Origin of the sequence: Aeromonas sp. S18(2024), assembly GCF_041402525.1 — a bacterium.
Lineage (GTDB): Bacteria > Pseudomonadota > Gammaproteobacteria > Enterobacterales > Aeromonadaceae > Aeromonas > Aeromonas enteropelogenes.
Genome location: NZ_JBGLQV010000001.1, coordinates 288,358 through 402,161 on the forward strand (window position 1 = coordinate 288,358; position 113,804 = coordinate 402,161).

General features: G+C 61.5%; 101 protein-coding genes and 1 tRNA gene (2 of these 102 only partly in view). 42 read left to right on the plus strand and 60 right to left on the minus strand.

The features are described from left to right. Nucleotides 1-679, minus strand: the 5' portion of a protein-coding gene (locus tag ACB034_RS01265) for a pyruvate, water dikinase regulatory protein (RefSeq protein WP_026456094.1). The gene continues 134 nt to the left of window position 1, outside the view; only the first 679 of its 813 coding nucleotides appear in the window; it begins with the start codon at nucleotides 677-679; its stop codon lies off the left edge, out of view. 319 nt (nucleotides 680-998) lie between these two features. Between ACB034_RS01265 and ppsA the strand changes: the two genes are divergently transcribed. Further along, entirely contained in the window at nucleotides 999-3,377 is a 2,379-nt protein-coding gene (gene ppsA / locus ACB034_RS01270) for a phosphoenolpyruvate synthase (RefSeq protein ID WP_371171869.1), read from the plus strand. 80 nt (nucleotides 3,378-3,457) lie between these two features. Here the strand turns inward: ppsA and ACB034_RS01275 are convergent, their stop codons facing one another. From ACB034_RS01275 to ACB034_RS01290, 4 genes are all read right to left on the minus strand, one after another. After that, entirely contained in the window at nucleotides 3,458-3,919 is a 462-nt protein-coding gene (locus tag ACB034_RS01275) for a hypothetical protein (protein ID WP_201941140.1), read from the minus strand. Between the two features lie 17 nt (nucleotides 3,920-3,936). Continuing rightward, the gene (locus ACB034_RS01280; protein ID WP_371171870.1) at nucleotides 3,937-5,814 is read right to left on the minus strand and encodes a S8 family serine peptidase; all 1,878 of its coding nucleotides are present in this window, start codon (nucleotides 5,812-5,814) and stop codon (nucleotides 3,937-3,939) included. A 315-nt stretch (nucleotides 5,815-6,129) separates the two neighbouring features. Next, on the minus strand, nucleotides 6,130-6,312 hold the full coding sequence (locus ACB034_RS01285; RefSeq protein ID WP_371171871.1) for a hypothetical protein: 183 nt from the start codon (nucleotides 6,310-6,312) through the stop codon (nucleotides 6,130-6,132). 6 nt (nucleotides 6,313-6,318) lie between these two features. After that, nucleotides 6,319-6,870 (minus strand): isochorismatase family protein, encoded by a 552-nt coding sequence (locus ACB034_RS01290; protein ID WP_371172062.1) that lies wholly within the window; start codon nucleotides 6,868-6,870, stop codon nucleotides 6,319-6,321. Between the two features lie 312 nt (nucleotides 6,871-7,182). On the opposite strand from ACB034_RS01290, the gene ACB034_RS01295 reads away from it, so the two are divergent. Further along, nucleotides 7,183-7,998: a MetQ/NlpA family ABC transporter substrate-binding protein gene (locus ACB034_RS01295; protein WP_026457612.1), complete on the plus strand. Its 816-nt coding sequence runs from the start codon at nucleotides 7,183-7,185 to the stop codon at nucleotides 7,996-7,998. 62 nt (nucleotides 7,999-8,060) lie between these two features. Here the strand turns inward: ACB034_RS01295 and ACB034_RS01300 are convergent, their stop codons facing one another. After that, nucleotides 8,061-9,917 carry a DUF3413 domain-containing protein gene (locus ACB034_RS01300; RefSeq protein WP_042069726.1) on the minus strand — a complete coding sequence of 619 codons (1,857 nt, stop codon included), beginning with the start codon at nucleotides 9,915-9,917 and terminating at the stop codon, nucleotides 8,061-8,063. A 47-nt stretch (nucleotides 9,918-9,964) separates the two neighbouring features. After that, nucleotides 9,965-10,192, minus strand: coding sequence for a YejL family protein (locus ACB034_RS01305; protein ID WP_005344699.1), 228 nt, complete (start codon nucleotides 10,190-10,192; stop codon nucleotides 9,965-9,967). A 73-nt stretch (nucleotides 10,193-10,265) separates the two neighbouring features. Here ACB034_RS01305 and yejK point away from each other — a divergent pair, with 73 nt between their 5' ends. The 5 genes from yejK to ACB034_RS01330 all read left to right on the plus strand — a co-directional run bounded on the left by yejK (nucleotide 10,266) and on the right by ACB034_RS01330 (nucleotide 16,727). Continuing rightward, nucleotides 10,266-11,315, plus strand: a complete 1,050-nt coding sequence (gene yejK, locus ACB034_RS01310; protein WP_042024924.1) for a nucleoid-associated protein YejK — start codon at nucleotides 10,266-10,268, stop codon at nucleotides 11,313-11,315. A 396-nt stretch (nucleotides 11,316-11,711) separates the two neighbouring features. Next, nucleotides 11,712-12,893, plus strand: coding sequence for a maltose/maltodextrin ABC transporter substrate-binding protein MalE (malE, locus tag ACB034_RS01315; protein WP_042024923.1), 1,182 nt, complete (start codon nucleotides 11,712-11,714; stop codon nucleotides 12,891-12,893). A 72-nt stretch (nucleotides 12,894-12,965) separates the two neighbouring features. Beyond that, on the plus strand, nucleotides 12,966-14,618 hold the full coding sequence (gene malF, locus ACB034_RS01320) for a maltose ABC transporter permease MalF (protein WP_371171872.1): 1,653 nt from the start codon (nucleotides 12,966-12,968) through the stop codon (nucleotides 14,616-14,618). Nucleotides 14,619-14,630: 12 nt separating this feature from the next. Then, complete coding sequence (gene malG, locus ACB034_RS01325) at nucleotides 14,631-15,521, plus strand: maltose ABC transporter permease MalG (protein ID WP_005299600.1); 891 nt, start codon at nucleotides 14,631-14,633, stop codon at nucleotides 15,519-15,521. Between the two features lie 69 nt (nucleotides 15,522-15,590). Then, nucleotides 15,591-16,727, plus strand: a complete 1,137-nt coding sequence (locus tag ACB034_RS01330) for an ABC transporter ATP-binding protein (RefSeq protein WP_371171873.1) — start codon at nucleotides 15,591-15,593, stop codon at nucleotides 16,725-16,727. A 96-nt stretch (nucleotides 16,728-16,823) separates the two neighbouring features. Here ACB034_RS01330 and ACB034_RS01335 read toward each other — a convergent pair whose 3' ends face one another. Continuing rightward, the gene (locus ACB034_RS01335; protein WP_371171874.1) at nucleotides 16,824-18,221 is read right to left on the minus strand and encodes a PLP-dependent aminotransferase family protein; all 1,398 of its coding nucleotides are present in this window, start codon (nucleotides 18,219-18,221) and stop codon (nucleotides 16,824-16,826) included. 111 nt (nucleotides 18,222-18,332) lie between these two features. On the opposite strand from ACB034_RS01335, the gene ACB034_RS01340 reads away from it, so the two are divergent. Together ACB034_RS01340 and ACB034_RS01345 are read left to right on the plus strand one after the other, a co-directional pair. Continuing rightward, the gene (locus ACB034_RS01340) at nucleotides 18,333-19,094 is read left to right on the plus strand and encodes a transporter substrate-binding domain-containing protein (RefSeq protein ID WP_371171875.1); all 762 of its coding nucleotides are present in this window, start codon (nucleotides 18,333-18,335) and stop codon (nucleotides 19,092-19,094) included. 9 nt (nucleotides 19,095-19,103) lie between these two features. Beyond that, entirely contained in the window at nucleotides 19,104-20,177 is a 1,074-nt protein-coding gene (locus tag ACB034_RS01345) for a succinylglutamate desuccinylase/aspartoacylase family protein (RefSeq protein WP_371171876.1), read from the plus strand. Between the two features lie 68 nt (nucleotides 20,178-20,245). Here ACB034_RS01345 and ppk2 read toward each other — a convergent pair whose 3' ends face one another. Next, a complete protein-coding gene (ppk2, locus tag ACB034_RS01350) occupies nucleotides 20,246-21,073 on the minus strand; it encodes a polyphosphate kinase 2 (RefSeq protein WP_223378060.1) in 828 nt (275 codons plus the stop codon). A 102-nt stretch (nucleotides 21,074-21,175) separates the two neighbouring features. Here ppk2 and ACB034_RS01355 point away from each other — a divergent pair, with 102 nt between their 5' ends. After that, on the plus strand, nucleotides 21,176-21,976 hold the full coding sequence (locus ACB034_RS01355; RefSeq protein WP_371171877.1) for an alpha/beta fold hydrolase: 801 nt from the start codon (nucleotides 21,176-21,178) through the stop codon (nucleotides 21,974-21,976). Nucleotides 21,977-22,060: 84 nt separating this feature from the next. Here ACB034_RS01355 and ACB034_RS01360 read toward each other — a convergent pair whose 3' ends face one another. From ACB034_RS01360 to ACB034_RS01370, 3 genes are all read right to left on the minus strand, one after another. Beyond that, complete coding sequence (locus ACB034_RS01360) at nucleotides 22,061-22,870, minus strand: MipA/OmpV family protein (RefSeq protein WP_225631995.1); 810 nt, start codon at nucleotides 22,868-22,870, stop codon at nucleotides 22,061-22,063. A gap of 260 nt (nucleotides 22,871-23,130) precedes the next feature. Then, the gene (locus ACB034_RS01365) at nucleotides 23,131-24,201 is read right to left on the minus strand and encodes an AI-2E family transporter (RefSeq protein WP_026457030.1); all 1,071 of its coding nucleotides are present in this window, start codon (nucleotides 24,199-24,201) and stop codon (nucleotides 23,131-23,133) included. Then, entirely contained in the window at nucleotides 24,195-24,458 is a 264-nt protein-coding gene (locus ACB034_RS01370; RefSeq protein ID WP_201977291.1) for a sulfurtransferase TusA family protein, read from the minus strand. The genes ACB034_RS01365 and ACB034_RS01370 overlap by 7 nt, the downstream gene beginning before the upstream one ends. Nucleotides 24,459-24,832: 374 nt before the next feature. Between ACB034_RS01370 and ACB034_RS01375 the strand changes: the two genes are divergently transcribed. Further along, nucleotides 24,833-26,287 (plus strand): M48 family metalloprotease, encoded by a 1,455-nt coding sequence (locus ACB034_RS01375; protein ID WP_371171878.1) that lies wholly within the window; start codon nucleotides 24,833-24,835, stop codon nucleotides 26,285-26,287. 103 nt (nucleotides 26,288-26,390) lie between these two features. On the opposite strand, the gene ACB034_RS01380 is transcribed toward ACB034_RS01375, so the two are convergent. Next, complete coding sequence (locus ACB034_RS01380) at nucleotides 26,391-26,873, minus strand: TlpA disulfide reductase family protein (protein WP_371171879.1); 483 nt, start codon at nucleotides 26,871-26,873, stop codon at nucleotides 26,391-26,393. Nucleotides 26,874-26,933: 60 nt separating this feature from the next. Here ACB034_RS01380 and arsC point away from each other — a divergent pair, with 60 nt between their 5' ends. Then, a complete protein-coding gene (gene arsC / locus ACB034_RS01385) occupies nucleotides 26,934-27,284 on the plus strand; it encodes an arsenate reductase (glutaredoxin) (RefSeq protein ID WP_042024913.1) in 351 nt (116 codons plus the stop codon). Further along, a complete protein-coding gene (locus ACB034_RS01390) occupies nucleotides 27,281-27,664 on the plus strand; it encodes a DUF2069 domain-containing protein (protein WP_026457653.1) in 384 nt (127 codons plus the stop codon). Before arsC ends, ACB034_RS01390 begins: the two co-directional genes overlap by 4 nt. 40 nt (nucleotides 27,665-27,704) lie before the next feature. Here ACB034_RS01390 and ACB034_RS01395 read toward each other — a convergent pair whose 3' ends face one another. Next, complete coding sequence (locus ACB034_RS01395; RefSeq protein WP_371171880.1) at nucleotides 27,705-28,325, minus strand: ACP phosphodiesterase; 621 nt, start codon at nucleotides 28,323-28,325, stop codon at nucleotides 27,705-27,707. Between the two features lie 11 nt (nucleotides 28,326-28,336). Next, nucleotides 28,337-29,239, minus strand: a complete 903-nt coding sequence (locus ACB034_RS01400; protein WP_042070040.1) for a lysine exporter LysO family protein — start codon at nucleotides 29,237-29,239, stop codon at nucleotides 28,337-28,339. A gap of 533 nt (nucleotides 29,240-29,772) precedes the next feature. Between ACB034_RS01400 and ACB034_RS01405 the strand changes: the two genes are divergently transcribed. From ACB034_RS01405 to ACB034_RS01455, 11 genes are all read left to right on the plus strand, one after another. Further along, nucleotides 29,773-30,543: an ABC transporter ATP-binding protein gene (locus tag ACB034_RS01405; RefSeq protein ID WP_026457651.1), complete on the plus strand. Its 771-nt coding sequence runs from the start codon at nucleotides 29,773-29,775 to the stop codon at nucleotides 30,541-30,543. 49 nt (nucleotides 30,544-30,592) lie between these two features. Further along, nucleotides 30,593-31,366, plus strand: coding sequence for an ABC transporter substrate-binding protein (locus ACB034_RS01410; protein WP_042069713.1), 774 nt, complete (start codon nucleotides 30,593-30,595; stop codon nucleotides 31,364-31,366). A 138-nt stretch (nucleotides 31,367-31,504) separates the two neighbouring features. Then, on the plus strand, nucleotides 31,505-32,245 hold the full coding sequence (locus ACB034_RS01415; protein ID WP_042024909.1) for an ABC transporter permease: 741 nt from the start codon (nucleotides 31,505-31,507) through the stop codon (nucleotides 32,243-32,245). Between the two features lie 3 nt (nucleotides 32,246-32,248). Next, nucleotides 32,249-32,941 carry an ABC transporter permease gene (locus ACB034_RS01420; protein WP_026457515.1) on the plus strand — a complete coding sequence of 231 codons (693 nt, stop codon included), beginning with the start codon at nucleotides 32,249-32,251 and terminating at the stop codon, nucleotides 32,939-32,941. Nucleotides 32,942-33,110: 169 nt separating this feature from the next. After that, the gene (locus ACB034_RS01425) at nucleotides 33,111-33,770 is read left to right on the plus strand and encodes a TIGR01621 family pseudouridine synthase (RefSeq protein ID WP_042024907.1); all 660 of its coding nucleotides are present in this window, start codon (nucleotides 33,111-33,113) and stop codon (nucleotides 33,768-33,770) included. 15 nt (nucleotides 33,771-33,785) lie between these two features. Next, a complete protein-coding gene (locus ACB034_RS01430) occupies nucleotides 33,786-34,466 on the plus strand; it encodes an HAD family hydrolase (protein WP_371172063.1) in 681 nt (226 codons plus the stop codon). Nucleotides 34,467-34,690: 224 nt separating this feature from the next. After that, a complete protein-coding gene (gene hppD / locus ACB034_RS01435) occupies nucleotides 34,691-35,821 on the plus strand; it encodes a 4-hydroxyphenylpyruvate dioxygenase (RefSeq protein ID WP_225632008.1) in 1,131 nt (376 codons plus the stop codon). Beyond that, a complete protein-coding gene (locus ACB034_RS01440) occupies nucleotides 35,814-36,971 on the plus strand; it encodes a homogentisate 1,2-dioxygenase (RefSeq protein ID WP_201977301.1) in 1,158 nt (385 codons plus the stop codon). Before hppD ends, ACB034_RS01440 begins: the two co-directional genes overlap by 8 nt. A gap of 9 nt (nucleotides 36,972-36,980) precedes the next feature. After that, nucleotides 36,981-37,976, plus strand: a complete 996-nt coding sequence (locus ACB034_RS01445) for a fumarylacetoacetate hydrolase family protein (RefSeq protein ID WP_371171881.1) — start codon at nucleotides 36,981-36,983, stop codon at nucleotides 37,974-37,976. Between the two features lie 72 nt (nucleotides 37,977-38,048). Continuing rightward, nucleotides 38,049-38,684, plus strand: coding sequence for a maleylacetoacetate isomerase (maiA, locus tag ACB034_RS01450; RefSeq protein WP_216992536.1), 636 nt, complete (start codon nucleotides 38,049-38,051; stop codon nucleotides 38,682-38,684). A 461-nt stretch (nucleotides 38,685-39,145) separates the two neighbouring features. After that, on the plus strand, nucleotides 39,146-40,642 hold the full coding sequence (locus ACB034_RS01455) for a C69 family dipeptidase (RefSeq protein WP_371171882.1): 1,497 nt from the start codon (nucleotides 39,146-39,148) through the stop codon (nucleotides 40,640-40,642). A 164-nt stretch (nucleotides 40,643-40,806) separates the two neighbouring features. Here the strand turns inward: ACB034_RS01455 and asnB are convergent, their stop codons facing one another. The 4 genes from asnB to ACB034_RS01475 all read right to left on the minus strand — a co-directional run bounded on the left by asnB (nucleotide 40,807) and on the right by ACB034_RS01475 (nucleotide 45,539). Beyond that, nucleotides 40,807-42,471, minus strand: coding sequence for an asparagine synthase B (gene asnB / locus ACB034_RS01460; RefSeq protein ID WP_371171883.1), 1,665 nt, complete (start codon nucleotides 42,469-42,471; stop codon nucleotides 40,807-40,809). 206 nt (nucleotides 42,472-42,677) lie between these two features. After that, nucleotides 42,678-43,043 (minus strand): cupin domain-containing protein, encoded by a 366-nt coding sequence (locus ACB034_RS01465; protein WP_371171884.1) that lies wholly within the window; start codon nucleotides 43,041-43,043, stop codon nucleotides 42,678-42,680. A gap of 86 nt (nucleotides 43,044-43,129) precedes the next feature. Further along, entirely contained in the window at nucleotides 43,130-44,734 is a 1,605-nt protein-coding gene (locus ACB034_RS01470) for a cation:proton antiporter family protein (protein ID WP_026456418.1), read from the minus strand. Between the two features lie 55 nt (nucleotides 44,735-44,789). Further along, nucleotides 44,790-45,539, minus strand: coding sequence for an HAD-IIA family hydrolase (locus tag ACB034_RS01475; RefSeq protein WP_026456419.1), 750 nt, complete (start codon nucleotides 45,537-45,539; stop codon nucleotides 44,790-44,792). Between the two features lie 186 nt (nucleotides 45,540-45,725). On the opposite strand from ACB034_RS01475, the gene ACB034_RS01480 reads away from it, so the two are divergent. After that, nucleotides 45,726-46,760: an adenosine deaminase gene (locus ACB034_RS01480; RefSeq protein ID WP_371171885.1), complete on the plus strand. Its 1,035-nt coding sequence runs from the start codon at nucleotides 45,726-45,728 to the stop codon at nucleotides 46,758-46,760. Nucleotides 46,761-46,883: 123 nt separating this feature from the next. Here ACB034_RS01480 and ACB034_RS01485 read toward each other — a convergent pair whose 3' ends face one another. The 3 genes from ACB034_RS01485 to ACB034_RS01495 all read right to left on the minus strand — a co-directional run bounded on the left by ACB034_RS01485 (nucleotide 46,884) and on the right by ACB034_RS01495 (nucleotide 50,913). Further along, the gene (locus ACB034_RS01485; RefSeq protein ID WP_371171886.1) at nucleotides 46,884-47,999 is read right to left on the minus strand and encodes an alkene reductase; all 1,116 of its coding nucleotides are present in this window, start codon (nucleotides 47,997-47,999) and stop codon (nucleotides 46,884-46,886) included. Nucleotides 48,000-48,164: 165 nt separating this feature from the next. Continuing rightward, complete coding sequence (locus ACB034_RS01490) at nucleotides 48,165-49,700, minus strand: TerC family protein (protein ID WP_371171887.1); 1,536 nt, start codon at nucleotides 49,698-49,700, stop codon at nucleotides 48,165-48,167. Nucleotides 49,701-49,986: 286 nt separating this feature from the next. After that, nucleotides 49,987-50,913, minus strand: coding sequence for a cation diffusion facilitator family transporter (locus ACB034_RS01495; RefSeq protein ID WP_371171888.1), 927 nt, complete (start codon nucleotides 50,911-50,913; stop codon nucleotides 49,987-49,989). Between the two features lie 168 nt (nucleotides 50,914-51,081). Here ACB034_RS01495 and ACB034_RS01500 point away from each other — a divergent pair, with 168 nt between their 5' ends. The 4 genes from ACB034_RS01500 (at nucleotide 51,082) to ACB034_RS01515 (ending at nucleotide 57,265) form a co-directional block, all read left to right on the plus strand. Beyond that, a complete protein-coding gene (locus tag ACB034_RS01500) occupies nucleotides 51,082-54,153 on the plus strand; it encodes an FAD-binding and (Fe-S)-binding domain-containing protein (RefSeq protein ID WP_371171889.1) in 3,072 nt (1,023 codons plus the stop codon). Next, nucleotides 54,153-54,641, plus strand: coding sequence for a hypothetical protein (locus tag ACB034_RS01505; RefSeq protein ID WP_371171890.1), 489 nt, complete (start codon nucleotides 54,153-54,155; stop codon nucleotides 54,639-54,641). Before ACB034_RS01500 ends, ACB034_RS01505 begins: the two co-directional genes overlap by 1 nt. Before the next feature lie 89 nt (nucleotides 54,642-54,730). Beyond that, a complete protein-coding gene (locus ACB034_RS01510; protein ID WP_371171891.1) occupies nucleotides 54,731-55,192 on the plus strand; it encodes a hotdog fold thioesterase in 462 nt (153 codons plus the stop codon). 180 nt (nucleotides 55,193-55,372) lie between these two features. After that, nucleotides 55,373-57,265, plus strand: a complete 1,893-nt coding sequence (locus ACB034_RS01515) for a DEAD/DEAH box helicase (protein ID WP_042026540.1) — start codon at nucleotides 55,373-55,375, stop codon at nucleotides 57,263-57,265. Between the two features lie 46 nt (nucleotides 57,266-57,311). Here ACB034_RS01515 and ACB034_RS01520 read toward each other — a convergent pair whose 3' ends face one another. The 34 genes from ACB034_RS01520 to ACB034_RS01685 form a co-directional block, all read right to left on the minus strand. After that, the gene (locus ACB034_RS01520) at nucleotides 57,312-58,100 is read right to left on the minus strand and encodes an HD-GYP domain-containing protein (RefSeq protein WP_371171892.1); all 789 of its coding nucleotides are present in this window, start codon (nucleotides 58,098-58,100) and stop codon (nucleotides 57,312-57,314) included. Nucleotides 58,101-58,102: 2 nt separating this feature from the next. Beyond that, entirely contained in the window at nucleotides 58,103-58,846 is a 744-nt protein-coding gene (locus tag ACB034_RS01525) for a PAS domain-containing protein (RefSeq protein WP_371171893.1), read from the minus strand. A 1-nt stretch (nucleotide 58,847) separates the two neighbouring features. Beyond that, a complete protein-coding gene (locus ACB034_RS01530) occupies nucleotides 58,848-60,290 on the minus strand; it encodes an HD domain-containing phosphohydrolase (RefSeq protein WP_371171894.1) in 1,443 nt (480 codons plus the stop codon). Then, nucleotides 60,287-61,420, minus strand: a complete 1,134-nt coding sequence (locus ACB034_RS01535) for an FIST signal transduction protein (RefSeq protein ID WP_371172064.1) — start codon at nucleotides 61,418-61,420, stop codon at nucleotides 60,287-60,289. Before ACB034_RS01535 ends, ACB034_RS01530 begins: the two co-directional genes overlap by 4 nt. Before the next feature lie 208 nt (nucleotides 61,421-61,628). Further along, a complete protein-coding gene (nuoN, locus tag ACB034_RS01540; RefSeq protein ID WP_371171895.1) occupies nucleotides 61,629-63,092 on the minus strand; it encodes an NADH-quinone oxidoreductase subunit NuoN in 1,464 nt (487 codons plus the stop codon). Further along, on the minus strand, nucleotides 63,089-64,627 hold the full coding sequence (nuoM, locus tag ACB034_RS01545; RefSeq protein WP_042069687.1) for an NADH-quinone oxidoreductase subunit M: 1,539 nt from the start codon (nucleotides 64,625-64,627) through the stop codon (nucleotides 63,089-63,091). Before nuoM ends, nuoN begins: the two co-directional genes overlap by 4 nt. A 97-nt stretch (nucleotides 64,628-64,724) precedes the next feature. Further along, a complete protein-coding gene (nuoL, locus tag ACB034_RS01550; RefSeq protein WP_371171896.1) occupies nucleotides 64,725-66,572 on the minus strand; it encodes an NADH-quinone oxidoreductase subunit L in 1,848 nt (615 codons plus the stop codon). Then, on the minus strand, nucleotides 66,569-66,877 hold the full coding sequence (gene nuoK, locus ACB034_RS01555; protein ID WP_026458085.1) for an NADH-quinone oxidoreductase subunit NuoK: 309 nt from the start codon (nucleotides 66,875-66,877) through the stop codon (nucleotides 66,569-66,571). The genes nuoL and nuoK overlap by 4 nt, the downstream gene beginning before the upstream one ends. Then, a complete protein-coding gene (gene nuoJ / locus ACB034_RS01560; RefSeq protein ID WP_223378011.1) occupies nucleotides 66,874-67,416 on the minus strand; it encodes an NADH-quinone oxidoreductase subunit J in 543 nt (180 codons plus the stop codon). Before nuoJ ends, nuoK begins: the two co-directional genes overlap by 4 nt. 10 nt (nucleotides 67,417-67,426) lie before the next feature. After that, nucleotides 67,427-67,969: an NADH-quinone oxidoreductase subunit NuoI gene (gene nuoI, locus ACB034_RS01565; protein WP_005337245.1), complete on the minus strand. Its 543-nt coding sequence runs from the start codon at nucleotides 67,967-67,969 to the stop codon at nucleotides 67,427-67,429. 9 nt (nucleotides 67,970-67,978) lie between these two features. Continuing rightward, nucleotides 67,979-68,947: an NADH-quinone oxidoreductase subunit NuoH gene (nuoH, locus tag ACB034_RS01570; protein WP_371171897.1), complete on the minus strand. Its 969-nt coding sequence runs from the start codon at nucleotides 68,945-68,947 to the stop codon at nucleotides 67,979-67,981. After that, the gene (gene nuoG, locus ACB034_RS01575; protein WP_371171898.1) at nucleotides 68,944-71,673 is read right to left on the minus strand and encodes an NADH-quinone oxidoreductase subunit NuoG; all 2,730 of its coding nucleotides are present in this window, start codon (nucleotides 71,671-71,673) and stop codon (nucleotides 68,944-68,946) included. The genes nuoH and nuoG overlap by 4 nt, the downstream gene beginning before the upstream one ends. A gap of 41 nt (nucleotides 71,674-71,714) precedes the next feature. After that, nucleotides 71,715-73,100: an NADH-quinone oxidoreductase subunit NuoF gene (gene nuoF / locus ACB034_RS01580; protein ID WP_371171899.1), complete on the minus strand. Its 1,386-nt coding sequence runs from the start codon at nucleotides 73,098-73,100 to the stop codon at nucleotides 71,715-71,717. After that, nucleotides 73,097-73,639, minus strand: a complete 543-nt coding sequence (nuoE, locus tag ACB034_RS01585) for an NADH-quinone oxidoreductase subunit NuoE (protein ID WP_371171900.1) — start codon at nucleotides 73,637-73,639, stop codon at nucleotides 73,097-73,099. Before nuoE ends, nuoF begins: the two co-directional genes overlap by 4 nt. Nucleotides 73,640-73,713: 74 nt before the next feature. Further along, entirely contained in the window at nucleotides 73,714-75,519 is a 1,806-nt protein-coding gene (nuoC, locus tag ACB034_RS01590) for an NADH-quinone oxidoreductase subunit C/D (protein ID WP_371171901.1), read from the minus strand. A gap of 2 nt (nucleotides 75,520-75,521) precedes the next feature. After that, nucleotides 75,522-76,196, minus strand: a complete 675-nt coding sequence (locus ACB034_RS01595; RefSeq protein ID WP_026457426.1) for an NADH-quinone oxidoreductase subunit B family protein — start codon at nucleotides 76,194-76,196, stop codon at nucleotides 75,522-75,524. A 29-nt stretch (nucleotides 76,197-76,225) separates the two neighbouring features. Next, entirely contained in the window at nucleotides 76,226-76,630 is a 405-nt protein-coding gene (locus ACB034_RS01600; protein ID WP_026457425.1) for an NADH-quinone oxidoreductase subunit A, read from the minus strand. 289 nt (nucleotides 76,631-76,919) lie between these two features. Further along, complete coding sequence (locus ACB034_RS01605) at nucleotides 76,920-77,489, minus strand: DUF1566 domain-containing protein (protein WP_061477255.1); 570 nt, start codon at nucleotides 77,487-77,489, stop codon at nucleotides 76,920-76,922. A gap of 13 nt (nucleotides 77,490-77,502) precedes the next feature. Beyond that, a complete protein-coding gene (locus ACB034_RS01610; protein WP_371171902.1) occupies nucleotides 77,503-78,948 on the minus strand; it encodes a DUF1566 domain-containing protein in 1,446 nt (481 codons plus the stop codon). A gap of 56 nt (nucleotides 78,949-79,004) precedes the next feature. Then, nucleotides 79,005-81,449: a proprotein convertase P-domain-containing protein gene (locus ACB034_RS01615; RefSeq protein WP_371171903.1), complete on the minus strand. Its 2,445-nt coding sequence runs from the start codon at nucleotides 81,447-81,449 to the stop codon at nucleotides 79,005-79,007. Continuing rightward, entirely contained in the window at nucleotides 81,446-83,455 is a 2,010-nt protein-coding gene (locus tag ACB034_RS01620) for a prolyl oligopeptidase family serine peptidase (RefSeq protein WP_371171904.1), read from the minus strand. The genes ACB034_RS01615 and ACB034_RS01620 overlap by 4 nt, the downstream gene beginning before the upstream one ends. Next, on the minus strand, nucleotides 83,455-85,599 hold the full coding sequence (locus ACB034_RS01625; protein WP_371171905.1) for a TonB-dependent hemoglobin/transferrin/lactoferrin family receptor: 2,145 nt from the start codon (nucleotides 85,597-85,599) through the stop codon (nucleotides 83,455-83,457). Before ACB034_RS01625 ends, ACB034_RS01620 begins: the two co-directional genes overlap by 1 nt. Before the next feature lie 152 nt (nucleotides 85,600-85,751). After that, nucleotides 85,752-86,630 (minus strand): flagellar motor protein MotB, encoded by an 879-nt coding sequence (locus ACB034_RS01630; protein ID WP_371171906.1) that lies wholly within the window; start codon nucleotides 86,628-86,630, stop codon nucleotides 85,752-85,754. Further along, entirely contained in the window at nucleotides 86,605-87,363 is a 759-nt protein-coding gene (locus tag ACB034_RS01635) for a flagellar motor protein (RefSeq protein WP_371171907.1), read from the minus strand. The genes ACB034_RS01630 and ACB034_RS01635 overlap by 26 nt, the downstream gene beginning before the upstream one ends. Before the next feature lie 237 nt (nucleotides 87,364-87,600). Continuing rightward, nucleotides 87,601-88,899 (minus strand): DUF1254 domain-containing protein, encoded by a 1,299-nt coding sequence (locus ACB034_RS01640; protein WP_371171908.1) that lies wholly within the window; start codon nucleotides 88,897-88,899, stop codon nucleotides 87,601-87,603. A gap of 896 nt (nucleotides 88,900-89,795) precedes the next feature. Next, nucleotides 89,796-89,883 (minus strand) — tRNA-Ser (locus ACB034_RS01645). Nucleotides 89,884-90,060: 177 nt separating this feature from the next. After that, entirely contained in the window at nucleotides 90,061-90,678 is a 618-nt protein-coding gene (locus ACB034_RS01650) for a TPM domain-containing protein (RefSeq protein ID WP_042071642.1), read from the minus strand. Between the two features lie 21 nt (nucleotides 90,679-90,699). Beyond that, nucleotides 90,700-91,449: a YgcG family protein gene (locus tag ACB034_RS01655; protein WP_042071639.1), complete on the minus strand. Its 750-nt coding sequence runs from the start codon at nucleotides 91,447-91,449 to the stop codon at nucleotides 90,700-90,702. After that, entirely contained in the window at nucleotides 91,446-92,051 is a 606-nt protein-coding gene (locus ACB034_RS01660; RefSeq protein WP_042071637.1) for a LemA family protein, read from the minus strand. Before ACB034_RS01660 ends, ACB034_RS01655 begins: the two co-directional genes overlap by 4 nt. A 78-nt stretch (nucleotides 92,052-92,129) precedes the next feature. Beyond that, nucleotides 92,130-92,870 (minus strand): penicillin-insensitive murein endopeptidase, encoded by a 741-nt coding sequence (mepA, locus tag ACB034_RS01665; protein WP_042071635.1) that lies wholly within the window; start codon nucleotides 92,868-92,870, stop codon nucleotides 92,130-92,132. Further along, the gene (locus ACB034_RS01670; protein WP_371171909.1) at nucleotides 92,864-93,745 is read right to left on the minus strand and encodes an amino acid ABC transporter permease; all 882 of its coding nucleotides are present in this window, start codon (nucleotides 93,743-93,745) and stop codon (nucleotides 92,864-92,866) included. The genes mepA and ACB034_RS01670 overlap by 7 nt, the downstream gene beginning before the upstream one ends. After that, complete coding sequence (locus ACB034_RS01675; protein WP_371171910.1) at nucleotides 93,745-94,569, minus strand: transporter substrate-binding domain-containing protein; 825 nt, start codon at nucleotides 94,567-94,569, stop codon at nucleotides 93,745-93,747. The genes ACB034_RS01670 and ACB034_RS01675 overlap by 1 nt, the downstream gene beginning before the upstream one ends. Nucleotides 94,570-94,571: 2 nt before the next feature. Next, nucleotides 94,572-95,369, minus strand: coding sequence for an amino acid ABC transporter permease (locus ACB034_RS01680; RefSeq protein WP_268854225.1), 798 nt, complete (start codon nucleotides 95,367-95,369; stop codon nucleotides 94,572-94,574). Next, entirely contained in the window at nucleotides 95,362-96,141 is a 780-nt protein-coding gene (locus ACB034_RS01685) for an amino acid ABC transporter ATP-binding protein (RefSeq protein ID WP_371171911.1), read from the minus strand. The genes ACB034_RS01680 and ACB034_RS01685 overlap by 8 nt, the downstream gene beginning before the upstream one ends. 97 nt (nucleotides 96,142-96,238) lie before the next feature. Between ACB034_RS01685 and ACB034_RS01690 the strand changes: the two genes are divergently transcribed. Further along, nucleotides 96,239-96,781, plus strand: a complete 543-nt coding sequence (locus tag ACB034_RS01690; protein WP_371171912.1) for a hypothetical protein — start codon at nucleotides 96,239-96,241, stop codon at nucleotides 96,779-96,781. Between the two features lie 216 nt (nucleotides 96,782-96,997). After that, on the plus strand, nucleotides 96,998-97,276 hold the full coding sequence (locus ACB034_RS01695; RefSeq protein ID WP_026456734.1) for an RNA-binding protein: 279 nt from the start codon (nucleotides 96,998-97,000) through the stop codon (nucleotides 97,274-97,276). A 79-nt stretch (nucleotides 97,277-97,355) separates the two neighbouring features. Here the strand turns inward: ACB034_RS01695 and ACB034_RS01700 are convergent, their stop codons facing one another. Then, nucleotides 97,356-98,255 (minus strand): aldo/keto reductase family oxidoreductase, encoded by a 900-nt coding sequence (locus tag ACB034_RS01700; protein ID WP_371171913.1) that lies wholly within the window; start codon nucleotides 98,253-98,255, stop codon nucleotides 97,356-97,358. 126 nt (nucleotides 98,256-98,381) lie between these two features. Between ACB034_RS01700 and ACB034_RS01705 the strand changes: the two genes are divergently transcribed. The 3 genes from ACB034_RS01705 to ltaE all read left to right on the plus strand — a co-directional run bounded on the left by ACB034_RS01705 (nucleotide 98,382) and on the right by ltaE (nucleotide 100,695). After that, complete coding sequence (locus ACB034_RS01705; RefSeq protein WP_124239279.1) at nucleotides 98,382-98,789, plus strand: helix-turn-helix transcriptional regulator; 408 nt, start codon at nucleotides 98,382-98,384, stop codon at nucleotides 98,787-98,789. An 87-nt stretch (nucleotides 98,790-98,876) separates the two neighbouring features. Next, on the plus strand, nucleotides 98,877-99,578 hold the full coding sequence (locus ACB034_RS01710; RefSeq protein ID WP_371171914.1) for an SDR family oxidoreductase: 702 nt from the start codon (nucleotides 98,877-98,879) through the stop codon (nucleotides 99,576-99,578). A 100-nt stretch (nucleotides 99,579-99,678) separates the two neighbouring features. Next, entirely contained in the window at nucleotides 99,679-100,695 is a 1,017-nt protein-coding gene (ltaE, locus tag ACB034_RS01715; RefSeq protein WP_371171915.1) for a low-specificity L-threonine aldolase, read from the plus strand. A gap of 66 nt (nucleotides 100,696-100,761) precedes the next feature. Here the strand turns inward: ltaE and ACB034_RS01720 are convergent, their stop codons facing one another. The 3 genes from ACB034_RS01720 to ACB034_RS01730 are packed head-to-tail and all read right to left on the minus strand — an operon-like array spanning nucleotide 100,762 to nucleotide 103,214. Next, nucleotides 100,762-101,193, minus strand: a complete 432-nt coding sequence (locus ACB034_RS01720; protein WP_042071613.1) for a PAS domain-containing protein — start codon at nucleotides 101,191-101,193, stop codon at nucleotides 100,762-100,764. A gap of 8 nt (nucleotides 101,194-101,201) precedes the next feature. Then, on the minus strand, nucleotides 101,202-102,221 hold the full coding sequence (locus ACB034_RS01725) for a response regulator (RefSeq protein ID WP_371171916.1): 1,020 nt from the start codon (nucleotides 102,219-102,221) through the stop codon (nucleotides 101,202-101,204). A gap of 54 nt (nucleotides 102,222-102,275) precedes the next feature. Then, complete coding sequence (locus tag ACB034_RS01730) at nucleotides 102,276-103,214, minus strand: LysR family transcriptional regulator (RefSeq protein WP_042028948.1); 939 nt, start codon at nucleotides 103,212-103,214, stop codon at nucleotides 102,276-102,278. Between the two features lie 841 nt (nucleotides 103,215-104,055). Here ACB034_RS01730 and ACB034_RS01735 point away from each other — a divergent pair. The 8 genes from ACB034_RS01735 to ACB034_RS01770 form a co-directional block, all read left to right on the plus strand. Further along, nucleotides 104,056-106,011, plus strand: a complete 1,956-nt coding sequence (locus tag ACB034_RS01735; RefSeq protein ID WP_371172065.1) for a putative bifunctional diguanylate cyclase/phosphodiesterase — start codon at nucleotides 104,056-104,058, stop codon at nucleotides 106,009-106,011. 140 nt (nucleotides 106,012-106,151) lie between these two features. Then, entirely contained in the window at nucleotides 106,152-107,717 is a 1,566-nt protein-coding gene (locus tag ACB034_RS01740; RefSeq protein WP_026457802.1) for an AbgT family transporter, read from the plus strand. A 72-nt stretch (nucleotides 107,718-107,789) separates the two neighbouring features. Beyond that, entirely contained in the window at nucleotides 107,790-108,515 is a 726-nt protein-coding gene (nfsA, locus tag ACB034_RS01745; protein WP_223377972.1) for an oxygen-insensitive NADPH nitroreductase, read from the plus strand. A 178-nt stretch (nucleotides 108,516-108,693) separates the two neighbouring features. Continuing rightward, nucleotides 108,694-109,458, plus strand: coding sequence for a hypothetical protein (locus ACB034_RS01750; protein ID WP_042028943.1), 765 nt, complete (start codon nucleotides 108,694-108,696; stop codon nucleotides 109,456-109,458). Further along, complete coding sequence (locus ACB034_RS01755) at nucleotides 109,452-110,006, plus strand: VOC family protein (protein WP_371171917.1); 555 nt, start codon at nucleotides 109,452-109,454, stop codon at nucleotides 110,004-110,006. Before ACB034_RS01750 ends, ACB034_RS01755 begins: the two co-directional genes overlap by 7 nt. Nucleotides 110,007-110,202: 196 nt before the next feature. After that, the gene (locus ACB034_RS01760) at nucleotides 110,203-111,078 is read left to right on the plus strand and encodes a helix-turn-helix domain-containing protein (RefSeq protein WP_371171918.1); all 876 of its coding nucleotides are present in this window, start codon (nucleotides 110,203-110,205) and stop codon (nucleotides 111,076-111,078) included. 272 nt (nucleotides 111,079-111,350) lie between these two features. Then, nucleotides 111,351-113,486, plus strand: coding sequence for a TonB-dependent siderophore receptor (locus ACB034_RS01765; RefSeq protein WP_371171919.1), 2,136 nt, complete (start codon nucleotides 111,351-111,353; stop codon nucleotides 113,484-113,486). 104 nt (nucleotides 113,487-113,590) lie between these two features. Next, nucleotides 113,591-113,804, plus strand: partial view of a siderophore ferric iron reductase gene (locus ACB034_RS01770; protein WP_371171920.1) — the 5' end (the start) only. The gene runs 599 nt beyond the window's last position; 214 of the gene's 813 nt are visible here — the first part of the coding sequence; its start codon is at nucleotides 113,591-113,593; its stop codon lies beyond the right edge, outside the window.

The following is a 113,804-nucleotide window of genomic DNA, read 5'->3' on the forward strand; positions in this document are numbered from 1 at the left end:
CGCACTGTTCCAGTGAAGAGTAACGGCTGTTGGCGCGGCGCTGGTTGCGGATCTCGTGCAGCCGCTGGGGGGCGATGGTGAGGCCGAACAGCTTGTGGCGATTGGCCTTGAGGGCGGTGGGCAGATCCAGGGAGCCCATGTCCTGTTCGATGAAGGGGTAGTTGGCGGCGCGGATGCCAAACTGCAGCGCGAGATAGAGGCTGGTGGGGGTTTTGCCGCAACGTGACACCCCGATCAGTATGATGTCCGCCTCGTCGTACTCCCGGGTGGTGATGCCGTCATCGTTGGCCAGGGCGAAGTTCACTGCCTCGATGCGATCGTCATAGAGTTTGCGGTTCTCCATGCCATGGGTGCGATGGAGCCTGGGCTCGGCCTTGACCCCCAGCTCCTGCTCCAGCGGACTCACGAAGGTGTTGAGAAAATCGTGACCGCAGGCCTCCGCTTTGAGCACCTCTTCCCGTACTTGCGGGTCGACGATGGTGTGGAACAGGATCGGGCGCACCCCGGTCTGGCGGAACTGTTCGTCGATGCGGGCCCGTACCTGCCTCGCCTTTTCCAGAGTCTCCACGAAGGGGATGGTAATCTGTTCAAACGCCAGCGGAAACTGGCTCAGCACGGCGTGGCCGAACACTTCAGCTGTGATGGCGGTGCCGTCGGAAACATAGAATACGGTGTGCACGGGGGCTCCTGTGGTGTGGATTGGCATGGTGGCGAGAAGGAAGTATCTCTCGAAACTATATCAATTTTGTCAACCGGTCTGCTGTGCCTAAGTTGTGAAGTGGCTTGCAAACCTGAGTCGTTACCTTTTTGTGTTGGCATTGTAGAATGTCTGTGTCATTCGGCCATCCCCAAATCTTGCGTGGGGATTTTTTTGACAATAAGTAGAAAACGTTTTCTTGGTCGTTGGCAAAAGCACAAACAGACAATAACGCACAAAACTCACGTACATAAATCAGGGGACAGGGAGCTCTGACTCCCGAGCCCACCAACCTGGAGACATGCAAGTGCAACAGTACGTACTCTGGTACGAGCAACTCGGAATGCAAGATGTAGAACGAGTTGGCGGCAAGAACGCATCCCTTGGCGAGATGATCAGCAACCTCTCTGGCGCCGGTGTATCCGTGCCGGGAGGCTTTGCCACCACCGCCTATGCGTTTAACGAGTTTCTGGAGTCAAGCGGCCTCAACGACAAGATCCACGATCTGCTCGACGCCCTGAATGTGGACGACATCGCCGCCCTCAACCGGGCCGGTCAGCAGATCCGCGACTGGGTGATCGACGCCCCGTTCCAGCCCGAGCTGGAGCAGGCGATCCGGGTTGCCTACGAGAAGTTGAGTGCAGGTGTCGAGGCCTCCTTTGCGGTGCGATCATCGGCCACCGCCGAGGACATGCCGGATGCCTCCTTTGCCGGCCAGCAGGAGACCTTCCTCAACGTGCGCGGCATCGACGCCGTCATGACGGCCGTCAAGCATGTGTTTGCGTCACTGTTCAACGATCGCGCCATCTCCTACCGGGTGCATCAGGGCTATGACCACAAGGGCGTGGCGCTCTCGGCCGGGGTACAGCGCATGGTGCGCTCGGATCTCGCTGCCTCCGGCGTCATGTTCACCCTGGATACTGAATCCGGCTTCAACGACGTGGTCTTCATCACTGGGGCTCACGGCCTTGGCGAGATGGTGGTGCAGGGTGCCGTCAACCCTGACGAGTTCTATGTGCACAAGCCGACCCTCAAGGGTGGGCGTCCCGCCGTGGTGCGCAAGACCCTGGGCTCCAAGCTTATCAAGATGACCTACTCCGACGATGCCGGTCACGGCCGTCAGGTGAAGATCGTCGATACCGTGGATACAGAGCGCAGCCGTTTCTGCATCACCGACGAAGAGGTGATGGATCTGGCGAAACAAGCCCTCATCATCGAGCAGCACTACGGCCGCCCGATGGATATCGAGTGGGCCAAGGATGGTCAGGATGGCAAGCTCTACATCGTCCAGGCGCGCCCGGAAACCGTGCGCAGCCGCCAGGAGGCCAACACGCTCGAACGTTTTGCTCTCAAACAATCCGGCAAGGTGCTGATCGAAGGGCGTGCCATCGGCCACAAGATAGGGGCGGGTCCGGCGCGGGTCATTTCTTCCATCAGCCAGATGGATGAGGTGCAGCCCGGCGACGTGCTGGTCACCGACATGACGGATCCGGACTGGGAGCCCATCATGAAGCGGGCCTCCGCCATCGTCACCAACCGGGGCGGGCGCACCTGCCACGCCGCCATCATCGCCCGCGAGCTGGGCATTCCGGCTGTGGTGGGTTGTGGCAACGCCACCGATCACATCAAGGATGGCCAGCTCATCACCGTCTCCTGTGCGGAAGGGGATACCGGCTTCATCTACGACGGCGAGCTCGACTTTGACGTGGCGGTGACCGAGGTAGGCAACATGCCGCGCCTGCCCATCAAGATCATGATGAACGTGGGCAATCCGGACAGAGCCTTTGACTTCGCTCAACTGCCAAACGCCGGTGTGGGGCTGGCCCGCCTCGAGTTCATCATCAACCGGATGATCGGCGTGCACCCCAAAGCCTTGCTGGAGTTTGATCAGCAAAGCCCCGAGCTTCAGGCCACCATAGCCAAGATGATCGCCGGCTACGAGAGCCCGCGCGAGTTCTACGTCGCCAAGCTGACCGAAGGCATCGCCACCCTGGGCGCCGCTTTCTGGCCGGAGCGGGTGATCGTGCGGATGTCGGACTTCAAGTCCAACGAGTACGCCAACCTGGTGGGCGGTCGTGACTACGAGCCTCATGAAGAGAACCCCATGATCGGTTTCCGTGGTGCGTCCCGTTACATCGCCGACAGCTTCCGCCCCTGCTTCGCCCTCGAGTGCGAGGCGATCAAGCGGGTGCGCGACGTCATGGGGCTGACCAACGTCGAGGTGATGATCCCCTTTGTTCGCACCGTGGGTGAGGCGGAGCAGGTGATCGACATCCTGGCTGAAAATGGCCTGCGCCGCGGCGAGCGGGGGCTCAAGGTGATCATGATGTGCGAGATCCCGAGCAACGCTCTCCTGGCCGACAAGTTCCTCGAGCACGTCGATGGCTTCTCCATCGGCTCCAACGACATGACCCAGCTGACCCTTGGACTTGACAGGGACTCGGGCCTGATCGCCCACCTGTTCGACGAGCGCAACGAAGCGGTCAAGGCGTTGCTGGCCATGGCCATCCAGGCTGCCCGCAAGGCCGGCAAGTATGTGGGGATCTGCGGCCAGGGGCCGTCTGATCACGCCGACTTTGCCGCCTGGCTGGTGGAGCAGGGGATCGATTCGGTGTCGCTGAACCCCGATACCGTGGTCGATACCTGGCTCTATCTGGCCGAGCAGCACGGCGGCAAGTAAGTCTGCAAGCGTGCAGCAATGACAAGGGGGCCTGATGGCCCCCTTGGTTTTTACGGGCGGCAGCCAGGCTGCCGACGTGCTTATTTGGGCTGTTGCTCTGTTCCGGACAGCTCAATCTGCACCTTCACCCCTTCCTCTTTGAGCCGGGTGGCGATGGCGTTGAGATCCGTGCTCGGCTTGGCCTCCAGCAGGGCAATGCCGCCGCTGCTTTGCTTGAATTGCAGGCCGTGGCGGCTTGCGATCGCCTTGGCCTGACTGTCATCGGCTTCCACCAGCAGGGTGCCGCTGACGGTCAGCTCCGGGCTGGCAACGCCCTGCAGCAGGGCATCGCCCCGGCGCAGGGTCTGCTGCGGCACCTTGCCGTCCAGACTGCGGGTGACCCGCTTCTTGCTGCCATCATCAGGGGTCAGGTAGGTCTGACCATTGACCTCTATGGTGCGATATTGCTTGCCGTCTATGGTCACTGACTCCTCGGCACTGGCATAGGTGGTGGCCGTTGCCAGCAGGCTGGCGAGGGCAAGGGTGATCATGGTCTGTTTCATGGATGATTCCTCTGTAATCAGGCGCGGGGCGCGTCATGGCCCAGTACGCGCAGAGACCAGTCGATGAGCTTGCCCGGCTGGCTGTTGTTGCGTTCGGTCAGGGTGCTGCGGGTGTTGGTTCGGCGATCAAGCAGTGAAACCTGACGAGTGCCGTTGGCGATGTCGGTCACCTCCAGTCGCCACTCTCCCTGAGCCGGCTCGCCATAGAACTTGTGGGAGAGCAGGCGCATGTTACGCAATCCCCTGGTGCGAACATAACCCAGCTGCTGCCGGTCGAGGGACTGACCCACCAGGCTGTTGTAGGGGTTGAGCAGCACGCTGCGGGTTCCGGACGGAGAGACCAGCTCGATCAGCAGATCAGGCAGGCGCTGGTGATCCAGGTTGACCATGACCTGTACCGCTTCCACCGTCAACGCCTGCTCGATCTGGATGGCCGAGCGGGTCGGGGCAGCCCCGACGTCAGGAATGGCTGCTGCCCTGCTGTCGCTCGGGGAGACCTTCTGCCAGGGCAGTTGCACCAGCGGCGGCAGCGGGTTGTGGTTGGCGGCGCGCGCCAGAGCCTTGTTGACATCGATCAGACCAAAACCGTAAGTCGGGCTGAACCACATGCCGGCGGCGTTGCGCTCCCACCCTTCCAATGCGGTGACCGTGCGGGCACTGCCTGCGCGGCTGGTGTAGCTCATCTGTACCGCCGGATGTGCGGCATCGACCCGGGTGGCGCTGCGGGCCAGCAGATCCCGCAGGTCCCGCACCGACAGATCCGGATAGGCGGACATCAGCAGCGCTACCGAGCCCGAGGTGTTGGGGGTTGCCGAGGAGGTACCGTTCATCACGCCGTTGTAGTCGCAGCGCGCATCCAGTTGCAGGTTGCCGTGCAGCCGGTTGGCGCTGGGAGCATCATTGCGGTTGTAACCCATGTCGCACCCGGGCAGATCCGTGGTGACCATGGCCGGCGTATCGGTGCCATATTCTCCCCCGGGGGCGCTCAGGAAGACGTTGCTGCCGACGCTGGAGTAGGAGGAGCGCTTGCCATCGGCATTGAGGGCGCTGACCACCAGGTTCCAGAAGTTGCTGTTGGCGGGATCGATATTGCTGTTCTCGAAGGGCAGGAGAGGGCCATTGCCAGTGCGGGAGAGGGCATAGTTGCCGGCGCCGATGCGCTTGAAGCCGTTGCCCGCCGCCTTGATATAGGCCGCGCCTTCTGCCTTGAGAGTTTGCTGCTCGAACAGGCGATCGAGCTGGGCCTGATCCAGATCGGTGGACTCTTGCGGGTCGACCAGACTCATGCCGTAGCTCTGGTTGAAGACCCGGTTGTCACGGCTGGCCTGGCTGTCGCCAAGGGCATAGAGCCAGTCCTTCTGCAACTGCCGGCTGTCGTTGTCGAGCAGGTTGAACCCCTGCAACTGGGCCTGGGGCGCGACGCCTTTGGTACCGACGGCGTTATCTGCCGCAGCGATGAGACCGGCTACCGAGGTGCCGTGGGCGCTGTCGGGATCCGTCGGAGTGGGATCGCTGCTGCCGGTGACCACGTTTTTGGAGCCCGGCCGCACGTTGTCGGCCAGATCAGGGTGGGCAATGGCCAGGCCGTCATCCACTACGGCCACATTGATCCCCTGTCCCAGCACACCGGTGCGGTGTGCCCACCAGAGGTTGAGGTCGTTACCAGCCACGCCGCCGCGGGCGCTGAAGGCATCCTGGCCGCTGTTGAGCAGGTGCCACTGCTGGTCTTGCAGGGGATTGCTGCCCGGCAGGCAACGCATTGCGCTATTGCGGGCGGTATCCACGCCACTCTCCTTGCCGGTGAGCGGGGCACAGTTTTCATTTGCCTGAACGAGTGCGACTGGCAGGGTCGACAGCAGTGCTGTGATCGCCAGTGCTAACGATGTTTGCTTCATTATTTTTAACTCCATCTAGGATCGCACCTTCCTGGGTGCGAATGGAATCTATACACGGGATGAAGCGAGTCAAAAGACTCTCTTTAAGGAACTCTGACTAGCTTCAAAGAAATCCGATCTGGTTTGTGGTGGGTATTCCATTGGCGCTCTTTTTGTGATTTATTGAGAGCATTTCTCATTTGCCTTTATTGATTTTTTTGTTTTTTAAACGCTTTGCGAGCGCCATATCGGGTGGGATGAGTAGCGGGGAGTGGACCGGCCTTGTCGCAACAGGAGCCGGTATGAGAGCCATAGGGTAGGGCAAGCAGCAGGTGGTCAGATGGCGAGCTCGGTCACAGGGAAACCCGCCAATAGCCAGAACAGGGCGGTGAACAGGGCGAGGCCTATCAGGCTCCAGCACAGATAGCGGCGGGTCGCCGCCATGCCGATGACGCTGATCGTTGCCGCCACCCAGCCGGCTACCAGCAGATAGATGAAGGGGGCCATGTTGTCCATCATGGCGCCTTACCTCACGAGTGCCAGCACCTGACGAAACGCCGGATGGCGGCAATTTCCCAGCAGTTCGTAGAGGCACATCTCCACCGAGGTAAGCTCGGCCCCTTGGGCTGCAAGTTTGCCGATGGCCAGCTCCCGGTTGGCGGGAGTGCGTGAGGAGACCGCATCTACCACCAGCGAGACCTCGCTGCCGCTTGCCAGCAGCCCAAGTACCGTCTGATAGACGCAGATATGAGCCTCGATGCCGCACACCAACCAGTGGTTGACTCCGGTCTGGGTGAGGGCGGCGGCCACGGTCGGCTCACCCAGGGCACCGAAGCTGAATTTGGTGAGCACAAGGTCATCTGCCTGCAACCCTTGCAACTCGGGCACAGTGGCCCCCAGTTTGTCCGGATTTTGCTCCAGCCAGACAACCGGCAATCCCAGCGCTCTGGCCCCTTGCACCAGGCGCTGCGTATTGGTGATAAGGGCCTTGCTCCCCTCGACCAGGCGCGCCAGCTTGCCCTGAATATCGACGACCAGCAGGCCGGTCGTGGCCACCGTCAGCGGCTGTATTCCCATCATTTGCTCTCCTTGCAGCGGTTTTCTCGGGCCGATTGCGCCAAAGAGGCACGCCCTCAGAATGTTTGACTATACCGGAATCACCTCCGATTTAAGCTCTCTATGAATCCTTTATTTGTGTCATGAAGGACAGCTGACCCTCATTTTCCAGTCTGCCCTGTTTTGCCGCTTGGCGAAGGGAAGGGGCTCTGTTATTGTGATAAAACAGCCGTTTGGATGGCTGGATGGTTGGATGGTTATGGTCGTGTCGTTTATCGTCCCGGATTGCACCTCTGGCCACCCTCTTGATGATCGTTTTGACAAGGAGTCCCTATGCAACGCCGTTCCTTCTTCAAACTTTCCGCACTGGCGCTGCTCGCCAGCAGCCTGCCGTTTTCCGTCCTCGCCGCCGATCCGGCCAAGAAAGAGATAGTGATCGGCACGACCGTGGGGGATTTTGCCGACATGGTGACCGATTCCATCAAGCCGCAGCTGGAGGCCAAGGGCTACCGGGTCAAACTGGTTGAGTTCACCGACTATGTGACTCCCAATATTGCTCTGGCCGATGGTTCGCTCGATGTGAACTGCTTCCAGCACAAACCCTATCTGGAGAGCTTTGCCAAGGATCGGGGGCTTTCGCTCGCCCCCATCACCCAGGTGCCGACCGGCCCCATGGGCCTCTATTCCGGCAAGAAGGGGCAGCTGGCCGAGGTGGGTGAGGGGAGTTCTGTGGCCATTCCCAACGATCCCACCAACCAGGCGCGGGCGCTGCTGATGCTGCAGGACTTGGGCTGGCTCACGCTCAAGGAGGGGATCAATCCGCTCAAGGCGAGTGAGTTCGATGTAGTGGACAACCCCCACGACATCAAGCTGGTGTTGCTGGAGGCGGCCCAGCTGCCCCGTTCACGGGAAGACGTGGATTTTTCCGTCATCAACGGCAACTTCGCCGCCTCCAGCGGCATCCCGTTCAGCGAGGGCTTGTTCCTTGAGCGCAGCTACGACTTTATCAACTGGGTAGTGGTGAAGAGTGCCGATGCGGACAAGCCGTTTGCCAAAGACGTGGCGGCAGCCTACAACTCCCCCGAATTCAAGGCCTATGCGGCCAAGCGCTTCGCGGGTTACAAGTACCCGCAGGGGTGGGGCGGTTAATACCGGGATGGCGACAGACAATAAAAAACGCCCCGCATGCGGGGCGTTTTCATGTCCGGCCATCAGGGGTGGCGATAGAAGCGGTTCAGCTCGTTCATCACCTGGATCATGGCTCCCATGTCCGGGTTGCCGTGCTTGATGGGACGATAGCTCTTTTGCTCCAGCAGCTCGAAGTCACCCTGCTTGTTGAAGTGGGTGATGGTGTTGTCCTGATAGATGGCAAAGTCGTTCTGATCGCCCGCCAGCAGCCAGGGGCGCGGGCTGGTATCAAACAGGCTGCGACCTATGCTGTAGTCCCGCGCCGGGTTGCGCACCCCCAGCATGCCCTGCATCAGGGTCGGTACCAGATCGAGATGGCTGCTGGGTTGTGACATCACCTGGCTGTCGCGACCGGGCCAGGCCAGCACGAAGGGCACCTGCACCTGATAGGGGGAATAGTTGGTGCCGGCTCCCCAGCTGTTGCTGCGGGTGTCGTTGAACTCCTGGCCATGATCCGAGGTGATGACGACTATGGTGTTGTCGCTCATGCCCTGCTGTTGCAGCTGGGTCAGCATCTGCTCCAGCAGCTGGTCGGTATAGAAGACCGAGTTCTTGTAGCGGTTTTCGAGCTTTTGCAGGTTCTCGGCCCGATAGGCGGTGGCCGGGTTGAAGTTGGTCAGCTCCGGCTGGAATGGCCCCTTCATGGTCGCCGGCAACTGGTAGTCGCCCGGGCTCGACAGATAGACCAGCGAGAACCAGGGGCGCTCCGGTGTGCGCTTCTCGAGCCAGCCCTGCCAGTCGGACAGCAGCTTGCCGTCGTCGAGCTCTTCGGAGACGAATACCTGTTTGCGCAGGCCGGCCAGAATGCTCTGGCGATACTTCTGGGCATCTTCCATCGCGCCAAACAGACCGAACTGGTAGTCCTGACGCAGCATCTCGTCGAACAGCACGGGGGGCCGCTTCTCGCTGCTGATGTCCTGGTAGTAGTGGCCGGGCAGACCGTAGAAGAGGCCGAACATGCCCATCAGTGCGTCGTTGCCGCTGCTTAAGTGATTGCGGAACGTCAAATTCCGGGAGGCATAACGCTGCAGGTTGGGCATGTTGATGTTGTTCAGCATGTCAAAGCGCAGGGAGTCGACCACCACCACCAGCAGGTTGTTGTGGCTGCTGGGAGCGTTGACGTTGAGCGGGCGCAGGGGATAGTGCATCCGGCTGTCGCTGCCACTGTTGTTCTCCGACGCAGCCTGCTTCTTCTCGTACTGATCCAGATCCAGCCAGCCATGCTTGGCCAGGAAGGAGCGAGCCGTCATGGGGTAGGAGAGGGGGAAGTTGGCCCGTTGCATGGTGATGGGCTGATACAGGGTGGCATCCGCCCAGCTGTTGACCAGATGGGTCAGGATGAAGCAGACCAGCAGGGCCAATCCCACCTGATTGCCGTACTGACGGCGCTTGCGCTTGTTGATCTTGCGCCAGACGTAGGCTGACAGCAGCAACTGCAACAGGAAGATGGTGGGCACTGCGACGAAGATGATGCTCCAGATAGAGCCCTCCTCGGTCTGGGCCTGATCCAGCAGCAGTTGCCACACCTGGGCATTCAGGTGGAACTTGAACAGCCTGAATACCTGGGTGTCGATAAGCAGCAGCACCAGCGCCAGGGTGGCGACGATGGCCGAAATAAAGCGCAGGGATTTCTCTTTGGGCAAGAGGAAGGTGAGCGGAAAAATCGTCAACAAATAGGTGACGAAGCTCAGGAAAGAGAAGTGGCCAATCCAGCTCACAACAAGGTAGATCACGCCGAGCGTGGTCGATGGCCAACTGATGGCACCCAGATAGCGGGTGGCGATCAGCATGGCCAGGATGATGTTGAAGAAGGAGAACCAATGCCCCCAGGTGATCAGGCGAGAGACATTATCACGATAGGGGTTACCGGTTTCGACCATAGTGATCCATCTGCGTAGAGAAACGTCAAATCAACGGAGTCGGGGACTCAGTGTGTGTCGTGGCGATTGTCGACCGATGCGGTCAGGGCCTGGACAAACTTCTCGGTGATGGCCTGGCGCTGGGCCGGTGCCATGCCGTTGATGATATTGGTGGTCAGGTTGCCAAGCACCATGAGGCTGAGATCCACCGGCGCCTTGTGCTTTTCCAGCGCGGTGATCAGGTCGTTCATCAGGGCGTCAAACTGCTCGTTATTGTACTTTGATACGATGGGCATAATCTTCAGTTCATCTCGGTTCAAAGCGCCTTATAATACTTCACCCTTTCGGCTAACACTATGGCTTTGTGACATGAGTCTCGATATCGACAAGATCATACTTCACTCCCTGCGCCAGGGCGGCGATGGTCAACCTTACGCCGATACCCGCAGCCAGACCCTGCCCCCCGACGAGGCGGTACAAGGGCTGATGGCGGAATTGCATCGCATCTACAACGGCAAGGGTGGCAAGGGCTTTGGCTTTTTTGCCGACCCCGAGGAGGCCGTCGCCGAACTGGCTGACGGCGAAGAAGCCCCCAAGCAACCCTCTCCCGCGTTTCGTATCGCCCTCGAACAGCTGCTCGACGAGCAGACGGAATTTGTCCCCTTCTCGGTCACCGTGACCCAGATGCTGGTCAAGCAGCTGGTGGAGCATGCCCTGGATGAACAGGGGGTGCTGCTGTTTGCCAAATACAACTACGTTGGCGTCGATTATCTGCTGATCGCGCTGCTGGAAGGCAAGGAGAGCGTCACCGTCAGCGAGGCGCTGGAATTGCGTCATATCCAGTATCTGGATATCGGCAAACTCAATCTGGTGGCCCGCATCGATCTCACCGAGTGGAAAACCCAACCCGATTCGCGCCGTTATATTACCTTCAGCAAGGGACGCATAGGCCGCAAACTTGGCGACTTCTTTATGGATTTGCTGGGTGCCCGTGAAGGGATGGATGCCAAGATCCAGAATAAAGGCCTGCTGCAAGCGGTCGAAGATTATTGTGACAGTCGCCAGCTCGAACCGGCCGAGCGCAATGATTACAAAAAGCAGGTTTTCAAATATTGCACCGAGCAGGCCAGCGCCGGTGAAGAGATCGAAATCAAGGAGTTGTCCGCAGAATTGCCCGGCGACGGTGACCTCGATTTTTACAGCTTTATCGGTCAGGAGTATGAGCTGGAAGAGCGTTTCCCTGCCGATCGTTCCACCCTGCGCGGTCTGACCAAATTTGTCGGATCCGGCGGCGGTCTGACTCTGAGCTTCGAGCAGAAGCTGCTGAATAGCCGCATTTTTTACGATCCGGACACCGACACCCTCACCATCAAGGGGGTGCCGCCCAACCTCAAGGATCAGCTGCTGCGCCAGTCGTAATGTGATCCGGTCGTCATATTTGGCAAAAAGGGACCCCGCTTCGGCGGGGTCCCTTTTTTATGGCGTCCGTGGCGCAGGACGAAACCGGGGCGGTGCTTTGTTAACAGATAAAACAGAATCGATTGCCTGAAAGGGTTTTCATTCAAGTGAAAACCCTTTCAGTGAAGTAATAAAATTTCATAATGGTAATTATATTTCTGCGATGGTTGCGAAATAAGCCGATAAAATCGGTTATTACCGCGATTTAAGAAAATGTTTTCAAAACTTTCTGGAAGGAAATACGTAATTGCATTTCAAAAATGCGAGTTGCGTCATGTGAGCCGTTTGCCGCTTGGGATAATATTCATCTCGCACACAAATGCTCTTACAGCGCGGAACTAATACAAGGAAAGGCTCATGAAAAAGAAATTGCTGTCATCCCTGATCGGTCTGGCCACTCTTGGTGTCGCCTGCTCTGCCACTGCTGCCATCGACGAAGGCCAGCTGACCATCTGGATCAACGGTGACAAGGGATACAACGGCCTGGCTGAAGTGGGTAAGAAGTTTGAAGCAGAAACCGGCATCAAGGTGACTGTGGCCCACCCGGATCAGGTTGAAGTGAAATTCCAGCAAGCCGCAGCCACTGGCAACGGCCCGGACATCTTCTTCTGGGCTCACGACCGTTACGGTGAGTGGGTCAAAGCCGGTCTGCTGGTGCCCGTGACCCCCAATGCCGACACCAAGGCCAAGTTTGAACAACTGGCATGGGATGCCATGACCGTCGATGGCAAGACCTACGGTTACCCGGTTGCCATGGAAGCGGTCAGCCTGATTTATAACAAGGATCTGCTGCCCGAGCCGCCCAAGACCTTCGAAGAGATCGCCAAGATTGACGAAACCCTGAAGAAGGATGGCAAGCGCGCCATCATGTGGGCCTATGACACCCCCTACTTCAGCTATCCGCTGGTAGCCGCCAATGGTGGTTACGCCTTCAAGAAAACCGCCACCGGTTATGACGTGAAAGACACCGGCGTGAACAACGCGGGCGCCAAGATGGGCGTGGGCTACATCTCCGAGATGATCAAGTCCGGTCACCTGGAGAAGGGCATCGACTACGGCGTGATGGATGCCAAGTTCAACAAGGGCGAAGTGGCCATGATGATCAATGGTCCCTGGGCCTGGAGCAACCTGGACAAAAGCGGCATCAAGTACGGCGTCGCCCCGTTGCCGACCCTGAATGGCAAGCCGGCCAAGGCCTTCGTTGGCGTGCTGGGTGCCACCATCAACGCCGCCAGCCCGAACAAGGACCTGGCCATCGAGTTCCTCGAGAACTACCTGCTGACCGATGCCGGTCTGGCGCCGATGAACGCCGACAAGCCGCTGGGTGCCGTGGCCCTGAAATCCTTCCAGAAGACCCTGGAATCCGATCCGCACATCAAGGCGACCATGCAAAACGCCCAAGCTGGTGAGCCGATGCCGTCCGTGCCCGAGATGAGCCGTTTCTGGTCCTCCTTTGAAACTGCCCTCAAGAACGTGACCTCCGGCCGTCAAGGTGTTGATGAAGCCCTCGATACCGCTGCCAAGCGTATCGTCCAGTAAGTTCGCACTACCCGGGAGGTCTTCGGGCCTCCCACTTTCTCCTCTCTCTTGGCGTTATAAAGGTTAATTGGCATGGAAGTAGTACCTTCTGTTGAGTCCTATGCCGGTCCGAAGGATAAGCACGTCTGGCTCAAGTGGACCATAGCGGCCCTGGTTGCCATCCTCAACGGCTACGCAGCCGTGATGATGTATGCCAGTGGCGAGTGGGTATTCGCGTTGCTGGATCTGGTGGTGGTATCCGCCGGCCTGTATGTCTTCATGAACAAGAAGACCTATGCCCATCGTTACATCTTTCCGGGTGTGGCGGGCATGGTTGTATTTATCATCTTCCCTCTTGCCTACACGATTGGCATCGCCTTCACCAACTATTCAGGCTCCAATTTGCTCTCGGTAGAGCAGGCGCGGGATTATCATCTCAAGAAATCCTACAAGGTGGCGGGTGGTGAATTCGATTTTACCCTGCTGGAAGCCGACAACGGCCAGTTCCAGCTGCTGCTGAACCAGGGTGAACAGACCTTTGTCAGCCAACCTCTCTCCCTGATGAACAACAAGGCCCGCGAGCTGGCGGTGCGCGAGGGACGGGCACAGGCGGCCCCGCAACTGGTCGAGTTGCAGGTGGCAACCGCCGAGACCGAGCGCAAGTCCGCACCCATTCGCGTCATCGTCGAGCATCGTACTCACCTGAGCGGGCTGGATCTGGTACTGCCGGACGACGGCACGCACCTGACCCTGAGCAGCCTGCGCAAGTTTGCCGCCCAGAAGCCGCAATACACCCGGCTGATGGATGGGGCCGTGCTCAAGTCCGGGGTGGTGATCAAGGACAGCAACCTGCTGCGCGACAACCAGACCGGCGAGCTGATGCTGCCCAACGGTGACACCGGCTTCTATCAATACATCGACGAGCAGGGTCAGTTCGTCGGCAAGGGCATCGCCCCCGGTTTTGTGGTTAGCGTGGGCTGGAAGAACTTTGCCCGCATCGTGACCGACCCGGGCATCCAGGCGCCGTTCCTGCAGATCTTCGTCTGGACCGTGATCTTCTCTACCTGCTCCGTCGCCTTCACCCTGGCCATCGGCATGGTGCTGGCCTGCCTGGTGCAGTGGGAGTCCCTCAAGGGGCGCGGCTTTTACCGGGTCATGCTGATCCTGCCCTATGCCATCCCGGCGTTTATCTCCATCCTGGTGTTCAAGGGGTTGTTCAACCAGAACTTCGGCGAGATTAACATGTTCCTGGAAGCGGCCTTCGGCATCAAGCCGGACTGGTACACCAACCCCTTCCTGGCCAAGGTGATGATCCTCATCGTCAACACCTGGCTTGGCTACCCCTACATGATGATCCTCTGCATGGGCCTGCTCAAAGCCATTCCGGAAGATCTCTATGAGGCGTCCGCCATGGACGGTGCCGGTCCGGTGCAGAACTTCTTCAAGATCACGGTACCGCTGTTGATGAAGCCGCTGACGCCCCTGTTGATTGCCTCGTTCGCGTTCAACTTCAACAACTTCGTGCTCATCCAGTTGTTGACCAACGGCGCGCCGGACATCATTGGCGCCAGCACCCCGGCCGGTACCACCGACCTGCTGGTGAGCTACACCTACCGGATCGCGTTCCAGGGCTCGGGTGGTCAGGACTACGGTCTGGCCAGTGCCATCGCCACCGCCATCTTCCTCATCGTGGGTGCGCTGGCCTTGCTCAACCTGAAATTGTCCAAAGCCGACAAGCAACTGTAAGGAGGCTTCAACATGGCAATCGTACAACCCAAATCAGTTAAATACCGGGTGTGGGCAACCCACCTGGTGATGTGGGGCTTCCTGGCACTGATCATCTTCCCGCTGATCATGGTCATCGCCATCTCGTTTAGAAACGGCAACTTCGCGGTAGGGGAGATCATCCCCTCCAACCCGACCCTGGATCACTGGAAGCTGGCGCTCGGCATGTCCATCACCAACGCCGACGGCAGCATCACGCCGCCGCCGTTCCCGGTGCTGACCTGGTTGTGGAACTCCATCAAGATCGCGGGCATCACCGCCCTGATGATAGTGGTGCTCTCCACCACTTGTGCCTACGCCTTTGCCCGTCTGCGTTTTCGTGGCAAGTCCACCATCCTGCAAGGCATGCTGATCTTCCAGATGTTCCCGGCGGTGCTGGCACTGGTGGCCATCTATGCGCTGTTCAACAAGATTGGTGACTACATCCCCTGGCTGGGTCTCAACACCCACGGCGGCCTGATCCTGGCCTACATGGGGGGCATAGCCCTGCACGTCTGGACCATCAAGGGCTACTTCGAGACCATCGACTCATCGCTGGAAGAGGCGGCGGCCATCGACGGTGCCACCCCGTGGCAGGCGTTCCGCCTGATCCTGCTGCCCCTGTCGGTGCCCATCCTGGCGGTGGTGTTCATCCTGGCTTTCATCGGTTCCATCACCGAGGTACCCATGGCCTCCATCCTGCTGCAGGATGTGAACAATCTGACCCTGGCGGTCGGGGCCCAGCAGTACCTCTATCCGCAGAACTACCTGTGGGGTGACTTCGCCGCAGCCGCCGTGCTGTCCGGTTTCCCCATCACGGTCGTCTTCCTGCTCGCCCAGCGCTGGCTGGTGGGTGGTCTCACTGCCGGTGGCGTCAAAGGTTAAGGCTTGTGGCCGGGGGAGCTGGCTCCCCCCGCCATCACGATTTGCAAAGATTCAAGAGCGGAGCTCGACATGGCTGAAGTAGTACTCAACAACGTTCGCAAAAATTACGATCCGGCTGTTCACAAGGACACCCTGCGCAATATCAACCTCTCCATCAAGGAAGGGGAGTTCATCGTCTTCGTCGGCCCCTCCGGCTGCGGCAAATCCACCCTGCTGCGAATGATCGCGGGTCTGGAAGACATCACCAGCGGCGAGCTGACCATCGGCGGTCGCTACATGAACGACGTGCCGCCGGTAGAGCGCAACGTGGGCATGGTATTCCAGTCCTACGCCCTCTACCCGCACATGAACATCTACGAGAACATGGCCTTCGGCCTCAAGCTCAAGAAGATGGACAAGGAGAACATCCACAAGCGGGTGATGCGTGCCGCCGAGATCCTCGGTCTCGAGCCGCTGCTCGAGCGCAAGCCCAAGGCCCTCTCCGGCGGTCAGCGCCAGCGGGTGGCCATCGGTCGTTCCATTGTGCAGCAGCCCCAGGTGTTCCTGTTTGACGAGCCGCTCTCCAACCTCGACGCCGCCCTGCGGGTCAAGATGCGCATCGAGATCGCCAAGCTGCACAAGGAGCTCAACTCCACCATCATCTACGTGACCCACGATCAGGTGGAAGCCATGACCCTGGCCGACAAGATAGTGGTGCTGAGCCCGCTCAAGGGCGAGGCGGCCACCAACCTGGAGCAGTTCGGTTCTCCGCTCGATCTCTACCACAACCCGGACAACAAGTTCGTGGCAGGCTTCATCGGCTCCCCCAAGATGAACTTCCTGGCGGGCGAGCTGGTGGAAATTGGTGAGCAGGAGTGCCTGGTCAAGCTGAGCTCTGGCGACAACGTGCGGGTGCGGGTCGATGCCCGTCGCGGCGCGGTTGGTGACAAGGTGGAGCTGGGTATTCGCCCGGAACACCTGGTGCCGCTGGAGCACGCCCATGCCGACAGCCGCGTGAGTGGTGTGGTGCAGGTGGCTGAACACCTGGGGGCGGAGTCCTTCGTCTATATGGATGTGGATGGTCACGACTTCACCGTCAAGACCACCTCGGACGTGGACGTGGCGGCCGGTCAGACCTACAGCGTGGGGATCCCGGCTGAGGCCTGCTATCTGTTCGATACCAAGGAGCAGGCGTTCCCCCGTACCGCCAAATACATCCGTACCTGACGGGTACTGGTGCAGGTTTTCCTTATCTTCAATGCCTTTTTGCCGGTCGCAAGACCGGCTTTTTCATTTCTGGTCGGGTGCAAATAGAGCATCGCTTCATGACGATCCCTCCTGCTGGCGGGCCCAGCGCTGCAGAAAGTCGAGCAGGGGCTGATGGCTGTATGCCAGGTTGCAGCGCAGCCAGGGTGTGGCCGGAGCATCGACCCGAAACTGGCTGCCCGGGGCCAGCAATAACCCTTCGGCCAGCGCCGCTTCGCTCAGGGGCAGGGCATCCTGATGGGGCTCAGGGAGCCTGACCCAGGAGAAGAGACCGCCCTGGGGCGGACAGAAACTCTGCCAGCGGATCTGCTCCAGCCCCTGTTGCCAGCGCTCACCGGCCCGCAGCAGTCGATCCCGCAGCCGCTGCTGCTCTTTCGGGGTGTCGGGATCCTTGAGCATCCGCAGCACCAGACGCTCCGCCAGTTCGGAGGAGGCGATGGCGTTCATCACCTTGTAGCGCAGCAGACGGTCGGTGCGCTCCTCGCTCGCCAGCAGATAACCCACTCTCAGGCCCGGGGCCAGCGCCTTGGCAAAGCTGCCGATGTAGATGATGTGCTCCAGACCCGCCAGCGCCGCCAGGGTCGGGGTGGCGCTCTGGGTCAGGGCCGCACTCACGTCGTCCTCGACGATCAGGCAGTGGTGCTGCGCCGTGAGCTGCAAGACCCGAAACGCGGTGGCGGCCGAGTAGCTGGCGCCGGTGGGATTGTGCTGGCGCGGGTTGGTGAAGAAGGCCTTGGGCCGCGCCAGGTGCAGTTGCTCGGCCAGCACGGCGCAATCGGGGCCCTGCGCTGTCCAGGGGACGCCGATCACCCTCATGCCGGCGTGTTGCAGCAGGGTGATGAGGTTGCAGTAGCCAGGGTCGTCCACCAGCACTGTGTCGCCTGAGCGGAGTTCCGACTGCACCACCAGTGCCAGGGCCTGACTGGCCCCCTGGGTCAACAGCACCCCCTGCGGCTCCACCGGAATGCCGAGCGCCTCGTGGTGTTGCCAGAGGTGCTGGCGCAGCGGCTGCCAGCCCGCCGAGTGACCATAGGCGATGGCGCAGTCGGCCTCTCGTCCCTGCTGGCGCAGGGCGCGTTGCAGGATCTGGGTCGGGTACCACTGGCTGGGCAGCCAGCCACAGCCGGGTTGGACCACCTCGGGGCCCGGAGTGATCCTGTGGTCGGTCAGCCAGCGGGCATCGGGGACCGGCGGCGGTGCCATGGGCGGGGCCAGCGGTGTGCGGGCCACATAGTAGCCATCCCCCCGTCTGGCGACGATCACCCCCTGTTGCACCAGCCGGCTGTAACCGTCGGCAGCGGTGAAGGTGCTGATGCCAAGGGTGGCGGCGAGCTGGCGCACCGAGGGAAGGCGCTGGCCCGGCGCAAGCTGGCGCGCGGCGATGGCCTGCTGGATGGCGTGTATCAACTGCTGGATCAGGGAACCCTGGGTCGGATCGAGGGAGAGGGAGGGCATACTGTAGTGGCTCTTTGACCTGTACGGTTGGGGTGATTGTTAATGGATTGTATATGTAACGTATCGGGCAAATGCAATAGTGTCGAGCCATCCACCCAGAGGAGAGACACCATGAAACGAGCCCTGTTATTACTCACCGGCCTGCTGTTTACCCAGTCCGTTCTGGCCGCCCCCGTCCTTCGCATCGCGACTGATGGTACCTTCCCGCCCTACAGTACGGTCAATCCGGACGGCACGCTGGCCGGGTTCGATGTCGATATCGCCAATGCGCTGTGCGCCGAGATGAAGGTGACCTGCGAGCTGAGGCAGTACGACTTCGACGGCATGATCGCGGGGCTCAAGGCCAGAAAATTCGACATGATCGTCGCCTCCATGGCGATCACCGAAGAGCGCCTGCGCCAGATAGCCTTCAGCGACAAGTATCAGGGGGGCTACTCCCGTTTCATGGGGCCTCGCGATACGTCCCTGAATGGTGAACCCGCTGCCATGGCCGGCAAGCGGATAGGTGTGCAGCTTGGTTCCATTCAGGAGAACTATGCCAAGGATGTCTATGGCAAGGCGGGGGCCGAGGTGCGCACCTATGGTTCGGCAGAGCAGGCCTGGCTGGATCTGATGGCGGGTCGGCTGGATGCCATCGTGGTGGAAATCGGCGTTGGCATGGAGTTCAAGAAGCGGGAAGGGGCGGCCGGGTTCGACTTCTTCGGTCCCAGGATGAATGACCCCGCCTACTTCGGCACCGGCTCCGGCATCGCGGTGCGCAAGCAGGACGCCCGCCTGCTGGGGGAGGTCAACAAGGCGCTCGGTACCCTGCTGGCCAACGGCACCTACAAGCAGATCAACGACAAGTACTTCGATTACGACCAGTACGAATAAGGGAACAGGATGAAGGAGATCAAACTCCCCCTGCCCGGCGGCACGCCGGGCAGTCAACGGGTGTTGCAGGCCTGGGAATTTGGCTGCAGTGGGCCCCTTGCCTATCTGCAGGCGGGTCTGCATGCCGACGAGTTGCCCGGGGTGCTGGCCCTGCATCGCCTGCGCCAGCATCTGATGGCCCTGGAGCAGCAGGGAGCCTTGTTGGGGCGTATCCGTCTGGTGCCCCAGGCCAACCCCATCGGTCTGTCCCAGTGGCATTTGGGGTTGCATCAGGGGCGCTTTCTGGCCGCCACCGGACAGAACTTCAACCGGGGATATCCCCTGCTGGTGGCGAAGGGGGAGGCAATACCCACCCACCTGACGGCGCGCGATTTGTTGCTGGCCAGGCTGGCCGAACGGCGTCCCTGCGGCGAACTGGCGTGGTTGCAGCACACCCTGTTTGGCTGGGCACTGGAGGCCGATCTGGTGCTGGACATCCATTGCGACAGCGACGCCCTGCTGCACCTCTATGGCCACGTTCGCCAGCGCAGCCAGGTGGAGTGCCTGGGTGCCTGCCTCGGGGCCGGGGTGATGCTGCTTAGCGAGCAGGCGGGGGGCATGTCTTTTGATGATGCCCTGCTGCAGAACTGGTATGCCCTGATGGAGGGGCCACAGGTGCCGGTCGCGGTGACGGTGGAGCTGAGGGGGCAGCAGGATGTGGCCGATCATCTGGCCGAGCAGGACGCCCGACGGCTGCTGGCCTGCCTGGTGGAGTCTGGCTGGATTGATCCCGCATTCAGGATGTCAGCTGATCCGCCCGCCTGCACAGAGGGAAAGGTGACGCCACTAGCTGCGGTGGAGGTGATCTCGGCCCCGGCGGCGGGGATCCTGAGCTACGAGGTTGCACCCGGGGATCGGGTGCTGGCGGGGCAGCGGGTCGGCTGGCTGACGGATGCGCAAACCGGGGGGCGTATTGCTCTGACCACGCACCACGAAGGCCTCTGTTACGCCAGGGTGCTCAACCGGCTGGCCTGCACCGGAGATGAGGTGATCTTCCTGGCCGGTGAGGTTGCCCATCGGGAAGGGGACTTGCTGGGGCTGTAAATGGCTACCCGGAGTTTTGTGCGCTGCGTTGACAGGCCAGCCAGAGCGGCTGGCCGGGTCAGGCGTTATCAGTGATCGTCTTTGTCATCAAGATCTGCGGTGATGTCCGGCACGAAGTTCTGGCTGGTGAGCGGCGGGCGCTCGTAACCTTCGGTGCTGATGGGGGGCAGCTCTATGTGCTCGTAGTGGATCGCCTCGTAGGGCACCTTGCCGAGCAGGTGGGAGATGCAGTTGAGGCGGGCACGGCGTTTGTCATCCGCCTCCACCACGAACCAGGGGCTGTCCTGGGTATCGGTGTAGGTGAACATGTCATCCTTGGCGCGGGAGTATTCGACCCAGCGCGAGCGGGATTGCAGATCCATGGGGCTGAATTTCCAGCGCTTGATGGGGGTGCTGATCCGCTCCTTGAAGCGCTTCTCCTGCTCCTCGTCGCTGACCGAGAACCAGTATTTGATGAGGGTGATGCCGGAGCGGATCAGCATCCGCTCGAACTCGGGGCAGGCGCGCAGGAATTCCCGGTACTCCTCGTCGCTGCAAAAGCCCATCACCCGCTCCACCCCGGCCCGGTTGTACCAGGATCGGTCGAACAGCACCATCTCGCCGGCGGCGGGCAGGTGGGCCACATAACGCTGGAAGTACCACTGGGAGCGTTCCCGGTTGGAGGGGGCGGGCAGGGCGGTGACCCGGCACACCCTGGGGTTGAGCGGCTCGGTAATGGCCTTGATGACGCCCCCCTTGCCGGCGGCATCGCGTCCCTCGAACACCACCACGACTTTCAGTCCCTCCTGCTTGACCCACTCCTGCAGCTTGACCAGCTCCTCCTGCAGATGGGCTAGGTGATGCTCGTAACGCTTCTTGTTGAGGCGCGGGCGTTTCTTGCTCTTGTCCTTTGGCATGGTCTTCTCCTTGTTGACACTCTTCCAGATTGCACCACAGAAGCGTCATCGCCAAGGGGGGCGTGATACACTGCCGCTCCACTAGAGGCAACAGGAGAAAACATGAAGCAGTTTATGGAGATAGCGGGTCGCCGCATGGCCTATCTGGACGAGGGGCAGGGCCCTGTGCTGCTGTTTGGTCACAGCTATCTGTGGGACAGCGCCATGTGGGCGCCGCAAGTCGAGGCGCTCAAGGGGCAGTATCGCTGCATCGTGCCCGAGCTCTGGGGCCACGGGGATTCCGATGTGTTGCCACAAGGCCCCTGCTCCCTGGCGACCCTGGCCCGCGCTCACCTGGCGCTGCTCGATGCCCTCGGGGTGGCAGAGTGCGTGCTGGTGGGCCTCTCCATCGGTGGCATGTGGGGTGTCGAACTCGCGCACATGGCGCCGGAGCGTCTCAAGGGACTGGTGCTGATGGACAGCTTCGTTGGCCTCGAGCCCCAGATCACTTGCGAGCGGTATCTTGGCATGCTCGCCATGATTGAGCAGCTCGGCACCATTCCTGCGCCCATCGTGGCGCAGGTGGCGCCGCTCTTTTTTGCCCATCAGCCGGATGCGACCTTGATGGATGGCTTCAAGGCGCGCCTGGCGAGCTGGCCCGCCGACAAGGTGGCCGCCATGGTGGCGGTTGGGCGCAGCTTCGTGACCCGGGAAGATCGCATCGACTGGCTCGAAGAGATCGCCGTACCCAGCCTGGTGATGACAGGCTGCGAGGACAAGGCCCGTCCCGTGCTGGAAGGCTATCTGATGGCCGAGGTGCTGGGTTGCCCCTTCAAGGAGATCCCGGGAGCGGGCCATATCTCCACCCTGGAGAATCCCGCCTTCGTCAACGGCGCGCTGGGAGCGTTTCTGGCCGGGCTGTGAGGGTGACACCTTGCCGGATAGCGAGAAAAGGAGCCATGGGCTCCTTTTCTCTTTTGTCTTGCGACTTGTGCGGCTGATGAGGGGTTACCAGATATAGCCGAGGCCGAAGCCTGCATAGAGCTCGCCCTTGTGCTGGACGATGGGGCTGTCGGCGATGTCGTCGTCATAACGTTCGTAGTTGACGCCAAAGCCGCCAATCCAGTTGGCACTGAAGCGATAGCTGCCGATGACGGAGACCATGGGGGAGAGGGTGGTGCCCGTGTTCCACGCCGGCCTGCCTGCCCGGGCTTCTTCTTGCGACACGCCGCCGAAGTAATAGTTGGCGAGGTTGTGGCTGCGCAGCATCACGCCGGCCCCCGGCATCAGCAGCAGCGGGCCGCGGATGATGGGGAAGTTGGCCCACAGCATCACCTCCTGGCCGTTGCTGTTGCCGGTCACGTCCGTGGTGGCCCGCATGGTCCACAGGGCATAGGGAGTGATGAGATCGGCCCCGAAGCCGGCCTCGAACTCCCCTTTGCGCTTGTTGAGGCCATGGAGGAAGGCATCATCATCCGGATCCAGGTTGCCAAAGCGCATCCGCCCGAAGGCGTAGGTGGAGAAGCCGCCATCCCGGGTGAGATAGTAGCGGGCCCGATCCCCCAGATACATCAGGTTGTCGCCAAAATAGAGGGCGCCCGGGATGGGCAGCAGGGTGTCGTCCTGATGCTGGTAACGGGCCTGGCCTGCGATGAAGGCGCCGCCCACGACCAGTCCTTTGGGAATGGGGCTGCTTGGGCTGTCGCTGGAGAAGGCGCTGAGTGCCCCGAGATCGAGATCGGCCCGGACGGGGGCCGAGAGCAGCAGCGCCAGAAGGGCGCCAAGAGAGGCATGGCGCAAGGCCGGGACTGGGGGCATATGAATATCCTTATGGGTCGGTGACCGATGCAGTGGTGGCGCAACAGGGTGCCGGTGGCGTAGCCAGTTAAGCCGATTTGTATTGTGAATTCAAACTGATAGAGCAAAAAGAGTGGTGTGTTGCCAACACTGGCCCCAACGGACGCCCGGCCTGGGCTGTGAGAGGCATTGGCGGCAGGCAGATGAGCGCTGCCGCCAACAAAAAAGAGAGGCTTGGCCTCTCTTTTTGGTCTTTGCCTGTCGTTGCAGGGATGTTCCCATCAGGGGGCGGGGCGGGGCAGCTCTTCCCGCTTGGGCCAGACGTTGAGCACCGCCTTGACCAGGGTGGCGAGGGGGATGGCGAAGAAGACACCCCAGAAGCCCCACAGGCCGCCAAACACCAGCACGGCGATAATGATGGCCACCGGATGCAGGTTGACTGCCTCGGAGAAGAGCACCGGCACCAGCAGATTGCCATCGAGCGCCTGAATGACCAGATAGGCCACCATCAGCCAGGCAAACTCTGGGGTGAGCCCCCACTGGAACAGGGCCACCATGGCCACCGGCACCGTCACCACGGCGGCGCCGATATAGGGGATCAGCACGGAGAAGCCGACTGCCACCGCCAACAGGGCCGAGTAGCGCAGCCCCATCAGGGCGAAGGGGATATAGGTCGCCACCCCGACGATGAGGATCTCGATCACCTTGCCGCGGATGTAGTTGATGATCTGGTTGTTCATCTCGACCCAGACCCGGTTGACCAGGGTGCGGTTGCGCGGCAGGAAGCGACGCAGCCCCCCCATCAGCACCTGCTTGTCTTTGAGCATGAAGAAGACCATCAGGGGCACCAGGATGAGATAGACCATGATGGCCACCACGTTCACCAGGGAGCTCAGGGAGGCGCTGACCAGGTGCTCGCCCCCGCTCAGGATGCGTTGGCGCATGTTGTCGATGACGGTTTCCACCAGGCTGACATCGACAAGCTCGGGGTATCTGTCCGGCAGGGTGCGCACATAGTCCTGGGCATGGGTCAGCATGGCCGGGGCTTCTTTGGCCAGATTGATGCTCTGGTGGACCAGGGTCGGGATAAGGCCCAGCACAGCGGTCACCGCCAGGGTGATGAAGATGAGCAGCACCAGACTGGTGGCTAGGGTGCGTGAGAGCCCAGCCTGCTGCAGCCGGACCACAGGCCACTCCAGCAGATAGGCCATGACGATGGCCACCAGGATGGGGGCGAGCAGGTTGCCAAACAGCCAGAGTCCGGCAAAGCCGAACAGCAGCAACAGGAAGAGGGTGACGGCATCGGGATCGGAAAAACGGGTCTGATACCAGCGCTTCAATACTTCTAACATCTAGCGTCCTTACACGACGGGGTCTGTGAGAGTGGCCTGGCCCCGACAACCAGTAGTAAAGAGAGGGTCTGATCCGGCGCCTGTTGCAGCGTGACCTGATGGCCGAGGCGTTGCAGATAGGCCGGAATATCCTGCCACGAACCCGGATCGGCCAGGCGGATGGTCACAACCTGGCCTGGTTGGGCTTCTCTTAACCAGAGTTTGAGCCGGATCAGGGGCTCGGGGCAACGCCAGGGGGTCAGGTCGAGGTACTCCATGAGGGCTCCATCTCGCGAGTGGTCGCTATTATGGCCGCGATGACAGCACGAAACAACGCTTGTAGCCCTTCTGGGGCAAGGGTATTCTGCCGAAGCCCCGGTAGGGTCTGCTGACGTTTCGTCACGACCGCGACGGCGTCAGTTTTTGCGCAAGACCAGGCTGCGCCAGCCCAGGGGCATGGATCGAGTCACGACGTTTTGCGCAAAAGCTGGCCTGTCCCTACGGGTTGCGCGGTAAATGACGCCATGCGTCGTTGCAGGAGTGGCCAAGGGTATGGCCATTGTCGGCGTTCCGCGCCTTGCCTGGCGCCATTTGTCGCTGCAACGCGGCTTGCGCCGCAACGTCAACAGACCCTATTGGAGATAGAGATAACGTGGCACGCTTTTCCCCCCTGATGGCATCCATTCCCCTGCTGGCCTCCCTGATGGGCGCCACGTTTCATGCCCAGGCGAACAACCAGCTTCCCGACATCGGCACCGCCGGTGTCTCGGCCCTGCCCATCGAGCAGGAGGTCCGTTACGGCAATGCCTTCATGCGCTTCGCCCGGGCGGGGCTGCCCATCATCGACGACCCCGTGCTCAACCAGTACATCGACGATCTGGGCCAGCGTCTGCTCTCCAATGCCGACGGGGTACGCTTCCCGTTTACCTTTTTCCTCATCAATGACCCCAGCATCAACGCGGCCGCCTTCCTCGGCGGGCGGGTCAAGGTGCATACCGGCCTGTTTCTCTACGCCGACAACGAGAGCGAGCTCGCCTCGGTGCTGGCCCACGAAATCACCCACGTGACCCAGCGCCACATCGCCCGCTACATGGAAGCGCAGGCGAGCAGCTCCGCCATGACCCTGGCCGGTCTGGTGGGCTCCATTGCGCTGGCGGTGATCAACCCCACCGCCGGTATCGCCGCCCTGCAGACCACCCTCGGCCTCTCCATGCAGTCCGCCATCAACTACACCCGTGACAACGAGTACGAAGCGGACCGGATTGGCATGAAGACCCTGTATGACGCCGGCTTCGATCCCATGGGGATGGCGACCTTCTTCCAGAAGCTGGCCGCCGAGTACCGCTATGCCAGCAAGCCGCCCGAGATGTTGCTGACCCACCCGCTGCCGGAGACCCGGATCAGCGAGGCGCGGTCCAGGGCGAGCAACTACAGTCGCCGCAACCTCTCACCCAGCCTCGATTTCTGGCTGGCCAAGGTACGCATCCAGGTGCGCTACGGCACGGACACCCCCCAGGGGCTGTTGAGCTACTTCGACACCCGCATCCAGAAGGGAGATTATCCCCTCAAGGATGCCGCCATCTACGGCAAGGCGCTGGCGCTGATCCAGCTCAAGCGCACCGACGAGGCGGATGCCCTGATGAAGGAGCTGGCCTCCCGCCATCCGGAAGACTTGTTCGTGGTGGATGCCCTGACCGACATCGATCTTGCCAAGGGGCGCAGCGCCCAGGCCATCGCCCGGCTGGAAAATTTCCGCACCCGCATGCCGGACAACGAGGTGATAGTGGTGAACCTTGGCAATGCCTATCTCGAGAGTGGCAACTACAAGAAATCCATCGCCATTCTCGACCCCTATGCCCGCGAGCATGATGAGAACAACCTGGCCTGGAACCTGCTCTCCGATGCCTATCGCAAGGCGGGACGGATGACCGAGCTGCACATGGCGCGGGCCGAGATGCTTGCGCTGCGCGGGGATTATCAGGCTGCCATCGACGAGCTCATCGTGGCCCGTGGCACCACCAAGGATAGGATGACGCTGGCCCGGCTCGAGGCCAGGATCACCGAGCTGGAGCGGGCCAAGAAGGATCTCGACAGCCTCAAGGGGTGATGACCCTGTATGCGATTAGCCAACAAGGGCGCACCTCGGTGCGCCCTTGTCATTGCTGGTGACAGGTGGCGAGTGACAGCCTGCGTGATGAGGGGATGAAGGGCTAGTTGCCCAAGGTGCGGGCTGCCGCCTTGAGGGCATCGATCTGCGGCTGGTCGAGCTCGCCGACCAGGGTCTGCTGCAGTCGACCCTTGCCATCGAGCAGATAGCTGGTGGGCAGCCCGGTCGGGCGCGGGAAGGGGAGCGTCGCCGTCTCGTTGGCGATCAGCAGCGGCAATGGGATGTCATAGTGCTCAGCCAGTTGGCCCAGCTCAGCCGGCGTCGCCGGGTCATAGTTGATAGCCACCACGGCGATCTCGCCTTCCCGGGCGAGTGCCGCGAGGCGCGGCATCTCCCGAAGGCAGGGGGCGCACCAGGGGGCGAAGTAGTTGACCAGGAGCGGCTTGCCGGCGAAGTGCGACAGGGAGAGAGGCTGGCCCTGCGCATCGGTGAACTCGGGGGCCGGCGTACAGGCGCTCAGCAGGCCGGCCACAATCACCCAACAAATTCGTTTCAATTCCTTTCCACTGCCGCTTACCCTGACCATCACTTTCCCCTACAATAGCGCCGTTTCTTGTCCCATCTTGCGATTAATCAGGGAGTTACCATGAGCGAGACCCAAATCTACCACAATCCGCGCTGCTCCAAGAGCCGTGAAACCCTGGCCTTGCTGGAACAGCGCGGGATCGCCCCGGACGTGGTGCTCTATCTGGAGCAGGCCCCGAGCGTGGAGACCATCCGCACCCTGCTGGGTCAGCTTGGCTTCACCGATCCGCGCCAGCTGATGCGCACCAAGGAAGATCTCTACAAGGAGCTGGGGCTGGCCGGGCAGAGCGGAGAAGCTCTGATCCAGGCGATGCACCAGCATCCCAAGCTGATCGAGCGCCCCATCGTCATCAAGAATGGCCAGGCCCGTATCGGCCGTCCGCCAGAGCAGGTACTGGAGATCCTCAAGTGACCACCCGCCTTGCCCGTCTGCTGACCCTGGTCGGCTTCTTCGGCCTGCTGATCTGGGTGCTGCTGTGGCACCTGTGGCTCTCGCCCCACCCGGACCTCAACCCCTGGCTGCTGCCGGTGATCTGGACTGTGCCACTGCTATTTCCCCTCAAGGGGATAGTGCAGGGCAACCCCTACACCCACGCCTGGGGCAACTTCGTGCTGATGCCCTACTTCCTCCATGCCCTGACCCTGATCACCACGGATGAAGGGGAGCGGTGGCTGGCGGTGGTGGAGCTGCTGCTCACCACCCTGGCCTTTGTTGGCACCATCTACTACGCCCGCCTGCGTGGCCGCGAGCTGGGTTTAAGCATTCGCAAGAAGAAAGAGGAAGCGAAATAACGCATCCGGCTGTCAAAAACGCCCCGAATGGGGCGTTTTTTTATGGCGTTTGGTGATGGATAGCAGTCTCGCTGCGGTACTTGGCCAGCTGTTGGTGGCTGAACGCCATCAGCTCGGGGTAGAAGCGCAGAAACCCCTGCTCGCACCGGCGCCAGCGGCTCTCATCCAGGGTGAGCAGGGCATCTCCGAGGGGCAGGGGACGGCGCAGGCGACGACCGATGCCGTTGAGGGCCTGACCCAGCCCCTCCCTGTGCTGATAGGAGGCAATCCAGTTCTGCTGCGCCATCCGTGTGAGCGGGGTTGGCAAACCATCCGGCAGGATGCGGTGATCTGCCAACAGCCGGGCATAGCTCTGCTGCAAGAAATTGGGCAGGGGATGCTCGTGAAATTGCGGCCAGTGCTGGCTGAGCCAGTGATCGTAGAGCATGTCCACCAGGATGCCGCCAAAGCGGCGCCAGGGAGCCTCGAAGCTGGCCACCGCCGCCCTGTGTTCGGGGTGGGCGTCGGTGAAGCCATCTATCTTGCGATGCAGCCAGATCCCCTCATCAAAAGGAGCATCCAGCCCGGTCGGCAGCGGCCCCTTGATAAAATCCCCCAGCAGATTACCGGTGAGGGAGCTGTCGGTGTGGGCCGCCAGATGCAGATGTGCCAGAAAGTTCATGATGCTGGCGCTCAGATCGCCAGAAAGCCCAGGATCAGGATGGGGCCGAGCAGGCTCAGGATAAAGCCGGAAACGATGGCCACCGGCACCACCTGGATGCCCCCCGACTTCTGGATCACCGGCAGGGTGAAATCGAGCGCCGTGGCGCCGCCGTAGCCGATGGCGGCACTGGGGTGGCGGCGCATCAGCACCGGGATGATCAGGATAGCGATAAGCTCGCGGCCGAGATCGTTGATAAAGGCGGCGGAGCCCAGCACAGGGCCCAGCTTGTCAGCCACCAGGATGCCGGAGAGCGAATACCAGCCGAAGCTGGAGCTGATCGCCAGAGCGTGGCTGGCGGGCATCTCCAGCAGCTGGGCGGCCAACAGGCTGCCGAGCCAACTGCTGACGATGACGGTGGCGGCTATCTTCATGCCCCAGGGGTTGAGCAGGATCTGGCGCAGCCGCATGCCTGAGTTGCGCATCTGCACCCCGATGAGAAACAGCAGCAGCATCAGGGCCCACTCACTCCATTTGTCGATGGGCAGGGCGCGCAGGTCCACCAGCAGCCCCAGCAGCACGCCGCCGAGCACCACGAAGCAGAGCTGGAGTGACTCCCACAACAGGTGCAATTTGCTCGGCATCTTGCCGTCGCTGGCCTCGTGGGTCGGAGGAGATCGCCGGTCCAGCCACCAGAGCGCCAGCAGGTTGCACAGGGTAATGGCAGTGAGCATGACGCCGGCCACCTTGAAGATCACTGCCAGGTTGCTGCCGAGGTTCTCCACATAGGCAAGCCCCAGCCCCATCAGGAACAAGATAAGGTAGACCATCTTGCCGAGAGACTGGTTGACCAGCTTGATCAGCCGGGCAGAGGAGAGGGGAACCAGATAGCCGATCACCAGAGGTAACAGGATCAGCAACACATTGAGCAACATCGGGGCCTCGGTCACAAAAATTGATAAAAACACCACCTTATCATTACTTCTTGGCTCTGTGTCACATATCTGTGGGTTTGCGTGGTTCATCCGACACTTTTTTATCGATTTGTTATCTTTCTGGTGCAAAACAGGGCGCTGAACCAATCTGGTTCCCCACCCGGGTGCAAGCGGGTTTTGGCAGGGGAGAGTCCATTTTTCAACAAGATGCGATCAAGGGTTGGCTGAATAAAGTGAATTTTGTCTGCTTATCGGTCATTGACCTGATTTTTCTTGCCACCCTTGCGCTGCAAGTATAAAAAGGCGGTGTTGCCAGAATGGTGCGATTAGGGTTTTATGCACACAAAGTGCTGAAAAATACCTTGCTGGCCAATAAAAATACAGACAAAACACCAAAGACACCTGTTCTGTATTGTTTTTTAACTATCCCGATGATATTTTCGCTGAAGGTTGCCATCGGTTAACTATTTGTTAAAAAGAGATGGTGTGAGTCACGCCCCAGCGGCGTCTAGGGACAGACAAGGTTGTAATGGATGAGCGACGTTGCCGCACTGGAAGTACGTGATCTGCATAAGTATTTTGGCACCCACGAAGTGCTCAAGGGCATCGACATGACCGCCCACAAGGGGGATGTGATCTCCCTTATCGGCTCCTCCGGTTCGGGGAAGTCGACCTTTCTTCGCTGTATCAATCTGCTGGAAACACCCTCTTCCGGCACGGTTTCACTCCATGGCGAGCTTATTCGCATGAAAACCAGCCGCGCCGGCGAGCGCCTGCCGGAGGATATGCGCCAGGTGGAGCGCATTCGCAGCCGCCTGGCCATGGTGTTTCAAAGCTTCAACCTCTGGTCGCACATGACCATCATGCAGAACATCATAGAGGTACCCATCCAGGTGCTGAAGGTGCCCCGTGCCGAGGCCATCGCCAAGGCGGAGCATCTGCTCAACCGGGTCGGCCTGTGGGAGCGCCGCGACTATTATCCCGGCCACCTCTCCGGCGGCCAGCAGCAGCGGGCGGCCATTGCCCGTGCCCTGGCGGTGGAACCCGAAGTCATGCTGTTTGACGAACCCACCTCGGCGCTCGACCCCGAGCTGGTGGGAGAAGTACTCGGTCTGATGCGCGAGCTGGCCGAAGAGGGGCGCACCATGCTGGTGGTGACCCACGAGATGTCGTTTGCCCGCGATGTATCGAACAAGGTGATGTTCCTGCATCAGGGCCGCGTGGAGGAGGAGGGCAACCCCAAGGAGATCTTCGCCCATCCCAAATCCGAACGGTTCAAGCAATTCATCTCCTCCATCTATTGATGGACGAGATTTCGAATCAACGATCAACTGTTTTATCAAGGAGAGATACATGAACAAGCTGATGCTGGCGACCGCCGTTGTGACTGCTCTGTCTTCCGGCAGCCTGATGGCCAAGGAGTGGAAAGAGGTGCGGATTGGGGTGGAAGGGGCTTACCCTCCCTTCTCTTGGACCGAGCCGAGCGGCGAGGTGAAAGGCTTTGACATCGATATCGCCAACGCCCTGTGCGACGAGATGAAGGTGAAGTGCACCCTGGTCAAGCAGGACTGGGACGGCATCATTCCGGCGCTGCTGTCGCGCAAGTATGACGCCATCATCGCCACCATGGACATCACCGAAGAGCGCAAGAAGAAGGTGGACTTCACCCAGAAGTACCAGCACATTCCGGCCCGTTTCGCTGCCAAGAAGGGCACTGACGTCAAGCTGGAGAAAGCCTTCATGGACGGCAAAACCGTGGCCGTGCAGCGTGCCACCTCCATGGACACCTTTATTACCGACAACTTCCCCAACGCCACCATCAAGCGTTACGGCACCGCCGATGAGGCCTATCTCGACCTGAAATCCGGCCGCGTCGATTACGTGCTGGCCGACTCCGCCGCCATCAGCGACGGTCTGCTCAAGAAAGAGGGCGGCGATGCGTTTGAGTTCGTGGGCCCGAAACTGACCGATCCCAAGTGGTTCGGTGAAGGCGCCGGCATCGCGGTGCGCAAGGCCGACAAGGATCTGAAAGAGAAATTCAACGCCGCCATCCTGGCCCTGCGTGCCAACGGCAAGTACAAGGAAATCAACGACAAGTACTTCGACTTCGACGTCTACGGCGAGTAACCCCCAAGGCTCTTTGCCACGGGCAGGAGCCGGGCGTGATACGCACAATAGCGACAGGTTGACCCTCGTCTGTAGTCATCGGGCCCGTTGTCTCTCGCAAGGGAGTGATGGGCCCGCTTAGTTGCGATGGAACTGCATATGTTTGATTTGAAAGGATACGAAACCTCCCTGCTGGAGGGGGCCTGGGTCACCCTGGAGGTGGCGCTGGCCTCCCTGCTGCTGGCGCTCCTGCTCGGCATGCTGGGGGCGTTGGCCAAGCTCTCCCCCTACAAGTGGGCCCGCGGCTTTGCCACCGCCTACACCACCATCATTCGCGGCATCCCTGATCTGGTGCTGATGATGTTGCTGTTCTTCGGCGGCCAGGTGCTCATCAACAACCTCTGTACCTGGGTCAACGAGACCTACAACAACTATCTGCTGGCGAGCAATCCCAATCAGGAGTGGGTCTCCCTGCTGCCCGATTACATTGACATCAGCCCGTTTGCGGCCGGGGTGGCCACCATCGGCTTTATCTTCGGCGCCTACATGACCGAGACCTTCCGCGGCGCCATTCTGGCGGTGGACAAGGGGGAGCTGGAAGCTGCCCGTGCCTTTGGCATGCGAGCGACCCAGGTGTTTCGTCGCATCCTGTTTCCCCAGATGATGCGCCACGCCTTGCCGGGCTTTGGCAACAACTGGCTGGTGCTGCTGAAAACCACGGCGCTGGTCTCCATCATCGGGCTCGATGACATGGTACGCAAAGCCTCTCTGGCGGCGGGCTCGACCCAGCTACCCTTCACCTTCTACATGGCGGTGGCGCTGATCTTCCTGATCTTCACCGCAGTCTCCACCTCGGCACTGAAGTGGGCCGAGCGCCACTACGCGATCAAGACGAGGTAAGCCATGGATTTTTCAATCATCCTCACCGAATGGCCCACCTACTGGCAGGGTCTCTACACCACGGTACTGTTGGTGGCAGCCTCCCTGGTGCTCGGCCTGCTGCTGGCGGTGCCCATGGGCATACTGCGCAACAGCCGTAACTGGCTGATCAAGGGACCGATCTGGGCTTATATCTACTTCTTTCGCGGCACTCCGCTGCTGGTGCAGCTCTTCATCATCTACTACGGCGCAGCCCAGTGGGAGTGGCTGAAAAACAGCGCCGCCTGGTCGCTCTTTGCCGAGGCCTGGTTCTGCGCCCTGCTGGCGTTCACCCTCAATACCGGCGCCTACACCGCCGAGATAGTGCGTGGCGCCGTGCAGAACATGCCCAAGGGACAGATTGAGGCGGCCAATGCCTTCGGCATGACCCGCTGGCAGACCCTCACCCGGATCATCTTGCCCAACTCGTTTCGCCGTGCGCTACCGGCCTACAGCAACGAGGTGATCTTCATGCTGCAGGGCTCGGCGGTGGCGGGCATCATCACCATCGTCGATCTGACCGGTGCGGCGCGGATCATCAACTCCCGCTACTACAGTCCGTTTGAGGCGTTCCTGACTGCCGGTCTGCTCTACATGGTGCTGACCTTCGTCATCGTCTGGCTGTTCAAGAAGTGGGAGGCGCGCTGGCACGCCCACTTGCGCCCGCGCAGTGTCTGACAAACGGCTTGCCATACTTGGTGACGACGGCCCCCGCCCGGCAACAGGTGGGGGCCATTTTTTATCCCGGCACATCGGGTTTGCCAAATGGCGGGGGAGCGGGGAGAATGCCTCGCCTGAGCGCGGCACCTTGACGAGCCGCGAAGGTTTTTTTGTTTATCGAGGTTTTATGTACCGGATCCTGTTTCAGCACCCCGCCTTCCTGGTTATCGACAAGCAGCCCGGCATTGGCATGCACGATGAGGGAGGGGAGCCCGGTCTGCTTAATCCGGGTCTGGTCAATCGGGTCAAGGCGGACACGGGCCTCACCCTCTATCCGGTGCACCGCCTCGACAAGATGACCTCCGGGCTGGTGCTGCTGGCGCGCACCACGGAGGCCAACCGCGCCCTCAGCATGGCCTTCGCGGCGCGGGAGGTGAGCAAGCAGTATCTGGCCCTCTCCGATCGCAAGCCGAAGAAGAAGCAGGGCTGGGTGAAGGGGGACATGCAAAAGGGGCGTGGCGGCAGCTGGATGCTGACCCGCACTCTCGACAACCCCGCCATCAGCTGGTTCGATTCGGTGTCGGTGCGCGAGGGGTTGCGCCTCTATCGCATCAAGCCCCAGACTGGCAAAACCCACCAGATCCGGGTGGCCATGAAGAGCATTGGTGCCCCCATCCTCGGGGATGAGCGCTACGGCGGCACGCTGGCCGATCGCGGCTACCTGCACGCCTGGCGCCTGCGCTTTACCCTGGCGAACGAGCCGTTCGACTTTGTCTGCCCACCAAACTTGGGGGCCGAGTTCGTGACCCCTGAACTGGCGGCGGCCATCGAAACCCTGGCGCCCTGAGTCCGGGAGTGCATGATGCAGTTGGTTGATGACACAGAGGAGGCGAAAGCGGGGAGCGCAGCGAAGACGATCGGCTGGATCCTGGCTGATTTTGATGACACCCTGGCCCCCGGTGACAGCCATGCCGGGCTGCTGCGTTACATCCTGCGTCGTCGCCGCTGGCCGCTGCTGTTGCTGCCGGTCATCGCCCTGGGCGGGCTGGTCTATCTATTGCCAAGCCAGCGTCGTCAGGGAATTTCGCTTATCTGGTGGGCCATTACTCTGGGGCTTTCCCCCCTTGGCTGGCGCAAGCTGGTGCGCGCCTATTGCCGCACCCGCCCGGGACTCTTTCGGCAGGCGCACGCTCTGCTCAATGAGGCGGGGGCACGCTGCTGGGTGATCTCCGCCAGCCCCCGCGCCCTGGTGCGTGGCCAGCTCTACCAGCAGCGCCCGGGCAAGCTGCCCTGCCGCATCCTGGGCTCGCGCATGCACTACCGTTTCGGCGGCCTGATGCCGCGGTTTTATTGCCACGGGGTGCACAAGCTGTTGCCCGAGGTGCGCACCCTTGAGCCTGTCCTTACCTTAAGCGACAGCCTGCACGATCTGCCGCTGCTGGCGTTGGGGCAAGAAGCCTGGCTTGTCAATCCCACCCCGGCACGGCTCGCGCGGGGGAGGGCGCAACTACCCCGGCTAATCCCCAAATCCTGGCGACTGTAAGACAAAACTGACAGGGGGGAGGTGCTCCGGCTCTTTGATCGCAGGCTTTTGCCCTGAATGTCACAATTCATTTACATTCATAACCTCCCTGGGCGAAAAACTATCTGAGGGCTTCCTCTTCTCTTCCTGCCGCGCACTGCCTCTAATGAAACAAGTTGTTAACACTTGTCGCGGGCAGTGTGTCACCGCCCGCGCTGTTTTCCTGATGGAGCAAGGAGTACCCGATGAATGCCACCCCCTCTACTACCCATACCATCAATCCGCTTGGCACCGACGGCTTTGAGTTCGTCGAATACACGGCCCCGGATGCCAAGGGCATTGCCGCCCTCAAGGCGCTGTTTGTTTCCCTGGGGTTTGCCGAGGTCGCCCAGCACAGACACAAGCAGTGCTGGCTCTATCGCCAGGGGGATATCAACTTCGTGGTCAATGCCGAGCCTCACTCCCAGGCCGAGCAGTTTGCCAGCCTGCACGGACCAAGCGTCTGTGGCATGGCGTTTCGGGTCTCTGATGCGGGCAAGGCCCAGCAGTACGCTATCGCCAAGGGGGCCAAGCCGTTTGTCGGCAAGATAGGGCCCATGGAGCTCAATATCCCCGCCATTTACGGCATCGGCGAGAGCACCCTGTCGTTTGTCGATCGCTACGGCGAGCGGGGCTCCATCTATGAGGTGGATTTTGTCTTCTATCCCGACTGGCAGGCGCGCATGGCCGAGGTGGATGCCGGGCTCCTTGATATCGATCACCTGACCCACAACGTTCATCGCGGTAACATGGATGTGTGGTCGAACTTTTACGAGCGGATCGGCAACTTTCGCGAAATTCGCTATTTCGACATCGAGGGCAAGCTGACGGGGCTCCATTCCCGCGCCATGACGGCTCCCTGCGGCAAAATCCGCATCCCCATCAATGAGTCGGCGGACGACAAGTCCCAGATCGAGGAGTACCTGCGCCAGTACAAGGGGGAGGGGATCCAGCATATCGCCCTGGCGTCCGCCGACATCTACCAGACCATTCGCACCCTGCGCAGTCGTGGCACCGGTTTTATGCCCACTCCCGACACCTACTACGAGAAGGTGAACAGCCGGGTCGAGGGGCACCAGGAGGATCTGGCGGCGCTGAAAGAACTGCGGATCCTCATCGACGGTTCCCCCACCAAGGACGGCATACTGCTGCAGATCTTCACCGACACCGTCATCGGTCCCGTCTTCTTCGAGATCATTCAGCGCAAGGGCAACGAGGGGTTTGGCGAGGGCAATTTCCAGGCACTGTTCGAATCCATCGAACTGGATCAGATCCGCCGTGGCGTGCTCAGTGGCAGCGAACAGGGTGAGAGAAAAGGGGAGGAGAGTGATGCGTAACTGGATAAGTTTCCCCCATCGGGAGGGGACCCACTCCCGCCAGGCTCATGCCGACCTGCCCGAGCAGGCCATCTACGAGCGTGAACTGGGCCGTTCCGGTTTTTTCGGCCCGGCTACCCACATGCACCACAAGCATGCCCCCACCGACTGGATCAGCTGGGAGGGGCCGCTGCGTCCCCGGGCCTTCGATCTCAACGGCTTGCAGGAGGATGTCAGCTCCCTCTCCCCCTGGGTGATGCCGGATATTCTGAGCAACCCCCACTGTCGCTACCGGATCTGGCGCCTGCATGAGCCCATGCCGTTTCTGGTGCGCAACGCCGACGGCGACGAGCTGTTGTTTATCCACGAGGGGGGCGGTGAGTTCTATTGCGACTATGGCCACCTGACCCTGAGGGATGGCGACTATGTGGTGATCCCCCGTGGCACCATGTGGCGCATCGAGCCCACCGCGCCCCTCTTCATCCTGATGATCGAGGCGACCAACGATAGCTACCAGCTGCCGGACAAGGGGCTGGTGGGCAATCATGCCATCTTCGATCCGGCGGCGCTCGATGTGCCCGCCATCAACGAACGTTTCCTGGCCCAGCAGGATGAGAATCCCTGGTCGCTGCAGGTCAAGCGCCACGATCAGGTCTCCGTCATCACCTGGCCGTTCAATCCGCTCGATGCCCAGGGGTGGCACGGGGATCTCTGCGTGGTGCGTCTCAACTGGCGCGACATCCGCCCGCTGATGAGCCACCGCTACCACCTGCCCCCCTCGGCTCACTCCACCTTTGTGGCGAGCCGTTTCGTCATCTGCACCTTCGTGCCGCGCCCCATCGAGAGCGATCCCGGCGCCCTCAAGGTGCCCTTCTACCACAGCAACGACGACTACGACGAGGTGCTCTTCTATCACGCCGGGGATTTCTTTAGTCGGGACAACATAGCGCGGGGCATGGTCACCTTCCATCCCGCCGGCTTTACCCACGGCCCCCATCCCAAGGCGTTTGCGGCGGGCCAGGCCTATGCCAAGAAGTTCACCGATGAGGTGGCGGTCATGCTCGATACCCGCGATGCGCTCCATGTTGGCAGCCTGTGCGAGGGGATAGAAAACCCGGCGTATGTCACCAGCTGGCAGCGCCCCGGACTCACCAGTGGCAGCGGCAAATAAGGAGCCATCATGAAACTGGCAACATTGAACAATGGCAAGCGCGACGGCGCGCTGGTGGTGGTGAGTAGGGACTTGCGCCACGGGGTGCGGGTGGCAGACATAGCACCCACCCTGCAGTCGGCGCTGGACGAGTGGGCCGTCATCGAACCCCGGCTGGCCGCCGTCTATCAGCAGCTCAACGATGGAGAGTGCCCCGAGGCGTTTCCTTTCGACGAGACGGCCTGCCTCTCCCCCTTGCCCCGCGCTTACCAGTGGGCCGATGGCAGTGCCTACGTCAATCACGTGGAGCTGGTGCGCAAGGCCCGTGGCGCCGAGATGCCTTCGAGCTTCTGGCACGATCCTCTGATGTATCAGGGGGGCTCCGACAGCTTTCTCGCCCCCCGTGGTCCCATCGTGATGGAGTCCGAGGCGTGGGGTATCGATTTTGAGTCCGAGATCGCCATCATCACCGACGATGTGCCCATGGGGGTGAACCGTGAAGCCGCAGCCAGCCACGTCAAGCTCTTGATGCTGGTCAACGACGTGAGCCTGCGCAACCTGATCCCGGCAGAGCTCGCCAAGGGCTTTGGCTTCTTCCAGTCCAAGCCCTCCAGCGCCTTTTCGCCGGTGGCCATCACCCCGGACGAGCTGGGGGAGGATTGGCGTGAGGGCAAGGTTCACCTGCCCCTTGAAACCTACCTCAATGGCGCTCTGTTCGGCGCGCCCGATGCGGGGGTGGACATGACCTTCAACTTCTATGAGCTGATCGCCCACGCCGCCAAGACCCGGCCGCTCGGGGCGGGCTGCATCATAGGGTCGGGCACCGTCTCCAACTATGATCGCAGCGCCGGATCATCGTGTCTGGCCGAACAGCGCATGCTGGAAATTCTTGATTGTGATCAAGCTACAACCCCCTACCTGAAGTTTGGTGATAGAGTGGCCATCACCATGCAGGATCGCCATGGCAAGAGTCTGTTTGGCACTATCTCCCAGCAAGTGGTGCAGGGTGGTGGCCAAACGGGGTGATGATTCCCGAGCGTACGGGGGCCGACCCTGGGTGAGCTCGCCCCGGGTCGGCAGATAAAAAAAGGACGAAGTATGTTGCAGTTGTTTGGCTATTGGCGCTCATCGGCAAGTTTCAGGGTACGGATCGTGTTGCAGCTCAAGGGGCTCGATTACGAGCAGCATCCGATCAATTTGCGGCAGGATGAGCAGCGGGAGAAAGCCTATCGTCGGGTCAACCCGCAAGGCTTGGTGCCCTTTCTGCTGGATGGGGATGTGCGGGTCGGCCAGTCGGTCGCCATCATGGAGTACCTTGATGAAACCTATCCTGCCCACCCCCTGATGCCCTCGGCCGCAGAGGACAAGGCCCAGGTACGCCAGATCGTCAACATGATCGCCTGTGACATCCACCCCCTCAACAACCTGCGGGTCCTCAATTATCTGGGCCAGGAGTTCAGGGTCAGCAAGGCGCAGGAGGCGGCCTGGTATCGCCACTGGATCACCGAGACCTTCACCGCCCTCGAACAGCTGCTGATGAGCACGGCCGGTGTCTATTGCGTCGGGGACGAGGTGACCCTGGCGGATTGCATGCTGGTGCCCCAGGTCTACAACGCCCGCCGCTACGAGATGTCGCTGGAGGAGTACCCCACCATCAGCCGCATCGTCGCCAACTGCGAGCAGTTGCAGGCCTTTATCAAGGCCGCTCCCGCCAATCAGCCGGATGCACAGTGACAAGCTGACACATCAAAAAGGACGAGATGGTGTCTACACCATCTCGTTCTCTACCTCTCTACCTCTCTACCTCTCTACCTCCTTCTTTTACTCGACCCTATTCCCGCTTGCCCATTGAAGTGAAGTTGTTGGAAAGCTGATGGGTGTTAATCCTGCGTTTTCATCAATTATCGACATTTTTAATTGGCTTGGTCTTGATGGTTGGTGTTTTGCGTCATCAATCACATTCACATCAGTCAATTAGGCCTAGTATCGCGACGCTGGGAGAAGATGCGAACAGGTCGTGCATCGGTGGATTTGGGATTTCTGCCTACCACGCCAAGAGATGTCCGCCCTTCTCCTGTTCATGTCTTTATCGTTTGATGGCCCGTTATGCACGGCCTGTGTCACCATCGCGATCAGTTGCAGCAGGGGGCAGGAGGGGCGGGCGAGCCACCGCCAATTTGCAACAAGGAGCTCTTATGCATTCCTTCAAGAAGTGCGTCGTCGCACTCTCCATCAACCTTGCGCTCTTCTCTTCGGCATTCGCCTGTACGACCCTGTTGGTCGGCAGTGAGGCCACCGCCGATGGCTCCATGATGGTGGCCCGCAGTGCCGACAGCGATGCTCTGAAAGCCCAGCACTTCGTGATCCATCCGGCAAAGCAGGGGCAAAGCGGTATGCACAGCTCCAGGGCCCACAACGGCGCCAATGATTTCAGCTACCCCTTGCCGAAAAACTCTCTGCGTTACACCACGGTGCCGAACTGGAAGACCCAGCTGCACGGTGCCACCGGTTTCAACGAGAAAGGGGTGGGGGTGAGCGGTACCGAGTCCATTTTTGCCTCGCCAGAGGCGCTCGCCTTCGAGCCCTATGTCGAGGACAAGGGGATCACCGAGGATGATATTCCCGATGTGCTGCTCTCCCGCGCCACATCGGCCCGTGAGGCGGTTGCCCTGCTTGGCAATATCATCGAAACCATAGGCGCAGGGGAAGGGTTTGGCGTCGCCGTGGTGGATGATGACGAGCTCTGGTATCTGGAGACTGCCACCGGCCATCACTGGATGGCGCAGCGTCTGCCCAAGGATAAATATTTTGCTTCAGGTAATCAGGGGCGCCTGCAACAGTACGATCCCGCGAGTGCCGACATGATGGGCTCGAAAAAACTGATCGAGTTTGCCACCGAGAAGGGGCTCTATGATCCGCAAAAGGATGGGGTCTTCAACTTCTCCAAGGTCTATACCCGTGATGACGAGCGGGATCGCACCTATAACGATCCGCGGGTCTGGACCATCCAGAAGATGTTCAATCCATCGCTCAAGCAGGCGGTGGATGCCGGCCGCCAATTCCCGGTCTATCTGACCCCGGAGAAGAAAATGACGCTGGAAGAGGTCAAGGCGGTGCTGCGCAATCACTATGACGGTACCGAGCATGATCCCTACAGCAAGGGGTTGAATGGACAGGAGCCGTGGCGCCCCATCAGCGTGTTTCGCACCTATGAGTCCCACGTGATGCAAGTGCGACCCTGGATGCCGCGAGAGGTGGGCGAGGTGACCTATGTGGGCCTCGGCATGGCGGATTTGACGGCTTACGTTCCCTATTACAGTGGTCTGGAAGCCTATCCAGCTCACTATGCCATGGGTAGCGACAAGGCAGACAGCGACTCCATCTACTGGAAATATCGCAAGTTGCAGACGCTGGTGATGACCGATTACCCCAAGCTGGCACCGATAGTGAAACAGGCTTACCAGAGCTGGGAGGCGAAGATCGCCAAAGAGCAAAAAGAGATGGAGGCCAGCTATCTGAAAATGGCCAAAACCGACAAGGCCGCTGCCAACAAGATGCTCAACGACTTCAATCTGCGGGTGATGAAAGAGGCCGAGACCCTGACGGAAGATCTGACCAACCAGATCTTTACGGTGCGCACTCAGGATATTCAGGCTGACATCTTCTTTGCCAACCAGGCGAAAAAGGATTAATCGCGACGCACTCATAGTGAAAAAGGGAGTGTCTGGCGGTCAGATCGATTGGCCGCCACCGCTGTTTGGGGCCCTATATAAAGAGCCCTTCACCATGGTGAAGGGCTCTTTATATTTAGCGTTATCTGGTCGCTTATTTGGTCGTGGTCGTATTGCTCAGTGAGTTAGTAACCCTGCTGGTGGACGTCCATCACGGCGCGACCTGACGGGTCTGCCATCTCCTTGAACTTGGCATCCCACTCGAGCGCCGTTGGCGTGGAGCAGGCGACCGACTTGCCGTAGGGCACGGTGCGAGCGGCAGATTCGAGCGGGAAGTGCTCGTCGAAGATGGCGCGGTAGTAGTACGCCTCCTTGGTGAGCGGGGTGTTGATGGGGAAGCGGAACGCCGCCGCCTCGAACATCTGATCCGTCACTTCCTGCTCGACCATGGCCTTGAGGCTGTCGATCCACGAATAACCCACGCCGTCGGAGAACTGCTCCTTCTGGCGCCATGCCACTTCATGGGGCAGCAGATCCTCGAAGGCTTCGCGCAGGATGTGCTTCTCGATCTTGCCCTTGCCGCACATCTTGTCCGCGGGGTTGAGGCGCATCGCCACGTCCATGAACTCCTTGTCGAGGAAGGGCACGCGGCCCTCCACGCCCCAGGCGGCCATGGACTTGTTGGCGCGCAGGCAGTCATACAGATGCAGAGCGGAGAGTTTGCGCACCGTCTCCTCGTGAAACTCCCGGGCGTTCGGTGCCTTGTGGAAGTAGAGGTAGCCGCCGAACAGCTCGTCGGAGCCTTCGCCCGAGAGCACCATCTTGATGCCCATCGCCTTGATGTAACGGGCCATCAGATACATGGGGGTGGAGGCGCGGATGGTGGTGACGTCATAGGTTTCGAGGTGATAGATGACATCCGTCAGGGCATCCAGGCCCTCTTGCACGGTGAAGTGGATCTGGTGGTGGATGGTGCCCAGGTGATCGGCGACCTTGCGGGCGGCGGCGAGATCCGGGGAGCCTTCCAGGCCGACGGCGAAGGAGTGCAGCTGGGGCCACCAGGCCTCGCTCTTGTCGTCGTCTTCCACCCGGCGGGCGGCGTAGAGCTTGGTGATGGCGGAGATGACGGACGAATCCAGCCCGCCGGAGAGCAGTACGCCGTAGGGCACGTCACACATCAGCTGGCGCTTGACCGCCGCTTCCAGCGCGGCTTTGAGCTCGGCCTTGTCGCTGACGTTGTGCTCGACCGCGCCGTACTCCATCCAGTCGCGCTTGTACCACTGTTTGAGCTCGCCATCCTTGCTCCACAGGTAGTGTCCCGGCGGGAAGGTTTCGACGCTCTTGCACACCGGTACCAGGGCCTTCATCTCGGAGGCGACATAGAAGTTGCCGTGCTCGTCGCGGCCGGTGTAGAGGGGGATGATCCCCATGTGGTCGCGGCCAATCAGGTAGGCATCCTGCTCGGCGTCGTAGAGGATAAAGGCGAAGATGCCGTTCAGATCGTCCAAAAATGCCGGGCCCTTCTCCTTGTAGAGGGCGAGCAGCACCTCGCAGTCGGAGTGGGTCTGAAACTGGAAGTCGACCTTGAGGTTTTTCTCCAGCTCCTTGTGGTTGTAAATCTCGCCGTTGACCGCCAGCACATGGGTGCGTTCGGGGTTGTAGAGCGGCTGGGCGCCGTTGCCCGGGTCGACGATGGCCAGGCGCTCGTGCACCAGAATGGCCTTGTCGGAGCTGTAGACGCCGGACCAGTCAGGCCCGCGGTGACGAAGTCGCTTGGACATCTCCAGCGCCGATTTGCGCAGGGCTGCTGCATCGGATTTGATGTCCAGAATGCCGAAAATAGAACACATTGGCGGTAATCCTCTTGATTTTTATATGAGCCCCCCACGTTTGGGCTCGAAATTCCATTTACATTCCTCGCCAATCACAATGCCTAGCGGAAAACCCTTTTGCAAGCGGGAAAACCGCAGAAAATCATGCCGTAAGCGTCAAGCCGGTGGGGCAGTGCGGCGACCCGTCCGGTCGCCGGGAAAAGGAGATGAGGTTGACGTGAACGTCAGGCGGCGGGTTCGAAGATCACATAGACCTTGCGACAGGGGGTGAGGGTCTCCCACTGCCCGACAAAGCCGGCGGGGATGACGAACTGATCGCCGGGCTTGAGGGCAAGCTGGCCCCCCTCACTGTCGTGGATCACCACCTCGCCCTCCAGCAACTGGCAATACTCGTGCTCTGTGTAGTGCACGGCCCAGCGCCCGGGCTCGCAGGACCAGAATCCCACGTGAAACTGCTGGCTGGCATCGGAGTAGTGGTTCCACACAATCTGGCGCGGGTTGCCGGCGCTAATGCGCTCGGGGGCAGGCATCAGCGGGGTGGGGGCAGGGTCGTTGCGATCGAGCAGTACCCAGTCGTTGAGAGTCTTCATGGGGCATCCTTGTCTGTGGGAGCATTGAAAACGGGGCCATCCAGGCCCCGCGGTTGTTTGTTTTATTAAACGGAGTTGCGCTTACGTTAAACGAAGCGTGCATCCTTGCCAAGATCTGACAGGGGTTGCAGGCGATGGATCACGTGGCGGGCAAAGCCGCTGCCCGCTTCGTTGTAGACGTTGAATACCGCATCCACCCCCTGTTCCGTGAGGGAGGCGATGTCATCTTCAAAGCGTACGATGGCGGCAATCTTGCCGGTAAAGCCGTGGCTGCGCAGCTTCTCGATGGCGTAGAGGTTGCCCGAGTGGTGGGGCATGGCCAGCAGCACCAGATTGACCTGGTTGGAGAGCAGCACCTTGTCCCAGAAGTCGGTATCGGTGGCATCCCCCTCGATGACGTTCATCCCCTGGGCGCGGAGGGTCGGCAGCTTCTCGCTGTCGTTTTCCACCCCCAGGATGACGTTGCCGTACTTGTTCTCCAGCTCGAAGTAGGCCCCCTGACCAATGCGTCCCATGCCGAGGATGATCACCTCGGCATCGCCCAGCTCGATGGGTCTGTCTTCGGGGTGCAGGTTGCTTGCCTGCAGCCCCTTCAGCCAGCCGCCGAGTTTGTGATAGATCCGCTCGCTCTGGCTGTTGAGGGGGGCGGAGATCATGAAGCTGGCGGCGAGTGCCAGGGAGACGGCGACCAGCCACTCGTGGGAGAGCCAGCCCGCCTTGGCGGCGATGGCCGCGACGATGAGACCGAACTCCGAGAAGTTGCTAAGCGCCAGGGTGGAGAGGAGCACGGTGCGCACCCTCAGGTGGGCGCCGCTGTAGACCAGATAATAGAGGGCGCTCTTGAGGGGCAAGGCCAGCACCAGCACCAGGGCCAGCAGCATGGTGTCGTGGGTCGGCAGGCCGTTGAGGCCTATGGTCAGGAAGAAGCAGATGAGAAAGAGGTCTTTGAGGTTGAACAGCGCCTTGGCCAGCCCCGCCGCCGCCGGGTGGGAGGCCAGCATCATGCCGATGATGAGGGCCCCAAGGTCGGGCTTGAGCCCCACCACCTCAAAGCCGGCGGCCCCCACCACCAGCGCCAGGAAGACGCCGAACAAGACCTGCAGCTCGCCGTGACCGGCCCGTTCCAGCAGCTTGAACAGCAGGGGGCGCAGCAGCGGCAACCCGAGCACCCAGAGGGCCCAGATGCTGGGCCACTTGCCGCTGGAAAACGCCAGAAATGCCACCGCGAACACATCCTGCATGACCAGTACCCCGATGGCGAGGCGGGCATAGAGGGCGTTCATGTCGCTGCGCTCCTCCAGCACCTTGACCGCAAACACGGTGCTGGAAAACGAGAGGGCGAAGCCAAGCAGGATCGCGAGCTGCCAGTTGAGCGACAGGGCGAGTTCCAGCCCCAGCCCCTTGCAGACCAGCAGCACCACGGTAAAGAGCAGGGTGGAGAGCAGCAGGTGCACGCTGGTGGTGCCCCAAACGTCGCGCCGCATCAGGGTCTTGACGTTGAGCTTGAGGCCGATGGTGAAGAGCAGCAGGGTCACCCCGAGATCGGCCACTTCGCTCAGGGCCGGGGTATTTTCATAGCCCATGCCGTTGAGGATGAAGCCGGCGGCGAGAAAGCCGAGCAGGGGAGGCAACCCGATGAGGTTGACCAGCATGCCGCAACCAAAAGCCACGGCGATAAGAATTGGTTCCATGTCAGTTCCAGCGAGGGCAGGGCAGGCCTGCCCTCTTCATATCCTTGGTTGGGGGTTAGACGATATCGATGTCGACCACGGAGTCGAAGATGTGGTTCGGCCGAAACGGCATGCGGTCGATATCCGCCACCTTGCTCACCCCGGAGAGTACCAGCACGGTCTCGAGGCCGGCCTGGAAGCCCGCCAGAATATCGGTGCGCAGGTTGTCGCCGATGATGAGGGTGTTGTCGGAGTGGGCCTCCATCCGGTTGAGCGCCGCACGGATGATCCAAGCGCTCGGCTTGCCCACGTAAAACGGCTTCTTGCCGGTCATCCGCTCGATGGGGGCGCACAGGGCGCCACAGGCCGGGTGCATCAGGGGGCCGTGGGTATCCGGGTTGGTGGCGATGAAGCGGGCTCCCTGATCCACGAACTTGGCACCCTGCTGCATCATGGTCCAGTTGTAGTTGCGGGTCTCGCCCACCACCACGAAGTCGGGGTCGATGTCGGTGATGGTGAAACCGGCCTTGTAGAGTTCGTGGGTCAGGGCCCCTTCGCCGATCACATAGGCCTTCTTGCCATCCTGGCGCTTGAGAAAGTCGGCGGTCCCCATGGCGGAGGTGTAGAAGCACTCTTCCGGCACCTCGATCCCGGCGGAGCGGAAGCGATTTTGCAGATCTTTCTGGGTCTGGGCCGGGTAGTTGGTGAGGAACAGCAGCTTGCTGCCCTGCTCCAGCAGGCGATGAACGAAGCGATCGGCGCCGGGGATGAGGTCGTTGTTGTGCAGGATGACACCGTCGATGTCACAGATGACGTTCTTCTTCATGAAAACTCCTTGTCGGGGCGCAGAACCTAATATGTTCAATCAATTATGATTTTTGTGACGCCATTATAAGTCTGTTTGATGACATGTCTCCCCCGTCGCGTAACTTGGGTGCACAATAAAACAACCAGGGGGTCAGCTTGGTGGAGAGGCAGACTCCGGACTCAACGTGCTGATGGAGTGACCGACATGGATAACCTTGCTGCCAGCAACTTTATTGCCGATCTGCCCAAACTGGAGCTGCACCTCCACATCGAGGGCACCCTCGAACCCGAGCTGATGTTTGAACTGGCCGGGCGCAACGGGGTGGCGCTACCCTGGCCCGACGTGGCGAGCCTGCGTGCCGCCTACGAGTTCGACTGCCTGCAATCCTTCCTCGACCTCTACTACTGTGGCGCCAGCGTACTGGTGACCGAGCAGGATTTCTTCGACCTCACCTGGGCCTATCTCGAGCACTGTGCCACCGACAAGGTGAGGCACGTGGAGATCTTCTTCGACCCGCAAACCCACACCGCCCGCGGCATCCCCTTTGCCACCGCGCTGGGAGGGATTGAGCGGGCGCTGCAGGCCGGCGAAAAGACGTTCGGGATTAGCTGGCGCCTGGTCATGAGCTTCTTGCGTCACCTGAGCGAAGAGGAAGCCTTCGCCACCTTGCGCGAGGCCGAGCCCTTCCTGTCGCGCATTCACGGCATCGGGCTCGATTCGGGGGAGAAGGGCAACCCGCCCGGCAAGTTTGCCCGGGTGTATGCGCGTTGCCGCGAGCTGGGGTTGCCGGTAGTGGCCCACGCAGGCGAAGAGGGGCCGGCGGAGTACATCTGGCAGGCCATCAGGGAGCTTGAGGTGTGTCGCATCGATCACGGGGTACGCGCGGCGGACGATTCCGAGCTGCTGCGCTATCTGGCCGATACCCGGTTGCCGCTGACCGTCTGCCCCCTCTCCAACACCCGGCTCAAGGTGTTTGACCAGATGGCCCACCACAATGTGCTGCGGCTGCTGGAGCAGGGACTCTGCGTCACCATCAACTCGGACGATCCCGCCTATTTCGGTGGCTACATGAACGCCAACTTCCAGGCGCTGGCGGACGAGCTGGGGGCCACGGCGAGCCAGCTTGGCCGCTTGTCGCTGAACGCCGTGGAGGCGAGCTGGCTGAGCCTGGCCGACAAGGCGCGCCTGACCCGGGATATTCGCAGCCACGCTGCCAGTCATGGGGTGAGCCTGAGCTAAGCGCGTCCCCCCGCCTGGCGCGCAGCACATCGAACCCAGAGAAAAAGACCCGCCATCGCTGGCGGGTCTTTTTATTGGTGGACGGTTTATTGGCGGGGAGTGCGGCTGACCCATTGTTGGGGATCAGGCTGGGACGTTCTCCTTGCCATAGACGGGATAATCGGTCAGCCCATGTTCGCCGCCGCCAAACAGGGTGGCGGGATCGTGGGGGGCAAGGGGATAGCCGCGGCGCAGCCGCTCGGGCAAGTCGGGGTTGGCCACGAAGGGGCGGCCAAAGCCAATCATGTCGGCCCAGCCCGCCTCAAGGGCGGCCCGCGCCCGCGCGCCATCGTATTTGCCGGCGTAGATGAGGGTGTTGGGGAAGGCGTCCCGCAGCCCCTGCTTGAAGCTCTCCGCCATCAAGGGGGCATCGTCCCAGTCCGCCTCGGCGATGTGCAGGTAGACGATGCCGAGCTCACCCAGCATCCTGGCTGCGGCCAGATAGGTCTCCTGCGGGTTGGCATCCACAGTGCCGTTGAGGGTGGTGAGGGGCGCAAGGCGCACCCCGACCCGCGCTATGCCAATCTCGCGGCCGACCGCCTCGGTCACCTCCTTGAGGAAACGCAGCCGATTTTCCAGCGAGCTGCCGTACTGGTCGGTGCGGGCATTGGACTCGGAGTCGAGGAACTGGTTGATGAGGTAGCCGTTGGCGGCGTGCAGCTCGATGCCATCAAAGCCCGCCAGCATGGCGTTGCGGGCCGCCTGGCGGAACTGCTCGATCACCGTTGCTATGTCTTCCCGGGTCATGGCGCGCGGGGTGACCGTCTCGACGAAACCGGGGGTATCGCTGCCGTTATCGACGAACACCTTGACCCCTTCAGCCTTGATGGCCGATGAAGAGAGGGGCTGGGCGCCGCCTATGTTGTCCGGATGAGTAACCCGGCCCACATGCCAGAGCTGGGCGAACATGGTGCCCCCCCTGGCGTGCACGGCATCGGTCACCAGCCGCCAGCCGGCGACCTGCTCGGCGCTGTGGATCCCCGGTGTCCAGGCGTAACCCTTGCCCATGGGATCGACTTGCGTGCCCTCGCTGATGATGAGGCCGGCACTGGCGCGCTGGGCATAGTAGGTGGCCATCATGGCGTTGGCCACGTCACCGGGCTGGCTGGCGCGCGAGCGAGTCATGGGGGGCATGACGATGCGGTTGTTAAGGTGCAGCTGGCCGAGGCGCAGCGGGCAGAACAGGTGATCCTGGCTCATCTTGAGTTCCTCATGGTGGAAGTGGGGCCACTCTACTGCGCAGGTTTGTTGTGAAAAAGAGGGGGGATTGCACCATTGAATTGCGCTCAGTGCAGCAATTCGGGGCTTTCTGCGCCCGGACATAAAAAAGAGGGCCCGCAGGCCCTCTCGTTGACAGTGTGAAGATCAGATTGCGGCAGGCGTCACCCGTACCCGCTCGATGCGCCGCTCGCTCACCTCGATCACCTCGAAGCAGAGCTGCTGCAGCTGCACCTGCTGACCCGGGGCGGGCAGGGTGCCGAAGTGGGAGAGCAGCATGCCCGCAAGGGTCACGTATTCGTCGCTCTCGCTCACCAGCCCTTCGTGTTCCAGCACCTGTTCCACATGGTGGATGTTGGTGCTGCCGTTGATGAGCCAGCCCTCGCCATCGCGCACCATGTCCGGGGTTTCGTCTTCGTCCGGCAGCTCGCCAACGATGGCCTCCAGCAGATCGTGGGTGGTGACCAGACCCTGAATGATGCCAAACTCGTCGGCCACCAGAATGAGGCTGCCGCGGGCCTGGCGCAGCTCCGCCAGCAGACGGATCACGTTGATGGTCTGGGGCACGATAATGGGGTCGTTCTGCTTGGCCAGCTCGCTCAGGGGCTGCCCTTCGTTGAGGGCAAACAGCAGATCTCGCGCCTTCACCACCCCGATCACCTCGTCCAGATCCCCGTCACAGAGGGGGAACAGGCTGTGGGGCTCCTGTTGCAGCTGGGCACGGATATCGTCCGCCGAGTCGTTGATGTCGATCCAGGCCACGTCCGAGCGTGGGGTCATGATGGTGCGGATAGAGCGCTCGGCCAGCGACAGCACACCGGTCACCATGTAGCGCTCCTCCTCGCCAAAGCTCACCGGCGCTGCGGGGGCGGCATCCTCGTCGTCATCCGGTGTCTCCTGATAGGCCTTGCTGCCCATCAACTTGAAGATGGCGGCAGTGGTGCGCTCGCGCAGGGGCAGTTTGGCCTCGTGGCGACGGGCGCTGCGCTGGGCCAGCTGGTTGAAGAACTCGATCAGCACAGAGAAGCCGATGGCCGCATAGAGGTAGCCCTTCGGAATGTGGAATCCGAACCCTTCTGCCACCAGGCTGAAGCCGATCATCAAGAGGAAGCTCAGACAGAGCACCACCACGGTCGGGTGGGCGTTGACGAAGCGGGTCAGCGGTTTGGAGGCGAGCACCATCACCACCATGGCGATGGTCACGGCGGCCATCATCACCCACAGTTCGTCCACCATGCCGACGGCTGTGATGATGGAGTCCAGGGAGAAGACCGCATCCAGCACCAGGATCTGGGCGATCACCACGCCGAAGCTGGCGTAGGCGCCGACCGGACCATCCTCCTGCGGCTTGGCCTCCAGCCGTTCATGGAGCTCGGAGGTGGCCTTGAACAGCAAGAACAGGCCGCCCCCCATCAGGATGAGATCCCGACCGGAGAAGGGGTGATCCCAGATATGCAGGATGGGGGTGGTCAGGGTGACCAGCCAGGACATGACGCTCAAGAGCCCCAGACGCATCATCAGCGCCAGCGACAGACCGATGACGCGGGCCTTGTCCCGCTGGGCGGGGGGCAGTTTTTTCACCAGGATGGCGATGAAGACCAGGTTGTCTATCCCCAGCACGATTTCCAGAACGATCAGGGTAAAGAGACCGATCCAGATGTGAGGATCCAGCAGAAATTCCATGTTATGACCTCAATAAAAAACAGACAGCACGAACGGTGGACACGGCAAGTGGGGCCGTGGTGACAGCAAGGCAATGACGTTATTCAGAGGCGCGGGTGAAGCAGGTAAAGAGAGAGTTTGACGGGAGTAAACGAAGGACGACTTCGGGGAATGTCCATGATGGGCAATAAAACCTCGGGTTAAAAGTGAGCCCTGATGATAACGGCTGGCGCCGTTTTGGCAAGAGGGAGTGCATGAAGATGTGATGACACGGGGGAAGCGACGGGCCGCCTCCCCCAGGCGGCGGTTACAACCAGCGCTTCTCGCGGGTGAAACAGACCGACAGCCAGGCGTCCCCCAGGGTATCGCCGAGGCGGGACCAGAGCTCCTGGCGCAGGGCATCCTGACGCTCGACGGGCCACTCCTGATCCGGCGCCACCAGAATGTTGAGTTCGAGATCGAAGCGGCGGCCGCTTTTCGCCAGGTGGCTGTAGCACTCGACGCCATAGCGCTGGCGCAGGGCGTCCACCTCCCGGGCGACGCGCTGTGAGACATCCCCCCTTGGGGCGATTTTCAATACTTCCCGCAGGTTGCGACCGAGCACCTTGATGGGGATGAGGGTGGCACACAGGGCCAGCAGCGAGACCAGCAGCGGGTCTATGTAGCGGTTGTAGTGGCCGTAGCCGATGGCATCGAGGCCGATGGCTACCACGAAGCCGATGAGCAGGGTAGCGCTGAGCAGGGTATCCACCAGCCACTCCTTGGAGTCCACCCGCACCAGCTCGGAGTCGACCCGCTCGGCCACGTCGGCCTCGATGAGGTAGATGATGGCGCAGAAGAAGGTGGAGACGGCGGCATAGATGAGGGCGTGGCCGAGATCGATCTCCCGTCCTCCCTCAAGCAGGGTGGTGATGCCGCTGTAGAGGGCCCCGAGACAAAGCAGCAGAATGATGACGCCGTTGATGACGTTGGTGATGGGCTCGAAGTGGGCATAGCCGTACTGGAAGCGCTCATCGGAGGGGCGGGTAACGAGATAGGCAGTGACGAGTCCCAGGCCCGTCATCCCCATACTGAACAGGGTGAAGATGCCATCGAGCATGATGGCGTTGGAGCCGACGAAGAGGCCGTAACCGATGCCGAACAGCGCAAACGAGATGCAGCCGAACAGCGACAGGGTCAGGGCCTGTTTCTCTGTAGTGACCAGCGTACTGATAACATGGCTGTGGTGAGCCATAACAATCCTCCTTTCAAATGGTGAATATTTTGCCCGCGCAAGGGATTTTTGAGCTGATATACTGCCCGCTCACATGTGAGCGGACTGGTCCGGAGTGCCCAGAGAGGCAGTGGGCCAGTCGTTGTCGCCGGAGTTCCGGCATCAAGCAAATAAAGGGAACAAGGATTCATGATCCCGAGACTCGATTACCAGGACAGTTTGTCAGCCACAACCCTGCAGTTCCTTGACTCATTGGGGCGCAGCGCATTCCGTGGCGATATCGAAAAGTCTTATGCAAGCCGGTTGGCGATGGCGACGGACAACAGCGTCTATCAGGTCGTACCTCAAGCGGTTCTCTATCCGCGCAGTGCGGATGACATAGCGGCGATGCTCAAGCTGGCCGGTGCGCCGGAGTTTGCCACCCTGAGTTTCTTTCCTCGCGGCGGCGGCACCGGCACCAATGGCCAGTCATTGGGCGGCGGCATTATCGTCGATCTCTCGCGCCATATGAACCAGATCATGGAAATTAATCTGGAAGAGGGGTGGGTACGGGCCCAGGCCGGGGTGGTAAAGGATCAGCTCAACGCCTATCTCAAACCCCACGGCTACTTCTTCTCGCCGGATCTCTCCACTTCCAACCGCGCCACCTTAGGCGGCATGGTCAACACCGACGCCTCCGGGCAGGGGTCGCTGGTCTACGGCAAGACCTCGGATCACGTGCTCGGCCTCAAAGCCGTGCTGGAGAATGGTGACATCATGGCCACCGAGCCGCTGAGCGGCTCGCGTCTTGAAGCCAAGTTGGCCCTTGAGAATCGCGAAGGGGATATCTATCGCACCCTCTATCGCATCGGCCGCGAACGGCGCGCCGACATCGAGACCACCTTCCCCAAGCTCAACCGCTTTTTGACCGGTTACGATCTCAAGCATCTCTATCAGCCGGATACCGACACTCTGGACGTGAGCCGGGTGCTGTGCGGCTCTGAAGGCTCTCTTGGCTTCATCACCGAGGCCAAACTCAACATCACCCCCATTCCGCGCTACCGGACGCTCGTCAACGTCAAGTACGACAGCTTCCCGTCCGCCCTGCGCAATGCCCCCTTTATGGTACAGGCGCAGGCCCTGTCGGTGGAGACGGTGGACTCCCGGGTGCTGGGGCTGGCCCGCGCCGACATCATCTGGCATTCGGTGAAGGAACTCATTCAGGATGTGCCCGGCAAGGATCTGCAGGGGCTCAACATCGTCGAGTTTGCCGACACCGACGAGGCCGAGCACCAGGCCAAGGTGGCCGAGCTGTGCCGCCGCATCGATGGCCTGCTGGCGAGGGGAGAGGCCGGGGTCATCGGCTATCAGGTGTGCGATCACCTGCCGAGCATCGAGACCATCTATGCCATGCGCAAAAAATCGGTGGGGCTGCTCGGTAACGCCGAGGGGCGCAAGAAGCCGGTGGCCTTTACCGAAGACACCGCCGTGCCGCCGGAATCCCTGGCCGATTTCATCATGGAGTTTCGCGCCCTGCTCGATGCCCATGGCCTCGACTACGGCATGTTCGGCCACGTGGATGCCGGTGTCTTGCATGTGCGTCCGGCGCTGGACTTGTGCGATCCGGAGCAGGAGGTATTGCTGCGACGCATCTCGGATCAGGTAGTGGCGCTCACTGCCAAATATGGCGGCCTGATGTGGGGTGAACATGGCAAGGGTTTTCGCTCCGAATACAGCCCCGCCTTCTTTGGCGAGCTGTGGGAGGAGCTGCAGCGGGTCAAGGGGGCCTTCGATCCCCAGAACCGCATCAACCCGGGCAAGATCTGCATGCCTTATGGCAGCGGTGCCGAGCTGGTGTCGGTTGACGGGCCCAAGCGCGGCAAGTTCGACCGCCAGATCCCGGTGGCGGTGCGGGAAAGCTACACCCGGGCCCTCGATTGCAACGGCAATGGCCTCTGCTTCACCTTCGAGACCGATTCCCCCATGTGCCCCTCGGTCAAGATCAGCCGCGACCGGCGCCACTCCCCCAAGGGGCGCGCCGGCCTGATGCGCGAATGGCTTCGTCAGCTGGCGGAGCAGGGTTTCGATCCGCTGGCCGAAGAGGTAGCGCTGCAATCGGGCGGCGTGCGCTTCAAGCAGCTGGTGGACAAGGTACGCAACAGCTGGGGCAAACACAGGGGGGAGTACGACTTCTCCCACGAGGTGATGGAGGCGATGGAGGGGTGCCTGGCGTGCAAGGCGTGCACCAGCCAGTGCCCCATCAAGGTGGATGTGCCCACCTTCCGCTCCCGCTTTATGCAGCTCTATCACGGACGCTATCTGCGCAGTACCAAGGATTACATCATCGGTACGGTCGAGAGCTACACCCCCTGGCTTGCCAGGGCGCCCAAGCTGGTCAACTTCTTCCTGGAAAAGGAGTGGGTCCAGAAGGCGACCGAGAAGAGCATTGGCATGGTGGACGTGCCGCTGGTGAGCGTGCCGACCCTGGCCGACGAGCTGCGGGACAACCGGGCCCGTTATTTCGACTTGCCCGGCCTCGAAGCCATGAGCGCCGAGCAGCGCCAGAAGGTGGTGCTGATCGTGCAGGATCCCTTCACCAGCTATTACGAAGCCCCCCTGGTGCGGGATCTGGTCAAGCTCGCCGGCAAGCTCGGCTACCAGCCCTATCTGCTGCCCTTCAAGCCCAACGGCAAGCCCCAGCACGTCAAGGGGTTCCTGCGCGGCTTTGCCCGTACCGCGGCAAGCAGCGCCCAGTTCCTCAACAAGGTGGCGGCCCTCGGCATTCCCATGGTGGGGGTGGATCCGGCCATGGTGCTCTGCTATCGCGACGAGTATGCCAAGGCCTTGGGGCCGGCACGCGGCGAGTTTCAGGTGATGCTGCCCCAGGAGTGGCTGCTCTCGTTGCCGGCTGACAAGCTGCCTGCTGGCGGGGGGAATGCGGGTGAGGGGAGTGATGCCGAGCCCTGGTATCTGTTCGCCCACTGTACCGAGAAGACCGCCAAGCCCTCCACCCACGGTGACTGGAGCGCCCTGTTCAAGCGCTTTGGCGCTACCCTGCAGCCGGTCTCGGTGGGCTGCTGTGGCATGGCCGGCACCTATGGCCACGATGTCAGACAGGTGGAGAACTCCAAAGGCATCTACGCCTTGAGCTGGGCCGAGCCGTTGGCGCGTCTGCCGCAAGGGCGCTGCCTTGCCACCGGTTATTCGTGCCGCAGTCAGGTCAAGCGGATGGAGGGCGAGAAGCTCAGGCATCCGCTGCAGGCTTTGCTGGAACTGCTCTGATGCTGCGTTATCCCAAACGGTTCCGGGTGCCCAAAGCCTACCGGACGCCCCGGTTTCTGCTGCTGCCCGCGACCCTGGGTCAGGCGGCGGTGGAGTTCGTCGCCATCTTGCGCGAGCGGGAGCAGCTCCATCAGCTGTTTCGGCCAAATGATGCCTGGCCCTCGGCCAACTTCAGCCTGAGCCAGCACGAAGGTGACCTGGAGTGGCAGCAGTCGGAGTTTCTGGCCAAGCGCTCCTTTGCCTATGGCCTCTGGAGCCCGGACAGGGAGCCCGAGTTCTGGGGCGGGGTCTACCTCTATCCCTCGGTGCTGCCGGAGGTGGAGGTGGAGCTCTTCTTCTGGAAGGTTGCCGAGGCGCCCCTGAGCGATGCCGAGCTGGAGGCCGAGCTGCGCGACTGGTTGGCGCAGGTGTGGCGCTGGCAGCATCCCCGCCTGCCGGGGCGGGAGATACCCTGGTCCGAGTGGCCCGGCGTCACCTATCCCTGGTGAGCGAGGCGTTTTTTCTGTTTTGTTGCCCCGGGTCGTTCGGTCTGGGGCGTTTTTCTTCGCTGCAATGAATCACAAGGAGTCCTGTTCTCATGAGTCAAGAGACGACCCCCATCTGGCGTAAATCCATGAGCCTCGAGGGGCTCAATGCCACCTCCCGCAATACCCTGATGGCCCACCTCGATATCGTCTACACCGCCTTTGGTCCCGACTGGCTGGAGGCCACCATGCCGGTGGATCACCGCACCCATCAGCCCCTTGGCATGCTGCACGGCGGCGCCTCCGTAGTGTTGTCGGAGACGCTGGGTTCGCTCGCGGCCAACATGGCGGTGGGGCCAGACAGCTACTGCGTGGGACTGGAGGTCAATGCCAACCATCTGCGCGCCAAGCGGGAAGGGGTGGTGACAGGGCGCTGCTCGCCGCTGCATCTGGGGGCGACCACCCAGGTGTGGCAGATTGAAATTCGGGATGAACGGGGACGTTTGCTGTGCACCAGCCGGCTCACCATGGCGGTGCTCAAGCACAAGCGGAGCAAGGACTCCGGCGAAGCGTGATCTGCAATAACGCACCATGAGTGCAAAATAAGCAAGCCATACTCGTCAGTTCCCTCTATAATTGCCAACGTCTTGAGAGGCTTATCACATTTTTCAAGACAGCAGAACAAAGTGGCGCTATAATCGCCGCCTTTTTGCTATTCCGCGGTGTTAGCCGCCTGCCTTAATCTGGAAGAATCTATGTCTGATACCGAACAACTGCCCCTTTTTAGTGAGCTTGGACTGGCCGCGCCCGTATTGAAAGCGCTCCAGGACGTGGGCTACGAGCGCCCGTCTCCCATCCAGGCCGCAGCAATTCCCCACCTGATGGCTGGGCACGATCTGCTGGGGCAGGCACAAACCGGTACAGGGAAGACCGCTGCTTTTGCCTTGCCTCTGTTGTCACGTCTGGAAGCCGGTAACCGCAACACCCAGATCCTGGTGCTGGCGCCGACTCGTGAACTGGCCCTGCAGGTAGCCGAAGCGTGCCAACGCTACGCTCACCACATGCCGGACTTCCATGTGCTGCCCATCTACGGTGGTTCCTCTTACGAAACCCAGACCCGCGCCCTGCGTCGCGGTGCCCAGGTTGTCGTGGGTACCCCGGGCCGCGTAATGGATCTGATCCGTCGCAAGAACCTGGATCTCTCCGGCCTGAAAGCTCTGGTGCTGGACGAAGCCGATGAAATGCTGCGCATGGGCTTTATCGACGACGTGGACTGGATCATGGATCAGTGCCCGGCCGGTCGTCAGGTTGCCCTCTTCTCCGCCACCATGCCGGAGCAGATCCGTCGTGTGGCTCAGAAGCACCTGAAGCAGCCCAAAGAGATCAAGATCGCGTCCAAGACTGCCACCGCGACCACCATCCGCCAGCGCTACTGGCAGGTGACCGGTCTGCACAAGCTGGACGCCATGACCCGTCTGCTGGAAGTCGAATCCTACGAAGCCCTGCTGGTGTTCGTGCGTACCAAGAATGCCGCCGAAGAGCTGGCGAGCAAGCTGGCCGCCCGTGGTCACGCCTGTGAAGCCCTGCACGGCGACATCCCGCAGAAGCTGCGTGAGCGTACCGTCGACAAGCTGCGCCAGGGCCAGCTGGACATCCTGATCGCCACCGACGTGGTCGCCCGCGGTCTGGACGTCGAGCGCATCACCCACGTGGTGAACTACGACATTCCGTATGACACCGAATCCTACGTTCACCGTATCGGCCGTACCGGCCGTGCCGGTCGCAAGGGCGAGGCCATCCTGTTTGTGGCACCGCGCGAGCGCCGCATGCTGCGCGCCATCGAGCACGCTACCCGTCAGGCCATCGAGCCGATGAAGATGCCGAGCACCGAGGACATCAACCAGCACCGTCTGGCCAAGTTCAAGGAGCGTATCCGCGAAACCATGATGGGTGAAGAGCTCGAGATCTACCACACCCTGGTGAACGAGCTGATCGAAGAAGATTCTGCCGATCCGCTGGAGCTGGCTGCGGCCCTGGCCAAGCTGGTACAGGGTGATCAGCCGCTGCTGCTGGATGAATCCGTGCCGGATCCGCTGTTCAGCAACAACGATCGCGGTGGTTTCGACCGTCGTGACGGTGGCCGTGACTTCGGTGGCCGCGATTTCCACGACCGTGGCGATCGTCCTGCCCGTCGCATGCCGTCTCTCGAGCCGCGTCCGCTCAAAGACAACCCGGACGTGGAGATGGAGCGCTATCGCGTTGACGTGGGTGCCCACCACGGCGTCAAGCCGGGCCAGATCGTCGGTGCCATCGCCAACGAAGCGAACATCGAGAGCCGCTTCATCGGCAACATCGATATCGCCGATGACTTCTCCACCGTCGATCTGCCCAAGGGCATGAGCGCCGAGGTGCTGGAAGTGATCAAGAAGGCCCGTGTCTGCCAGCGTCCGCTGCAGATCACCCGCTACACCGAAGTGCCTGCCGGCGGCAACACCGGTGGCCGCCCGCCGCGCGGTGATCGTCCGTTCCGTGGCGACCGTCCTTTCAACAAGGATCGCCGTCCGCAGGGTGACCGCCCGTTCAACAAAGACCGTCGTGAAGGCGGCTTTGACAAGCGCAAGTTCGGTGGCAAACGCCGCGACAGCTGATCCCTGAATTGACCATCAAAAAGGCCGCTCATCGAGCGGCCTTTTTTTATCCGTTTGCAATGGCGGGGTTGCCCAGTTGCAAGGGGACGAAGTCGCCGCGATCCAGGATCCGCAAACAGGCATCGACCACCTCGGCATCGAGCTGGGTGCCGCGCATCTGGATGATCTGTTCTCTGGCCTGGGGGATGCCGAGAGAGGCACGATAGGGGCGATCCGAGGACATGGACTCCACTATGTCGGCGACCGTGAGGATGCGTGCCTCCAGCAGGATCTCGTTGCCCTTGAGCCCCTGCGGGTAGCCGGAACCGTCGAGGTACTCGTGATGCTGGTGGATCATCCGGGCGATGGGCCAGGGAAAGGCGATGTCCTTGAGCACCTGATAGCCGATCGCCGGGTGTTCCTTGACCAGCTCGAACTCAAGCTGGGTGAGGCGGCCCGGTTTGGTGAGGATCTCGGCGGGGACCTGGATCTTGCCTATATCGTGCACCATGGCCCCCAGATAGATGCCGCGCAGCTGCTTCTCTTCCAGCTTCAGCTCCCGGCCGATGGCGTGGGCCAGCTTGGCCACATGTTTCTGGTGGCCTGCGGTGTAGGGATCCCGCTGCTCCAGCACGGCGGCGATGGCGCCCAGGGCATCTTCCAGTGCCAGCTCCAGCTGGCGGGCGTGCAATATCTTCTCCTGCTGGGAGCTCTGGTAGGCCTGCTGGGTATGGCGGGCCTGCAGACCATAGGCGAGATAGTCGGTCAGCTGGATGAAGAGCTCCTCTTCTTCCCGGCTAAAAAGCCTGGCCTGATCACTGTGGATGACCAGGGCGCCGGCCAAATCCTGTTGCAAGATCAGCGGTACCAGCAGGCGAGCACGCAGGAGGGCGGGTTCGTCGTCGGGCAGTTGAGGCGCCGCTGCTCACGGATTGCCAGAGCCAGAGGCTCATCCTGCAGCCAGAGCGATTGTTCCAGTGTTTCGGCATAACCGGCACGGGCCAGCACGAGAGGAGGTTGACCCGGGGTCGGCGCGGCTTGCAACACGGCTACCAGCGGGAAGCGGCCATCGAAGGTGATGGCGTCGCAGAGATCCTGCAGCAACAGATGCGTATCTCCCGGCTTGAGCAGGCCGTGGTGGGCACGGCTGATGGCCTGCTGGGTCCAGCTGAGCTGCTGCAGCTTCAGTTGCTGCTCTTTTTGCTCGGTAATGTCTTCAAAGAAAACCCCGACGCCGACCACGGTTCCCTCGTCATCATAGAGGGGAAACTTGGTGGTACTGAGCCAGCGGGACTCGCTGCCCTTGAGGTAGGGCTCTTCGGCGTGATGATTGACCTGCTGGGTCATGACCCGGATGTCATTCTCCCGATAGCGCTGCACCAGCTCCGGCGGGAAGAAGTCCTCGTCGTGCTTGCCGGTGATCTGCTCGACCGGCAGGCCGAGATCGCTGGCCAGCAGGCGGTTGCAGACCAGATAGGTGAAATGGATATCCTTGAGCAGGATCCGGTATGGCAGCTGATCCATCAACTGGATCAGCAGCTTGACGGAACCCGGGGCCTGCAGTGCGGCCAGGGCCGGCGTGGGGATCAGGATGTCGCTCATACTATCCTGCCTTGTCCATCTGTGGGGTGAAGCCATAGCCGGATTGCCAGAGCGAGAGGCAGACATTGACCACGCTCTCGTCGTAATGGATACCGGCATAACGGGTGAGTTCGGCAAAGGCATCACTCAGTGGCATGGCGCGCCGAAACGGGCGATGGGCCGTCATGGCCATCAGGGAGTCGGCTACCCGGATGATCCTGGCCTCGAGGCAGATGGCGCTCTCCGTGAGCCCGTTGGGGTAGCCGCTGCCGTCCAGATTCTCGTGATGCTGCAACACTATGGTGGCGATCGGCCAGGGAAAATCGATCTGCTTGAGGATCTCGTACCCGGCCTGGGGATGCTGCTTGATGAGGGCGAACTCCACGGGTCTGAGTTCACGGGGACGGGTGATAAGCTCGCTCGGTATCTGCAGCAGGCCGATGTTGTGCACCATGGCCGCGAGTCCCAGTCCGTCGAGCCTGTCTTGGGAGAGCTGCATCGCCTGGCCGATGGCCAGCGCCAGGTCGTGCACCCTGAGCTCGTGCCCCGCACTGTTGCGCTCCTTGTGGGTGATGGCGCTGGAGAGGGCGGAAATGGTCTGAAACAGCAGGTCACGCTGGTGCTGTTCGCTCTCCTTGAGAAGGGTGATGTCCACCAGGGCTCCTATCATGCCAGCGATCGTCCCCTGATGGTCATAGAAGAGATCCTTGAAGCAGATCATTTCGTAGTAGCGGCCGTGAACATTGGGCAACTTCAGCTCGATGCGCTGGGGCTGGCGGTTTCGCAGCAGCTCGGCATCCTTGGCGAGATAGGCTCTGGTCAGGTTTTTGGGCAGCAGATCCTCGGCCCGCTGACCCAGCAGGTCGCTCTTGCTGATGCCGCTCAGCTGGCTGAAGGCCGGGTTGCAGCCAAGAAAGTGCCCCTCGACATCCTGATAGAAGACCGGAATGGGGATCGCCTTGAGCAGGGATTGATTGAAGTGCTGAAGATCCTGCAGCTCGGCCTGCTGGCGCAGGGCGAGCTGTTCGCTGTCCTTGCAAAGCTGGATGGCGCGCGCCAGGTTGCCGAGCACGGGGTTGAACAGCTGGCAGATGGCGTGGGCGGGCTCCTGCTGCAACGAGAGCAGCAGGATGAGATATCCTCCCTCCACCTTGAGGCGATAAACATGATGGTAAACGCGCCGGCCAGGCAGCGGGAGCGGGTGTGGCAGGATGCATTCGTCTCCCTCGTCTAGCCATGAGGGCAGCGGCAGGGAACTGCCGCACTGCCGGTTCAGGGCATCATCGCCGATCACCTTGAGCAGCCGGTAACCCACCTCATCATGCTCCAACACCATGCCGACCGGAGTACCACAGTGGTACATGAAGCGCTGCAGCACCTTGGTGAGCAGGGCATCCAGCGTCACTTCGCGACCGATGCAGAGCGCCAGATCACAGACGATGGCCATGGCATGATCCTGGTTCATAATCGCACCCCGTTGCACAAAATGGCGCCGTTATGGAACTGGGGGTAATCCCCGCGGCGCACGTTGCCAATCTCGCCAAGGGAGAGGGCCCCGGCCAGCTCGCCAGCCCCCGAGGCGCTTAGCAGGGTCGCCAGCTCAGCGGCGCTCTGTTCCCCGAAGTGAAGCTGTCTTCCCGCGCAGTAGTAGACCTCCAGCAGGTGCGCCGGTGTCAGATTTTGCTGACGGGCGAGGCGAGTGGCCAGTGCGGTGGCATGTTCGCTCGTGCTCTCTGGCGCTCTTAGCAGGGTCAGTATGCTGTGATCCGGTACCTCGCCGGTGCAAAGCAGTGCCCCCTCCTGCGTTACCCCCACCGGGATCCTGACGATCACATCGTCATTGGCCCTGAGCAGGCCAAGGGGTATGTGCACGGCAAACTGATAGAGCTCTTCAGGCTGCAGGGTGTGCTGAAAATGCTGTTCGATGAGGCTTTGGTACTTGCCAAAGGCTGGTTGCCAGTCGATGAAGGCCACCTTGTTGTTTTCGCTGCTGGTGGCCAGCATGGGCTGGGCCGAAAGCTGGTAACCATGCTCGAGAAAGGGAAAGCTGTCACAGGGCAGCAGGGCGCAGGTGACCCCGCCTGCGATCTGGTTGTGGTTGTCAAACAGGCAGGGGATGGATTGAAACTGGCCACTGCCGGCATTGACCCCCGCATAGTTGACCCGGTTGGCGAGACGCAGGTAGAGCGCCTCCAGGGCCGAGGCGATGTTGGGGATCATGCAATCGAAGGTGAGAAACAGGGTTGGCGGCGTGGCGGCGGACCAGATGGCCAGCATGGCTTCCACCGCTTCTGCTATCCCTTGGGCTATCTGTTCGGCATCGGCCCGGGGGGCAAGGGGAACCAGAGCGCAGTGATAAGGCTGTGGGCGGGGCAGCAGCCAGGCGCCCCGGGAGAGCAAGCCCTGCCGGCCGAGCAGCTGGGGAAAGATGGCGCCATCCAGGGTAATGCTGAAGCGATTGCATAGCGTCTGCAGGAGAGGGACCTGCTCCCGATCCTGTTCGGCCAGCAAGAGGGTGAGCGTCGTTCCCTGATAGGAGGCCAGTAGCGCGGTCAGTGCTGTCGGGCTGAATTGATCAACATACTGTTGCTTCATCATCTGAACTCCATTCCAGACACTTATAACCATATCAATAGCAGAACCGGCAGGTGATATCTATCTCATTAATATCAGTAGAAAAAATGACAGGAATAAGAAAGCGGCAGGGCAGTTGCCTGGCATAAACAAGCAAGGTCGTGCGAAGCGGGACAAGGTGCGGGAAGAGAAAACCGGCAGCCCGGGCTGCCGGTTTGAGGGGGAAGGATTACTGCAACACCACCTGCTGAAAGCCCTGCACCAGGCTGATGACCGGCTGGGGATAGAGCCCCAGCAGCAGTACCAGGACGGCGGAGAGCAAGACCACCACGCCGCCGGAGGAGAGAGCCCAGTCGGCGCTGGCATCGCGCTGCTGCATGCCGGGTTCGCGCAGATAGAGGGTCACCATCACCTTGAGGTAGTAAAAAAGCCCCAGGGCGCTGCCGAGCACTATGGTGCCGGAGAGCCACCAGAGCCGGGCCTCCACCGTAACACCGATGAGGTAGAACTTGCCGATGAAGCCGAGGGTCATGGGGATGCCCGCGAGCGACAGCATCATCACGGTCAGCACCGCGGTCAGGTAGGGGCGATGCCAGAACAGGCCGCGATAGCTGTGCAGGGAGTCCGCATCCTTGCCGCGATAGGGGCTCGACATCATGCTCACCACCCCGAAGGCCCCCAGGCTGGTGAACAGATACATCAGCAGGTAGACGCCAGCAGCCTCCACCGGCATCTGGCCGATACGGCTCGCGACGATCACCGCCAGCAGATAGCCGAAGTGGGAGATGGAGGAGTAACCCAGCATCCGTTTGAGGTTGGTCTGCACCAGCGCCAGCAGGTTGCCGATGAGGATGGAGATGACCGCCATGGCCGCCAGCAGCCAGTGGATCATGGGGTCGGCCGCTGCCGGCACCGCCAGGTAGAAGCGCAGCAGCACGGCAAACACCGCCACCTTGCTCACGGTGGCCAGGAAGGTGGCAACCGGGGCCGGCGCCCCTTCATAGACATCCGGGGTCCAGAGGTGGAAGGGGGCCAGGGAGAGCTTGAACGCAAAGCCCACCAGCATCAGGCCAAGGCCGCCCATCAGCAAAGGATGGTGCGCCGGGCTCTGGGCCAGAGTCAGGCCGAGATCGCTAAAGCTCAGGCTGCCCGCCTGGGCGTAGAGCAGCGCCATGCCGAACAGCAGGAAGGCGGTGGCGGCGGCGGAGAGCACCATGTACTTGATGCTGGCCTCCAGCGAATGGCGCTCGCGATAGGCATAGCCCACCAGCCCGAACATCGGCAGGGTCAGCATCTCGATCCCGATGAAGAGCGACGCCAGATGGCGGGAGCAGGCCAGCACCAGGCCACCGGCGGTGGCGATGAGCAGCAGCAGGAAGAACTCCTCCCGGTTGTCCGGGTAGGCTTTCAGCCAGGATTGGCCGAAGGTGCAAGTGGCCAGGGCGCCGACCAGCACCAGCCCCATATAGAAGACGGCGTAGCTGTCTACCTGCAACAGCGGAGTGACCCCCTGATCGCCCTGCGCCATCACGATGGGTAGCGAAAAAAGCGCCAGGTTGAGGCCGACGATGGTGACCATATAGGCGGTGGTGATACAGCGGCGCCAGGCGATGGCCAGCATCAGGGCCGCCATGGCCCCTGTGGTCAGCAGCAGGGGCAGCAGGGCCAGCAGTTGGGAAGCGGTGAACGTCATTGCAAGGCTCCTGCGGTCGGCAGCAGATACCAGTGCAGCACGTTGATAAGGCTGCTGCTGGCGGTATCGAGCACGGGTTGGGGATAGAGGCCAAGCAGTACCAGGAGGCCTGCGATGGTGAGCATCATGGTCAGCTCGCGGCTATCGAGCCCCCTGAGCACGCCCTCGTTTCTGGCAGGGCCGAAGCAGGCGCGCTGCAGCATGATGAGGGAGTAGACCGAAGCCAGCACCAGGCCGAAGGTGGCCACGGCGGTGATGACGGGGGCGACCTGGAAGCTACCGATAAGAATGAGGAACTCGCCGACGAAGTTGCCGGTGCCCGGCATCCCGAGCGAGGCCACCGAGAAGAACAGCATGACGCCGGGCAGGTAGCGCAGCCGTCCCCACAGACCGCCCATCTGGCGCAGATCCCGGGTGTGCAGCCGCTCGTAGAGCTGGCCGCACAGGATGAAGAGGCCGGCGGCAGAAAGCCCGTGGGCGATCATCTGTACCACGGCCCCCTGCAGGGCCAGCTCGCTGCCGGAATAGATGGCGATCATCACAAAGCCCATGTGGGAGATGCTGGTGTAGGCCACCAGCCGCTTGATGTCGGTCTGGGCAAACGCCACCACGGCGCCGTAAATGATACCGACAAGGCCCAGCACCATGGCGTAGGGGGCAAACTCGGCCGAGGCCTCGGGGAACAGGGGCAGGGCGAAGCGCAGCAGGCCGTAGGCGGCGGTTTTGAGCAGGATCCCCGCGAGATCCACGGAACCCGCGGTCGGCGCCTGGCTGTGGGCATCCGGCAACCAGCCGTGCAGCGGCACCAGCGGCATCTTGACCGCGAAGGCGATGAAAAAGCCCAGCATCAGCAGCCACTGGACGCTCTTGCTCATCGGGGTATTGAGCAACTCCAGATAGTTGAAGGTGAAGACGCCGGTGGCGTGCTGGTGGGTCAGTACCAGACCTATGATGGCCACCAGCATGATGAGGCCGCTCGCCTGGGTGTAGATGAAGAACTTGGTGGCGGCGTTGATCCGCGACTTGCCGTCGGTGACCGAGTGACCCCAGAGCGCGATCAGGAAGTACATGGGGACCAGCATCATCTCCCAGAAGAAGAAGAAGAGGAACAGGTCCAGCGCCATGAAGACCCCGAGCACGCCCCCCAGGATCCAGAGCAGGTTGAGGTGAAAGAAGCCGATGCGCTGCACTATCTCCTTCCAGGAGCAGAGGATGGCCAGCACCCCGATGAAGCAGGTGAGGATCACCATCAGCAGCGACAAGCCATCCACCGCCAGGTGCAGCGAGATGCCGAAGCGGGGGATCCAGGGCAGGCGCCACTCGGCGGCCCAGGCGGGGGCGAGAGTGGTGCCACTGTCGAGCGCCGTGGTGGCGAGGGAGAAATCCCCCCCGAGCCAGATGGCGCAGGCGAGCAGCAGGCTGGCACCCATGGAGAGCAAGGCCACCCAGCGGACGAACTGCTCGCCGAGGCGCTCCATCTGCCAGCAGATCACGCCGCCGATAAAGGGAATTAACAAGATCCAGAGTAAGGTCACGGTATCAGCTCTCGTTCAAGTTCATATGAGGTTGCGTCCCCCGTTCCATCGGGGAGGGCAAGCAGGCTGGCTGTACGGGCATCGGTTTGGTCATGATTCACCCCAGCAGCAACAGGGCCAGCACCAGTGCGGCGCCGATCACCATGGAGGCCGCATACCAACGCAACTTGCCGCTGACGCTCCAGGCGAGCAGCCGGTTGCCACGCAGGGCCAGCCAGGCCGGCAGGTTCATCAGGCGATCCAGAGGATCGCGGGCCAGCAGCCGGGTCGCCAGCAAGTAGGGTTTGACCCACAGCTGGTCGTAAAGCCAGTCAAAGCCCCAGGCGTTGAACCAGAGCGTGCTGAGCAGGCGGCCCGGCGCGCTGTTGGCCACGGCCGTGGCCAGACGGCGCTCGCCAAGGAACAGAAAGGCCGCCAGCGCAATTCCCGTGATGGCGATGATGCCAGAGAGGATCTCGAGGGCATGGCGCCCCTCTTCGATGCCATCGCCGGGCCCGGCCGGCAGCACCCCAGCCAGCGGCGGGGTGAACAGCGCGCCAATGCCGGTGGAGAGCACCAGCAGCACCAGCAGCGGCAGATGATGGGCCAGACCATGGCCGGGATGGGCCTCGGTCTTCGCCTCGCCATGAAAGGCGATAAAGATGAGGCGGAAGGTATAAAGAGAGGTGAGGAAGGCCCCCGCGAGACCGGCCCACAGCAGGGCGCTCTGGCCGGATGCCTGCACCTGCCAAAGGATGGCATCCTTGCTGTAGAAACCGGCGGTGACCAGCGGCAGCGCGGCGAGCGCCGAGCCCCCCACCAGGAAGCAGGCATAGACCAGCGGCAGGCTCTTTCTCAGCCCCCCCATCTTGAAGATGTTCTGCTGGTGATGGCACGCCACGATGACGGCCCCGGCGGAGAGGAACAACAGCGCCTTGAAGAAGGCGTGGGTCATCAGGTGAAAGATGGCCCCCTCCCAGGCACCGACCCCGAGGGCGAGGAACATGTAGCCAATCTGGCTCATGGTGGAGTAGGCCAAAATCCGCTTGATGTCGGTCTGCACCAGCGCGGCGAATCCGGCCAGCACCAGGGTAATGGCGCCGACCACGCCCACCAGGTGGAGGATCTCCGGGGCCAGCAGGAACAGACCGTGGGTGCGGGCGATCAGGTAGGCACCGGCGGTCACCATGGTGGCCGCGTGGATCAGCGCCGAGACCGGAGTCGGGCCCGCCATGGCATCCGCCAGCCAGGTTTGCAGCGGCAGCTGGGCGGATTTGCCGACGGCGCCGCCTAGCAGCATCAGGCAGGCCAGCGACAGGGCAGGGGAGCCCTCGGCAAACATCAGGGGGGCGCGCACCAGCAGCTCGTGGATGTTGAGGGTGCCCATCTCCCGATAGAGGAGGAAGAGGCCGATGGCGAGGAAGACGTCACCGACTCGGGTCACCACGAACGCCTTGAGGGCGGCGGCCCCGTTGTTGCGATCCTGGTAGTAGAAGCCGATCAGCAGGTAGCTGCACAGCCCCACCCCTTCCCAACCCAGATAGACAAACAGCAGATCATCGGCCAGCACCAGGAACAGCATGCTGGCGATAAAGAGGTTGGTGTAGGTGAAGAAGCGCGAATACCCCTCTTCCCCGCGCATGTACCAGGAGGCGAACAGGTGGATGAAAAAGCCCACCCCGGTCACCACCCCCAGCATGGTGAGCGACAGGCCATCGAGGGCCAGGCGGAACGTCGGCGTGAAGTTGCCCACCGCCATCCACTGCCATAGCGTCTGGAGGTAGACGCCCCCCGCGGGCGGATTGGCCAGAAAATCCATGGCCACCCAGAGGGTGGTGAGGGCCGACAGGCCAATGGAACCTACCCCGATCAGGGCCGAGGTGCGCTCGCCAAAACGGCCGAGGGAGAAGGCCAGCAGCAGCCACCCCAGCAGCGGAAACAGAAAGGTCAGGTATAGGAGGCTCATCCGCGCATCTCGCTCACAGTGTCCACGTTGAGGGTGTGGTAACGACGATAGAGCAGCAGTAACAGGGCGAGGCCGATACTGGCCTCCGCTGCCGCCAGAGAAATCACCAGTATGTACATGATCTGGCCATCGGCCTGGACCCAGCGGCTACCGGCCACCACGAATGCCAGTGCCGAGGCGTTCATCATGATCTCGATGCTCATCAGGATGTAGAGCAGGTTGCGGCGAATAAGCAGGCCGCACAGGCCGATGCAAAAGAGCACTGCCGCCAGCAGCAAGCCATGCTCCATGGGGATGGTGTTCATTGCTGACCTCCTTCCTGAGATGGGGGGCGGGGCACCGAGAGCACTTCACCGCTCTTGTCCTCGCGCCCAAGGTGATAGGCGGTTACCAGGCCCGCCAGCAACAGGATGGAGGCGAGCTCCACCGCCAGGACATAAGGGCCGAACAGGGCTACACCCACCTCTTTCGCGGTGACCTCGCCGATGCCCAGCTGGCCGCCGGTCACCCCGAGGATGCCGTAGGCCAGAAAGCCGAGCAGGATGAGGGAGAGCAGCGCCGGGCCGCCCCAGGTCATGGGGGTGAGCCACTTCTTCTCCTGGGCCTGGGCCGAGCCTAAGTTCAGCATCATCACCACGAACACGAACAGCACCATGATGGCGCCGGCGTAGACGATTACCTGCAGGGCACCGGCGAAGGCGGCGCCCAGGCAGAAGAAGATCATGGCCACGGCGATGAGGGAGATGATGAGATTGAGCAGCGCATGCATGGGATTGCTGGTGCTGATCACCCGCAGCGTGCTGTAAATGGCCACCAGGGCCGAGGCATAGAATGCCAGTTCCATGATTGACTCCTCAGGGCAGCAGGCTCTTGACGTCGATGGGTTTGGCCTCGTTCTCGGCATCCCCTTTCGGCTTGCCGTCGATAGCCATCCCGCTCATGCGATAGAAGTTGTAGTCCGGGTACTTGCCGGGCCCGCTGATCAGCAGATCTTCCTTCTCGTACACCAGATCCTGGCGGCGATACTCCCCCATCTCGAAATCCGGCGTCAGCTGAATAGCGGTGGTGGGGCAGGCCTCCTCGCACAGGCCGCAGAAGATGCAGCGGGAGAAGTTGATGCGAAAGAACTCCGGATACCAGCGGCCATCTTCCCGCTCGGATTTTTGCAGCGAGATGCAGCCGACCGGGCAGGCCACGGCGCACAGGTTGCACGCCACGCAGCGCTCGTCGCCGTCCGGATCGCGGGTCAGCACGATGCGGCCGCGATAGCGGGGCGCGGCGTAAACCGCCTGTTCCGGGTAGTTCAGGGTTTCACGGGGCCGCCAGGCATGGGAGAAGACCATGGCCAGACTGCGTAACTGGGTGCCGACACCCTGGATAATGCTCACGATTTTCATACTTGTGTCTCACTGCACATTCATCAGCACCACGGCTGCGGTGACCAGCATATTGATCAGGGTCAGCGGCAGGCACACCTTCCAGCCAAATGCCATCACCTGGTCAAAGCGCGGGCGGGGCAGGGAGGCCCGCAGCAGGATGAAGAGCACCATGAAGCAGGCGGTCTTCAGGGCAAACCAGATGAAGGGGGGCAACCAGGGTCCATGCCAGCCACCGAAAAAGAGGGTCACGATGAGGGCGGAGACCAGCACTATGCCGATGTACTCGCCCACGAAGAAGAGACCCCACTTCATGCCTGCGTACTCGATGTGATAGCCGTCGGCGAGCTCCTGTTCGGCCTCCGGCTGATCGAACGGGTGGCGGTGGGTGACGGCGACCCCGGCAAACAGGAAGGTGACAAAGCCCAGGAACTGGGGCACCACGTTCCACAAGCCCGCCTGGGCTTCGACGATCTCCCGCAGGTTGAAGCTGCCGCTCTGGATCACTATTCCCATCAAGGAGAGCCCGAGAAACACCTCGTAGGAGAGGGTTTGGGCCGAGGCGCGCAGACTGCCGAGCAAGGAGTATTTGTTGTTGCTGGACCAGCCGGCGAACAGCACCGCATAGACTGCCAGCCCCGCGATGGCGAGGATGTAGAGCAGACCCACGTTGAGATCCGCCACGCCCCAGGTGGGGGTGAGGGGCACCACCGCAAACGCCAGGATGAAGGAGGTGAAGGCGATGATGGGGGCCAGAATGAAGATCCGCCGATCGGCGAAGGGCGGGATCCAGTCCTCCTTGAAGAACATTTTCACCATGTCCGCCGCCAGTTGCAGCAGGCCGAAGGGGCCTACCCGGTTGGGGCCGTATCTGTCCTGCCACAGGGCCAGCAGGCGACGCTCGATGAAGCTCATGAAGGCGCCGGCCCCCACGATCCCCACCAGCACGATCAGCGCCTTGCCCACCTCAATCAGCAGATCCATCATGGAATCACTCATGCGATCACCTCCTGCAGATTATCGAGCGTGGCCTGGGCGAGGGCGGTCGGCAGGCCGTTCACCCCAAGGGGCAGCCCCACCAGACCGGCAGCGAGCTGCTCGCTCAGGCGCAGACGCAACTGCCAGTGGCTGCCGCCCCAGGAGAGGGCCACCTGACTGCCCGCGCGCAGGGCCAGGCGCGCCGCATCGGCCGGATTGAGTACCAGCTCGGGCTCGTTCATGCGGGCCTGGATGACCGGGCTTCTGGCCGAGAGTTCCTCGCCGCCAAACAGCCGGGCATAGTTCACCACCTGCAGGGCAGATTGTGCCGTGAACGGGGCGGGGATGGCCTCGAACCAGCCCAGGGTTTCTTCATCCGGTTCAAGCAGGCGACGGCCGGGATCCCCGGCGCGCAGATGGCCGCCCACCTCGTCCTGGAACTTGTTCCAGGCCGACGGCGAGTTCCAGCCCGGTGCCCAGGCGAAGGGCACCTGGGGCAGGGGTTGGCGCGCACCTGCGTACCCTTCCATGGAGAAGTTGAAGGGGGAGTCGGGATCCTGCGCCACCCGCGGCTCGCTCACGTTCTGATCCGCCAGCATGGAGGTGCGACCGCTGTAGCGGTGAGGCTCGCGGGCCAGACGCATGCCGCGAATGCGCAGGCCGGCGTTGGGGGCCGCTTCCAGCATGGTGGTCAGCAGTGGATTGGCGGCGGCGCAGGCCTGGCTTATCTGCTCATGGGTCTGCCAGCGCAGCGGCTGGCGTTTGATCGCCCCTTGCAGGGCCGCCAGCCAGCGCCACCCTTCGCGCACCTGGATATCGGCGTCGTAGAAGGCGGGGGCATAGACCTGGAAGAAGCGCTGGGCGCGCCCCTCCATGTTCACCAAAGTGCCATCGGCCTCGGCAAAGCTGGCGGCGGGCAGCACCAGATCCGCTTGCTGCGCGGTCGGGGTAAGCTGATGGTCCACCACCAACAGGTGCTGGAGGCGCTTGAGCGCCCCGTCGACCCGGCTGCGGGGGGCACGGCGATAGAGATCGTTCTCCAGGGTCACCAGCGCCAGCTGATCTTCGCGCTCGATACGCTCAAAGGCCGCCTCCAGCGGCTTGCCGGCATCGGCCAGCATGGCGAGCCCGAGGGAGTTGACCTCTTGCGCCACCAAGGCAAGCTCAACGGCCTGACCGCGACCCTTGAGGGCGCGGGCGATATTGCTGGCCGCCTCAATCAAGGCTTCAGAGCGAGCTCCGGAGCCTGCGATAACAAGCGGCCGTTTGGCGCTGCCCAGCCGCTCGGCCCAGCGAGCCGCGTGCACCTGTTGCTCGGGGGTGAGATCGGCGGGGGCGGGGGCCGAGCCGTCAAGCAGGTTGGCGATGGCAAAGCCGAGGCGCGCCTGATCGGCAGGCGCCCCGTGCCAGGTCTCTGCGGCCACGTCGTCGAGACGGGTGGTGTCGAGACTGGTGATGAGCAGCGGATAGCGCTCGTTCTGGCCCAGGGTCTGCACTGCGGCCACTTGCCACAGATCGACTTTCATCTTGCGAGCCAGTTCGCGGGCTTTGCCCTTGACCGCCTGGCGCAGGGCCAGGGCGATACGGGCGGCAGTCTGGGTGACATCCTCGCCGAGCACCAGGATGGCGTCGGCCTCTTCCATGTCACGCAGGCTCGGGGTGCGAATACCGCCGTGCTGCAATATGTGCAGCATCTTCAGCTGGCAGGTCCACTCTGCCTGTTCGACGCCGCTGTAGAAATTCTCGGCCCCCACCAGCTCGCGCAGGGCGAAGTTGCTCTCCAGCGACGCGCGAGGGGAGCCAATGCCGATGACGCCGCTTGCGGTGCGCAGGGCATCGGCGGCGCGGTTGAGGGCGCCATCCACCGTGATGGCGAGCTTGTCGCTCCCCTCTTGCAGCAAGGGTTGGCGCGGCCGATCGCTCAGATTGACGTAGCCATAGCCAAAGCGGCCACGGTCACAGAGGAAGTAGTGGTTGAGGGCGCCGTGGAAGCGGTTCTCGATGCGACGCAGCTCGCCGTAGCGCTCCCCCGGGCTGATGTTGCAGCCGACCGCACACTGCTGGCAGACGCTCGGGGCAAACTGCATGTCCCACTTGCGGTTGTAGCGCTCGGAGTGGGTCTTGTCGGTGAAGACGCCGGTGGGGCAGACCTCCACCAGGTTGCCGGAGAATTCGCTCTCCAGGGTGCCATCCTCTACCCGGCCGAAGTAGACGTTGTCGTGGGCGCCGTAGACGCCGAGATCCTCGCCGCCGGCATAATCCTTGTAGTAGCGTACGCAGCGGTAGCAGGCGATGCAGCGGTTCATCTCGTGGGCCACGAAGGGGCCCAGATCCTGGTTCTGGTGGGTGCGCTTGGTGAAGCGGTAGCGCCGGCTGTTGTGGCCCGTCATCACCGTCATGTCTTGCAGGTGGCAGGCGCCCCCCTCCTCGCACACCGGGCAGTCGTGAGGGTGGTTGGTCATCAGCCACTCCACCACGCTCTTGCGAAACTCTTTAGCCTCTTCATCTTCGATGGCGATGTAGCTGCCGTCGCTCGCCGGGGTCATGCAGGACATGACCAGGCGGCCGCGTTTGTCATCGCTATTCTGGTACTGCTTGACCGCACACTGGCGGCAGGCGCCGACGCTGCCAAGCGCCGGGTGCCAGCAAAAATAGGGGACGTCGAGACCCAGCGACAGGCAGGCTTGTAACAGGTTGTCCGCCCCGTCTACCTCGTACTCTTTTCCGTCTACATGAATGGTTGCCATACCTCTTCCCTGAAACCTGTTTGGTGAAATCTGTTCTGTGCTTACCAGCGCTCGCCCAGGAGGTTGGGCTGGATCCCTTTGAGCGGCTTGCGATTGTCGTCGCGGCCCTTGATCCCGGCCTCGAATTCGGGGCGGAAATACTTGATGGCGCTGGCCAGCGGCTCAACGGCGCCGGGGGCGTGGGCACAGAAGGTCTTGCCGGGGCCGAGGAAGTTGCACAGCTGCTCCAGGGTCGCCAGATCGCCGGATTGCCCTTCGCCGCGCTCCAATGCCCGCAACAGCTTGACGCTCCAGGGCAGGCCGTCGCGGCACGGGGTGCACCAGCCGCAGGATTCGCGGGCGAAGAACTCCTCCATGTTGCGCAGCAAACTCACCATGTTGATGCTGTCATCCACCGCCATGGCGAGCCCGGTGCCCATCCGGGTGCCCACCTTACCGATGCCGGCGGTATACATCTGGGCATTCAGGTGCTCGGGCAGTAGGAAGCCGGTGCCGGCGCCCCCCGGTTGCCAGGCTTTGAGGCGATAGCCGCTCTTCATGCCGCCTGCGTACTCCTCGAACAGTTCGCGGGCGGTGATGCCGAAGGGGAGCTCCCAGACCCCCGGGTTGTTGACCTTGCCGGAAAAGCCCATCAGCTTGGTGCCGTGATCTTCCGAACCCGGCAGGGCCAATCCCTGATACCAGGGCACGCCGTTGCCTATGATGGCCGGCACGTTGCACAGGGTCTCGACGTTGTTGACGCAGGTGGGCTTGCCCCAGACGCCGGAGACGGCAGGGAAGGGGGGTTTGGCGCGCGGGTTGGCACGCCGCCCTTCCAGGGAGTTGATAAGCGCCGTCTCTTCGCCGCAGATGTAGCGGCCGGCCCCGGTGTGGACAAACAGCTCGAAATCAAAGCCCGAGCCCAGAATGTTCTTGCCAAGCAGCCCCGCCGCCCTGGCCTCCTCGACGGCGCGGCGCAGATGGATGGCGGCATCCACATACTCGCCGCGCAGGAAGATGTAGCCACGGTAGGCCTTGAGCGCCCGGGCCGAGATGATCATCCCCTCGATCAGCAGGTGGGGCAGCTGCTCCATCAGCAGCCGGTCTTTCCAGGTGTTTGGTTCCATCTCGTCGGCGTTGCAGAGCAGGTAACGGATGTTCATGCTCTCGTCCTTGGGCATCAGGCCCCACTTCACCCCGGTGGGAAAGCCTGCGCCGCCGCGCCCCTTGAGTCCGGCCTCCTTGACGGTGCTGACGATTTCATCAGGGCTCATCTGGCCGAGAGCCTTGCGGGCGGCCTCATAGCCCTGTTTGGCCTGGTATTCGTCCAGCCACACCGGCTGGCCATCGTCGCGCAGGCGCCAGGTGAGCGGGTGGGTCTCGGGAGCGCGAGGGGTGCGGTTGGCAGTGCCGAAGGAGGCGAGTGTCTTGCGCTGATCAAGGCTCATGGGTAAGCCTCCAGGGTCTTGAGCAGGCTGACGGGATCGAGCCCGCCATAGGTGTCGTCGTCGATCATCAGCGCCGGCCCCTTGTCGCAGTTGCCGAGGCAGCAGACCGGCAGCAGGGTGAAGCGGCCATCGGCGCTGGTCTGGCCGGGGGCGAGGTTCATCACCTCCTTGAGGCCGGCCAGCAACTGTTCGTGACCGTTGATGTAGCAGACCATGCTGTCGCAAACCCGGATGATGTGGCGTCCCACCGGCTGGCGGAAGATCTGGCTGTAGAAGGTGGCGACCCCCTCCACGTCGCTGGCGGGAATGCCGAGCTCGGCGGCGATGGCGTGAATGGCGCCGTCGGGGACCCAGCCGCGGGCCTGCTGCACAATCTTGAGCGCCTCTATGCTGGCGGCACGGGGATCTTCGTAGTGGTACTTCTCGTGTTCGATGGCATCGCGTTCAGCCTGGCTCAGGACGAACTCGTCCCGGTTGCTGTTGCATGCCCCTTGCCCCTCTGGGGTCTGATTATGATGACACTGACATTGCTGGCTCATGACTTGACCTTTGGTGGCTTGTCCCTTTACTGCGCGTCTCGTCTGCCACCCCCTTCGTGAAGGGGCGACAGGACTCAACGGTCCACATCCGACATAACAAAATCGATGCTGCCCAGGTAGACGATGAGATCCGACACCATGCTGCCCTTGATCACCGAGGGGATCTGTTGCAGGTGGGCAAAGCTCGGGGTGCGGATCCGGGTCCGGTAGCTCATGGTGGAGCCATCGCTGGTCAGGTAGTAGCTGTTGATCCCCTTGGTCGCCTCGATCATCTGCAGCGACTCGGCCGCCGGCATGACAGGGCCCCACGACACTTGCAGGAAGTGGGTGATCAGGGTCTCGATGTGCTGCAGGGTGCGTTCCTTGGGGGGCGGCGTGGTGAGCGGGTGATCCGCCTTGAAGGGCCCTTCCGGCATGTTCTTCATGCACTGCTCGATGATCGACATGCTCTGGCGGATCTCCTCGATGCGCACGGTGGCGCGGTCATAGGCATCGCCATTGCTGCCCACCGGCACCTCGAAGTCGAACTGATCGTAGCCGGAATATGGGCGCCATTTGCGTACGTCAAAGTTGAGGCCGGTGGCCCGCAGGCCAGCGCCCGTGGTACCCCAGGCGAGCGCCTGTTCGGTGGTGTAGGCGGCGACCCCTATGGTGCGTCCGCGCAGTATGCTGTTGCGCATCGCAGCCTTCTCATACTCCATCAGTCGCTTGGGCAGCCAGCTCAGCAGGTTGTCCTGGATGAGACGCTGCCACCCTTGAGGCAGATCGTGAGCCACGCCGCCGATGCGAAACCAGGCCGGGTGCATGCGCGCCCCCGTGATGGCCTCGATGATGGTGTAGATGCGCTGGCGGTCGGTGAAGGTGAAGAAGACCGGGGTCATGGCCCCCACGTCCTGGATATAGGTGCCGAGGAACAGGAGGTGGCTCTGGATGCGAAACAGCTCCGCCATCATCACCCGGATCATGTCGACCCGCTGCGGCACCTTGATGCCGGCGAGCTTCTCGACCGCCAGCACGTAGGGGAGGTTGTTCATCACGCCCCCCAGGTACTCGACCCGGTCGGTGTAGGGGATGTAGCTGTGCCAGGACTGGCGCTCCCCCATCTTTTCGGCGCCGCGGTGGTGATAGCCGATGTCGGGCACGCAGTTGCGGATCTCCTCGCCATCGAGCTGCAGCACCAGGCGAAACGCGCCGTGGGCGGAGGGGTGGTTGGGCCCCAAGTTGAGGAACATATAGTCCTCGTTCTCGTTGCCACGGGCGAGGCCCCACTCCTCGGGCTTGAACAGCAGGTTCTCCTGCTCCATGTCCTGCTTGGCGGCATCGAGTATGAAGGGATCAAATTCGGTGGCGCGAGCCGGGTAGTCCTTGCGCAGCGGATGCCCCTGCCAGCTTCTCGGCATCATGATCCGGGTCAGGTGGGGGTGACCGTCGAAGGTGATCCCCAGCAGATCCCACACCTCCCGCTCGTACCAGTTGGCGTTGGGGAACTGGCCGGTGATGGTGGGCAGGGTCAGATCGCTCTCCATCAGCGGCACCTTCAGCATCAGATCGCTGTTTCGCTCGATGGAGATGAGGTGATAGAAAACGGTGAAATCGCTTTGTGGCAACCCTTCCCGGTGGCTGCGCATCCGCTCGTCGGTAGCGCTCAAGTCAAACAGCATCACGAACGGGGAGGGAAGGGCGCGCAAGAAGCCCATCACGTCGAGCAAGAGCTCACGGGAGAGCCAGACCACGGGCACGCCGGTGCGGGTAGTCTGCACAGTAAACCGCTCGGCGCCGAAGCGGGCGAACAGTTCGCCTATCACCCTGGCATCCTGATGATCGCTTGGCTGCCACTGGGCCATGGTGTAGTTGTTTGGAAACTCTCGGGTCAATTTCATGGTCAGATCTCATCCGGCGTGCGCAGGTTGGTCACATTGATCCGTTCGCCACGCTTGCGCTCTTTTTCGGCCTGCATCTGGGGGCGGTAGATCCCCTGATCGCCCACTACCCAGGAGAGTGGCCGGCGCTCCTTGCCGATGGACTCCTGCAGCAGCATGAGCGCCTGCAAGAAGGCCTCGGGGCGGGGCGGGCAGCCCGGAATGTAGACGTCGACCGGCAGGAATTTGTCGACCCCCTGCACCACGGAGTAGATGTCGTACATGCCACCCGAGTTGGCACAGGCACCCATGGAGATGACCCACTTGGGTTCGAGCAGCTGCTCGTAGAGACGCTGAATGACCGGCGCCATCTTGATGAAGGGGGTGCCGGCTATCACCATGAAATCGGCCTGACGGGGAGAGGCCCGGATCACTTCGGCGCCGAAGCGGGCCACGTCGTGGGGGGAGGTGAAGGCGGTACACATCTCCACATAGCAGCAGGAGATGCCGAAGTTGTAGGGCCACAGGGAGTTTTTGCGGCCCCAGTTGACCGTGTCTTGCAGCACCTCCTCGAGACGCCCCATCATGATGCCGCGCGTCGCCTCTTGTGCCAGCGGGTCATCGACGGTCTGTCGCTGCTCCTGGGGATAGCGCTCGATGGGCGCATCCGGATCTATCCGGGTCAGGGTGTACTTCATGGTGCAACCTCAAGGAAAGGATCTGTGATTCAGTCAGTTTTCTTGTCGTTTAGTGGCGCCTTGCGCGGCGACCAGTCCAGCGCACCGATGCGCCAGAGGTAGACCAGGCCGATGAGCAGCAAAACGATGAAAATGGTGGCCTCGATGAAGCCGACCCAGCCGGTTTCGCGCACCGATACCGACCAGGCAAACAGATAGAGCGCCTCGACATCGAAGATGACGAAGAACATGGCGACCAGATAGAACTTGGCGGAAAAACGCAGGCGGGCACTGCCGACCGAGTCGACACCGGATTCGAAGGGTTTGTTCTTGGTGCGGCCGTAGGCACGCCCCCCCAGTACGGCGGCAAGGCCGATCATTCCCAGGCAGAGGCAGATGGCAGCAACGACATAAATGGCAAAAGCCCAGTGTTGGACAGCAATATCGGCAAACATAGAGGTTTTCCCTAACCAAACTATTCATGCTACTTAACATTGATGTTACGTAGTATGACATTTCCGTACTGATTTACATGTCATTTTTGCCGCTTAATTATTAATCGACTGGTTGGATGTTAAATTTTGTTAAGACGCGCACTTTTTTCCTGCTCTTCCTCGGGGAAAGGGGCCGGGATCGGGGGGAAAAGAGGGAAACTGGTCAGACCGCGAGCGGGCCAGATGGGGAAAACAAGAAAAAAGAGAGGCCAGAGGGCCTCTCCTGCGTGGTGATGACTCCGTCAGAGAGTCAGGGTTTGCTCGCGACCAGCAACACCTGATCCTGGTAGGCGGCAAACTGGCGATAGCCGATATCACCGGTCGTGACATCGAGATAGACCATCTGCCCGTTGAAGGGGGCGACGGTAGCGCTCATCAGATAGACGTAGCCATCCCTGACCTCCTTGCCTTCCCCCGCCATGGCGCGCGGGAAGATGGTGTCGTTGAGGGATGGTTTCATGCAGGCATGTTCCACCAGGGTGGTCAGCTCCTTGATATCGGGCAGGCGCCACCGGTTGATGCCGCCAAAGTGATACAGGGCGTGGCTGCTGTCGCTGCGGATCCGCTCGGCCATCTGCAACCCCTGTTGCCAGTAGTAGGGAGTGGGTTCCCCCAGGCAGGTGATGCCGTTCCATGTCTGGCCCAGCCTGCAGCGCATCCAGACCAGATCGGTGTGTTGGTCGGTGACGGTGCCGTTGCCATTGTCGATGTAACGGGCGGAAGGAGCGGTGCGATCCATGGTGTCATCACAGATGGCGGCACCCTGTGCCAGGGGCGAAAGCAGCGCCAGCATGGCAAACGTAACGCGATGAAGTCTCATGGTATTCCTCAAATCAGTTGGGGGTGGCGACCAGGCGCAACTGCATCAGCTCGGGGTAATCCTCTTGCTGGATCATGGCGGGGTAGGTGGTGCCCGCATCGGCATCCTGTTGCAGGAACACGGCGGTGCGTTTGCTGACGGGGCCGCCGGAGAGGCGTTGGGCCGTGGTGCTGGTGGCGCTCCAGTAGTAGCCCGGGTAGGCCTCTTCGGCCGAGGGCGCCACATCGGGGAAGTAGCGCTGATCCAGGGTGATGTTCTGGCCCATGGTGTCCGTGGCCAGGCTGCCGTAGTGCATCAGCGACATCAGCTCGGCCATGGTCGGCAGGCGCCAGCGGGTAATGCCGCAGCGTTGCTCGCCATTAAGCCACTGCTGATAGGCGCGGCTGGTGACCAGGGTGGTCAGGCGCTGCGCCCGTGCCAGGGACACCTGATCCCCGTCGGCCGTGAAGCGTTCGATCAGGGGAAGAATATGCAGCCTGGCCGCGGCCTGTTCCCCCGTCGTGGCGGTGAACTGCTCATCTTCGTAGGCAAACGGCTTGCCTTTCCAGGCCGGACTCAGGGGATCGTCAGATTTGACCTCCCACACCAGCCCGGTGTTGAGATCCTTGACGCATTGCCAGCTGGAGGCGTCGTCCGCCAGCTCCTGCCCCTTGTCATCGAGCTTGCGATAGGCGAGCTGGGGGCGGGTGCGATTCCAGCGTGCATCTTGGCCCGGGAAGTCGGCGGGTTCGTGCGCGAGCAGGGGATCCCGGCCATCGGAGAAGGTGGTCACGCCAGTCACGGTCAGAAGATCGCGCGGTTGCTGCTGCGCCAGCAATGCCAGCAGTCTGGGCAGGGTATCGTCGGCGAAGCGGCCATCTTGCTGCCACGCCAGGGCCAGCTCGGCCAGCATCAGATTGAGGGTGCGATAGCCGGTGGCGAGCTGCAGATGGCCCTTGCCGCCAGACAGCGGGATCTGCGCCGCCTGCAACAGGCTGATCGCCAGTTGCTGCAGCGCCTGAGCAAACTGGGGAAGGGCGCTGAGCGCCTCGCGCCCCGTGCCCGGTTTCAGGGGGTCGAGTGCCGCCAGCAGCTGGGTCAGCGCGCTGTCGACGGCGATCCCCTCGGCAATGCGGCTCTGCCACAGGGAGCTCAGCAGGGTCGATTGCAGGTGCAGCTGATCGCCACGGGCGGCGGGGTGAGCCAGGGGAAGACCGCCTGCGCGAGGGATGAACAGTAGCGGCGAGTTGACGATATGGGTCGATTGGCCGGTCAGAGTCAGGCGACCTTCGCCACTGACGGCGGGCTCGCCCGGATCACATCGCCAGTTCTGATCCAGATCGGCGCACAGGGTGCCGGCGGCGGGCAGGGTCACGTCGACCCGGTACCCGGGGGTGGCCAGCGGGGCGCTCTCTTCCCCGCCACCACAGGCGGAGAGCAGGGCCGAGAGGGCCGTGACAAGCAGGAGAGGGTGTTTCACATCGAATTCCTTCATATGGACGCAAAGGACGGGCGGCGAGCGCCCGTGATCATGATTCAGCGCGCTGTGCGACGGCGGCACCAGAGGCGGGGAAGCGCCAGCAACAACAGCAGGGGGGAGAGGCTGCCACCGCCCCCTTCATCCTTGTCGAGGGGGATGACGCCGGTGGTGGGGAGGTTCTCCTCCCTGGTGCAGCGGGCACCGACCTGCTGGGCGACGCGCCATTCCCTGAGCTGGCCGCTTTCGCCAGCCTGGGTGTCGTTGATCTCCAGGGTCCAGAGTCCGCCGAGGGGTTCCCCCTTGAGTTTTTCCAGCGATTCGAACGGTACCAGCTCATGGGGATATTCCCCCTTGAGCCGGGTATGGCTGGCATAGCCCTTGTTCCACAGGCTGACCCGGGTGCCATATGGGGAGGTGAGCCAGATCTCCAGCTGCTCCAGCTTGTCGTGGGTCAGATCCAGTGCCACCACAAAACCCTCGTCGATGCGCGCCTTGCCGGTGGGCAGGGTGAGGGTGAAGCGCGACAGGCCGTGCTGCTCCTGGCTGGTGGCATCCTTGATCTGGCCGCCATGGTCGCTGGCCCGTTGCCAGACGGGCTCGCCGATGGGCAGTTGCAGGTCGAGGCGGGTCTGACGCTCGGTGGGGCTGGGCAGATCGAGCTGGAATTGCAGCGGCAGGGTGAGCATCTCGCCACACGCCAGATTGCTCGCTGCCTCCAGCGGCAGGGACCAGCGTCCGCTCTCATTGGCGGCCAGGCGTCCTTGCCAGTGACTATCCCCCAGGATCCCCTTGACCGGCAGCAGACTGGCGTCGGTGATGGCGAGCGTCCGGCCGCTCAGGTTGGCAAGCTCAATGGCAAGGTTCTTCTTCTCTCCCGGCAGCAGGTAGCTGCCATCGGCAAGGCGCGCCTGCACCGGGGTCGGCAACAGGGCGTGATGGCGAAATGCCTGCTCCAGCAACTCGGCATAGCGGCGTTCCGGATAGAGGCGCCGGGCGGTATCCACGGTGACGCGGGCCAGTTGGGGCATCCGCAGCTCGGGGCCCAGGCCGAAGTGGGATTCGATGAGCAGGCGATCGAACTCGTCCCGAGCGACCTCGCCATGACTCTCGACGGCCTGGCGCAGGGCGGTGAAGAGCGGGGTGCCCCACAGCTGATCGCCGTTGCTGCCGTTGATGGTGAGGTGGGCAGGATAGAGGAAGCTCGGGTGATAGCGGGCGCGCAGATCGTCGAGTTGGCGCGGGGTTCGGCCACTGATCCTGGCATCCCAGTTGAACACCATGAAGGGCTCGAACTGGCGGGCCTGTTCGCTTCTCTGGCGCCAGCTGGCGGCCAGGTAGTCGCTAAAGCCCTCGCCAATGGCGCCCCAGTCCCCCTCATCCCCCAGGTCGGGCAGGATGTGGTGCTGCACCGCATGGCCGAACTCGTGCCAGATCACCATGGGATCTTCGGCATCCGGCACCCCGATCCGGCCAATCTCCAGCTGGCGCAGGAAGGGATCATAGAGGGAGTTGTCCTGATTGCCCGCATCCGTGTCGATGGTGATGGCGCCCGCTATCAGAGCGTCGTAACCGAGGGCATCGAGATGGCGTCGGGCCAGATCCAGATGGTAGTAGGCGTTGATGTCGAGAAAGCCCGGCTGCTGGTGATCCAGCTGGAAGCCTGCGGCATCGTCGCTGCTGAAGGGCTCGTTGTCGGGTTCCGTGCTGCCCACGACCCGGGCACGGGGCCCGCTCAGGTAATGGGTGTCGCCCACTTTTTGCACCGGCAGGGTGACGGTGCGATAAGCCTGCACCCCCAGTACCAGATCATGGCGCCAGAGCAGGTTGCCATCTTGCAGCTGGGTGCGGGGATCCAGGGCAAAGACCCTGGCCGCTACTGTCGTGGCATCGCCCGGCAATGGGGTAGCATCGGCGGTCGTGCTGGCCTGCTGCAAGGAGCGGCCCTGCAGGGCGCCGCCATCACAGCTGACAAACAGCTGCCAGTGGCTGGACTTGCTGTTGCCCGGCAGCTTTTCGCTCGCGAGCAGGCGCCAGGCCGGGATCAGCTTGTCACCATCCAGCCAGAACCAGGGTTCGGCGTCGCTGCTGGCGGCCGTCGTCCAGACGGCGCTGTCGAGGGTGGCAATGTAGGCATCCACACCGCCGCGAGAGGCGTCATCACAGGGTGCTGCCTGGGCCTTGACGGGGCGGGTGTTGTGATAGAGACGCCAGGGGCGGCCCTGATCGTCCAGGCTGACGGCTGCCACCAGGCCGGCGATCGGCGCGCCGTTTGCCTGCTGCCGAAAATGAAGATACCGGCCAAGCTGGCCCTGGCGCTCATAGGCCGGATCCTGGCTCAGGGTGACGCCGAGCTGCTGCTCGAGCCAGAGGCGGGGAGCGGCGGGGGCGTCCTGCTCGACAAAACGCAGTTCGGCCGCCTGGGTCGCAAAGCCGGCCAGCCCCAGCAGGAGGGCGGGCAACAGGGGTTTCATAGTAGTACTCCCAATCAGGGGCAGGGTCATCGTGTGATCCCCGCCAGGTGCAACAAGAAGGCAAATTCACGGGCGCGATCGCCACCACCGGCGTCATGGCCACCCTCAAACTCGGTCAGCAGCAGGTAGGGGCCTGATCCCGTGCTGTGTTCGCGCAGGCGGGCCAGCCATTTGACCGGCTCCCAGTAGGGCACCTGGCTGTCGTGCAGGGCGGTGGTGATCAGCAGGGGGGGATAGGGGGCCCGGTGCAGGTTGTCGTAAGGGCTCACGCGGCGCATCGCCTGATATTCCGCCGCCCTGGCCGGATTGCCCCACTCCCGGTACTCCTGGCGGGTCAGGGGCAGCGCGGGATCGCTCATGGTGCCGAGCAGATCGACGAAGGGGACCTGCAGCACGGCGCCGCTGAACAGGGTGGGCTGCTGATTGAGAGCTGCCGCCACCAGGGTGCCGCCGGCACTGCCTCCCATGGCAAACAGGGGCAGGGGGGAGGCGTCGCTTGACCAGTGGCGCAGGGCTTGCCCCACCGCGATAAAGTCGCTGATGCCGTTTGGCTTGTTGATCCCCCGACCATCACGGGTCCATTGCTCCCCCAGCATGCCGCCGCCGCGGACATGGGCGATGGCATAGACAAAGCCCCGATCCAGCAGACTGAGGAGCTCTTTCTGGTAGTAGGGGCGCATCGGTGTGCCATAGGCTCCGTAGCCATAGAGCAGCGCGGCGCGGGACGCTACATCCGCTCGCCACACCAGCGAGACCGGCACCCGGGTGCCGTCGGCGGAGCGTACCCAGCGACGTTCGCTGTGATAGGGCAGGCTGTTTGCCCGGGATGGATCATCATGGTCCTGCCAGCGGCCACTGGTCAGGTCGAGCCAGCGTTGGCCCGGGGGCTGGCTCAGCCCCTGGGTGCGCACCAGGATGCGGTCACTGGCTGGATCGTGTTCCCCCTGCAACCAACCGGTCCCGGCCCCCATGGCGAGTGGTAGCCGCTGCCGTTCTCGGCCGCTGCGATCGAGCAGGGCGAGCCACTCCTCCCCTTGCCGGCGAAATTGCACCACCAGATGGCGATCAAACAGTCGCCACTTCTCGGGATCGCCGAGATCTTCCCCCGGTACAGGCCAGAGTCGCTGCCACTCGCCCTTGAGCGCAGCGGCGTCATAGAGGGCGAAGGCGCCATCCCGGTTGCTCTTGATCACCCAGCCGGACTGGCTGTCGAGGTAGTACTCCACCCCGCGCCGGCGGGGCAGGATAAGCACCGGTTGGCCTGAGTCGAGCAGGTATTGCTCCGAGCTGTCGTGGTTGTTGCCCTGCAGCAGCAGATGCTGGCCATCGGTGGTGCGATAGAGGCTCAGCAGCCAGGCGGGATCCGCCTCCTCATAGAGGGTTTGTTCGCGCCCAGCACGCCAGCTGCGCAGCTGCCAGGGACGCAGGGTGCCGTGCTCGTTGGCGATGGTGTAAAGGGTCTGGCCATCTTGCGACCAGGCGAGATCGGCGCTGCGATGGGGCAGGGTGGTGAGGGTGTCACCTCCGTGCAGCGTGATCAGGGTGATGCGGTAGTCGAGATCGCCGCGGCGATCCTCGGCGATGGCCAGCAGGCGGTTGTCCGGGCTCAGGGCCCAGCCGCCGACGGCGTAATAACCTTCGCCGGCCCGTGGCGGGAGCAGTTGCCGGGACTCCCCCTGCTGGCGCTGCCAGAGGGCGCCATCGGCGCGCACCTGCCACGCCAGCTCACCCCGGATGAGCCAGTTGTCCGGCGCCGGATCTCCTTTCTGGTGACGGGCAAATTCGGCGCGCAGGCGAGCCTCCAGCGGCTGCTGGCTGGCCAGCTGCTGCTCGCTCCAGCGATTTTGCTCCTGCAGCAGGGCGAGGATGGCAGGATCGCTGCGACTCTCGTCCCTTAGCCAGAAATAGGGGTCATGGCGAGCGGGGGCACCGGCAATCAGGTGCGGCTGACTGGCAATGGGAGGCGGCGAGAGGGGAGATTGCGCCCACGACCAAGGGGTGACCAACAGGGTGGCCACCAGGATATCGAGTCTCATCACATCCCCACGAAGCGGTAGCTGAGGCTGGCCGAGATGTAGCGGCCACTCTGGCTGTAGAGGGAGGTATCGCTGCCAGCGGGCTGCCCGGCTACATCCTGATAGCGCACGTAGCGGGTATCGAGCAGGTTGCCGATGGTGGCATTGACCTTGAGGGCGTCGGTGATTTGCCAGTCTCCGGTGAGATCCAGGCTGAACCAGCCGGCACTGCTCTGGCAAGCGCCGTTGTAGCCGATCTGGGCGCTGGCGCATTTGGGCACCTTGGTCATGGCGGCGGCATAGTTGCTGCTCAACTCCACCCCCCAGTCGACTTGCTGCCAGCGCAGTGTGGTGTTGCCCTCAAGCGGGGTCTGGGTACGCAGCGGCTCGCCGCGATAATCCTTGCCATCCATCCAGGCCAGATTGGTCGACAGCTCCCACTCATCGTTGAGCCACAGGCTGGCGGCCAGCTCGGCGCCCCAGGTTTCGGCCCGGGCGACGTTGCGATACTGGCGCAGGAAGACCCCATCATCGATGCGAAAACCTGTCTCTCGCCAGTCGATGAAGTTGTAGTAGCGGTTGTAGAAGAGGGCGGGTTTAAGGCTCCAGCTGTCGCTCTGGCCGTTGATGCCCCACTCCAGGCTGTGGCTGGTCTCCTCCTTGAGTTTGGGGTTGGGAATGATCTCGAACGGTGGGATGGCAAAGTAGTGAGGGATATTGCCATAGACCTGATCGTAGCCAGGGGCCCGGAAGCCATTGGCGTAGCTGAGCCAGCTGCGCCAGGTGTCGTTGAAGCGGTAGCTGGCGGAGAGGCTCGGTGAGAGGTGATCGTTGCTGTTGTCTGCCAGAGCACTGCCAGGCGCGCTCAGGTGCTGGCGATCGAAGCGCAGGGTCGGGGTGAATTGCCAGTTGCCCAGGGTGATCACGTCGCTCAGCCAGATCCCTTCCCGCCGGGTGTCGGCCTTGCTGAAGGGGGCTTTCTGGCCCTGGGTGGTGATGCCATCTTCCAGCGACAGGCTGCTGACCGGTCTTTCGTGGTTGGCCTGCTCGAACTCGAGGCCATAACTGAAGGTGTGTGCCAGTGGCCCGGTGACCAGCGTGCTCTGCAGGGCCAGCTCGCTGCCAAGGCGCTGCTCCTCGAAGGTGGAGAAGGTGCGCTGGCTGCGATACCTGGGATAGCCGCTCAGCTCCTCGTTGCGCAGCAGCTGGCGCTGGTTGGCCTCGTTGCGCGACTGGCTGCCATAAAGGCTCAGATTGAGGCTGTCTATGAAGCCCAGATCGCGGGCCTCCCAGCCAAGCTTGCCCCCCCGGGTGAGTTGATCCCCGTTTTCGCGAAACCGGATCACATCCCAGCGACCATCCGGCTGGGGCACGGCTCTCGGGCCCATCTGCCGTTTGGCATGATCCTCGTAATAATCCAGCTCCAGGCGCACGGCATGGTGGGCATTGAGTGGAAAACGGCTGCTGGTGGAGGCGCTCATGCCGTCGAGATCGGCGGGAATGCGGTTCTCTTCATAGTTGACCGTCTCGTTGCCGCGCCAGCCGGAGAGGCGCAGCAGGTGTTCGCTCTCCAGCACCCGCATGGCCCCCGTCATGCTCAGCTTCTTCTTGTTGCTGTCGCCGCCATAGAGGGTCTTGGCCGCCAGATAGCCATCCTGTTGCTGCAGATAATCTTCCGGCTGCTTGGTGTTCATCACTACGGTGCCGCCGATGGCGTCCGAGCCGTGCAGGGAGGAACCCGCCCCCTTGGCGACCTCAATCTGCTTGATGTCATCGAGATCGAAATTGAAACGGCCGACCTTGTCGTTGATGTTGTCGGCCCCGAAACCATCGCTGACCCGCACGCCATCCTTGATCAGCAGGATGCGGTTGCCGCCGATGCCGCGCACGCTGATGTTCTGCGGGCGCCCGGCAGAGCCGGTGACAGAGACGCCGGGGATCTTGCGAAACACATGGGTCAGCTCGCTGGCCACCTGGCGGTCGAGCTCCTCCTGGGTGATGACGGAGATAGAGCCGGAGACATCGGAGAGTTTCTGTTGCACCCTCTGTCCGGTAACGATGATGGTGTCGTCGATGCGCGCCTTGCCTTGTCCCTCGGGAGGCAGAACGGCTGCGCCAGCCGAAGCGCAGAGCAGCGCCGGCCATGCCTGAAGCAGTTTTTTCATAATGATAATTATTCTTGTTTATGCCTGAGGGGCGGCATTATTGCAAAGGCCTGACCAGTTGGCAATAAATGAAAATCATTATCATCTATGGCTTATGGTATTGATATAAATGAGTTATTTCTTTTTAATGGAGAGATGATTGGCCGGTTCGCTCAGGGTTTTAGCAGAGGAAGGGATTCTTCTGCAGCCTTGCCTTGGGAGAGGGTGATCTCGACCCTGCGGTTCGCCTGACGGTGGGCAGGGGTGTCATTGGGATAGCGTGGCTGGGTGTCGGCCACTCCTTGGGCGACGATGCGTCTGGCGTCCAGTTTGGGGTTGCCGATCAGGGTCTGGACGATGGCGGCTGCCCGCAGCACCGACAGTTCCCAGTTGTTGCGATAGAGCTCCACCGGCGCCTGGGAGTTGTCGGTGTGCCCCGTTACTACCACCCGCCCCGGGATGCCGGTAAGGATGGTGCCAATCTTGTTGACCAAAGGAATAAACTGGGGCTGCAGGAAGGCAGAATCTGAGGGAAACAGCGCCTTCTCGCCGATACGGATCACCAGCTGGCTGCCGAGTTGCTCAATTTCCAGCTCCTTGGATTCGATCTGTGACTTGAGCTGCTGCTCAAGCTTCTGCTTGGTTGCCTGCACCCACTCCTGCTCCCTGGCTTTGTGGGGCCAGTCGTTGGTAGGGCTCGGTTGTTCCGAGGGGCCTATGGTTTCGTTGATGGGATCGGCGGCCGCAGCATGCTCCACTTTGTCCAGGATCGTCTCTTTTTGTGGCTCGCCGGGGGCCGTCTTCGAGTCGGGTTCCAGGATCCCGGTTCCCCCCTGCATCACGGGAGAGCCGGCAGGGGGCGATATAAGACCTATCTTGCCCAGTGACTCGATAAAGCCCTGGATCAGCACCCGGGTTTCCGACTGCTTGGCCATGGCAAAGGAGTAGAGCACCACGAACAGGGCAAACAGCAGGGTCATGAAGTCGGCATAGGAGACCAGCCAGCGTTCGTGGTTCTCCGGTGCTTCAGCCTTTTTCTTTTTCGCCACCATGTGCTCCCAGATAGGGTTCGAGGGTTACTTGCAGACGCGCTTGCGATTCGCCGTCCACGATGCAGAGGATGCCGGTCAGGGTCATCTCCTTGTAGTGGCGGATCTGATGGGCGAACGCCTTGTAGCGGTTGCCGAAGGGCAGGAAAATCAGGTTGGCGGCGGAGACCCCGTAGATGGTGGCGATAAAGGCCACCGCGATGGCGCCCCCCAGTTTGTCCGGCGCGTCCAGCAGGCCCATGGCGTGAATAAGACCAAACACGGCGCCGACGATCCCCATGGTCGGGCAGTAGCCGCCCATGGCTTCGTAGAATTTGACGGTCTGTTCGAGATCTTCTTGTTCGAACTCGATCTCGTTTTCCAGCACCTCGTGGATCTTGGTCTTCTCGTAACCGTCCACCATCATCTGTACCCCTTTTCTCAAAAAGGGATCCTTGATCTCCTCGATCATCCCCTCAAGGGCCAGCATGCCGCTGCGTCTGGCATTGCCGGCCAGGTTCTCCAGCAACTGGGCCTGCTCATACAGATCGAGCTTGAGAGGAGAGAGCAGCCATTTGAAGCGTTTCATCGTGCTGCCAACGACCGAGAAGGGGAATTGCGTCAATGCGGCGCCTATGGTACCGCCGATGACGATGAGAAACGCTGGCAGGTCGAGCAGCGCACTGGGGTGACCTCCTTCGATCATGTTGCCGCCAAGGATGGCGATCAGTGCCAGTACCAGGCCGATCAAACTCATCTGTTACCCGTCCATGAATGGTGATAGTGGCTAGTGTAGCTACTTAAGTATCAGTTTTTCAAAATGATATCCAATCGGTGAACAAATAAATGAGCGATGGTGGCGGGGGCAATGAAGGGAGGAAAAAACGAGCCCGGATGTGACACAAGGGGCGCAACGCCAAGGAGATAAAAAGGGGAAAAACAAAGAAGCCGCACAAGGCGCGAGCGCCCCTTGTGCGGCCATCCTGATCACCGGTTACTTGACCACTTCCAGTGCAGGGAAGGTGTATTTCCCTTCACGCACGTCCTTGCTCGGGCCGTACATCCTCATGATGATGTAGGCGTCTTTCTCCGGGATGGGCAGCCAGTTGGGATTGTTGGCATCCCCCTTGGCGCTCAGCTCTATGGTGTACATGCCATCGGCATCGGGTTTGAGGGTCCGGTCGCCACGGCTGTGACGGTTGATGGCATTGTGCGCCATCAGCTTGTTGTCGGTGGCATAGACGGTGAAGGACCAGAACTGGCTCACGTCCGGCGCCTTGAAGCGCATGCGGTATTTCTTGCCGTTGGCGCCGTTGATGTTCTGGCCGTCCGACCCTTTTACCGATTGCAGGTAGACGGACTCTTCCGGCGGCAGCCCCCACTGGCCGAGATAGGTGCCTTCGGCAAACAGGTCACGCTTGCCATTTTGCAACTCGGCGCGGGTGCCCAGCAGCTCGCCGGCGTTGGTCATCTTGGGCGCCAGCTCTGCCAGGTAAGCCATGCCGAGTTTCTCACCCGTCTTGGCCGCCGCCGTCTGCTCCTTGGTGAAATCCTGTTTGCAAGGAGCCAGTCCTATGGCCTTGTATTGATCCAGCCACTGCTTGTCGGCCGTGCCCATGTCCCCTTCGCACAAGACGAAGTTGACCCGCTGCAGCCAGTCGGTCTTGGCCGGATCAGGCCATTGATGCACCTTGGGTTTGGGGCCCGGCACACCCAGGTATTGGGAGAGGGTCCGGATGTTCCACTGATCCATGTAGCCGAGCGCCACCTTCTCGTCTTCCTTGCCGGTCGCCATGATGCGACCCATCAGCTTGATCAGGTTGGAGTTGACGCGAATGACCTCGGTCACGCTGGCGGGCACTTCCCCCTGCCAAGTGTTGGAGGCAAACATGAAGCGACCTCCTTTCTCACCGCGCAGACGGGAGCCGATCATGGAAGTGGTGTAGTGGCCCATGTCCATGGTGTGCAGGATCCAGTAACGGCCCTTGTCCATGTCGGGCACGCTGACGATCACCGGCTCGGCACTGACATCCAGCCACCCTTGCAGATGCAGGGTGTCGTTGTTGATGGTCGGGTGAGAGGTATAGGTGTCGTCTGCGATGTGACGAATATTCTGGAATCGATTGAGGGGCGTATCGGTTTTTACTGCGGTTTCATAAAAAAACTTGTATGCCTCGTCCATTGAGTAGGCATAAATAAAGGCATCCTTCGCCATCTCGTCACTTATTTTTGCGTAGGCCGGCAATGCAGTCATCGCACACAACGAAACAGCCAAAACGGTTTTTCTAATCATGATGCTCTCCGTGTTGTAAAAACTCAGCCATCAAGAATGCTGATTTATCCCATGTGACATGAAGCGAACCATCTCACGCAAACAGCATTGCATGATTATGCTTGGGCGTCCATGCGTGAAATTCAGCCACCACAGGCAAATGATAAATTAGTCATCATCTGTTCCTGTCATCAGGGGAGGTCGCCCGGAAAGGTGCTAGGCGTCATCATGTCGGGGCACATAATCAAACACCTGAAATGCTCATAGTTGCTGGCTGGAGGAGTCAGCCGCGCTGGATCACCGGCATAGGCATGCTTTACCAGACTGGCTGATCAACTGCTGCGTGGGGTGTAGATACAATCAAATGGGGAAGAGGGTGATAATTATTTTCTAGGTGGCAATAAAACCCAAGCATTTCCTGAAGACCTAATAAAGCTTAAGAATGTTGTCAGACTATGGAGTAAGACGGTTTATTTTATTTAAATTCGAGTCGACACCCTGAATAAAACCTGTTTTTATAGCCTTGTTGTGGACATTTTATGGTTTGCAACATTTCTGCGCCCAGTTTAATTATCATCAACCTCTTTTGAGCCAATAACACTTATATATCGGTGGGTTTTGCGAGCATCGGGGTTGTGTGACACCGGAGCCTTGGACGGCAAGGCTGTGGCTGGAGTATGGCTGTTGGGGTGAGGGAGTGATGATTCGCCACTGCGTGGCTCACCATAGGTGGGCCCTTTCAAATTTGGCTCTGGGTCGGGATTGATTCACGCCATCCCTGGCGCACGCCCTGCGGGCGGCCTCTGGTCATCCAAGGCGGGCTATCCTGCCCGCCTGTCGAACAGAGGTCGAACCAAGCCGCCCATCATCGAATAAAGCAAAAGGCCCCGTCTTGCGACGGGGCCTTTTGCTTTATTTGGCGGTGAGGGAGGGATTCGAACCCTCGATACGTTGCCGTATACACACTTTCCAGGCGTGCTCCTTCAGCCACTCGGACACCTCACCAAATTTTGGTCTGTTGTTTAACGTGTTCAGCCAACACTGTGCTCGTCGCGCTGTTGCGCTGGAACGGGGCGTAATGTAGGGGAAAGGGCTGCTTCGGTCAACCACTTTTCCCCTTATTTTTCATAATCTTTATCGAGCGCTTAACCCTTGAGCAGAATGCCGTTTTTTTACACCGGCTCAGGGCTTGTCCAGGATGATCAGGCTGTCAGGCAGCTCGTTCTGATCCCGGGTGGCGGGGAAGGCATCGCTCAGGATGGCGCTGGTGCGCTCGATGCACTCCAGAAAGCCCTGCTCGATCTCCTTGTTGCGCACCCGTGTGACGAAGTCATCGATGATCTCCTGCCACTGGGCGTTGTCGATGTGCTGGGCGATGCCGTCATCCACCAGGATCTCCACGTAGTGCTCGGCGGCCGAGACGAAGATCAGCACGCCAAGCCGGTCGCGGGTGCGATGCAGTCCCTGTTCGACAAACTGCAGTCGTGCCATCAGGGCGGCCCGGTGCAGGCGCACCCGTTTGGGGATCAGCCGCATCTTGATGGGGGTCCAGTGAAACAGGAGGCTCAGCAGCAGCCAGACCGACCACTGTACCAACAGGATCTCGTACCAGCCGAGCCAGAAGCCGAGCTGGAACACCAGCAGCGGGGTGAGCATGGCCAGCAGGGCCGCCCAGAGGGTGGGAATGTAGCGATATCCATCGCTGGCCGGGGCCAGCACGGTCACCAGTTCGGCGTCCGTGTCCTGTTCTGCCTGTCTGACCCTGGCCTGAAGCGTGTGATAAAACTGTTTGGAAATCATCTTGTCGTCTCTTAATCCCTGTTACCAACCACCGGAGGCGCCACCGCCACCAAAACTGCCACCGCCACCGCTAAAGCCACCGCCTCCGCCGCTAAAGCCTCCGCCGGAGCGACCGCCAAAGGAGCCGGCCCCCAGTCCCCCGGCCAGGTAGGCCGAGCGGCGACGGCGGCCCGAGCCACCTCCGCCGCCACCTCCGCGCAGGTTATGGATCACGATCATCGCAATCACCATCAGAATGAACAGCCCGGGCCCCTTGCCGCTATCTTGCTGTTGGGTCTCTGTTGGCTGATAGTCACCGGCCAGCGCCAGCATGATGCCCTGACTGCCCGCCATAATGCCGGCCACCATGTCGCCCCGCTTGAAGGCGGGCAGGATCCGGGTCTGGATGATGTTGGCGGCGATGGCATCGGGCAGGGCCCCTTCCAGGCCGTAACCCACTTCGATCCGCACCTTGCGCTCATCCTGGGCGATCAGCAGCAGGACTCCGTTGTCTTTTCCTTTCTGGCCGATGCCCCAGTGACGTCCCAGCTGGTAGCCGTACTCCTCGATAGTTTCTCCCTGCAAACTGTCGATGGAAACCACCACCAGCTGTACGCCGCTGCGTTTTTCAAACGCGGCCAGCTGCTGGGTCAGCTGGTGGGCCTGCTTGCGGGACATCAGGCTCGCCTCGTCCACCACCCGCCCGCTCAGGGGCGGAAAGTCGGGAGCCGCCTGCAGCGCTGTGGTCCAGAGCAGCAGGCAGGGCAGCAGGATGCGCAGCATCATGGTCATTGGAAGCTCACCTTGGGTGCCTCATCGGCACCTGGCTTGGCGCTGAAGCTGGGTTTGGCTGCCAGATCCGAGTAGAGCAGCTTGTGCCAGATCACCCCGGGGAAGGTGCGGATCTCGGTGTTGAACTGGCGTACCGCCTCTATGTAGTCGCGCCTGGCCACCGAGATGCGGTTTTCGGTGCCTTCCAGTTGGGCCTGCAGGGTGAGGAACTGCTGATCCGCCTTGAGATCAGGATAACGCTCGACCACCACCATCAGGCGGGAGAGGGCGCTGGAGAGCTGGTTTTGCGCCGCCTCGAACTCCTTGAGCTGGGCCGGATCGCTCACCTGCAGGCTGCCAACCCGGGCACGGGCGTCGGTGACCGCCTTGAGGGTCTCCTGCTCATGGGTGGCATACCCCTTGACGGTGGCCACCAGGTTGGGGACCAGATCGGCGCGGCGCTGGTACTGGTTCTCCACCTGTCCCCAGCTCGCCTTGACCTGCTCATCCAGAGTCGGAATGGTATTCATGCCGCAACCAGTCAGACCCAGCAGCAGGGTCAGGGTCAGCAGGGATCGGGTGGCCCTGCGCCAGAGAGATAGGTTCATCTTGTTGTTCTCCATTGAAATGGCTGGCAAATATCGGTTCACCATAACAGCTTGGGGTCGGCGGCGACAATCCGCGACGACAGGCTGGGGTGACTATCCGCGACTGCAGCGGGCGGGCAAGACCGGCATCTTGTTGATGCCGGATACCCTGGGCAGTTGTGGCTTGTCCTTGAGCCAGGAGGCGAGCTCCTCCCCGCAGCCATTGCCTGGTGGAATAGGGGGCTGGGGCTGGCAATCCGGACTGGCGGCGGGGCAGCGCAGGCGCACATGGAAGTGGCTGAAATGGCCCACCCAGGGGCGCAGCTTGGCCACCCAGGGCTCGTGACCCGCCTGCTGGCAGACGGCTGACTTGATCACCGGGTTGACGAAGATGCGTGCCACCTCGGGTTTGCTGGCAGCCAGGCGCAGCAGGGTGAGCTGCTGCGGGCCAAAGCGACCTGGCAGCATCTTGTAGCTGGGTTCGTCGATGAGCGCCCACTCCTTGGGGGCATCCTGCTCCCACTTGCTGATGGGGCGGTTGGCCATGCGAAACCAGATATCGGCATCGAGGCCGGTCTGGTGGCTGCGATGGCCTGAGGTAAAGGGGCCGCCGTGGGCCATTGCCAGATCGGCGATATAGAGATCCGGCAGGCCGGCCATGCGGCTCTGGTTGGCCAGCGTCTGCAGGTAATGAATAAGGTCGGGGTGGCCGTAGTAGCGCAGCCGCTTGGTACGGATCACCTGATAACCAGGCCCCTCCAGTGGCAGGGCCATGCCGTTTTTCAGGCAGCCGGCGGCATAACCGCCGATTGCCTCGGCGTGCAGGGCGGTAGCCAGTAACAGGGACGTCAGCATCTGTGTGCTCCTTGTCTTGTTTCGAGTCGGCTGAGGAGTGCGAACAGACTCAAACATATCAATAAATAGGCCGCTGCTACCAGCAGCCAGATCTCGTAAACCAGTCCGCTCGAGTTGGCCATCTCGGTGCCGACAAAGGTGAGCTCCTGCACCGAGATGAGGGAGACGATGGCGGTATCCTTCACCAGGGCGATGAGCTGGCCGGTGAGGGGCGGCAGCATCAGCAGCAGAGCCTGGGGCAGGATCACCCGGCGTAGCCGCACCCAGGGGGAGAGACCAAGGCTCTGCGCCGCCTCCCATTGCCCCGCTGGCACGGCAGCGAGGCCGGCCCGTACTATCTCGGCGACGAAGGCGGCGCTGATCATCCCGACGCACAGGGTGCCGGAGATGAGGTTCTCCCAGCGTGCCGGCGGGCCGAACAGCGCCTCCTGCCAGGGCGAGATGGCCGCGCTGCCGAGCCAGCGTGAGAGGCCGCTTGCCGGCAATAGCTGGTTGGCGATGAAAAAGTAAAAGATGAAGATAAACACCAGCGGCGGCAGGTTGCGGACAAGCTGGACAAACAGGGTGGCCGGCAGCACCAGCCAGGGGCGGCGGCTGAAGGTGGCCAGCCCGAGAGTGGTGCCGAGCAGCAGCGCCAGCAGCATGCCAAACAGGGCGATGCGCAAGGTGGTGAGCAGGCCGCTGAAAAAATAGGGCAGCTCACCGTGCGGGCCGCGGGTGAACAGCAGCTCGAAGGCCTGATGCCAGTGCCACTGATAGGCTACCCCGATATGGACGCGGCTGGCGAGCCAGGCCGCCGTCAGCAGCAAGAGCACGACAATCGCCCCATCCAGCCAGCCGACGTGGCGAATGGCCCCTCTTATCTTCGTCATCATCAGGGGTTGGCGACCTGCGCTTCCCATGCCAGCGACTTGAACCAGTAGTCATGACGCGCTTTGAGCCAGCCATCGGCCTGGCGGGCGTCGATCCACTCGTTGAACTGCTCGGCCAGGGCCCCGTCCTCTTTACGCAGGGCAAAGCCTTCGTTCCCCTGCGCCAGCGGGGTGGCGAAGGGCATGAAGAGGGCATCGGGGTGGCGCAGTGCCTCCTGCTCCGGTTTGGGGGAGGAGGAGAGAGCGCCGTGGGCGCGGCCGTTCAGCACCTCCTGAAACACCTGGGACTCGTCATCGAACTGACGCAGGGTTGCCTTGGGAAAGTTGACCTTGGCCACCTGTACCGGCGAGGCACCACGGCGCACCGCCAGGATCACCCCGCGCTGGTTGAAGTCGGCCAGGGTTTTCTTCTCGCTTGCCATGGATGTTGAGGCGGCCAGCTGAACGCCGGAGTGGGAGTAAGGGTGGGTGAAACGTACGCTCTTCTCCCGCTCGGGGGTGATGGTGAGGCCGCCGATGATGACGTCATATTTTTTCGCCAGCAGGGAGGGGATGATGCCATCCCAGGCGGTGGGGACGAACTCCACCTGCCAGCCGTTGTCGGTGGCGAGGCGACGGGCCACGTCAATCTCGAAACCGATCAGGGCTCCCTGTTTGTCCCGCATCGCCCAGGGGGCGAAGGTGGACATGCCGACCCTCAGGCTGCCGCTTTGCTCGATCTGGGCCTGGGTGGCGGAGGGCTGGGTGTCGGCCTGGGCGGGGGCAAACAGAGTGGTGGTCAGCAGCAGGGCTGCGCCCGACAGGGCGGTTTTGATGAATGATGTCATGGTTAACGTCCTTGTTGGTCCGGAGCAAGATGACGGGCCAGGGCCCGCGAACAGGCTGACAGGGTCAGCGTCAACAGCAGGTAGAGGGCGGCCACGGTAAACCACACCTCGAAGGTGAGAAAGGTGTCAGCCACCAGGGTGCGTCCCTCGTTGGTAAGGTCGAAGATGGCGATGACGCTCACCAGGGCCGAGTGCTTGATGAGCGACACCAGCTCGTTGGTCAGCGGCGGCAATATGATGGTCATGAGCTGTGGCAGGATCACTTTGCGCAGGGTCACGGCTCTGGGCAGGCCGAGGGCGTGCGCGGCCTCCCATTGTCCCCTGGGTATGGCCAGCACGCCTGCTCGCAACACTTCGGCGGTAAAGGCGCCCTGATAGAGAGAGAGACTCAGCACGGCGCAGGCCAGTGGCGCCAGCCCCAGCATGGGGCCCAGCAGGAAGTAGAGAATATAGAGTTGCACCAATTGCGGCGTGGTGCGCACCAGCGCGAGATAGGCGAGGGCGAGCCAGGGGCCCAGACGGGAGGGGAGCAGGCGCAGGCTCGCCACGCAGAGACCGACGACCAAGGTACCCACCAGGCTGAGTAGGGCTACCTGCAGGGTGACCAGCAGACCATTTAGCAGCGGGCCGGCATAGAATTCTCCCTCATCCCACTCCCCGAGAAACGGCAACACCCGCGGCCATTGCCACTCATACCCCATCTGGCGGGCACCGCTGTAGAGGGCCCAGCCAAGCAGCAGGAGCAGGGCCAGGGTGCCGAGCAGCCAGCCGAGCGGGGAGAGGCGGCGCGCGCTAGCCATGGTAGCTGAGCACCTGTTCGAGAAAGGCCCGGGTGCGCGGGTGGGAGGGAGCACCAAAGAGCTGCGCCGGCGGGGCAGACTCGATGATCCGGCCCTCGTCCATGAAGAGCACCCGATCCGCTACCTGGCGGGCAAAGCCCATCTCGTGGGTGACGCAAACCAGCGTCATCCCCTCGTCCGCCAGCTCGCGGATCACGTCCAGCACCTCGCGGATCATCTCGGGGTCGAGGGCCGAAGTGGGTTCGTCAAACAGCATCAGCTCGGGCTGCATGCAGAGGGAACGTGCAATGGCTACCCTCTGCTGCTGGCCGCCCGAGAGCTGGTGGGGATACTTGTCGGCCTGGGCCTGGATGCGCACCCGCTCCAGCAGCGTCAGGGCCCGCACCTTGGCCTCGGCCGGGCGCAGCCCCAGGGTGTGCACCGGCGCCACCATCAGGTTTTCCAGCACTGTCATGTGGGGAAAGAGGTTGAACTGCTGGAACACCATGCCGACCCGTCCTTGCAACCGGCGCAGATAGGCGGGGGTCACGGGCTCGCCAAACAGGAACAGCTGGCCGCCGTCGATCTTCTCCAGGCCGTTGATGGTGCGGATCAGGGTGGATTTGCCGGAGCCAGACGGGCCGCAGATCACCCACTTCTCACCCCGCTCTATGGTGAGATCGATCTGGTGGAGGGCTTGAAAATCACCATAGCGTTTGTTGACGCCATAAAAACGGACGCAAGGGGGCGTGCTGGTCAATGAATCGGTTCCATTGAGAGTCGTTGATGCCATGGTATTGATTTTGTGGGGACATGACAAAGAAAACCCCCTTGTCAGCGCCCTGATGGCTGTTCACAATGGCGCCATTTTTCGATGGCAGGAGTCTCTCATGCGTATTACATCCTTGCTGGCCTCGCCGGGTCTACACCTCTTGATGCCGCCGGTGGCCCGTTATCGCCTCGTTATCCTGTTGCTGTGGCTGGTGAGCTGGGGCGTGGTGGCAGCCTCTGTGTGGTATGGCCGGGAGGCCATGGCCCTGATCCACTGGGTGGGACTGATCTTTGGCGGCATCACGGGCCTCATGGTGTCGCTGCCCCGCAGCTGGCAGCCCTGGCGCATGGCGGAACTGGGCTGGGACGACGCTCATCTCTATCTGCTCAACGGCCCGAAGGACAAGGCGCTGGCGCTGCCTCGCGATCGGCTGGTGGCCTTCGAGCGGGAGCGGCGGGTCGGCCATGATGGCCAGTGGCTCGATTTTAGTCTGGATCTGCAGTTGAGCGAGCAGGAGCTGGCCGAGGCCATGGCGCTGCTGGATCTCGGGCAGGAGTCGCTCCATCTGGTGAGCTCTGGTGTCTACCGTTTCGGGTTCAAACGCGCATGGCACGGCCGGCGCGCCCTGGCCCGACAACTGGCGACGCTGCAGCCGGACTGAATCGACTATTTTCTCGACAATCCCGGACAAAGCTCGGATACTGCCAGTGACTCGAATTGATCTTGTCTGCATGTTCGCCCAAGAGATCAATCACTTGGGCTACTGTGCGGGGAAGGCCATGGCATGAAGCCCTGGCAGGTCCGGCATAGGGGTTGTGCCCTTACCGTTATGCCGGGAATTGCATAGAGAAGGCACCTTGAATCGAGAGTGGATGGCATGAAGATTTACGTAGGTAATCTGTCGTACCGGATGACGGCCGACGAACTGAAGACCCTGTTCAGCCAGTTTGGGCAGGTCGACAAGGTTGATATCATCATCGACCGCGATACCGGCCAGTCAAAGGGGTTTGGCTTTATTGAAATGCCGGTCAACGGAGAGGCCGAGAAGGCCATCGCCGACCTGCACGGCACTGAAGTCGCTGGCCGTACCATCACAGTCAACCAGGCCAAGCCGAAGACAGATGCCCCCCGTCGGCCGCAGCAACGCCATCGCTAAGGTGTTTCAATAACGCAAAACGGCATGGGATCTCCCATGCCGTTTTTGTTTCTGCGCTAGTTGGCGGCGGTCTGCCCACTCAGGGCACGTCGTAGCCCAGCGCCGCCTTGCGAATGCGGAACCACTGCTGGCGGTTGAGGGTGATGGACTCCGAGGCCACGGCGGCGGCAATCCGCTCCCGCTTGCCGGAGCCTATCAGCGGCAACGGCTGGCTTGGCAGCATCATCACCCAGGCGTAGACCACCTGCTCGATGGTCTGGGCGCCCACCTCCTGGCGGATCTGCTCGAGCTCGCCGCGCAGACGCTCGCAGGCCGGATCGCTGAACAGTCGGCCGCCACCGAGGCAGGACCAGGCCATCGGCTTGATCCCGAGCTGCTGGCACTGATCCAGCGAACCATCCAGCGTTCCCTCCTGATGGAGCGGCGAGATCTCCAGCTGGTTGGTGACCAGCGGGAAGGGCAGACGGGATTGCAGCAGCTCGAACTGGCGGGCGGTGAAGTTGGAGACCCCGGCATGCTTGATCTTGCCCGCCTGCTTGAGGGTGATAAAGGCATCCGCCACTTCGTCTGCGTTCATCAGGGGATCAGGGCGGTGGATCAGCAGCAGATCCAGATGGTCGGTGCCGAGCTTTTGCAGCGAGGCCTCGGCGCTGGCGATGATGTGCCCCTTGTTGGTGTTGTAATGATTGAGTGCGTGCTCAGGGTTGGCAGTGAGGGCGATGCCGCACTTGCTGACGATTTCCATCCGATCGCGCAAGGAAGGCTCAAGGCGCAGGGCCTCGCCGAAGGCCGCCTCGCACTGATAGCCGCCGTAGATGTCGGCGTGGTCGATGGTGCTCACCCCCAGATCCAGATGGTATTTCATCAGATTGAGCAGGGCGGTGGGGGAGAGCTGCCACTCCATCAGGCGCCAGTAACCCATAATGAGGCGTGAGAAAGTGGGGCCTTGCGGATGCAGGGCAACGCGGGATACAGACATGCATGACTCCTTGGCAAAACAGGAAGTAAAAAAGGGGCTGCCGGCATCTTGGCCTGATGAGAGGGACAAAGCAATAATGGCGCCAGGCAAGATTCGAACTTTGGTTCTGACAGGGGGATAGCTCAGGTGGAAGGGTTTGCCGAACGGTTGCAGAGTCTGATTGGGGAGATGAGCGTGAGCGCCTTTGCCCGCAAGGTAGGGTTGAGCGAGGCGCTGATCCGCAAATACCTGAAAGGGGCCGAACCCGGGCTGGCGCGGGCCAACCAGATAGCGATGGGGGCCAACTGTTCGCTGGAGTGGCTGGCCACCGGGTGCGGATACCTCTACCGTCAGGCGGAGGTGGTGGACAGGGAAGCCTTGGGGGCGGCGCAGCTGCTGCTCGAGGAGCAGCGCAGCGGGCTGACTTTGCCCGACGAGGAGGCGCTGGTGACCCTGCTCGCCTACTACCAGTTTTTACGTACCCATAAAAAGGCGGACGGTTTTCTCGATCTGGCGCTGGCGCGGGAGTTTGGCCGCCATCTGGGGGAGGCCTGACGGCGCGCGTATTACCATTTAGTCGGGTCACCACGGTCTGATTATTCTGATACGCTCTAAGCAAGTGAACGGTCCAGGGAACGGGCAATGAGTTACTTGATCCTCGGGAGTGGTGCGCTGGGCTCTGCGCTGGCAAGAGAGCTGATGAACAGGGGGGAATCCTTTTTGCTGGCGGGTCGCAGCTGCCCGGCCGGGATCGACCCCGGGGCCTGCTTCCCCATGCTGGAAGTGGACGAGCTTTCGTTCAACGCCCTCTTTACCCTCTACGACACCGAGCCGCTCCCCCGGGTGGTCATCAACACCATTGGCCTGCTGCATGGTCTCGATTTCATGCCGGAGCAGCGGGTGGAGCAGGTTCATCCCAAATGGCTGTGTGACAGCCTGCTGGCCAATGCCTGGCCGACCCTGGCCGTGGCGGCCCATTTCAGCCGTATCATGAACCCGCAACATCCATTGTGGCTCTGCGCCATCTCCGATATCGCAGGTTCCATCGGTGCCAACGAACAGGGGGAGCGCTATAGCTACCGGATGAGCAAGGCGGCCCTCGACATGGGGGTGAAGAACCTGGCACTGGAGTGGGCAAGACGCTTCCCGCAGGCCGGGGTGATCGCCGTGGCCCCCGGCCTGATGGACTCACCGATGAACAACCCCTTCCTGGACGAGCTGCCAGACACATCGTTGCAAGCCCCTGCCGAGGTGGCGGGCAAGTTGCTGGATCTTATCGATAAACTTGCGTTGAGCCAGTCCGGCCAGCTGATCGATCTCGATGGACAGCCGCTACCCTGGTAGCGGGGCGGCAGACCTCCATGCGCTTCACAATATGATCATGTCACCCTTGCCAAGGAGGGGTGGCATGGCTACCGTCATCCCTCTGCCTAGGAGGGATCTCATGCGCTATATCGATTTACGAAGTGATACGGTTACCCAGCCCACCGACGCCATGCGCCAGGTCATGCTTCATGCCGACGTTGGCGATGATGTCTATGGTGAGGATCCGAGCGTCAATGCACTGGAGGCCTATGGTGCCCGTTTGCTGGGCAAGCAGGCGGCGCTGTTTGTGCCCTCCGGCACCATGTCCAACCTGCTGGCGGTGATGAGCCATTGCCAGCGCGGCGAAGGGGCCATCTTGGGGAGCGCAGCCCATATCTATCGTTACGAGGCTCAAGGGAGCGCCGTGCTGGGGTCGGTCGCGTTGCAACCTCTGCCTATGCAGCCGGATGGCACCCTGGCGCTGGCGGATATCGAGGGGGCGCTGGCACCCGACGATGCCCATTTTGTCCAGACCCGGCTCATCTGCCTCGAAAATACCCACAATGGCAAGGTCTTGCCGCTTTCCTATCTGCAGCAGATGGGCGCCTTCGTCGCCGAGCGGGGATTGAAGCTCCATCTGGACGGAGCCCGCCTGTTCAATGCCGCCATCGCCAGCGAGATCCAGGTTGACACGCTGGCCGCGCCGTTTGACAGCATCTCGATCTGCCTCTCCAAGGGGCTGGGGGCGCCGGTGGGCTCCTTGCTGGTCGGAGAGCAGGAGTTTATCGCCCGCGCCAGACGGCTGCGCAAGATGCTGGGGGGCGGCATGCGCCAGGCGGGGATCCTGGCTCAGGCCGGCCTGTTCGCCCTGGAGCAGCATGTGCACCGGCTGGCTGATGATCACCGCCGTGCCCGTCGTCTGGCCGAAGGGCTGACCATCTTGCCCGGTATCGAGCTGGATCTTGCCCAGGTACAGAGCAACATGGTGTTCCTGCGCCTCAAAAACGGGGAGTCCCAGGCGCTCCTTGCCTTTATGAAGGAGCGTGGGATCCTCTTCTCAGGCTACGGCGAGCTGCGGTTGGTGACCCATCTGCAGATCAATGATGACGATATCGAAGAGGTGATCGACGCCTTTACCGAGTATCTGGGGGCATGAAAAACATGGATAAACAATCAGGGCGCCGCGGCGCCCTGATTGTTTTGTATGTCGATTGAGGTGGCATCAGCCCTGGCGCTGCCCTGTCATCAACATGGCTTCGTCGGTGGCGTCGTAGATCATCACGGCGATATGGGTCACCTGGCCGCCAAAATCCGCCAGCGGCACCAGGGTCAGGTTCTGGAACATATGGGGGGCCGAGCCCGTGATGGGGCGGTAGTTGGAGAAGCGCAGCAGATAGGGCTTCTGCTCCCAGGTGCTGAAGGCCCGGTTGTTGAGCTTGAACACCATGTTGGCCTTGCGCTCGAACCAGGCTCTGTCCACATCGGGGAAGAGGTCGAACAACACGCCATCGCGCACCTCACCCGCCAACCGGCCGCTGTGGCTCTCCATGAAGCCGTTCCACACCTGTACCTTGTACTCCTTGTCGAGCACTACCAGGCCGACGTCCAGGTTCTGGACTATGTTCATCAGCCAATGAAATTCACGGATCTCCATAGTCACTCCTAGAGCATGTGCATGATTTTGTTGTTCATGGTGGCGATGGAATCTTCGGTAAACAGCAGCAGCAGATCACACTGCACCGCGTAGTCCTGGATCCGGTAGTTGATCTCGATGGCCAGGGTTCGGCGCCAGCGGCTCTTGTTGGTGTTGATGAGCTCGTTGATGGGCCTGTGTTGGCCGAGTACCACGGGGTGGCCCTGGCTGAAGGGGGTATCGAGCTGGCTGGCGTAACCGCGCAAAAAGGCGCCGATCAGCACGTTGGCGGTATCCATCAGCAGCTCCAGCTCGGCGGTGCGATCCAGCACCCCCTGGTGATTCATCAGGCGCGCCAGATCCTTGAAGCTGGAGTCGTGGAACAGGAGCAGGGCTTCACCTGCGATCCCGGCCCCGATAAAGCCCTGGCAGACGGCGGAGAGAGTATCCGAATCGGCTGCGGCCGAGAGGGCCATGTGCAGCTCGGAGACCTCCAGCACGTTGACGTTGGGAATGGGGAGCACCACGAAGGCGTTGAGCAGCCGGGCCAGCAGATCGGCGGCCTGGCCCATGGATACGTTGGCGAGCTCCTGATAGACGTCGCGGATCTCCGGGGTGATCTTGACGCCGGCATCGGCCAGCTCGCTCTCGGGCTGTGTTGCTGCGACGGGCTGACCGCTGGGGGCGCTATGCCAGAAGCCGTGTTGCTTGAGCAGGGCGCACAGGGTTTCCGGCGATGCGGGTTTTTTGATGAAATCGAGGGCACCCAGCCCCATGACCTTCTGGTGGGCTTCGGGCTGGATATCGCCGGAGACCACGATCACCTTGCTGCGAAGCCCCTCCCGTTGAAGGGTCTCCAGCACGCCATAGCCATCCATCTCCGGCATGGTGAGATCGAGGAAGATGAGATCTCCATGTCCCATCAATACCTGCTCTATCCCTTCAAGACCGTTGGCGGCGTAGTGCAGGTTGACGTTCCAGTCGACGGGGAGTGCCCGCGCCAGCTGTTTGCGGGCAAACCCCGAGTCATCACATATCAATACATTCATGGTGCGTGGCAGGCTCTGTTGGCAAGTATTGCTATTAGTGTTGCCCGCTAACGCTCAGATGCAATGGGGGAGGGCATTTGCCTGTGAAAATTGATTGTCCCACTGCCGGTTGCGATAGCGTGCCGAGTATTTTTCAACAAATTCTGCAAACATGTTAACACGCAGCGGGGCGAACTGATGTTGGCAGTGCAGCATGTAGAGGGGCCGGTTGCCGGTTTGCCAGTCGGGCAGTACCGGCACCAGCTGCTCATCGTGGAGAAAACTGGCCACGTAGTGTAGCGGGGCATTGACGATCCCAAGATGCCGTCTGGCCGCCCTGACGGCTGCCTGGGTCTGGTTGACCGTCAACCTGGCCGGACGCTTGATGCAAACGTGCTGGCCATCCTTGTCGGTCAGCTGCCAGTGCTGATGGGGCCAGCAGTAGATGAGATCGTGCTCTTCCAGCTGGTTGGGATGGGCGGGGGTGCCCTTCTTGGCCAGATAGAGGGGGGAGGCAAACAGGCCGTACTCGATATGACCGAGGCAGAGGGCGTTGGGCAAGGATTGGGGCAGTTCGCCGTTGAAGAACACCAGATCCCGATCGTTGTCGAACAGGTGCTGGTGATCATTGGTCTGGGTGATCTCGAACTGCACCTCGGGGTAACGCAGCCCGAATTCGGCCAGCATGTCGACCAGTATGGTATTGGAGATGGCCACGGGGGCCGCTACCCGGATCTGGCCGGTGATCTCCTCCTCCTTGCCCTGGATCTCGCTGGTGGCCTGCTCGATCTGGGCGAGGGGAGTGCACAGACGCTCATAGTACCTGAGCCCTTCGTCAGTGAGGCGAAGCTTGCGGGTTGAGCGATGGAGCAGGGGGTAACCAAGGTGCTCTTCCAGTTGGGAGATGCGTCGACTGATGGTGCCTGTTGGCATGTCCAGTGCGGCTGCCGCGTGGGAGAATCCCCCTTCTTGCACCACCTTGACGAACAGGTAGAACTCTTCGATGTGTTTCATAAACGCTGTTCTGGGTGTAACAAGGGGGTCACCATAGAAAGAGCCTTTGCCCTTGGCAAGCGCAATTCAGCGTTTAATTGATCTGGGTTCTATTTCTACTGAAACCTCTTTTATAACAGTGCTGCACCTGCACGCAGACTTGTTCGAGACACTTTTTGGCCACTTGTTTAACCGGAACAGCGAGGAGGTGTCTGGTTTCAACGTCGCTGGTATTCGCACCTGCACGGGATCTTGATGGCACTCAACACCGTGAGCATTTGTTCTAAGGTGATGGATTTATGAACGCCCTATATGTGATGGTGATCATATATTTCAAGTTTGGCTGGTAACTGGTCGCAAAGTAGCAGAGTGGTATATCAGAAACTGCTTAAGGAACGGATATTAACCGTATTGCCGTTTTTTTTGCCGCTTTGTCCAGCCAATTGGTTAATTAATGGAAAGTTGGCGGCATAAATTGACAGGAAATTTTTGAATTCAACAGTTTGTCAATTGAAAATATCCTGAAAAAAGTACCAAATTGTTTCAAACAGTGTCAGCTGGCTCACTCTTAGTGGTTGTTTTTGCTGATAAAAAAAGATAAAAATCGATATTGCAATTAACCTGCAATAACCAGGTTCTTGGCTGAGTCCTATTGTCGTTTCAGCATATCGCCATCCGTTGCCGATATCTGAAATGGTATTTTCTGCTCGAGGCCATCTTGATCAAATGTGGGCACAAATTATGTGCAGCCGGCATTCGACAGATGGCAGTGTGCGTTGTCTGTTGTTCGGTTAACCAGTGATCATCCAGTATGAATGACCTTGACCAGATGAATACCCTTGACGAACGGTTACTGAAAACGATGGATGTTCTGCATACCCCCATCTGGGTCTATGACATCGAGCATCACCATATTTTCTGGGCCAACAACGCCGCGCTGCCGGTCTGGGAAGCAACTTCCCTGGATGAGCTTCGCGCTCGCGATTTTTCTGCCGACATGGCTACCGCCATCGACCTCCTGTTGCAGCGCTACCTGGGGGATTTCAAACAGGGGCGCAGCTACAACGAGTGGTGGACCCTCTCTCCCAAGGGGGTCAAAAAGCAGATCTATCTGCGTCTTTCCGGTATCCGGCTGGCGGGTCGTCTGATGATGATGACCGAGGCGGTACTGGACTCCGACTCCCTCTATCAGGAATCTTCCCTCGCGACCGGGGATACGCTGGCCTGCCTGTTTGACAGCCAGGGCAGCTTCGAGAGCGGCAACTATCACTTCGAGATGTGTTTTGGCCGCAGCATCGAACAGCTTGCCCAGATCTTTCCCGGCAACGATGACAGCTTTTACCAGAAGCTCTCCCGCCTCGATGAAGTGGTCACGGAAGGGGAGTGCCGCACCCTCAAGGGGATGCGCTGGTTCCAGTTTCAATTCCGCTATATCCAGCAGGGAGCGCGGATCCTGCTCACCATGCGGGATATTACCGACCGCAAGCTCGAGGAGCTGGAACATCGCCACCTGGCCTGGCATGACTCCCTGACCGGTCTGCTCAATCGCTATGGGCTGATGAAGTCCCTGGAGGCCTACTGCGGGCTGGGGGAGCGTTTCGCGCTGGTGTTCATGGATCTGGACAACTTCAAGCTGGTCAACGACAACTATGGCCACAAGGCCGGCGATCGCTTGCTGGAACGGGTGGCGGGCAGGCTCAGGCAGATCTGCCCGCGGGATGTGGAACTGGCCCGTCTCGGCGGGGACGAGTTTACCGCGCTGGTGCCTCTGGGCGGTCATGCCGATCGGGCCCAGGAGGTAGCCGATCTGATGCTCTCCCAGATGACAAGGCCCCTGCAGCTCAACGGTTTGCCCGAGGTGACCATCGGGGGGAGCATCGGCATCGCCATCTATCCGGATGATGCCGACGATGGCGACAATCTCATCACCCGGGCCGACATGGCCATGTATCAGGCCAAGCAGATGGGGCGGCTGCGCTGGCAGCGCTTTACTCCCAGCATGCAGCAGACCCTGCAACGCAAGCTCAATCTCAAGCAGTTTCTGGCCAAGGCCATCGGCCGCCAGGAGCTGAGCCTCAGTTACCAGCCCCAGGTCGATGTGGCGAAAGGTCGTCTGACCGGTTATGAGGCGCTGCTGCGCTGGCACAGCCCGGTACTGGGCCATGTCTCTCCCATTGAGTTCATCCCTCTGGCCGAGGAGATGGGGCTGATCCGCGAGATTGGCAGCTGGGTGCTCACCACGGCGCTGGCCCAGATGGCATCTTGGCAACGACAGTTCCACAAGCGGGTGCCTGTCTCGGTCAATCTTTCGGGTTTCCAGCTCTCCGCCGCCTTGCCGGAACAGGTGGCCCAACAGCTCGCACTGCACGGGGTCGAGCCTTCGCTATTGACGCTGGAGCTGACGGAGACGGTACTGATGCTCGACATGAAAGGGTGCCTCGACATCCTGGATGCCTTGAGCGAGCAGGGGATCAAGATCGCCATCGATGACTTTGGCACAGGCTACTCGTCCCTTGCCTACCTGAACCGGCTTCCCATCGACACCATCAAGCTGGATCGCTCCTTTGTGGTGGGCCTCAATTTGCCGGTGATCCGGGCCACCACCGCCATGGCTACCAGCCTGGGACTGGGGATCATGGCCGAAGGGGTGGAAGAGCCGCACGAACTGGCAGCCTTGAAGGCACAGGGATGTCATGCCTTCCAGGGCTATCTGTTCAGCAAGCCCCAGACGGTGGCCGAAGTGGAAGCGAGCGACTTCACGGTTGAGTGTCAAATGGGAAGCTACCCACTGGTGGGAATTGCCTCGTTGATTGATTAATGTGCTGTGAATCGTGTTTTTGCAGTTTATAATGTTAAGTTTTTCGCAATTTAGTGCACTTTTTTGCTGTGCGTCATAGGACTTTTTAGCAGAGATTGCTAGCATGCGGCCTCATTTCATGGGAAAGGAGTACCGCAATAATGAGTCAAGCCGAAGTCCATGCCAGTCCGGGCAACCAATCCAACGGCTGGTTGAACCGCTTCCTGAATGGTGTCGAGAAAGCCGGGAACAAATTACCCGACCCCGCCATGCTGTTTCTGTATGCCCTGCTGATCGTCTGGGTCGGCTCCTGGGTGTTGTCGCAATTCCAGTTTGATCTGGTCAATCCCCGCACCGGCGAAGCCGTGGTCGTCAACAACCTGCTGACCGGTGCCGGCCTTGCCGAGTTCCTCTCCAGCATGGTCACCACCTTCACCGGGTTTGCCCCCCTTGGCATCGTGCTGGTCGCCATGCTGGGGGTCGGGGTTGCCGAGCAATCCGGTTTCATCAATACCGGCCTGAAAAAACTGCTGAAAGTGACGCCGGCCCGTTTCCTGACCCCCATGCTGATCCTGGTGGCCATCGTCAGCCATACCGCTGCTGATGCGGGTTATGTGCTGGTGATCCCCATCGGCGGCATCATTTTCCACGCTGCCGGTCGTCATCCGCTGGCGGGGATTGCGGCGGCGTTTGCCGGCGTGTCCGGTGGCTTTGCCGCCAACTTCCTGCCCTCCGGTGGTGACGCCCTGCTGCAGGGATTCACCCAGTCAGCCGCCCAGCTGCTTGACCCCGAGTACATGGTCAACACCCTGTGCAACATCATCTTTACCGGTGCCTCCTCCCTGCTGATCATCTGTGTCGGCTGGTTTGTCACCGAGAAGATCGTGGAGCCGCGCCTCAAGCATGTGCCCCTCAACGACGATCTGGAGAGTGCCGACGAGATGGGACGCTACAGTGCGCAAGAGAGCCGCGCCTTCAACTGGGCCGGATTTGCCATGCTGGCGGCCATCGCGCTGCTGGCCCTGGCGCTCTCGCCGGCGGATTCCCCCCTGCGTGCCGCAGACGGCTCGCTGACCACCTTCGCCGCCCCCGTGATGAAGTCCATCGTGCCGCTCATCTTCCTGTTGTTCATCCTGCCCGGTATCGTCTACGGCTTCGTGGCCGGTACCTTCAAGAGCGGCAAGGACGTAATCGATGCCATGTCGGCCACCATGAACAAGATGGGCTCCTACATGGTGATGGCCTTCTTCTGTGCGCTCTTCATCAAGGCGTTTGGTGATTCCAACCTGGGCACCCTGCTGGCCCTCTCCGGTGCCGAAGTGCTGCACGCTCTGGCGCTGCCGGGTGAAGTGACCATCGTCGGGATGATCCTGCTTACTGCCACCGTCAACCTGGTGGTGGGCTCGGCTTCCGCCAAATGGGCGCTGATCAGCCCGATCCTGGTGCCCATGCTGATGGCTGTCGGGATCTCCCCCGAGCTGACTCAGGCGGCGTACCGGGTAGGGGATTCAGCCTCCAACATCATCACACCCCTGATGGTCTTCTTCCCGCTGGTGGTGGTCTATTGCCAGCGCTATGTGAAGAGCACAGGTATCGGGACCCTGGTCTCCATGATGCTGCCATACTCGCTGGCCTTCCTGGTGAGCTGGACCATCTTCCTGCTGGTCTACTGGGCGCTGGGCTTCCCTCTCGGGTTGCAGGCCCCCTATGTCTATCCGGCCCCTTGATGGGGTGAGTGCGAGGGAGCCTTGGGCTCCCTCGTTTTTTTGGTTATGGTGTTACCTCATTTTGGAGGTGCCATGAATCCGACCATCGATCTCATCCTGTCCCATCGTTCCATTCGCCAATTCAGCGCCGAGCCGATAGCGCCCGAGCAGCTGGATGCCATCCTCGCCGCCGCGCAATCAGCCGCCAGCTCGAGTTTTCTGCAGGTGACCAGCATCATCCGGGTGACAGAGCCGCAGGCGCGTGCCCGGTTGGTTGAGCTTGCCGGCAACCAGCCTTATGTGGCCCAGGCCGCCGAGTTTCTGGTGTTCTGCGCCGACTATTACCGCCATACCCAGATCGTGCCCGATGCCAGAACCGGCTACGCGGAGCAGTTGCTTATCGGTGCCATTGACGGTGCCCTGATGGCGCAAAATGCCCTGCTGGCTGCCCAGTCCCTGGGCTTGGGCGGTGTCTATATCGGTGGTATTCGCAACCATCCGGTCGAGGTGAGCGAACTCCTGGGGTTGCCTCATCAGGTGATCCCGTTGTTTGGTCTCTGTCTGGGCCATCCTGCCCAGCAGCCGGAGCAGAAGCCCCGTTTGCCAAAGGCGCTGGTGGTGCATCAGGATCGCTACCAACAGACGCTGGATCGCGATTTGCTGGCACAATACGACGAGCAGATCCTGGCCTACTACCAGGCGCGCAGCAGCAATAACAAGCAGCAGACCTGGAGCAGCCAGATCCGCGCCATTCTGGGCAAGGAGTCCCGCCCCTTCATGCTGGGGTTCCTGCAATCCCGGGGCTTTAACCTCAAGTAATCATCCCGCTGGGCGATACTAAGGGGGTGGCCATTGCGGCCAGCCCCCAGATCCTGCCCTGAGACCGGGGACACAGCTTGATGACAAATCGTGGACACGGGGGCTCTGCAGGCTACCTTAAGTAGGTAAGCTGTTGTAGGATCACGCAATTGGATTGGGACAGGGGTTTGGACATCCTATGATTATCACTTTGGTATTGCTGTCTATTGGCGCGCTCCTGTTTTTGGTCATCGCCTATAACGTGGTGCAGCAATATAAGCAGAAGGCGGAGGCCGACAAGCGCCACGCTGTTGCCAGACACAAGACGGTGGCCGACGAGACCGAAGAGGTGCTGCTCAACGTCAATCTGGTGCCTTTCTCCAAAAACATGGTGCTGCTGCTGCAACACCGCATTCTCGACGCCTACCGCGCCATTGCCCTGTTGATGCCCAATACCCAGGTCAAGCAGCGGATTGCCGATGTGCAGACCCAGATCAAGAACGTGCAGGAGAATTACAGCAGTCAGGATGAAGGGCACTTCAAGACACCGGAGTCGGATCGCCAGGCGATCCAGATGCTGCAACTGGTCAAGAAGATGCGCGCCCTGCTGCGGGTCGAACACAACAAGGGCAAGATAGATCCGCAAGGATTTGCCCAGGAAGATCGCCGCCTTGAGCTGATGCAGCTCAAGATCAATATCTCCAACCTGGTCAAGCGGGCGATGGATGCCCAGATCCAGGGCCAGTACGGTACCTGTCGCCAGCTCTATACCAAGGGACTGTCCGTGATGGCGGGGGTGAGCGACAAGGATCCTTATCTGCTGGCGCGGGAAGAGGATATGCGTCAGGGGCTCATGGCTCTGGATGAGTTGCAGCAGCAAAACAGCGCCCAGGATCTGCAAAACATCAAGGACAGGGAGACCGACGAGCTCGATGTCCTGTTCCAGCCCAAGAAGAAATGGTAACCATGTCTCACCCACTCGATTCCACACTGGGGCCAATGGCCCCATTTGTTTCTCAGCTATTGACCGAACTGGCCGCCCTTGGCGTCAACATGACAGATCCCCATATCGATCACCTCTGCTACCGTGCCGCCACCCTGCCCGAGTATCTGTCTCTGTGCGAGGTACTGGCAGGAGCGGGGGAGCTGCTGGTGGAGGGGATGATTGGCGGACGTCCCATCGCGACCTATCGCTTGCACCAGCCTGTCAGGGTAGGGGACGTCGAAGTGCCCTGCATCGAGCTGGCAGCCCCCAAACCGGGGCGCAGCCACCAGGCGGGGCTTGAACATATCGAGCTGGTGGTGCCTTCGCTGGCGGCTTTGGTGGCGCAGTATCCGACCCTGCCGTTCAAGACCGGCAATATGATGGATGAGCGCAACCCGGACATAGGTCTGATGCTGCCGTCGGGGCAGATCAAATTCCACCTGCGCTCCCTGGCCGAAGTGATCGCCGAAGAGGTGGCCACCGGCGCCGTGGTGCTCGTTCCCGCCGATTATTTCTCCCGGGCGTAATTAGCCTTACCCCGTGGAATCGTGAGCAAGATTGCCAGCCGGGCAGAGCGCTGCGCTTTTTACGGCTGGCAAGCGAATACCATCTATCCCGATGGGGTGGGTGCCTTGTGGCATACCTTGTGCCACACTGGCGCCCTGCCGGGAGTCCCCCGTAAATGACCCTCATGCTGCCATCACGGAGTGAGTTTCTAGCATCATGTCCTCGTCACACCCCGTCCCGTACCACTTCACCCGAATTGAACGGGTGCTCGACTACATCCACTCCCATCTGGATGAACCTTTGTCGCTGGAACAGCTGGCGGAACAGAGCTGCTGGTCGCGCTGGCAACTGCAGCGGATGTTTTTGCACGAAACCGGGCTGACGGTGGCCAGCTATGTGCGCGAGCTCAAGTTGAGCCTGGCGGCGGAGGCGCTGCTGTCGGGGCGGCCGCGAGTGCTGGATCTGGCGCTCTGCTACGGTTTTGGCTCAGAGGTGAGTTTTAGCCGCGCCTTCAAGCAGCAGTTTGGCTGCTCACCGCTGGCCTATCGCAAGCGGGGACTGAGACTGGGGTTGCGTACCCCGCTGGTGAGGGCAGCGATGGCGGTTGCAAGCCCCCCCAAGCTGGTGCAGGTGCGAATAGAGAGCAAGCCTGGTTTCACCCTGCATGGGGTCAGGGGGCTGATCAGTGGCCTGTTTGCCGAGGCGCCCGATTTTCAGCAAACGGTGCCCGCCATCTGGCGTGCCTTGCGTGATACCGGTGCGCTGGAGAGGGCAAGGGAGCTGATCGGTGTCGTGGATGTCTCGGCGACGGGCGCCATTTTGCCCTACTGGGCCTGTGTGGCAGAGGAAGGTGACGAGGCCCCACCGGGACTCGCGTCCTTGACCATCCCAGCCCAGACCTATGCGGTACTCACCCACGTGGGCCCCATCAGCCAGCTGGGAGAGAGTCTCAACTGGTTCATTTTGCACTGGCTGCCATCTTCCAGTTATCGCGGGCTGGACGGGTTCGAGCTGGAGCGCTATGGCGTCGGGTTCGACGGCCAGCAGCCGGATGCCATTATGGAGTACTGGTTGCCCATCTCACCGCGCTGATCACAAAGTGCTCGAGGGGGCTGTCTGGGAGCGAGCCGCCGTCCTGGTGGGCACTGATCATCTATCCATTGCCTCTTACCTGACTAGATAGTCATTTGAATTCAAAGCCATTTTCACTCGACACGAAGGGTTTTCGGTTGAGGCTTTTTTGTCTGTTTTTCACCGCCTTGCCTGCCAACATGCCCCAAATTGTTAATTTCGGGACCAATTAGCGCAATAAAATGCAAATGAGATTTGTTACTATTAATGCGCATTAGGCAGTCGAGGATCAGATGCAATTTGTTCGCCCTACATTGACCGTGGTCGCCGCGACCATTTCCACCCTGTTGACCGGTTCCGTGCTGGCCGCCCCTGCCCAGCGTTCGCAGGAAGCGCAGGCCGATGAGACCCTGACCGTGCTCGGTCAGACTTATCGCAACACAGCGACCAAGACTCGGCTCGACCCTATCGAGACGCCCCAGGCCATCTCGGTGGTGGACGGCGAGACGCTGGAACAGCGGGGGGCCAGTTCGGTGAGCGAGGCGCTGCGCTATGTGCCCGGCGTCAACACCGAGCTGCGCGGCGGCGCCGTCAACCGGCTGGATCTGTTCAACATCCGCGGCTTTGACAACTACCAGAATTTCTACGATGGCCTGCTGCTGCAGTACAACGAGTGGAACCTGCAACCCCAGATAGATCCGGTGGCCATTGAGCAGCTGGAGGTGTTCAAGGGGCCAACCTCGGTGCTTTATGGCAGTATGCCCCCCGGCGGCATGGTCAACCTTATCGCCAAGCGCCCCCAGCGCGAGGCAAGACACAGCGTGAACGTCGCCACAGGCACGGGCAATCTCAAGGAGATGAGCCTCGATAGCACGGGGGCCATCAGCGAGACCCTCGCCTACCGTATGGTAGGGCTGGCCCGCCAGAAAGAGGGGCAGGCGGTGACCTCACAGGAAGAGCGCTACGTCTTTGCGCCATCGCTGGACTGGCAGCTGGGCGAGCGCACCCTGCTCAACCTGAATCTCTATTACCAGCGGGACCCGGCGGCGGGCATCTACACGACGGTACCGGCCAGCGGCTCGGTGGAGGCCAATCCCCTGGGCCAGCTTGGCAGTGACACCTTCCTGGGGGACGAGCAGTGGAACCACTACAGTCGGGAGGTGACCCTGCTGGGCTACAAGCTGGGCCACGACTTCAACGACCGCTGGCAGCTGCTGCAAAATGCCCGCTATATGGATGCCTCGGCCGATCAGCGCAACACCTACAACGGGGCGCTGGAGGCGGATCACCGCACCCTGACCCGCAACGCCTATCTGACGGATGAAGACTCCCGCGGCTTTGTCATCGACAACCAGCTGGCGGGCAGGGTACAAACCGGCGCCGCCCAGCACAACCTGCTGCTCGGGGTCGACTACCAGTATCTGGATGCCCATGTGCTTTACCGGGATACCCTGGACTATTCGGCGCCCGCCATCGACATCTTCGCCCCGAACCACAACCAGCTGGTTTCGGTGCAGCCAACGTTCAACTATCAGGACAAGAAGGTGATCCGCCAGCACCAGAGCGGTCTCTATCTGCAGGATCAGTTGCGCCTCGATCGACTGGTGGTGATTGGTGGTGCGCGCTACGACAGCTACCGGATGGACACCGACAGCCACTCCCTCTATCAGGGGGCGGCGAGCCATACCCTGGCCACCGTGGATCAGAACAATCTCTCTTTCCGTCTAGGCGCCCTGTACGAGCTGGACGGCGGTTTCTCCCCCTATGCGAGCTATGCCGAGAGTTTCGAGCCGGTATCGGGGGCGGACAAGCATGGCAAGGCGTTTGAGCCGGCCACCGGCCAGCAATGGGAGGGGGGCGTCAAGTACCTCTCCGATGACATGAGCAAGACGGCGACCGTCTCGGTGTTCCACATCACCAAGCAGCACGCGCTGGTGACGGATCCGGACAACCTCTACGGCCCCATGCTGCAGACCGGGGAGATGGTCTCCCGCGGCGTCGAGCTGGAGGGGAGGGTCGATCTCACCAGCCAGTTTGATCTGGCGCTCAATTACACTCGCCTCGATATGGAGATTACCCGCGATACTACGGAACTACAGGGCAAGACGCCGGTCTGGGTGCCCGAGCAGACCGCCTCCTTGTGGAGCAACTATCGCTTCGAGCGGGGTCTGCGGCTGGGGACCGGCTTGCGTTATGTGGGCAAGGCCCAGCTCGATGCCGATAACAGCGGCACAGTGCCCGATTACCTGCTGATGGATATGAGTGCTTCTTACGATCTGGCGCACCTCAGCCAGCGTTTCAAGGGGGTGGAAGCCTCCCTCGTCGCCAGCAATCTGTTCGACAAGACCTACTACTCCTGCTACGACCGGAACAACTGCTGGTTCGGGGCCGAGCGCAACCTGGAGGCTCGACTCAAATACGCATTCTGACCCTGCGCCCCGGAGATCGTCCGGGGCTTGCCAGCGCACCCTCTTATGCTCCATCAGCCCCGCGTTATCCGATCGGGGCTGATGGGGGGCGCACTGTGCTCGCCATGCCTACTCTGGAAGCACTGCGGGGAGCGCCTCGGGATGAGATAGCGGCGGAGCATCGGGCCCTGTTTGCGGCCGCCGCCAAGCTTATCCCGTCGCTGACGGGACGCATTCGGGAGGCGGAGGGGAGCGCTCTGCTGACGTCATCCTCGCCGATGGCGCCTGCCCGGGTGGCGGCCGAGCTTCACGCCTACTGGCAACAGGTACATCCGGAGG

What these genes read in the sequence shown, in the direction of transcription:
- ppsA (WP_371171869.1), top strand. Translation starts at nt 999, where the DNA reads ATGCAAGTGCAACAGTACGTACTCTGGTACGAGCAACTCGGAATGCAA.
- ACB034_RS01275 (WP_201941140.1), bottom strand. Translation starts at nt 3,919, where the DNA reads ATGAAACAGACCATGATCACCCTTGCCCTCGCCAGCCTGCTGGCAACG.
- ACB034_RS01280 (WP_371171870.1), bottom strand. Translation starts at nt 5,814, where the DNA reads ATGAAGCAAACATCGTTAGCACTGGCGATCACAGCACTGCTGTCGACC.
- ACB034_RS01285 (WP_371171871.1), bottom strand. Translation starts at nt 6,312, where the DNA reads ATGATGGACAACATGGCCCCCTTCATCTATCTGCTGGTAGCCGGCTGG.
- ACB034_RS01290 (WP_371172062.1), bottom strand. Translation starts at nt 6,870, where the DNA reads ATGGGAATACAGCCGCTGACGGTGGCCACGACCGGCCTGCTGGTCGTC.
- ACB034_RS01295 (WP_026457612.1), top strand. Translation starts at nt 7,183, where the DNA reads ATGCAACGCCGTTCCTTCTTCAAACTTTCCGCACTGGCGCTGCTCGCC.
- ACB034_RS01300 (WP_042069726.1), bottom strand. Translation starts at nt 9,917, where the DNA reads ATGGTCGAAACCGGTAACCCCTATCGTGATAATGTCTCTCGCCTGATC.
- ACB034_RS01305 (WP_005344699.1), bottom strand. Translation starts at nt 10,192, where the DNA reads ATGCCCATCGTATCAAAGTACAATAACGAGCAGTTTGACGCCCTGATG.
- yejK (WP_042024924.1), top strand. Translation starts at nt 10,266, where the DNA reads ATGAGTCTCGATATCGACAAGATCATACTTCACTCCCTGCGCCAGGGC.
- malE (WP_042024923.1), top strand. Translation starts at nt 11,712, where the DNA reads ATGAAAAAGAAATTGCTGTCATCCCTGATCGGTCTGGCCACTCTTGGT.
- malF (WP_371171872.1), top strand. Translation starts at nt 12,966, where the DNA reads ATGGAAGTAGTACCTTCTGTTGAGTCCTATGCCGGTCCGAAGGATAAG.
- malG (WP_005299600.1), top strand. Translation starts at nt 14,631, where the DNA reads ATGGCAATCGTACAACCCAAATCAGTTAAATACCGGGTGTGGGCAACC.
- ACB034_RS01330 (WP_371171873.1), top strand. Translation starts at nt 15,591, where the DNA reads ATGGCTGAAGTAGTACTCAACAACGTTCGCAAAAATTACGATCCGGCT.
- ACB034_RS01335 (WP_371171874.1), bottom strand. Translation starts at nt 18,221, where the DNA reads ATGCCCTCCCTCTCCCTCGATCCGACCCAGGGTTCCCTGATCCAGCAG.
- ACB034_RS01340 (WP_371171875.1), top strand. Translation starts at nt 18,333, where the DNA reads ATGAAACGAGCCCTGTTATTACTCACCGGCCTGCTGTTTACCCAGTCC.
- ACB034_RS01345 (WP_371171876.1), top strand. Translation starts at nt 19,104, where the DNA reads ATGAAGGAGATCAAACTCCCCCTGCCCGGCGGCACGCCGGGCAGTCAA.
- ppk2 (WP_223378060.1), bottom strand. Translation starts at nt 21,073, where the DNA reads ATGCCAAAGGACAAGAGCAAGAAACGCCCGCGCCTCAACAAGAAGCGT.
- ACB034_RS01355 (WP_371171877.1), top strand. Translation starts at nt 21,176, where the DNA reads ATGAAGCAGTTTATGGAGATAGCGGGTCGCCGCATGGCCTATCTGGAC.
- ACB034_RS01360 (WP_225631995.1), bottom strand. Translation starts at nt 22,870, where the DNA reads ATGCCCCCAGTCCCGGCCTTGCGCCATGCCTCTCTTGGCGCCCTTCTG.
- ACB034_RS01365 (WP_026457030.1), bottom strand. Translation starts at nt 24,201, where the DNA reads ATGTTAGAAGTATTGAAGCGCTGGTATCAGACCCGTTTTTCCGATCCC.
- ACB034_RS01370 (WP_201977291.1), bottom strand. Translation starts at nt 24,458, where the DNA reads ATGGAGTACCTCGACCTGACCCCCTGGCGTTGCCCCGAGCCCCTGATC.
- ACB034_RS01380 (WP_371171879.1), bottom strand. Translation starts at nt 26,873, where the DNA reads ATGGTCAGGGTAAGCGGCAGTGGAAAGGAATTGAAACGAATTTGTTGG.
- arsC (WP_042024913.1), top strand. Translation starts at nt 26,934, where the DNA reads ATGAGCGAGACCCAAATCTACCACAATCCGCGCTGCTCCAAGAGCCGT.
- ACB034_RS01395 (WP_371171880.1), bottom strand. Translation starts at nt 28,325, where the DNA reads ATGAACTTTCTGGCACATCTGCATCTGGCGGCCCACACCGACAGCTCC.
- ACB034_RS01400 (WP_042070040.1), bottom strand. Translation starts at nt 29,239, where the DNA reads ATGTTGCTCAATGTGTTGCTGATCCTGTTACCTCTGGTGATCGGCTAT.
- ACB034_RS01405 (WP_026457651.1), top strand. Translation starts at nt 29,773, where the DNA reads ATGAGCGACGTTGCCGCACTGGAAGTACGTGATCTGCATAAGTATTTT.
- ACB034_RS01410 (WP_042069713.1), top strand. Translation starts at nt 30,593, where the DNA reads ATGAACAAGCTGATGCTGGCGACCGCCGTTGTGACTGCTCTGTCTTCC.
- ACB034_RS01415 (WP_042024909.1), top strand. Translation starts at nt 31,505, where the DNA reads ATGTTTGATTTGAAAGGATACGAAACCTCCCTGCTGGAGGGGGCCTGG.
- ACB034_RS01420 (WP_026457515.1), top strand. Translation starts at nt 32,249, where the DNA reads ATGGATTTTTCAATCATCCTCACCGAATGGCCCACCTACTGGCAGGGT.
- ACB034_RS01425 (WP_042024907.1), top strand. Translation starts at nt 33,111, where the DNA reads ATGTACCGGATCCTGTTTCAGCACCCCGCCTTCCTGGTTATCGACAAG.
- ACB034_RS01430 (WP_371172063.1), top strand. Translation starts at nt 33,786, where the DNA reads ATGCAGTTGGTTGATGACACAGAGGAGGCGAAAGCGGGGAGCGCAGCG.
- hppD (WP_225632008.1), top strand. Translation starts at nt 34,691, where the DNA reads ATGAATGCCACCCCCTCTACTACCCATACCATCAATCCGCTTGGCACC.
- ACB034_RS01440 (WP_201977301.1), top strand. Translation starts at nt 35,814, where the DNA reads ATGCGTAACTGGATAAGTTTCCCCCATCGGGAGGGGACCCACTCCCGC.
- ACB034_RS01445 (WP_371171881.1), top strand. Translation starts at nt 36,981, where the DNA reads ATGAAACTGGCAACATTGAACAATGGCAAGCGCGACGGCGCGCTGGTG.
- maiA (WP_216992536.1), top strand. Translation starts at nt 38,049, where the DNA reads ATGTTGCAGTTGTTTGGCTATTGGCGCTCATCGGCAAGTTTCAGGGTA.
- ACB034_RS01455 (WP_371171882.1), top strand. Translation starts at nt 39,146, where the DNA reads ATGCATTCCTTCAAGAAGTGCGTCGTCGCACTCTCCATCAACCTTGCG.
- asnB (WP_371171883.1), bottom strand. Translation starts at nt 42,471, where the DNA reads ATGTGTTCTATTTTCGGCATTCTGGACATCAAATCCGATGCAGCAGCC.
- ACB034_RS01465 (WP_371171884.1), bottom strand. Translation starts at nt 43,043, where the DNA reads ATGAAGACTCTCAACGACTGGGTACTGCTCGATCGCAACGACCCTGCC.
- ACB034_RS01470 (WP_026456418.1), bottom strand. Translation starts at nt 44,734, where the DNA reads ATGGAACCAATTCTTATCGCCGTGGCTTTTGGTTGCGGCATGCTGGTC.
- ACB034_RS01475 (WP_026456419.1), bottom strand. Translation starts at nt 45,539, where the DNA reads ATGAAGAAGAACGTCATCTGTGACATCGACGGTGTCATCCTGCACAAC.
- ACB034_RS01480 (WP_371171885.1), top strand. Translation starts at nt 45,726, where the DNA reads ATGGATAACCTTGCTGCCAGCAACTTTATTGCCGATCTGCCCAAACTG.
- ACB034_RS01485 (WP_371171886.1), bottom strand. Translation starts at nt 47,999, where the DNA reads ATGAGCCAGGATCACCTGTTCTGCCCGCTGCGCCTCGGCCAGCTGCAC.
- ACB034_RS01490 (WP_371171887.1), bottom strand. Translation starts at nt 49,700, where the DNA reads ATGGAATTTCTGCTGGATCCTCACATCTGGATCGGTCTCTTTACCCTG.
- ACB034_RS01495 (WP_371171888.1), bottom strand. Translation starts at nt 50,913, where the DNA reads ATGGCTCACCACAGCCATGTTATCAGTACGCTGGTCACTACAGAGAAA.
- ACB034_RS01500 (WP_371171889.1), top strand. Translation starts at nt 51,082, where the DNA reads ATGATCCCGAGACTCGATTACCAGGACAGTTTGTCAGCCACAACCCTG.
- ACB034_RS01505 (WP_371171890.1), top strand. Translation starts at nt 54,153, where the DNA reads ATGCTGCGTTATCCCAAACGGTTCCGGGTGCCCAAAGCCTACCGGACG.
- ACB034_RS01510 (WP_371171891.1), top strand. Translation starts at nt 54,731, where the DNA reads ATGAGTCAAGAGACGACCCCCATCTGGCGTAAATCCATGAGCCTCGAG.
- ACB034_RS01515 (WP_042026540.1), top strand. Translation starts at nt 55,373, where the DNA reads ATGTCTGATACCGAACAACTGCCCCTTTTTAGTGAGCTTGGACTGGCC.
- ACB034_RS01525 (WP_371171893.1), bottom strand. Translation starts at nt 58,846, where the DNA reads ATGAGCGACATCCTGATCCCCACGCCGGCCCTGGCCGCACTGCAGGCC.
- ACB034_RS01530 (WP_371171894.1), bottom strand. Translation starts at nt 60,290, where the DNA reads ATGAACCAGGATCATGCCATGGCCATCGTCTGTGATCTGGCGCTCTGC.
- ACB034_RS01535 (WP_371172064.1), bottom strand. Translation starts at nt 61,420, where the DNA reads ATGAAGCAACAGTATGTTGATCAATTCAGCCCGACAGCACTGACCGCG.
- nuoN (WP_371171895.1), bottom strand. Translation starts at nt 63,092, where the DNA reads ATGACGTTCACCGCTTCCCAACTGCTGGCCCTGCTGCCCCTGCTGCTG.
- nuoL (WP_371171896.1), bottom strand. Translation starts at nt 66,572, where the DNA reads ATGAGCCTCCTATACCTGACCTTTCTGTTTCCGCTGCTGGGGTGGCTG.
- nuoK (WP_026458085.1), bottom strand. Translation starts at nt 66,877, where the DNA reads ATGAACACCATCCCCATGGAGCATGGCTTGCTGCTGGCGGCAGTGCTC.
- nuoJ (WP_223378011.1), bottom strand. Translation starts at nt 67,416, where the DNA reads ATGGAACTGGCATTCTATGCCTCGGCCCTGGTGGCCATTTACAGCACG.
- nuoI (WP_005337245.1), bottom strand. Translation starts at nt 67,969, where the DNA reads ATGAAAATCGTGAGCATTATCCAGGGTGTCGGCACCCAGTTACGCAGT.
- nuoH (WP_371171897.1), bottom strand. Translation starts at nt 68,947, where the DNA reads ATGAGTGATTCCATGATGGATCTGCTGATTGAGGTGGGCAAGGCGCTG.
- nuoG (WP_371171898.1), bottom strand. Translation starts at nt 71,673, where the DNA reads ATGGCAACCATTCATGTAGACGGAAAAGAGTACGAGGTAGACGGGGCG.
- nuoF (WP_371171899.1), bottom strand. Translation starts at nt 73,100, where the DNA reads ATGAGCCTTGATCAGCGCAAGACACTCGCCTCCTTCGGCACTGCCAAC.
- nuoE (WP_371171900.1), bottom strand. Translation starts at nt 73,639, where the DNA reads ATGAGCCAGCAATGTCAGTGTCATCATAATCAGACCCCAGAGGGGCAA.
- nuoC (WP_371171901.1), bottom strand. Translation starts at nt 75,519, where the DNA reads ATGAAATTGACCCGAGAGTTTCCAAACAACTACACCATGGCCCAGTGG.
- ACB034_RS01595 (WP_026457426.1), bottom strand. Translation starts at nt 76,196, where the DNA reads ATGAAGTACACCCTGACCCGGATAGATCCGGATGCGCCCATCGAGCGC.
- ACB034_RS01600 (WP_026457425.1), bottom strand. Translation starts at nt 76,630, where the DNA reads ATGTTTGCCGATATTGCTGTCCAACACTGGGCTTTTGCCATTTATGTC.
- ACB034_RS01605 (WP_061477255.1), bottom strand. Translation starts at nt 77,489, where the DNA reads ATGAGACTTCATCGCGTTACGTTTGCCATGCTGGCGCTGCTTTCGCCC.
- ACB034_RS01615 (WP_371171903.1), bottom strand. Translation starts at nt 81,449, where the DNA reads ATGACCCTGCCCCTGATTGGGAGTACTACTATGAAACCCCTGTTGCCC.
- ACB034_RS01620 (WP_371171904.1), bottom strand. Translation starts at nt 83,455, where the DNA reads ATGAGACTCGATATCCTGGTGGCCACCCTGTTGGTCACCCCTTGGTCG.
- ACB034_RS01625 (WP_371171905.1), bottom strand. Translation starts at nt 85,599, where the DNA reads ATGAAAAAACTGCTTCAGGCATGGCCGGCGCTGCTCTGCGCTTCGGCT.
- ACB034_RS01630 (WP_371171906.1), bottom strand. Translation starts at nt 86,630, where the DNA reads ATGGTGGCGAAAAAGAAAAAGGCTGAAGCACCGGAGAACCACGAACGC.
- ACB034_RS01635 (WP_371171907.1), bottom strand. Translation starts at nt 87,363, where the DNA reads ATGAGTTTGATCGGCCTGGTACTGGCACTGATCGCCATCCTTGGCGGC.
- ACB034_RS01640 (WP_371171908.1), bottom strand. Translation starts at nt 88,899, where the DNA reads ATGATTAGAAAAACCGTTTTGGCTGTTTCGTTGTGTGCGATGACTGCA.
- ACB034_RS01650 (WP_042071642.1), bottom strand. Translation starts at nt 90,678, where the DNA reads ATGATTTCCAAACAGTTTTATCACACGCTTCAGGCCAGGGTCAGACAG.
- ACB034_RS01655 (WP_042071639.1), bottom strand. Translation starts at nt 91,449, where the DNA reads ATGACCATGATGCTGCGCATCCTGCTGCCCTGCCTGCTGCTCTGGACC.
- ACB034_RS01660 (WP_042071637.1), bottom strand. Translation starts at nt 92,051, where the DNA reads ATGGAGAACAACAAGATGAACCTATCTCTCTGGCGCAGGGCCACCCGA.
- mepA (WP_042071635.1), bottom strand. Translation starts at nt 92,870, where the DNA reads ATGCTGACGTCCCTGTTACTGGCTACCGCCCTGCACGCCGAGGCAATC.
- ACB034_RS01670 (WP_371171909.1), bottom strand. Translation starts at nt 93,745, where the DNA reads ATGATGACGAAGATAAGAGGGGCCATTCGCCACGTCGGCTGGCTGGAT.
- ACB034_RS01675 (WP_371171910.1), bottom strand. Translation starts at nt 94,569, where the DNA reads ATGACATCATTCATCAAAACCGCCCTGTCGGGCGCAGCCCTGCTGCTG.
- ACB034_RS01680 (WP_268854225.1), bottom strand. Translation starts at nt 95,369, where the DNA reads ATGGCTAGCGCGCGCCGCCTCTCCCCGCTCGGCTGGCTGCTCGGCACC.
- ACB034_RS01685 (WP_371171911.1), bottom strand. Translation starts at nt 96,141, where the DNA reads ATGGCATCAACGACTCTCAATGGAACCGATTCATTGACCAGCACGCCC.
- ACB034_RS01690 (WP_371171912.1), top strand. Translation starts at nt 96,239, where the DNA reads ATGCGTATTACATCCTTGCTGGCCTCGCCGGGTCTACACCTCTTGATG.
- ACB034_RS01695 (WP_026456734.1), top strand. Translation starts at nt 96,998, where the DNA reads ATGAAGATTTACGTAGGTAATCTGTCGTACCGGATGACGGCCGACGAA.
- ACB034_RS01700 (WP_371171913.1), bottom strand. Translation starts at nt 98,255, where the DNA reads ATGTCTGTATCCCGCGTTGCCCTGCATCCGCAAGGCCCCACTTTCTCA.
- ACB034_RS01710 (WP_371171914.1), top strand. Translation starts at nt 98,877, where the DNA reads ATGAGTTACTTGATCCTCGGGAGTGGTGCGCTGGGCTCTGCGCTGGCA.
- ltaE (WP_371171915.1), top strand. Translation starts at nt 99,679, where the DNA reads ATGCGCTATATCGATTTACGAAGTGATACGGTTACCCAGCCCACCGAC.
- ACB034_RS01720 (WP_042071613.1), bottom strand. Translation starts at nt 101,193, where the DNA reads ATGGAGATCCGTGAATTTCATTGGCTGATGAACATAGTCCAGAACCTG.
- ACB034_RS01725 (WP_371171916.1), bottom strand. Translation starts at nt 102,221, where the DNA reads ATGAATGTATTGATATGTGATGACTCGGGGTTTGCCCGCAAACAGCTG.
- ACB034_RS01730 (WP_042028948.1), bottom strand. Translation starts at nt 103,214, where the DNA reads ATGAAACACATCGAAGAGTTCTACCTGTTCGTCAAGGTGGTGCAAGAA.
- ACB034_RS01735 (WP_371172065.1), top strand. Translation starts at nt 104,056, where the DNA reads ATGGATGTTCTGCATACCCCCATCTGGGTCTATGACATCGAGCATCAC.
- ACB034_RS01740 (WP_026457802.1), top strand. Translation starts at nt 106,152, where the DNA reads ATGAGTCAAGCCGAAGTCCATGCCAGTCCGGGCAACCAATCCAACGGC.
- nfsA (WP_223377972.1), top strand. Translation starts at nt 107,790, where the DNA reads ATGAATCCGACCATCGATCTCATCCTGTCCCATCGTTCCATTCGCCAA.
- ACB034_RS01750 (WP_042028943.1), top strand. Translation starts at nt 108,694, where the DNA reads ATGATTATCACTTTGGTATTGCTGTCTATTGGCGCGCTCCTGTTTTTG.
- ACB034_RS01755 (WP_371171917.1), top strand. Translation starts at nt 109,452, where the DNA reads ATGGTAACCATGTCTCACCCACTCGATTCCACACTGGGGCCAATGGCC.
- ACB034_RS01760 (WP_371171918.1), top strand. Translation starts at nt 110,203, where the DNA reads ATGTCCTCGTCACACCCCGTCCCGTACCACTTCACCCGAATTGAACGG.
- ACB034_RS01765 (WP_371171919.1), top strand. Translation starts at nt 111,351, where the DNA reads ATGCAATTTGTTCGCCCTACATTGACCGTGGTCGCCGCGACCATTTCC.